The organism is Longimicrobium sp. (assembly GCA_036389795.1).
Lineage (GTDB): Bacteria > Gemmatimonadota > Gemmatimonadetes > Longimicrobiales > Longimicrobiaceae > Longimicrobium.
The window spans coordinates 1-106,478 of the sequence record DASVWD010000234.1; the positions used below are offsets into that span (position 1 = coordinate 1).

The 106,478-nt window shown below is 72.4% G+C and carries 100 protein-coding genes; 38 read left to right on the plus strand and 62 right to left on the minus strand.

Features of this window, described 5'->3' with window-relative positions:
* Positions 1 to 120: 120 nt before the first annotated feature.
* On the minus strand, positions 121 to 1,446 hold the full coding sequence (locus VF746_27320) for a pitrilysin family protein (protein HEX8696158.1): 1,326 nt from the start codon (positions 1,444 to 1,446) through the stop codon (positions 121 to 123).
* The gene (locus tag VF746_27325; protein HEX8696159.1) at positions 1,436 to 2,746 is read right to left on the minus strand and encodes a pitrilysin family protein; all 1,311 of its coding nucleotides are present in this window, start codon (positions 2,744 to 2,746) and stop codon (positions 1,436 to 1,438) included. The genes VF746_27320 and VF746_27325 overlap by 11 nt, the downstream gene beginning before the upstream one ends.
* A 396-nt stretch (positions 2,747 to 3,142) precedes the next feature.
* On the opposite strand from VF746_27325, the gene asd reads away from it, so the two are divergent.
* The 3 genes from asd to VF746_27340 all read left to right on the plus strand — a co-directional run bounded on the left by asd (position 3,143) and on the right by VF746_27340 (position 6,230).
* Complete coding sequence (gene asd / locus VF746_27330) at positions 3,143 to 4,084, plus strand: archaetidylserine decarboxylase (GenBank protein ID HEX8696160.1); 942 nt, start codon at positions 3,143 to 3,145, stop codon at positions 4,082 to 4,084.
* A 233-nt stretch (positions 4,085 to 4,317) separates the two neighbouring features.
* Entirely contained in the window at positions 4,318 to 5,469 is a 1,152-nt protein-coding gene (locus VF746_27335; protein ID HEX8696161.1) for a histidine kinase, read from the plus strand.
* Positions 5,466 to 6,230 carry a LytTR family DNA-binding domain-containing protein gene (locus tag VF746_27340; GenBank protein HEX8696162.1) on the plus strand — a complete coding sequence of 255 codons (765 nt, stop codon included), beginning with the start codon at positions 5,466 to 5,468 and terminating at the stop codon, positions 6,228 to 6,230. Before VF746_27335 ends, VF746_27340 begins: the two co-directional genes overlap by 4 nt.
* 160 nt (positions 6,231 to 6,390) lie before the next feature.
* Here the strand turns inward: VF746_27340 and VF746_27345 are convergent, their stop codons facing one another.
* The 5 genes from VF746_27345 to VF746_27365 all read right to left on the minus strand — a co-directional run bounded on the left by VF746_27345 (position 6,391) and on the right by VF746_27365 (position 12,473).
* Complete coding sequence (locus VF746_27345; GenBank protein HEX8696163.1) at positions 6,391 to 7,641, minus strand: hypothetical protein; 1,251 nt, start codon at positions 7,639 to 7,641, stop codon at positions 6,391 to 6,393.
* A gap of 490 nt (positions 7,642 to 8,131) precedes the next feature.
* Positions 8,132 to 8,668 (minus strand): hypothetical protein, encoded by a 537-nt coding sequence (locus VF746_27350; GenBank protein HEX8696164.1) that lies wholly within the window; start codon positions 8,666 to 8,668, stop codon positions 8,132 to 8,134.
* A 263-nt stretch (positions 8,669 to 8,931) separates the two neighbouring features.
* Positions 8,932 to 9,264, minus strand: a complete 333-nt coding sequence (locus VF746_27355) for a hypothetical protein (GenBank protein HEX8696165.1) — start codon at positions 9,262 to 9,264, stop codon at positions 8,932 to 8,934.
* Between the two features lie 216 nt (positions 9,265 to 9,480).
* Complete coding sequence (locus tag VF746_27360; GenBank protein HEX8696166.1) at positions 9,481 to 11,118, minus strand: M2 family metallopeptidase; 1,638 nt, start codon at positions 11,116 to 11,118, stop codon at positions 9,481 to 9,483.
* Entirely contained in the window at positions 11,115 to 12,473 is a 1,359-nt protein-coding gene (locus VF746_27365; protein HEX8696167.1) for a dipeptidase, read from the minus strand. Before VF746_27365 ends, VF746_27360 begins: the two co-directional genes overlap by 4 nt.
* Before the next feature lie 165 nt (positions 12,474 to 12,638).
* On the opposite strand from VF746_27365, the gene VF746_27370 reads away from it, so the two are divergent.
* From VF746_27370 to VF746_27385, 4 genes are all read left to right on the plus strand, one after another.
* Positions 12,639 to 12,761, plus strand: coding sequence for a 30S ribosomal protein THX (locus tag VF746_27370; protein ID HEX8696168.1), 123 nt, complete (start codon positions 12,639 to 12,641; stop codon positions 12,759 to 12,761).
* 82 nt (positions 12,762 to 12,843) lie between these two features.
* Positions 12,844 to 13,404, plus strand: coding sequence for a hypothetical protein (locus VF746_27375; GenBank protein ID HEX8696169.1), 561 nt, complete (start codon positions 12,844 to 12,846; stop codon positions 13,402 to 13,404).
* Positions 13,405 to 13,524: 120 nt separating this feature from the next.
* Entirely contained in the window at positions 13,525 to 14,079 is a 555-nt protein-coding gene (locus tag VF746_27380) for a DUF2721 domain-containing protein (GenBank protein ID HEX8696170.1), read from the plus strand.
* A gap of 196 nt (positions 14,080 to 14,275) precedes the next feature.
* Entirely contained in the window at positions 14,276 to 14,689 is a 414-nt protein-coding gene (locus VF746_27385) for a hypothetical protein (GenBank protein HEX8696171.1), read from the plus strand.
* 167 nt (positions 14,690 to 14,856) lie between these two features.
* Here the strand turns inward: VF746_27385 and VF746_27390 are convergent, their stop codons facing one another.
* The 5 genes from VF746_27390 to VF746_27410 all read right to left on the minus strand — a co-directional run bounded on the left by VF746_27390 (position 14,857) and on the right by VF746_27410 (position 19,132).
* A complete protein-coding gene (locus VF746_27390; GenBank protein HEX8696172.1) occupies positions 14,857 to 15,096 on the minus strand; it encodes a pinensin family lanthipeptide in 240 nt (79 codons plus the stop codon).
* Positions 15,097 to 15,403: 307 nt separating this feature from the next.
* Positions 15,404 to 15,820: a hypothetical protein gene (locus VF746_27395; protein HEX8696173.1), complete on the minus strand. Its 417-nt coding sequence runs from the start codon at positions 15,818 to 15,820 to the stop codon at positions 15,404 to 15,406.
* A 248-nt stretch (positions 15,821 to 16,068) separates the two neighbouring features.
* Positions 16,069 to 17,397: a hypothetical protein gene (locus VF746_27400; protein HEX8696174.1), complete on the minus strand. Its 1,329-nt coding sequence runs from the start codon at positions 17,395 to 17,397 to the stop codon at positions 16,069 to 16,071.
* A gap of 29 nt (positions 17,398 to 17,426) precedes the next feature.
* Positions 17,427 to 18,254 (minus strand): hypothetical protein, encoded by an 828-nt coding sequence (locus VF746_27405; protein ID HEX8696175.1) that lies wholly within the window; start codon positions 18,252 to 18,254, stop codon positions 17,427 to 17,429.
* A gap of 650 nt (positions 18,255 to 18,904) precedes the next feature.
* Positions 18,905 to 19,132 carry a DUF3072 domain-containing protein gene (locus tag VF746_27410; GenBank protein HEX8696176.1) on the minus strand — a complete coding sequence of 76 codons (228 nt, stop codon included), beginning with the start codon at positions 19,130 to 19,132 and terminating at the stop codon, positions 18,905 to 18,907.
* A gap of 253 nt (positions 19,133 to 19,385) precedes the next feature.
* On the opposite strand from VF746_27410, the gene VF746_27415 reads away from it, so the two are divergent.
* From VF746_27415 to VF746_27425, 3 genes are all read left to right on the plus strand, one after another.
* Positions 19,386 to 19,814, plus strand: a complete 429-nt coding sequence (locus VF746_27415; GenBank protein ID HEX8696177.1) for a hypothetical protein — start codon at positions 19,386 to 19,388, stop codon at positions 19,812 to 19,814.
* Between the two features lie 98 nt (positions 19,815 to 19,912).
* Positions 19,913 to 20,929: a DUF1028 domain-containing protein gene (locus VF746_27420; GenBank protein ID HEX8696178.1), complete on the plus strand. Its 1,017-nt coding sequence runs from the start codon at positions 19,913 to 19,915 to the stop codon at positions 20,927 to 20,929.
* A gap of 163 nt (positions 20,930 to 21,092) precedes the next feature.
* Complete coding sequence (locus tag VF746_27425; GenBank protein ID HEX8696179.1) at positions 21,093 to 21,503, plus strand: DUF4186 domain-containing protein; 411 nt, start codon at positions 21,093 to 21,095, stop codon at positions 21,501 to 21,503.
* Positions 21,504 to 22,509: 1,006 nt separating this feature from the next.
* On the opposite strand, the gene VF746_27430 is transcribed toward VF746_27425, so the two are convergent.
* Together VF746_27430 and VF746_27435 are read right to left on the minus strand one after the other, a co-directional pair.
* Positions 22,510 to 22,815: a hypothetical protein gene (locus VF746_27430; protein HEX8696180.1), complete on the minus strand. Its 306-nt coding sequence runs from the start codon at positions 22,813 to 22,815 to the stop codon at positions 22,510 to 22,512.
* A gap of 282 nt (positions 22,816 to 23,097) precedes the next feature.
* Positions 23,098 to 23,280 carry a hypothetical protein gene (locus tag VF746_27435; protein HEX8696181.1) on the minus strand — a complete coding sequence of 61 codons (183 nt, stop codon included), beginning with the start codon at positions 23,278 to 23,280 and terminating at the stop codon, positions 23,098 to 23,100.
* Positions 23,281 to 23,921: 641 nt separating this feature from the next.
* Here VF746_27435 and VF746_27440 point away from each other — a divergent pair.
* From VF746_27440 to VF746_27455, 4 genes are all read left to right on the plus strand, one after another.
* A complete protein-coding gene (locus VF746_27440) occupies positions 23,922 to 25,565 on the plus strand; it encodes a M28 family peptidase (GenBank protein HEX8696182.1) in 1,644 nt (547 codons plus the stop codon).
* A 377-nt stretch (positions 25,566 to 25,942) separates the two neighbouring features.
* On the plus strand, positions 25,943 to 26,512 hold the full coding sequence (locus VF746_27445) for a hypothetical protein (GenBank protein ID HEX8696183.1): 570 nt from the start codon (positions 25,943 to 25,945) through the stop codon (positions 26,510 to 26,512).
* Positions 26,509 to 26,787, plus strand: coding sequence for a hypothetical protein (locus tag VF746_27450; GenBank protein ID HEX8696184.1), 279 nt, complete (start codon positions 26,509 to 26,511; stop codon positions 26,785 to 26,787). The genes VF746_27445 and VF746_27450 overlap by 4 nt, the downstream gene beginning before the upstream one ends.
* An 86-nt stretch (positions 26,788 to 26,873) precedes the next feature.
* Entirely contained in the window at positions 26,874 to 27,992 is a 1,119-nt protein-coding gene (locus VF746_27455) for a hypothetical protein (GenBank protein ID HEX8696185.1), read from the plus strand.
* A gap of 485 nt (positions 27,993 to 28,477) precedes the next feature.
* Here VF746_27455 and VF746_27460 read toward each other — a convergent pair whose 3' ends face one another.
* From VF746_27460 to VF746_27470, 3 genes are all read right to left on the minus strand, one after another.
* Positions 28,478 to 28,882, minus strand: a complete 405-nt coding sequence (locus VF746_27460) for a hypothetical protein (protein HEX8696186.1) — start codon at positions 28,880 to 28,882, stop codon at positions 28,478 to 28,480.
* Positions 28,883 to 29,210: 328 nt separating this feature from the next.
* Positions 29,211 to 30,359, minus strand: a complete 1,149-nt coding sequence (locus VF746_27465) for a hypothetical protein (GenBank protein ID HEX8696187.1) — start codon at positions 30,357 to 30,359, stop codon at positions 29,211 to 29,213.
* A gap of 238 nt (positions 30,360 to 30,597) precedes the next feature.
* A complete protein-coding gene (locus tag VF746_27470; GenBank protein ID HEX8696188.1) occupies positions 30,598 to 31,422 on the minus strand; it encodes an acyltransferase in 825 nt (274 codons plus the stop codon).
* Between the two features lie 415 nt (positions 31,423 to 31,837).
* Between VF746_27470 and VF746_27475 the strand changes: the two genes are divergently transcribed.
* The 3 genes from VF746_27475 (at position 31,838) to guaB (ending at position 34,487) form a co-directional block, all read left to right on the plus strand.
* Positions 31,838 to 32,224, plus strand: a complete 387-nt coding sequence (locus tag VF746_27475; protein HEX8696189.1) for a DUF2281 domain-containing protein — start codon at positions 31,838 to 31,840, stop codon at positions 32,222 to 32,224.
* Between the two features lie 34 nt (positions 32,225 to 32,258).
* Positions 32,259 to 32,747: a YkvA family protein gene (locus tag VF746_27480; protein HEX8696190.1), complete on the plus strand. Its 489-nt coding sequence runs from the start codon at positions 32,259 to 32,261 to the stop codon at positions 32,745 to 32,747.
* A 255-nt stretch (positions 32,748 to 33,002) separates the two neighbouring features.
* On the plus strand, positions 33,003 to 34,487 hold the full coding sequence (gene guaB, locus VF746_27485; GenBank protein ID HEX8696191.1) for an IMP dehydrogenase: 1,485 nt from the start codon (positions 33,003 to 33,005) through the stop codon (positions 34,485 to 34,487).
* A 650-nt stretch (positions 34,488 to 35,137) separates the two neighbouring features.
* Here the strand turns inward: guaB and VF746_27490 are convergent.
* Both VF746_27490 and VF746_27495 read right to left on the minus strand, forming a co-directional pair.
* Complete coding sequence (locus VF746_27490) at positions 35,138 to 35,608, minus strand: peroxiredoxin (protein HEX8696192.1); 471 nt, start codon at positions 35,606 to 35,608, stop codon at positions 35,138 to 35,140.
* A 32-nt stretch (positions 35,609 to 35,640) separates the two neighbouring features.
* Positions 35,641 to 36,096, minus strand: a complete 456-nt coding sequence (locus tag VF746_27495) for a hypothetical protein (GenBank protein ID HEX8696193.1) — start codon at positions 36,094 to 36,096, stop codon at positions 35,641 to 35,643.
* Positions 36,097 to 37,349: 1,253 nt separating this feature from the next.
* On the opposite strand from VF746_27495, the gene VF746_27500 reads away from it, so the two are divergent.
* Positions 37,350 to 38,087 carry a lytic transglycosylase domain-containing protein gene (locus tag VF746_27500; protein ID HEX8696194.1) on the plus strand — a complete coding sequence of 246 codons (738 nt, stop codon included), beginning with the start codon at positions 37,350 to 37,352 and terminating at the stop codon, positions 38,085 to 38,087.
* A gap of 90 nt (positions 38,088 to 38,177) precedes the next feature.
* On the opposite strand, the gene VF746_27505 is transcribed toward VF746_27500, so the two are convergent.
* The 9 genes from VF746_27505 to VF746_27545 form a co-directional block, all read right to left on the minus strand.
* Positions 38,178 to 38,414: a ferredoxin gene (locus VF746_27505; GenBank protein HEX8696195.1), complete on the minus strand. Its 237-nt coding sequence runs from the start codon at positions 38,412 to 38,414 to the stop codon at positions 38,178 to 38,180.
* A gap of 127 nt (positions 38,415 to 38,541) precedes the next feature.
* Positions 38,542 to 39,414 (minus strand): prolyl oligopeptidase family serine peptidase, encoded by an 873-nt coding sequence (locus tag VF746_27510; GenBank protein ID HEX8696196.1) that lies wholly within the window; start codon positions 39,412 to 39,414, stop codon positions 38,542 to 38,544.
* 81 nt (positions 39,415 to 39,495) lie between these two features.
* Positions 39,496 to 40,383, minus strand: coding sequence for a DR2241 family protein (locus VF746_27515; GenBank protein ID HEX8696197.1), 888 nt, complete (start codon positions 40,381 to 40,383; stop codon positions 39,496 to 39,498).
* Entirely contained in the window at positions 40,376 to 41,182 is an 807-nt protein-coding gene (locus VF746_27520) for a CbiX/SirB N-terminal domain-containing protein (GenBank protein ID HEX8696198.1), read from the minus strand. The genes VF746_27515 and VF746_27520 overlap by 8 nt, the downstream gene beginning before the upstream one ends.
* A 166-nt stretch (positions 41,183 to 41,348) precedes the next feature.
* Positions 41,349 to 41,705 carry a hypothetical protein gene (locus VF746_27525; GenBank protein HEX8696199.1) on the minus strand — a complete coding sequence of 119 codons (357 nt, stop codon included), beginning with the start codon at positions 41,703 to 41,705 and terminating at the stop codon, positions 41,349 to 41,351.
* Between the two features lie 40 nt (positions 41,706 to 41,745).
* Complete coding sequence (locus VF746_27530; protein HEX8696200.1) at positions 41,746 to 42,234, minus strand: hypothetical protein; 489 nt, start codon at positions 42,232 to 42,234, stop codon at positions 41,746 to 41,748.
* A gap of 123 nt (positions 42,235 to 42,357) precedes the next feature.
* Positions 42,358 to 42,801 carry a hypothetical protein gene (locus tag VF746_27535; GenBank protein ID HEX8696201.1) on the minus strand — a complete coding sequence of 148 codons (444 nt, stop codon included), beginning with the start codon at positions 42,799 to 42,801 and terminating at the stop codon, positions 42,358 to 42,360.
* Between the two features lie 44 nt (positions 42,802 to 42,845).
* Entirely contained in the window at positions 42,846 to 43,685 is an 840-nt protein-coding gene (locus tag VF746_27540) for a hypothetical protein (protein HEX8696202.1), read from the minus strand.
* A gap of 8 nt (positions 43,686 to 43,693) precedes the next feature.
* Complete coding sequence (locus tag VF746_27545) at positions 43,694 to 44,134, minus strand: hypothetical protein (GenBank protein HEX8696203.1); 441 nt, start codon at positions 44,132 to 44,134, stop codon at positions 43,694 to 43,696.
* A 246-nt stretch (positions 44,135 to 44,380) separates the two neighbouring features.
* Between VF746_27545 and VF746_27550 the strand changes: the two genes are divergently transcribed.
* Complete coding sequence (locus VF746_27550; GenBank protein HEX8696204.1) at positions 44,381 to 44,920, plus strand: phosphoribosyltransferase family protein; 540 nt, start codon at positions 44,381 to 44,383, stop codon at positions 44,918 to 44,920.
* A gap of 176 nt (positions 44,921 to 45,096) precedes the next feature.
* Here VF746_27550 and rho read toward each other — a convergent pair whose 3' ends face one another.
* Positions 45,097 to 46,347 (minus strand): transcription termination factor Rho, encoded by a 1,251-nt coding sequence (gene rho / locus VF746_27555; protein HEX8696205.1) that lies wholly within the window; start codon positions 46,345 to 46,347, stop codon positions 45,097 to 45,099.
* A 1,158-nt stretch (positions 46,348 to 47,505) separates the two neighbouring features.
* Here rho and VF746_27560 point away from each other — a divergent pair.
* Positions 47,506 to 47,862, plus strand: a complete 357-nt coding sequence (locus VF746_27560) for a hypothetical protein (protein ID HEX8696206.1) — start codon at positions 47,506 to 47,508, stop codon at positions 47,860 to 47,862.
* Positions 47,863 to 47,919: 57 nt separating this feature from the next.
* Positions 47,920 to 48,771: a HAMP domain-containing sensor histidine kinase gene (locus tag VF746_27565; GenBank protein ID HEX8696207.1), complete on the plus strand. Its 852-nt coding sequence runs from the start codon at positions 47,920 to 47,922 to the stop codon at positions 48,769 to 48,771.
* Positions 48,772 to 48,885: 114 nt separating this feature from the next.
* Here VF746_27565 and VF746_27570 read toward each other — a convergent pair whose 3' ends face one another.
* Positions 48,886 to 49,476, minus strand: coding sequence for a choice-of-anchor V domain-containing protein (locus VF746_27570; GenBank protein ID HEX8696208.1), 591 nt, complete (start codon positions 49,474 to 49,476; stop codon positions 48,886 to 48,888).
* A gap of 55 nt (positions 49,477 to 49,531) precedes the next feature.
* A complete protein-coding gene (locus VF746_27575) occupies positions 49,532 to 50,509 on the minus strand; it encodes a hypothetical protein (protein HEX8696209.1) in 978 nt (325 codons plus the stop codon).
* Between the two features lie 841 nt (positions 50,510 to 51,350).
* Here VF746_27575 and VF746_27580 point away from each other — a divergent pair.
* Positions 51,351 to 52,547: a S8 family serine peptidase gene (locus tag VF746_27580; protein HEX8696210.1), complete on the plus strand. Its 1,197-nt coding sequence runs from the start codon at positions 51,351 to 51,353 to the stop codon at positions 52,545 to 52,547.
* A gap of 35 nt (positions 52,548 to 52,582) precedes the next feature.
* A complete protein-coding gene (locus VF746_27585; GenBank protein HEX8696211.1) occupies positions 52,583 to 53,356 on the plus strand; it encodes a hypothetical protein in 774 nt (257 codons plus the stop codon).
* Positions 53,357 to 53,485: 129 nt separating this feature from the next.
* Here the strand turns inward: VF746_27585 and VF746_27590 are convergent, their stop codons facing one another.
* Positions 53,486 to 55,117: a cation acetate symporter gene (locus VF746_27590; GenBank protein ID HEX8696212.1), complete on the minus strand. Its 1,632-nt coding sequence runs from the start codon at positions 55,115 to 55,117 to the stop codon at positions 53,486 to 53,488.
* Complete coding sequence (locus tag VF746_27595; GenBank protein ID HEX8696213.1) at positions 55,114 to 55,488, minus strand: DUF485 domain-containing protein; 375 nt, start codon at positions 55,486 to 55,488, stop codon at positions 55,114 to 55,116. Before VF746_27595 ends, VF746_27590 begins: the two co-directional genes overlap by 4 nt.
* Before the next feature lie 185 nt (positions 55,489 to 55,673).
* On the opposite strand from VF746_27595, the gene VF746_27600 reads away from it, so the two are divergent.
* The gene (locus VF746_27600; protein HEX8696214.1) at positions 55,674 to 56,309 is read left to right on the plus strand and encodes a cytidylate kinase-like family protein; all 636 of its coding nucleotides are present in this window, start codon (positions 55,674 to 55,676) and stop codon (positions 56,307 to 56,309) included.
* Between the two features lie 278 nt (positions 56,310 to 56,587).
* On the plus strand, positions 56,588 to 57,427 hold the full coding sequence (locus tag VF746_27605) for a menaquinone biosynthesis protein (protein ID HEX8696215.1): 840 nt from the start codon (positions 56,588 to 56,590) through the stop codon (positions 57,425 to 57,427).
* 267 nt (positions 57,428 to 57,694) lie between these two features.
* Here VF746_27605 and VF746_27610 read toward each other — a convergent pair whose 3' ends face one another.
* The 14 genes from VF746_27610 to VF746_27675 form a co-directional block, all read right to left on the minus strand.
* Complete coding sequence (locus VF746_27610; protein ID HEX8696216.1) at positions 57,695 to 59,077, minus strand: sigma-54 dependent transcriptional regulator; 1,383 nt, start codon at positions 59,075 to 59,077, stop codon at positions 57,695 to 57,697.
* Positions 59,074 to 59,547, minus strand: coding sequence for a hypothetical protein (locus VF746_27615; GenBank protein HEX8696217.1), 474 nt, complete (start codon positions 59,545 to 59,547; stop codon positions 59,074 to 59,076). The genes VF746_27610 and VF746_27615 overlap by 4 nt, the downstream gene beginning before the upstream one ends.
* Before the next feature lie 27 nt (positions 59,548 to 59,574).
* On the minus strand, positions 59,575 to 60,078 hold the full coding sequence (locus tag VF746_27620) for a VOC family protein (GenBank protein HEX8696218.1): 504 nt from the start codon (positions 60,076 to 60,078) through the stop codon (positions 59,575 to 59,577).
* A gap of 175 nt (positions 60,079 to 60,253) precedes the next feature.
* A complete protein-coding gene (locus tag VF746_27625) occupies positions 60,254 to 60,991 on the minus strand; it encodes a phosphodiester glycosidase family protein (GenBank protein ID HEX8696219.1) in 738 nt (245 codons plus the stop codon).
* Between the two features lie 113 nt (positions 60,992 to 61,104).
* Positions 61,105 to 61,806, minus strand: coding sequence for a class I SAM-dependent methyltransferase (locus VF746_27630; protein ID HEX8696220.1), 702 nt, complete (start codon positions 61,804 to 61,806; stop codon positions 61,105 to 61,107).
* A 408-nt stretch (positions 61,807 to 62,214) separates the two neighbouring features.
* Positions 62,215 to 63,609 carry a HAMP domain-containing sensor histidine kinase gene (locus VF746_27635; GenBank protein HEX8696221.1) on the minus strand — a complete coding sequence of 465 codons (1,395 nt, stop codon included), beginning with the start codon at positions 63,607 to 63,609 and terminating at the stop codon, positions 62,215 to 62,217.
* Positions 63,606 to 66,158, minus strand: coding sequence for a TonB-dependent receptor (locus VF746_27640; GenBank protein ID HEX8696222.1), 2,553 nt, complete (start codon positions 66,156 to 66,158; stop codon positions 63,606 to 63,608). Before VF746_27640 ends, VF746_27635 begins: the two co-directional genes overlap by 4 nt.
* 345 nt (positions 66,159 to 66,503) lie before the next feature.
* Positions 66,504 to 68,600: an SIR2 family protein gene (locus VF746_27645; GenBank protein HEX8696223.1), complete on the minus strand. Its 2,097-nt coding sequence runs from the start codon at positions 68,598 to 68,600 to the stop codon at positions 66,504 to 66,506.
* Between the two features lie 236 nt (positions 68,601 to 68,836).
* Positions 68,837 to 69,667, minus strand: coding sequence for an SDR family oxidoreductase (locus tag VF746_27650; protein HEX8696224.1), 831 nt, complete (start codon positions 69,665 to 69,667; stop codon positions 68,837 to 68,839).
* Entirely contained in the window at positions 69,667 to 70,965 is a 1,299-nt protein-coding gene (locus VF746_27655; GenBank protein ID HEX8696225.1) for a hypothetical protein, read from the minus strand. Before VF746_27655 ends, VF746_27650 begins: the two co-directional genes overlap by 1 nt.
* Positions 70,962 to 73,190, minus strand: a complete 2,229-nt coding sequence (locus VF746_27660; protein ID HEX8696226.1) for a hypothetical protein — start codon at positions 73,188 to 73,190, stop codon at positions 70,962 to 70,964. Before VF746_27660 ends, VF746_27655 begins: the two co-directional genes overlap by 4 nt.
* A 25-nt stretch (positions 73,191 to 73,215) precedes the next feature.
* The gene (locus tag VF746_27665; protein ID HEX8696227.1) at positions 73,216 to 74,028 is read right to left on the minus strand and encodes a hypothetical protein; all 813 of its coding nucleotides are present in this window, start codon (positions 74,026 to 74,028) and stop codon (positions 73,216 to 73,218) included.
* 123 nt (positions 74,029 to 74,151) lie between these two features.
* A complete protein-coding gene (locus VF746_27670) occupies positions 74,152 to 75,072 on the minus strand; it encodes an MBL fold metallo-hydrolase (protein HEX8696228.1) in 921 nt (306 codons plus the stop codon).
* Positions 75,069 to 75,848 (minus strand): HD domain-containing protein, encoded by a 780-nt coding sequence (locus tag VF746_27675; protein HEX8696229.1) that lies wholly within the window; start codon positions 75,846 to 75,848, stop codon positions 75,069 to 75,071. Before VF746_27675 ends, VF746_27670 begins: the two co-directional genes overlap by 4 nt.
* 173 nt (positions 75,849 to 76,021) lie before the next feature.
* Between VF746_27675 and VF746_27680 the strand changes: the two genes are divergently transcribed.
* Positions 76,022 to 77,509, plus strand: coding sequence for a hypothetical protein (locus VF746_27680; protein ID HEX8696230.1), 1,488 nt, complete (start codon positions 76,022 to 76,024; stop codon positions 77,507 to 77,509).
* Positions 77,510 to 77,580: 71 nt separating this feature from the next.
* Here the strand turns inward: VF746_27680 and VF746_27685 are convergent, their stop codons facing one another.
* On the minus strand, positions 77,581 to 78,258 hold the full coding sequence (locus tag VF746_27685; protein ID HEX8696231.1) for a TlpA disulfide reductase family protein: 678 nt from the start codon (positions 78,256 to 78,258) through the stop codon (positions 77,581 to 77,583).
* Positions 78,259 to 78,516: 258 nt separating this feature from the next.
* On the opposite strand from VF746_27685, the gene VF746_27690 reads away from it, so the two are divergent.
* The 4 genes from VF746_27690 to VF746_27705 all read left to right on the plus strand — a co-directional run bounded on the left by VF746_27690 (position 78,517) and on the right by VF746_27705 (position 82,180).
* Positions 78,517 to 79,617: a DUF3616 domain-containing protein gene (locus VF746_27690; GenBank protein HEX8696232.1), complete on the plus strand. Its 1,101-nt coding sequence runs from the start codon at positions 78,517 to 78,519 to the stop codon at positions 79,615 to 79,617.
* 463 nt (positions 79,618 to 80,080) lie between these two features.
* Positions 80,081 to 80,251: a hypothetical protein gene (locus VF746_27695; protein HEX8696233.1), complete on the plus strand. Its 171-nt coding sequence runs from the start codon at positions 80,081 to 80,083 to the stop codon at positions 80,249 to 80,251.
* Between the two features lie 44 nt (positions 80,252 to 80,295).
* Complete coding sequence (locus VF746_27700) at positions 80,296 to 81,018, plus strand: methyltransferase domain-containing protein (GenBank protein HEX8696234.1); 723 nt, start codon at positions 80,296 to 80,298, stop codon at positions 81,016 to 81,018.
* Between the two features lie 208 nt (positions 81,019 to 81,226).
* Positions 81,227 to 82,180, plus strand: coding sequence for a DUF1835 domain-containing protein (locus tag VF746_27705; GenBank protein ID HEX8696235.1), 954 nt, complete (start codon positions 81,227 to 81,229; stop codon positions 82,178 to 82,180).
* Between the two features lie 105 nt (positions 82,181 to 82,285).
* On the opposite strand, the gene VF746_27710 is transcribed toward VF746_27705, so the two are convergent.
* Both VF746_27710 and VF746_27715 read right to left on the minus strand, forming a co-directional pair.
* Positions 82,286 to 83,620, minus strand: a complete 1,335-nt coding sequence (locus VF746_27710; GenBank protein ID HEX8696236.1) for a hypothetical protein — start codon at positions 83,618 to 83,620, stop codon at positions 82,286 to 82,288.
* 584 nt (positions 83,621 to 84,204) lie between these two features.
* On the minus strand, positions 84,205 to 85,035 hold the full coding sequence (locus VF746_27715) for an alpha/beta hydrolase-fold protein (protein HEX8696237.1): 831 nt from the start codon (positions 85,033 to 85,035) through the stop codon (positions 84,205 to 84,207).
* Between the two features lie 265 nt (positions 85,036 to 85,300).
* On the opposite strand from VF746_27715, the gene VF746_27720 reads away from it, so the two are divergent.
* The 3 genes from VF746_27720 (at position 85,301) to VF746_27730 (ending at position 89,610) form a co-directional block, all read left to right on the plus strand.
* Positions 85,301 to 86,614 (plus strand): DUF445 domain-containing protein, encoded by a 1,314-nt coding sequence (locus tag VF746_27720; protein ID HEX8696238.1) that lies wholly within the window; start codon positions 85,301 to 85,303, stop codon positions 86,612 to 86,614.
* A gap of 454 nt (positions 86,615 to 87,068) precedes the next feature.
* Positions 87,069 to 88,898, plus strand: a complete 1,830-nt coding sequence (locus VF746_27725; GenBank protein HEX8696239.1) for an SWIM zinc finger family protein — start codon at positions 87,069 to 87,071, stop codon at positions 88,896 to 88,898.
* Positions 88,899 to 89,061: 163 nt separating this feature from the next.
* Positions 89,062 to 89,610 (plus strand): YIP1 family protein, encoded by a 549-nt coding sequence (locus VF746_27730; protein ID HEX8696240.1) that lies wholly within the window; start codon positions 89,062 to 89,064, stop codon positions 89,608 to 89,610.
* 101 nt (positions 89,611 to 89,711) lie between these two features.
* Here VF746_27730 and VF746_27735 read toward each other — a convergent pair whose 3' ends face one another.
* The 7 genes from VF746_27735 to VF746_27765 form a co-directional block, all read right to left on the minus strand.
* Positions 89,712 to 89,906 carry a hypothetical protein gene (locus tag VF746_27735; GenBank protein ID HEX8696241.1) on the minus strand — a complete coding sequence of 65 codons (195 nt, stop codon included), beginning with the start codon at positions 89,904 to 89,906 and terminating at the stop codon, positions 89,712 to 89,714.
* A gap of 265 nt (positions 89,907 to 90,171) precedes the next feature.
* Positions 90,172 to 90,615, minus strand: coding sequence for a hypothetical protein (locus tag VF746_27740; protein HEX8696242.1), 444 nt, complete (start codon positions 90,613 to 90,615; stop codon positions 90,172 to 90,174).
* The gene (locus VF746_27745) at positions 90,612 to 90,944 is read right to left on the minus strand and encodes a hypothetical protein (GenBank protein HEX8696243.1); all 333 of its coding nucleotides are present in this window, start codon (positions 90,942 to 90,944) and stop codon (positions 90,612 to 90,614) included. The genes VF746_27740 and VF746_27745 overlap by 4 nt, the downstream gene beginning before the upstream one ends.
* 129 nt (positions 90,945 to 91,073) lie before the next feature.
* Positions 91,074 to 92,492: a hypothetical protein gene (locus VF746_27750; GenBank protein HEX8696244.1), complete on the minus strand. Its 1,419-nt coding sequence runs from the start codon at positions 92,490 to 92,492 to the stop codon at positions 91,074 to 91,076.
* Complete coding sequence (locus VF746_27755) at positions 92,489 to 93,235, minus strand: ABC transporter ATP-binding protein (protein HEX8696245.1); 747 nt, start codon at positions 93,233 to 93,235, stop codon at positions 92,489 to 92,491. The genes VF746_27750 and VF746_27755 overlap by 4 nt, the downstream gene beginning before the upstream one ends.
* 136 nt (positions 93,236 to 93,371) lie before the next feature.
* Positions 93,372 to 94,550, minus strand: coding sequence for an FtsX-like permease family protein (locus VF746_27760; GenBank protein HEX8696246.1), 1,179 nt, complete (start codon positions 94,548 to 94,550; stop codon positions 93,372 to 93,374).
* Positions 94,547 to 95,359 (minus strand): FtsX-like permease family protein, encoded by an 813-nt coding sequence (locus VF746_27765; GenBank protein ID HEX8696247.1) that lies wholly within the window; start codon positions 95,357 to 95,359, stop codon positions 94,547 to 94,549. The genes VF746_27760 and VF746_27765 overlap by 4 nt, the downstream gene beginning before the upstream one ends.
* Positions 95,360 to 95,718: 359 nt before the next feature.
* Here VF746_27765 and VF746_27770 point away from each other — a divergent pair, with 359 nt between their 5' ends.
* A complete protein-coding gene (locus VF746_27770) occupies positions 95,719 to 97,380 on the plus strand; it encodes an O-antigen ligase family protein (GenBank protein HEX8696248.1) in 1,662 nt (553 codons plus the stop codon).
* Positions 97,381 to 97,498: 118 nt separating this feature from the next.
* Here the strand turns inward: VF746_27770 and VF746_27775 are convergent, their stop codons facing one another.
* From VF746_27775 to VF746_27785, 3 genes are all read right to left on the minus strand, one after another.
* On the minus strand, positions 97,499 to 98,029 hold the full coding sequence (locus VF746_27775; GenBank protein HEX8696249.1) for a VOC family protein: 531 nt from the start codon (positions 98,027 to 98,029) through the stop codon (positions 97,499 to 97,501).
* Between the two features lie 87 nt (positions 98,030 to 98,116).
* Positions 98,117 to 98,758 (minus strand): NAD(P)-dependent oxidoreductase, encoded by a 642-nt coding sequence (locus VF746_27780; GenBank protein HEX8696250.1) that lies wholly within the window; start codon positions 98,756 to 98,758, stop codon positions 98,117 to 98,119.
* A 118-nt stretch (positions 98,759 to 98,876) separates the two neighbouring features.
* Positions 98,877 to 99,329: an Rrf2 family transcriptional regulator gene (locus tag VF746_27785; GenBank protein HEX8696251.1), complete on the minus strand. Its 453-nt coding sequence runs from the start codon at positions 99,327 to 99,329 to the stop codon at positions 98,877 to 98,879.
* A 185-nt stretch (positions 99,330 to 99,514) separates the two neighbouring features.
* Here VF746_27785 and VF746_27790 point away from each other — a divergent pair, with 185 nt between their 5' ends.
* From VF746_27790 to VF746_27800, 3 genes are all read left to right on the plus strand, one after another.
* Positions 99,515 to 100,354: a DUF4344 domain-containing metallopeptidase gene (locus tag VF746_27790; protein ID HEX8696252.1), complete on the plus strand. Its 840-nt coding sequence runs from the start codon at positions 99,515 to 99,517 to the stop codon at positions 100,352 to 100,354.
* Between the two features lie 129 nt (positions 100,355 to 100,483).
* Positions 100,484 to 102,109, plus strand: coding sequence for a M14 family metallopeptidase (locus VF746_27795; protein ID HEX8696253.1), 1,626 nt, complete (start codon positions 100,484 to 100,486; stop codon positions 102,107 to 102,109).
* Between the two features lie 260 nt (positions 102,110 to 102,369).
* Positions 102,370 to 103,605 carry an MFS transporter gene (locus tag VF746_27800; protein ID HEX8696254.1) on the plus strand — a complete coding sequence of 412 codons (1,236 nt, stop codon included), beginning with the start codon at positions 102,370 to 102,372 and terminating at the stop codon, positions 103,603 to 103,605.
* Positions 103,606 to 103,678: 73 nt separating this feature from the next.
* Here the strand turns inward: VF746_27800 and VF746_27805 are convergent, their stop codons facing one another.
* Positions 103,679 to 104,155 (minus strand): type II toxin-antitoxin system VapC family toxin, encoded by a 477-nt coding sequence (locus VF746_27805; GenBank protein HEX8696255.1) that lies wholly within the window; start codon positions 104,153 to 104,155, stop codon positions 103,679 to 103,681.
* A gap of 373 nt (positions 104,156 to 104,528) precedes the next feature.
* Positions 104,529 to 105,719, minus strand: coding sequence for a DUF2911 domain-containing protein (locus tag VF746_27810; GenBank protein ID HEX8696256.1), 1,191 nt, complete (start codon positions 105,717 to 105,719; stop codon positions 104,529 to 104,531).
* Between the two features lie 145 nt (positions 105,720 to 105,864).
* Here VF746_27810 and VF746_27815 point away from each other — a divergent pair, with 145 nt between their 5' ends.
* Positions 105,865 to 106,236 carry a hypothetical protein gene (locus tag VF746_27815; GenBank protein HEX8696257.1) on the plus strand — a complete coding sequence of 124 codons (372 nt, stop codon included), beginning with the start codon at positions 105,865 to 105,867 and terminating at the stop codon, positions 106,234 to 106,236.
* Positions 106,237 to 106,478 lie beyond the last annotated feature (242 nt).

Consider the following 106,478-nt stretch of genomic DNA (forward strand, 5'->3'; position numbering starts at 1 on the left):
GGCCCTCACCCGGCGCCGCTACCGCGTCGCCACCCTCTCCCAACCTCGGGAGAGGGTGCTTCACGACTTCGGCGCGGAAGTCCGCCCCTGGCGCCGGGTCGGTCGACGAGCGATCCGCCCTCAGCCGTCCCCCTCCTCCATCCCGCCGCCCACCACCACCCGCACCAGGCGGCCGGGGTCGAAGTGCTCCCGCGCGATCCGCTGCACGTCCGCGGCGGTGACCGCCTCGACGGCGGCGGGGAAGCGCTCCCACCAGTCGCGCGGGAGGTCGTACGCCTCCAGCGTCGACAGGCGGCCGGCGATCCCGCTGGGGGTCTCGAAGCCGCGCGGGAGGGAGAGCACCAGCGCGTCCTTGGCCCGGCGCAGCTCCGCCTCGTCCACCGGCTCGTCCATCAGCCGGCGCATCTCCCTCAGCATCTCGGCCACCGCGTCGTCCGTCACCTCCACGCCCACCGCCGTCTCGGCCGACCATCCGCCGGGGTGCACGGCCGCCGTGAAGCCCGAGCGCACGCCGTACGTCCACCCCTTCTCCTCGCGCAGGTTGGCGCCCAGCCGGCCGGTGATGGTGCTGCCGCCCAGGATGAAGTTGGCCACCGCCCCCGCGATCCAGTCCGGCGAGCGGCGCGCCATCCCCCGGCCGACGATGCGGATCTCCGACTGCGAGGCCAGGTCCCAGTGCGCCAGCGCCGTCTTCCCCGCGTTCGCGGGGGCGGGAGGCACCGGGGGGCAGGCGACGGGCGGCGCCTCGCCGGTCCAACGCCCGAGCGCCTCCTCCAGCAGGGCGCCGAGCTCCGCCGGGTCGAACTCGCCGGCCGCCACCAGGAAGGCGCCGCGCGGCCGGTAGCGCTCGGCGTGGAAGGCGGCCAGCGCCTCGCGCGGGACGGCGCGGATCCCTTCCTCGGTCCCGAACTCCGGGCGCCCGTACGGGTGGTCGGCGCCGAAGACCTCCAGCGCGGCGCGGTCGTCGGCCACGTTGGCGGGCTCGTCCAGCCGCGCCACCAGCGCGTCGAGCGACTCGTGGCGCACGCGCTCCGTCTCGGCCGCGGGAAAGGCCGGGCGGGTGACGACCTCGGCCAGGAGCGCCAGCCCCTCGGCCAGGGCCTCGGAAAGGAGCACCGCCTCGACGTCGGCGAAGTCGTGGCCCACGTGCGGGTGCACCGCCGCGCCCAGCAGGTCCAGCCGCGCGTTCAGCTCCTCCTCGCTCATCCCGGCCGTCCCCTCCGTCAGCAGCTGGCCGACCAGGTGCGCGGCGCCGGGATATTCGGGCGGGTCGGCCGCGGCGCCGGCGGGGAGCACCAGCCGCAGCACCACCTGCGGCACCCCGTGCCGGGGCGCGGCCACCACGCGCAGGCCGTTGGAGAGCGTCCAGCGCTCGGGGCGGGGGATGCGCGGCGCGGGGGGCGCCCCGGTGGTGGGGCGGGGGAGGACGGCGGCCTCAGTCGTCATCCGGCGCCTCCGCTCCCGGGCGCGGGACCACCAGCAGGGAGGCCGCCCGCTCCCCGGCCAGCCACTCGCCCGCGGCGCGCGCCACGTCGTCCGCCGTCACCTCGGCGTAGGCGGCCAGCACGCGCTCGGCCTCGCCCGCGTCGCCCAGCACGGTGGCGGCGTACGCCAGCGCGTCGGCGCGGTTCTCCACCGTGGCCAGCTCGCTGGCGTGGTCGCGGCGCACGCGGCGCACCGCCCCCAGCACCTCGTCGTCGGAGACGCCGTTCTTCGCCACGTCCTCCAGCACCGCGCGGACGGCGTCCTCCAGCGCCTCGCCCGGCACGCCCGAGCGCGCGGTGGCCACGATGCCGAAGACGCCGCAGAGGGAGGTGGGGTAGAGGTAGGTGTCGACGTCCTGCGCCAGCTCGGCGCCCCGCACCAGCGCCCGCTGCAGCCGCGAGCTGTCGCCGTCGGCCAGCAGGTAGGCCAGCACGTCGAGCGCCACCCACTCCCTGGTCCCGAACCCCGGCGTGGCGTGCGCGCGGTAGAGGCGGGGGAAGGAGACGTCGTCCTCCATCACCTCGCGGGCGACGGCCGGCAGGGGCGGCGCGCCGTCGGCGGAGGGCGCCGGCGGGGCGCCCGGCCCGCCCGGCAGGTCGCCGAAGTACCGCTCGGCCAGCGCGAACGCCTCGCCCTCGCCCAGGTCGCCGGAGAGGACCAGCACCGCGTTGCCGGGCGCGTAGTACGTCTGGTAGAATGCGCGCGCGTCTTCCAGGGTGATGGCCTCCAGGTCGGGGAGGTAGCCGATGGTGGGCCAGCGGTACGGGTGCCCGGGGGGGAAGAGCATCTCGTGCAGCCGCTGGTCGGCCATCCCGTACGGGCGGTTCTCGTAGGCCTGGCGGCGCTCGTTGATCACCACCCCGCGCTGCACCTCGAGCATCTCGGCGGTGAGCACGGGGAGGAAGAAGGCCAGGCGGTCGCGCTCCAGCCAGAGCGGCAGCTCCACCGCGTGGGTGGGGACGGTCTCGTGGTACTCGGTGCGGTCCAGCCAGGTGGAGCCGTTGTTGGTGCCGCCCACGCGCTCCAGCAGGTCGTCGAACTGCCCCTTGGGCGCGTGCAGCGACCCCTCGAACATCAGGTGCTCCAGCAGGTGCGCCAGCCCCGTGCGCCCGGGCCGCTCGTCACGCGAGCCGGCGCGGTACATCAGGTGGACGGACACCAGCGCCGCGGCGCGGTCTTCGTGGTGGACCACGCGCATCCCGTTGCCCAGCACGCGCGTGCGGCTGGGGATGCGCAGGTCGGTGGTGATCGTGGCCGGCACGTCGTCTCGGTCGCTTCGTTCGGTGGATGATCCGTCCCCCTGCCCGGCGGACGGGGGGACGGGGCCTGCTGCATGGAAGGGGCCGAATCTAACCCCCGGCCCCGGGGTCGCGCGACGGGGGTGGGTCCGGCCGGATGCCGAGGTGAGGTGTCGGTGTCGAGGGTTGGCGTCGCGTCGGGGCGGGTGAACCCGCAGCAACAACAGCAGGAAGCCTCGCAAACCGCGCGAGGCTGTGGGGGCGAGTTGCCGTGCGCCCAACCGGCTTCAGTGGGGAAGCGGCTTCGACGGACGAGGCATGCCTCGCCACTACGCCGTAACGCACTCACGCACTTACGCACTCACGCACTTGAACTTCGCACTCGCCGTTCGCACGCTCCCTGCATGCCGCCCGACCGCATGACCCGGGCTGACGAGCGACCCGACACCCCCGACACCCCCGACACCCCCGGCGCCGGCGCGCGCGCGGTGCTCACCCTCCTCCGGCGCCTGCCGCAGGGGGCGCTCTCGCGCGCGTTCGGGCGCATGGCCGACGTGCGCGTGCCGAAGCCGCTCAGGAGGCCGGTGTTCGGCGGGTTCGCGCGCTTCGTGGGGGCGGACCTGGGCGAGGCGGCGGAGCCGCTAGAGAGCTTCCCCACCCTCAACCGCTTCTTCACGCGCGAGCTGAAGCCCGGTGCGCGGGCCTGGCCGGACGACCCGCGCGTGGCGGCGTGCCCCGTGGACGGGGCGGTGGGGCAGGCGGGGCGGGTGACGGGGGGAAAGCTGATCCAGGCGAAGGGGCGCGACTATCGGCTGCGCGACCTGCTGGACGAGGACGGCCAGTGGGAGCGCTTCGAGGGCGGTGCCTTCGTGACGCTGTACCTGAGCCCGAAGGACTACCACCGCATCCACTCGCCGTGCGCGGGGACGATCCCGCGGGCGCGGCACGTCCCCGGCGCGCTGATGCCGGTGAACCTCCCCTCGGTGCTGCACGTCGCCGACCTGTTCGCGCGCAACGAGCGGCTGCTGTGCTACGTCGACGGGCCGCTGGGGCGCGTGGCGGTGGTCGCGGTGGGCGCCTACAACGTGGGCCGCATCTCCGCCGCCTTCGACCGCGAGTGGAACGCGCCCCCCGGTACCGACGCCTGGGTGACCAACCGCAGGGGCGTCGACGCGCGGAGCAAGGTCTACGACCCGCCCGTCCCGGTCGAGCAGGGCGGCCACATCATGACCTTCCACCTGGGCTCGACGGTGGTCCTCGTCTTCGAGCCCGGCCGCGTGGAGCTGGCGCCGGAGCTCCAGCCCCACGCGCCGGTGCGGCTGGGGATGGCGGTCGGGCGGGCTCCGGGGCCCCGGCCCTGAGCGCGCGCGGACTCAGCCGGTGTATGGCAGTAATCCACCTGCAGGCCCGCCGCTGACGGACGAAATACTCCGTCGGGCCAGCGACGAGGGTCGTCCGTAATCGTCCGGATCGACCACCACATTGTCCCGTCCGAGCCGAGATCGACGAATTGTCGACAACCTTCCGGCGCCTCCCCGGCATCTCACACTTCGCACCGTTCCGGCCAGGTCCCTCACCATCGCGCCGAGATTCCGTGACCACCATTTCGATCGCCGCGCCCGCCGTCGCGGAGCCGGCCCTCGCGCAACGCCCGGAGGTCCGGGCGCCGCGCCCCGGGCGGCTGCCGCTCCTGCTGCTGGCCGCGTACACCCTCTTCGTCCCGCTCTTCGCGGCGCGGAACTACTACGTCAACGAGCAGCGGCTCGGCCGGCCGTCGTGGTGGCGCGCGCTGGGAGTGTCGGCGTTCGAGGTGTACGTGTGGGCCGTGCTGTGCCTGGGGGCGTGGTGGCTGGCGCGGCGCTACCCGCTGGACCGCGGCGGGTGGCGGCGCGGCGCCCTGGCGTTCGCGCTGGGCGGCCTGGTGCTCGCCAGTTTCCGCTCCCTCACCGAGTACTGGTTCACCGGCTGGCTGAACGCGGACTTCGGCGTGCCGCCGGACTTCGCGTTCTACGAGACCCTGTCCCGCTTCCCCAGCGGCCTCATGTTCAGCTACACGCTGGTGGGGATGATGCACGGCCTGGAGTACTTCCGGCGGCTGCGCGAGCGCGAGCTGGCCGCCGCGCGGCTGGAGGGCGAGCTCTCCCGCGCGCGGCTCAGGGCCCTCAAGGCGCACCTGCAGCCGCACTTCCTCTTCAACGCGCTGAACACCGTGGCCTCGCTGGTGCGCCGCGACCCCGAGGCCGCCGAGGAGATGATCGGCGACCTGAGCGACCTGCTGCGCGCCAGCCTGGCCCACGAGCACACCCAGGAGGTCACCCTGCGCGAGGAACTGGCCACGCTCGAGCCGTACCTGCGCATCCAGCAGGCGCGCTTCGGCGAGCGGCTGGAGGTGGTGCGGCGGGTGGAGGCGAGCGCGCTGGACGCGCGGGTCCCCCACCTGGTGCTGCAGCCGCTGGTGGAGAACGCCATGCGCCACGGCGTGGCGCGCCGCCCCGGGCGCGGGCGCGTGGAGGTGTGCGTCGGGCGCGAGGGCGGCGTCCTTCGCCTGCGCGTGGCCGACAACGGGCCGGGCTTCCCGCTCGCCTACCGCGAGGGCGTGGGGCTGGGGAGCACCCGCGCGCGGCTCCGCCACCTCTACGGCGGCGAGCGGCTCACCATCCGCCCGGCGCCGGGCGGCGGCGCGGTGGTCGAGCTGGAGCTGCCGTTCCGCCGCGGCGGCGGCGCCCCGGGCCGGGAGGCGGCGTGACGATCCGCGCCCTGATCGCCGACAACGAGCCGCCGGCGCGCGCCCGCGTGCGCGACCTGCTGGCGGCCGAGCCCGACGTGGAGGTGGTGGGCGAGGCCGCCGACGGGGGCGAGGCGCTGGAGCGCGTGCGCGCCGAGCGCCCCGACCTGCTCTTCCTGGACGTGCAGATGCCCGTGCGCGACGGCTTCGCGGTGCTGCGCGCGCTGGGGAGGCGCCCCCCGGTCACCATCTTCACCACCGCCCACGACGAGTTCGCCGTGCGCGCCTTCGACGTGAGCGCGGCCGACTACCTCCTCAAGCCGCTGCGCCGCTCGCGCTTCCGGGCGGCGCTGGCCAAGGCGCGCGCCGCGCTCGCGGCCGGCGGCCCCGCGCTCTCGGAGGCCGAGCTGCGGCGGGTGGTGGCCGAGGCGGTGCGCGCGCCCGCGTACCTGGAGCGGCTCGCGGTGCGCCTGGGGAAGCGGATCGTGGTGCTGCGCACGGCCGAGGTGGACTGGATCGAGGCCGAGGGGAACTACGCGCGCATCCACGCGGGCGGCCGCCGCTACCTCCTCCGCCAGACGCTGTCGGGGCTGGAGGCGTCGCTCGACCCCGCCCGCTTCGTGCGCGTGCACCGCTCGGCGATCGTGAGCGTCGACCGCATCCGCGAGGTGCACCCGCTGGCGAGGGGGAGCTACGACCTGGTGCTGGAGGGGGGCGCCGTGGTCACCACCGGCCATCGCTACCGCGAGCGGCTCCAGGGCGTGATCGGCGGCGTGCGCTGAGGCGTGCTCCGGGTCCTGGATCGAACACGGAAAACTCCAGGCCTCACGCGGAGTCGGCAGAGTCGACGGAGGGGTTTCCCTGCCGACTCCGCCGGCTCCGCGTGAGGCTGATCCTTGCCGGACTCCGATCAGCACCGGGACCGGGAACCGGCCGCGGCGCTCACTTCGTCACCTGGACGTACTGCTGGCCGCGGGCGTTGAGCGTCCCGTCGGGGTTGGTGAGCGCGTACGGCCAGGGCGAGCCGTCCCAGCGGTTCACCGCGTCGTAGCTCCACCACGAGGCGCCCACGATGCGGCTGTCGTTCTTCACGTGGTCGACCATCGCCGCCATGTCGGGCCCGTTGAACGAGCCGACGAAGATCTTCTGCCCGCGCGCCGCCGCCCACGACGCCGCCTGGTTCATCCACGCCGCGAACGTGGCCGCGTCCAGCGCCAGGCCGTGGAAGCGCCACTCGGCGACCGGCGGGTCCTGCCCCGTCAGGTTCCGGTACGCGGCGATGAAGCGGTCCGCGTAGTCGGTGAAGTGGGGGTAGCCCGCCGGCGTGGCGTTGGGCTGCGTGAAGCCGCCGTTCGAGAAGCGCGCGGTGGGGTCGATGGAGCGGATGTGCGCCACCGCGTCGCGGAAGACCCGGGCGTACTCCTCGGGAGTGTACAGGCAGGTGGAGCCGTCGTGGTCGGGCTCGTCGCCGATGATGTAGATCAGGTACCTGCCCCTGTTGCGGTCCACGAAGGCGTTGTCGACCTGGAAGTACTTCTCGCAGTTCCCCGCCCACACGAACTGGCGGGCGTAGCTCTCGTGCTGCCCCACGCCGGCCGTGCCCTGCAGGAGCACGCCGTTGGGGGTGCCGGTGCGGCTGTCGGTCCAGGCGTAGAACGGCTTGCGCAGCCGGATGGTGATGGCCTCCACGCGCAGCGCCTGGCCGGTGGTGCCCGCCACCTCGCCGTCGCAGACCTCGCTCTGCCAGCCCGTGCCCTGCACGTAGGCCCTGTAGCAGATGCTGAGGTCCGGCGCGTTCCTGAGCCGGATCCTGACCGCCTCCAGCCGCAGCGCCTGCCCCGTGGTGCCGATGGTCTGCCCGTTGCCGCAGACCTCGCCCATCCAGCCGTAGTTCTCCACGTGCCCCTGGTAGCACACCTCGGCCGCCGGGCTGGTGCTCCCCGACAGGCTGATCTGCAGCGCCTCCAGCCGGCGGTCCTGGCCGATCGTCCCGGCCACCTGGCCCTCGGACACCCAGCCCATCCAGCCCCAGTCCTGCGCGTGCGCCTGGTAGCCGACCGTGGCCGCGGGAGACGCGTTGGACCCGTGCCGCGGGCCCGGGGCCAGCTCCGGCCCGGGACGGGTCGGCTCGTCGGTGCAGGCGGCCAGCGCCAGCAGGCCGGCGAGCGCCAGGATGCGATTGCGATTGCCCATACGAAACCTCCGGTACCTCGTACCTCTGGATTGTGGACACCAACGATCTCTGCCGCCCTTTCGACCCGGGGGGGCGCGGCGCCTCCGGCCCTCCCGGTCGGCTGAAGCGGCGCGGGTGACGAGCCCCGGGTCGTCCCAACCTCCTGCAGTCGTGGCGCCGCAACGCTCGCAAATCACGTGTTTGCTGCCAACGAACCGGGGACGAACCGGGCGCTCGACGATGACAAATCCTCCTTTCGCCGTGACCAATCAGGACACGGGTAGAAGGCTGGTAAGATCGTGTTGGGCAACAGGTTGCTGGATGGTGCGCTGACTCTGGACAGATTGGGATCACGCAGGAAGGCAGAGGAACGGCGGACGTCGATTCTCTTTTCCGCGCGTGAGGATTTTCAATAACTCTCCCGGACGGTTCCTTGCGGAGTGACAGGAAAGCGAAGGAGGGCGCCGCTGGGGCGCCCTCCTTTCGATCGTGCGGCGGCGAGGTGGAGCTTCAGAACGCGTAGCCGAAGCTCAGCCCGAACCAGGGGGCGAAGTCGTTGGTGGTGAAGATCGGGGTCAGGCCCACGCGGAAGAGGAAGCCGCCGCCCGGGCGCTGGTAGCGGTAGCCCAGCACGCCCGTGCCGTACACGGTGGTCGAGCTCAGGTCGGCGTCCTCGTCGAAGTCGTCGAGCTCGCCGAAGTCGAAGTCGGCGGTGGCCACCGCCAGGCCGACCCCCGTCTCGAAGTGGCTGCTCCCGTTGCCCCACAGCTTGCTGGCCGTGATCGGCGCGATGGCGATGGTGCCGCTGTCGCCGCTGTCGTCCTCGGCCCGGACGAACATGAAGCCGACGCGGCCGGCGACGCTGGGGGTGATCAGGCGGTCGTAGTTGATGCTGTACAGCAGGCCGCTGCCGAGGAGCTCCACGTAGACGGCGTTGCGGGCCAGGGGCGGCTGGACCTCCTCCTGGGCGGCCGCCGGGCGCGCGGCGAGCGGGAGCGAGGCGGCGAGGGCGAGTGCGAGTGCGGCGGCGCGAGTGGCTCTGGACATGGGAGTACCTGTCGGGCGGGTGGATGGAAAGCGTGACCAGCGCCCGGCCGGCAGGGCAATCTCGCGGCCCAACATGCGTTTCCACGCCCAAGTCGTTGTCGTCGATCGTCCTGGTCTCGCTCCGGCTCCCGGGGGTGGTCGCCGCTTCGTCCCGCTCCGGACACAATTCCCTGTAGCCCCGAGCGGACAGCGAACGGAAGCGACCCCCTTCCGGCGCTCGGAAGGGGGTCGCGTCGTGCCCGGGTCCGGTGGGTCCGGCTCGCTCAGGCGGTGAGCGGGCAGGCGTCCAAATCCAGCGAGCAGAGGCCGTCGCAGCTCAGGTCGCAGGTGATGCCGCCCGTCTCTTCGCAAGCGAAGTCGCAGGTGAAGCGGCCCTCGCAGGTGTTCTCGCAGGTGCAGCTCACGCAGCTCCCCCCGCACGACACGTAGCACGTGTACTGGCGCCTGCAGGTGGGGTCGTAGCAGGTGTACGGCGCCTCCAGCGTGGCCGTGGCGGCCTCCTGGGCGGCGACGGTGCCGCGCTGCCCCGGCGCCTCGGGGAGCACGTGGAAGCTCTCGACCTGCAGGTCGTCCAGCCTGAGCTTGCGCGGTTGCATCGGGTCCCTCCGGAAAGCGAAGAAGAGGTGGGCTGGTCCGGGCCCGGCCTGCCATCGCCTGCCCGGGGCCGTCGACGGTAGACGGTACGCTGCGCGCAGCGCGCCGGATCTTTCGCGGGGGAGGGAAGGGCGCCGGGATTCGGGCCGTGACGCGGCGACCCCCTTCCGGACGGGCCGGAAGAGGGTCGCGTCCAGGGGATCGGCCCGGACGGGCGGCTACGACCCGACGAATTCGTCGATGAAGAAGCGCGAGGTGAGGCCCTCGCCGGTGGCGTGCACCAGCAGCTCGTTCCAGTCCAGCGTGGCGCCGGGGCCGAAGATCCGCTCGCGCAGGAAGCGGCCCACCGACGGCTGCCCCGCGATGCTCCTCCCCGCGGGGACGCCCCGGCGCGCGTGGGCCGAGATCTGCGACGCCATCAGCTCGCCCAGCAGGTAGTTGTGGTAGTAGACGGGCGAGAGCGAGAGGTGCACCTTGGCCGCCCAGTCCGGCTCGTCGCGGCCGTCGGGGCGGCGGATGTACTGCAGGCGCTCCACCAGGTCCCACCAGAGCGCGTTCAGGTCCGCCCGGTCGGGGTCGCGGTACAGCTCGCGCTCGAAGTACACCATCACCAGGATCCACCGCGCCGACACCAGCATGGCCGCGCGCTGCTGGCGGCGGATGTCGGCCGCCTCGCCCTCGTCCAGCCCGGCGCCCATCACGTCCTCGAGCCAGGCCGGGTCGCGCGTGAGGCGGCCGAAGTACATGGCGATGGCCTCGGTGGAGAGCGTGTGGGCGATGGTGCGCAGCAGGAAGGGGAGCTCGCCCGGGACGTAGCGGTCGTACACCGCGTGCCCCAGCTCGTGGAGGATGGTGCCCATCCACTTCTCGTTCGGCCGCATGTTGCACAGCACGCGCACGTCGCCCTCGCGGTCCACGTCCAGGCAGAAGGCGTGCTGGTCCTTCCCCTCGCGCTCGTACAGGTCGCTACGCTCCAGCACGTCGTCGGCGGGGAGCCCGATGCCGCGGAAGAACTCCGCCGCCACCTCCACCGGGTCGCAGTCCTCGAAGAAGGCGTCCAGGTCCACCCGCCCCCCCGCCGCCGGCGCCTCCTGTGCGAAGAAGTCGTCCCAGTGCCAGGGCCTGAGGCTCTCGGGCGGCACCCCGTAGCGGGCGGAGAGGTCGCGGTCCAGCTCGTCGCGGAAGCGGCGGAAGGGGAGGTCGGTGCGGTCGCGGAACTCGTCCAGGATGCCGAAGAGCCGCTCCTCGCCCAGCTCCTGGATGCGCAGCTCCATCGCGTAGTAGTTCTCGAACCCCAGCGAGCGCGCGGCCGCGTTCCTCCTGCGCACCAGCTCGCGCAGCGGTCCGGCGGCCTCGCGCCCGATCTGCTTGCTGGCCTCCCACGCCTCGCGCCGCACGCGGCCGTCGGTCTCCTCCTCCAGCACCTCCAGCAGCTCGTTGTTGGAGACGCGCCCGCCGCGGAAGGTGGAGCGGAAGGTGTGGAAGAGGTGCTCCAGCTCGCTCGCCCGCGCCACCAGGTCTTCGATCGTCTCGCGCGGGAGCTGGTTGGCGGTGAAGTCGTGGTCCAGCAGCACCAGCTGGCGCCGGAGCCGCGGGTCGCGCACCTCGCCCGACTCCAGCCAGGCGCGCACCCGGCGGGCGCTCCCGGCGTCGGCGTAGAGCGTCTTGACCGCCGCGCGGGCGCGGGCCGCGCGCTCGTACGCCTCGTCGCCCGCGCCGACCGCCGCGTCCCACCCGGCCAGGTGGGCCTCGCGCAGCAGCGGCGCCAGCCCGGCGGCGTGCTCCTCCACGAAGGCGGCGGCCTCGGCCTCCGCGGCCGCGGCCCCGGGCGCGGCGGCCGTCTCCACGGTGCTCATCGCAGCTCCTCGTACAGGAGCGCCACCGCCTCGGCGCCCTTGTGGAAGTTCTCCACCGACATCCACTCGTTGGGGGCGTGCGCGTTCTCGCCCGGGAGCCCGAAGCCGATCAGCACCACCGGCGCCCCCAGGATCTCCTGGAACTGCTGGACGATGGGGATGGAGCCGCCCTCGCGGATCGTCACCGGCTCGCGCCCGAACGCGCGCGCCAGCGCCCGCCGCGCCGCGTCGAACACGGGGCCCGAGGGCTCGGCGTACCAGGGCTGCCCGCCGTGCAGCGCCTCCACCTCCACCTTCACCCCCTCGGGGGCGAGCGAGAGGACGTGGTCGGTGAAGGCGCTCTCCACCTCCTTGTAGTCCTGGTCGGGGACCAGGCGCATCGACACCTTCGCCATGGCCCGCGCGGGGAGCACGGTCTTGGCGCCCTCGCCCGTGTAGCCGGAGAGGAGGCCGTTGACGTCGAGGGTGGGCCGCGCCCAGATGCGCTCCAGCGGCCCGTACCCCTGCTCGCCGCCCAGCTTCGGCGCGCCGACCTCCGCGCGCAGGGTCTCCTCCTCGAAGGGGAGGCCGGCGATGGCCTGGCGCTCGGGAGGCGTGAGCTCGCGCACTTTGTCGTAGAAGCCGGGGACGGTGACGCGGCCCCGCTCGTCGTGCAGGGCGGCGATGATCCTGGCCAGCGCGTTGGCGGGGTTCACCACCGCGCCGCCGTACGCGCCCGAGTGCAGGTCGGTGGCCGGGCCCTGCACGCGCACCTCCATGTACGCCAGCCCGCGCAGCCCGATGGTGATGGAGGGGAGCCCCGGCGCGAACATGGTGGTGTCGTGGATCAGCACGGCGTCGCAGCGCAGGCGACTGGCGTTGGCGCCCAGGAACTGCCCCAGGTTGGGCGAGCCGACCTCCTCCTCGCCCTCCACCAGGAACACGACGTTGACGGGGAGCGCTCCGCCGTCCGCCAGGAGCGACTCGACGGCCTTGAGGTGGAGGTAGACCTGCCCCTTGTCGTCGACGGAGCCGCGCGCGAAGAGCTTCCCGTCGCGCACGGTGGGCTCGAACGGGGGCGACTGCCACTCGTCGAGCGGCTCGGCCGGCTGCACGTCGTAGTGGCCGTAGACGAGCAGCGTGGGCGCGCCCTCGCCGGCGCCGCGCCACTCGCCCAGGACCACGGGGTGGCCGTCGGTGGGGATCACCTCGGCGGCGAGCCCGGCGGCCTTCATCCGCCCGGCCAGCCACTCGGCCGCCGCCGCGGTGTCGCCCCGGTGCTCGGATTTGGCGCTGACGCTGGGGATGCGCAGCCACTCGTTCAGCTCGGCGAGGCTCTGCTCGCGGCGGCTCTGGAGATGCTCGGTGACGGACATTCGCACGCTCGGGTTCATTCGTTGGATCGCCAGACCGGGCCAATATAGCCCGCGGCTCCGAATCGGCTACCCGGGCGGATTGCGTCGGAGCTTGCGCCGACGTCGATTCGTGCTGAAACTGCGTGGGGCCAGTGACCGAACCCGTTCACCCTCGGAGAACACGAGATGGGCAAAGGCGACCAGAAGACGCGCAAGGGCAAGATCCGCCGGGGCACCACGGGGAAGACCCGCCCCAAGCACGAAGGCAAGAAGAAGCCGCCGAAGACCGCCGCCGGCGCGAAGAGCTGAGCTCCTGTAGCGCCGCCGAGCCCACCCCGCGCGTGATCCGCGGGGTGGCGTTCGTGCTGCCGTCGTGCACCCAGGAGGGCCGATGAGAGCGCTCACCCTCGTGCTCACGATGCTCGCGCTGCAGGCGTGCGCGTCCGCCCGCGTCGACCCGGAGCGGGCGCGGCAGGCGGACGAGCGCGCCGTGTACCGCGTGGTCATCGACAGCCTGTTCGTTCACCCGGGCGTGTCCGTGCTCGTGCTCATGGACAGCACGCAGGTGCATGAGCCCGGGAACGTGGTGCCCGGCTTCGAAGCGGTGATCGCGGACATGCATGCGAAGAGCCGCACGCCAGTGCTGCTTCCCACGGACCTGCGCGCCTCCGTGCCGATCCTCTGGTTCACCGCGGCGCAACGGCAGGAGGACTACTCCACGATAGGTGACGTGTGGGAGCGCTTCTACGCACGCTACCCGGGAGCGAGAGGGGCCTCCGGAGGCTTCCACTACCTGTCGCGCGTCGGCTTCGACGCGGAGCGGCGGCGTGCGGCGGTCCAGACCGGAACGCAATGCCACTACCTCTGCGGGCACGGGAACGTGGTGGTCCTGAAGCGCTCTCCGGAGGGCAGGTGGCGGATCGTCGGCATGGCCCCCACTTGGGTGAGCTGAGGCGGCCAGTCGGGAGACGGTGTCCCGGAGCTTGGCGGGTTTGGCAGGGGATGGTGCGATGTGCCGTTCCCCGCGCATCTTCATGGCCGCTGATCCGGCATTCTCCCGGCCACCCGTGCGATGCAGCTCGACTTCCCCCAGCTTTCCGGCGCGCTCGCCATCCTGTCGGCGATGATCACGCCCGCGGTGCTCATCTCCGCGTGCGGATCGCTGATCATCGCCACGTCCACGCGGCTGGGGCGGGTGATCGACCGCACGCGCGACGTGTCGCAGCAGTTCGCGGAGCTGGCGCGCGCGGAAGAGCGCACCATGCTGGAGGAAGAGCGGAAGCTGATGTTCGACCAGCTCGCCGGCCTCACCCGGCGCGCGCGGCTGCTGCAGCACGCCATGAGCCGGCTGTACCTGGCGGTGAGCGTGTTCGTGGCCACCAGCGTGTCGATCGGCATCGTGGCCGCCACGGCCGAGCGCTGGGCCTGGGTGCCGATCGTGCTGGGGCTGGCGGGCGCGGGGCTGCTCTTCGCGGCCAGCCTCAACCTGATCCGCGAGTCGCGCATCGCCGTGGCGGCCATCGACGAGGAGATGGACTTCGTGTGGCGCCTGGGCCAGCACCACGCCCCGGAGAACCTGCTGGAGCGCGGCGGCCGCCGCGGCTGGTTCGGCCGCCGGGGAGCCTGAAGGCGCCGCCCGCCCGTCCCGGAAGCCGGCTCCGCGCACGAGACCGGCGGAATGCGCAGAAGCCGGTAGTCCGCGAAGGCGGACTTCGTGTGGTCGTTGCAGCGAATTCATTCGCCCGACCCAGCCCGATTCCCCTCCGGCCCGCCGCTTGCGGCGCCCACCCCTCCCACGTCGATCCGCAGACAGAGGAGGAACGATGAGCCGAATCGACCAGACGCGGCGCGCGCCGGACGAGCCCGGGAGCCGCTCGCCGGCCAGCCGGGAGGCGAAGGAGCAGGGGATGAGCGGGCACCAGGGCGGCCCCCGCTCGGAGCAGGCGGAAGGCAGCGGCGAGAGCCGTCAGGCGGCGCAGGGCACCCAGCGCGTGGAGAACCCGCACGAGCCGGAGGTGCGCAAGGGCTTCGCTGCGGGCCAGGCGCCGTCGGAGCAGGGAAGGGGATCGCCGAAGCCCGACACCATCGCCGAGCACCAGCAGGGGATCGGGGCGAAGAGCGGCAGCACGGGCGCGCACGACACCACCAGCGCCGAAGAGGCCGCGCGCGGCGAGCCCCACGACACCCACGTCCGCGACGGGCGCCAGCACACCCCCGGCGACCGGCAGCGCGACTGATCCCGGGCCGGCCCAAACGAAGACGGTGCCCGCGGCGCGATTTCGCCGCGGGCACCGTCTTTTTTGGATGCACGCAGAGCAGCAGAGTCAGCGGAGGAACACCGTCGTTGCGCACCGCGGAGCGGCGAAGGGGTCGGCCGCCGGCTGCGCGGGCTCGCGGAGGTCGGTCAGGGCTCGCAGAGGTCGGTCTCGGCGCACTGGTACTGCGTCTCGGGCGGCGAGGCGCACTCGGGGCAGGTGTAGACGGGCTCGCAGGTGGAGCCGTAGTCCGGCGCGGTCCAGCACCCCGGGAGCCAGTAGGTGGGAACGTCGTGCGCCTTGACGGTGCCCTTCCCCTTCGCGCCACCGTCGGCCGTGGGGAACGACTCGACCTGGAGGTCGTCGAGCTTGAGCTTCAGCTTCTGCATGGGTCTGTCTCCGGTGAGAGGCCGCGCGGCCGGTAGGCGCGGAGGGGAGATGGGTGAGGGCGCCACTCAATTCGCGGCGGAATCCGGCAAGTGGAAGGTGTACGCGATCCGCCGGGAGCGCAACGCCTTCATCCCGGTCCGAGGCGAACGAAGACGGTGCCCGCGGCGCGATTCGCCGCGGGCACCGTCGTTCGTTGTTGAGGATCACACGGAGTCGACGGAGTCAACAGAGAAAACCCTCCGTTGACTCCGTTTCCTCCGTGTGAGACTTTCGGTTCTGAATCCGAAGGAGCCTCGGCAGACCGGGTCAATCCCCTTCGTCGTCGTCCGGACGGCGGGAGGCGGCGTCGGGGCGCCGGCGCGGGGCGCGCCGGGGCCGGGCATCGTCGCCCGTGCCCTCCGCGCCGTTGCGCGAGGGGCCGCCCGCCTTCCGGCGCGGGGCGCGGCGCCGGGTGGGGGCGGGCCGCCGGTCCGCGGCCTGGAGCGGCTCCTCCCCGTCCTCGTCGAGCGGGTGGCGGGCCATGGCGTCGGTCCCGCGGTGCGCGCCTTCGGGCGGGAGCGACACCTCGCTTTCCTCGTCGAGGCGGTGCTTGCGCTTGAGGCCCACGATGAAGAGGAACAGCCCCGTGGCGCCGAGCACCAGGGCGGCGCCCCCCATCACCTTCTTGCGCAGGTCCCCGGGCCGTCCTTCCCCCTCCTCCGCTCTGTCGGGCTGCTCCGCCATCGGTCTGCTCCTGGTGTGCCGCGTGGTCGTCACCGGCAAGGATACCACCCCCCGCGCGCCCCACGCCAGTGGGCGCGCGAGAGCCGTAAACGTCCGTGGACGCTCGACTTCCGCGGGGAATGGGCCGGTCGGTCTGGGAGGGGAACGTTTGGAATATAACGCCGAAGTCCCGCGCGCGTCACATGCGGACGAAAAACGGGCCGGGGCGCGCCGCCCCGGCCCGTCCACCGTCCGTCACCGGCGGGTCGTCAGTCCCCCGCGGGTCCCACCGCCGGCACCGCCAGGCGCCGCCGCTCGTCCGCCTGGCCGTCGGCGGACGCCACGCCGTCCAGGATGCCGCCCCTGGACACCAGCTGCGCGGCCAGGACCGTCTGGATCACGCTGGTGATGGTGCTGGCCGTGGAGTCCGGCGCGCTCACGCCGCCGCCCGCGATCGTCACCAGCTTCGCCTTCGACAGCGCGTCGGCGATGAAGGGCGCGATCTCGGGGAGCATCTCGATCTGCTTGTAGCGGAAGTACGCCTCGCCGCCCATCTGGATCGCCTCGTTGACCTTGCGGATGCTCTCGGCGGTCGCCTCGGCCACGGTGCGGATGCGGATGGCCTCGGCCTGCGCCTGGGCCTGCGCGTCGATCGCCATCTTCTCGGCGTCGGCGCGCGCCTGGGCGATCTGCGTGGCCTCCAGCTCGGCCTGGCGCTGCAGGGCCAGCGCCTCCTGCTTCTTGGCCTCGGCCTGGGCGATCAGCGCCGCGTTGGCCGCGCGCGTCTGCTCCAGCTCGCGCTGCTTGTCGCTGATCACGCGCTCGGCCTCCAGCTCGGCCTCCTTGGCGCGGCGCGACTGCTGCGCGGCCACGATGTCGGCGTTGGCCTGCGCCTCGGCGGCCGACTGGCGGCGCCGCGCCTCGGCCACCTCGCTCTGCACCACCTTGATGTTCAGCGAGTTGAAGCTGAGCCCCAGGTCGGTGAGCTCGCGCGAGCACGCCTTGCGGATGATGATGGCCAGCGGGTCGTCGTCGTCCTCCACCGGCACGCCCATCCGGTCCAGCTCGCGGACCACGGCCACGGGCTGCTCCTCCGGCAGCGCCACGTCGGTGCCGCGCATGGCGGGGAGCCTGGGCGCCGTCTTGGCCGAGAAGAGCTGGTCGTGCGTGAGCAGGTTGATGGCGCGCCGCCCCGAGCTGCTCAGCAGGTCGATGAGGATGTTGAGCTGCTCCTCGTCGGGCTTCGAGAAGAAGCGGTTGGCCGCCGTCTTGATCATCGCGTCGCTGTCGCCCACCGAGACGATGGCCGAGGCCAGCACGCGCACCTTGATCGGCTGCGGCACGCCGTTCCGGTCCAGGTCGGCCGTCTGGTCGGTGATGTCGAGGTCGACGTTGATGGCCTTGCTGGAGAGGGTGGTCCCCGTGGTGAAGAGGGGGATCTCCTTCGACTTGCCGGGGCCGCGGTAGATGATGGTGTGCCCGGAGAGCCAGCTCACCATGCGGATCGTCCCCGCCTCGACGTTCTTGAGGATCGACGACACGATGAGCGGCATCATCACGAAGACGCCGAACAACACCAGCAGGATCAAGAGACCCATTCCCATGGTTCCTCCAGGGAGTTAGAGCGTTACCGGCCGGCGGGGATCGCCGTCGTCCCGGTCCACGACACCGTGCAGCGGTTGCGGGCGCCGTCCACCTCTTCGATCAGGAGCGCGTCTCCCGCGTGCACCCGCACCCCCTTCGCGCGGTCCTCGGGGCGCAGCGTGGCCAGGAGCTGCACCACCTGCCCGTCCAGCTCGATGGAGACCAGCCCCTGGCCGTTGCGGTCGAAGCCGGTGACGGCGGTGGCGGTGTCCATCAGCGCGCTCTCCAGGGTGAGCGCGGGCTGCGAGGCGAAGCGGAAGAGGAAGTTCCAGAACGGCCCCACCAGCAGCTTCTCGAAGGCGAGCCCGCCGGCCAGCGCCACGGCGAAGAGCAGGAGCCCGCCCAGCCACTCGCGGGCGAAGAGCCCCGTGGCCCCCAGCCCCACCAGCACGCTGAAGATCACCCGCGGCGACAAGAGCGACAGCAGGAAGTCGCCCGCCGTCTTCCCGGCGCCGTGCTGCAGCTGGTGGTGGTGGTCGAAGCCGTCGTGGTGGTGCCCGTGCCCCACGCCGTGCCCGTGGCCGACGTCGTGCCCATGCCCGCCGACGTGGTGTCCGTGCCCGACGTCGTGCCCGTGTAGCCCGGCGTGGTGGCCGACGTCTCCCACGTGGTGGCCCACGGAGACGTCGTGCGCGCCCGCGTGCAGGTGCCCGGCGTGCGCGCCGTGCCCGTGCAGCGACACGTCGCCGACGTCGTGGCCGTGGCCGTGGTGGCCGCCGGAGTGCTGCCCGCCGTGGCTCAGCGCGCCGCCGATCGCCATCACGGCGAGGCCGCAGAAGCCCAGGAGAAGCGCGAAGAGGTAGAGGTCCATCGGGGTTCGGTCCCGGAGCGGGGCTCGCGGGCGGCGTGCACTACGGGGGCCGGCGCGCGGAGTTTCCGCCGGTTCCGCGCATGCGAGGGGCTGTGCCGCGAGCGGGGCTCTGGAATGGGGTGGACGGGAGGCGGTTCGGTCGGCCGGCCCTAAATATATGCGAGATCGTCGCCTGCGCCACTGTGAGGGCGTCGGCTGCCGCATCGCCCGCGGGCGGGGTCGCAGGGGCGAGCCCGCGAGTCCGTGCGAAGGCGGCCCTCGCTCGTGAGCCCCGGCCGCCCGCGCGCACGCGCCGGCATCCGCCAGTCGAGGCAGGCCTCGCCCCTACGAGACGCGCGGCTCCCGCCATCGCAGTCGAAGCCCCGCCCGCGCCGATCCCGCGTACGCACGAATCGTCGGGCGGGGCTTTCCGGGGTTCCAGCGGGCGGCTTATGCCGATTGAGAATCTGATCCGGTAATCGGGCTCGTAGGGGCGAGGCATGCCTCGCCCGCTGCTTGTCGCAACACCAAAGTTCGTCGAAGTGGGCCGGGCATGTCGCCGTGTGATGGCCTTCGGCCATCCGGGCGAGGCATGCCTCGCCCCTACGGGAACTTCGATCGCGAATACCGAAGCAGATCGTCAATCAGCATCAGCCGCCCGCTCGCGCCGATCAGCCCTGGTCCACCCCGCGGCCGGTCTTCTCCTGCAGCTCGTCGATCTTCTTCGACGCCTCGGCCTTGGTGAGGCCGTCGTCCACCTCCTCGCCGGCCTCCTCGGCCAGGGTGTGCAGGTACGAGCGCTGGGCGCCGGTCATCGGCTCGTCGCCGGTCACCCAGTTGTCCGGGTCCTTGATCATGTTGCCCTGGTCGGCCGTCTCCGCCGTGCGCCTGTCCGTCATCGATCGTGCTCCCGATCAAAGGTGACTCACTCCTAACCGTCTCTCGCGCAAACGTTTACGCACGATCCATACCAAACAAAATCCGAAAGTAGGGGCGAGTCGTCTCCGTCATCTTCAAACCCGGCCCTCCATTCGCCATATTCCACCCGCCTCGCCTGCCGCCCCGCCCGGCCGCGAGTGTCATAATCGGCCGGGGCCGGGCGTTGGGAAGGCGACGGATGGAAAACGAACCGACGACCCCACGGGAAACGAGATGAAGAAGACCCTGTTGGCGGCGGCGCTGCTGCTGCTCTCCGCCTGCTCCGACACCACCCAGCCGCCGCTGGCCGGCGTGCTGGTGACCATGACCGGCAACAGCTTCGGCCGCAACTCCACCACCGGCATCGCCACCGTGCCGTACGTGGTGTTCAACTCCACCGGCGCCATCATCGCGGTCCCCATCTGCAGCCAGCGCGTGGCGGCCGTGGTCGAGAGGCGCAACGGCGCCACCTGGGAGGTGGTCGACTCGCCCACCTGCGAGGAGGCGCCGGGGAGCGTGCCGGCCCAGCTCCAGCCCGGGAGCCGGCTGAGCAGCGAGGCGCTGCTCGACGTGCCCGGGCACTACCGGCTGCGCATCCCCTTCACGGCGAGCGGGCAGACGGTGCAGCTCGAGTCCGTCTCCCCCGAGTTCGACGTCGGCTGACGCACCCTGGCCCGGGGCGGGCGCGCGGCGTAGCTTCCGCGCGCTGGCACAACGCACGTTCCCGCGCACCGCGCGCGCCCGACCCCGGAGCCGTCCGCATGAGACCCGCCCGTCCCCTCCCGGCAGCCGCCGTCCTCGCCCTCGCGCTCCCCGCGGCGCTCTGTGCCCAGCGGGTCCCGCTCCGCCCCGTCGCCACCTACTCCATCGTCGCGCGCGACTCGGCCACCGGCCAGCTGGGCGTGGCCGTGCAGTCGCACTGGTTCAGCGTGGGCACCGCCGTCACCTGGGCCGAGGCGGGGGTGGGCGCCGTGGCCACGCAGTCGTTCGCCGAGCCGGCGTACGGGCCGCTGGGGCTGGAGCTGATGCGCCTGGGGCGGCCCGCCCCCGAGGCGCTCCGGGCGCTGGTCTCCACCGACCCCGACAGCGCGGTGCGGCAGGTGGCGATGATCGACGCCGCGGGGCGGGTGGCCGCCTACACCGGCGGGCGCGACATCGCCGCCGCCGGCCACCACGTGGGGCGCGGCTACTCGGTGCAGGCCAACCTGATGGAGAAGCCCACCGTGTGGCCGGCCATGGCGCGCGCCTTCGAGAGCGCCCAGGGCGACCTGGCCGAGCGGCTCCTGCAGGCGCTGGAGGCGGCCCAGCGCGAGGGCGGCGACATCCGCGGGCGCCAGTCGGCCGCCATCCTGGTGGTCGGGCCCGAGAACACGGGCCGGCCGTGGGCGGACCGCCTCTTCGACCTGCGGGTGGAAGACCACCCCGAGCCGCTGAGGGAGCTGCGCCGCCTGGTGACGCTCGCGCGCGTGTACCAGAACCTGAACGCGGGCGACGCCGCCGTCACCCGGGGCGACATGGCGGCCGCGGCCGCCGCGTACGGGCGCGCCACCAGCATCGCCCCCGACTCGGCGACGAACGGCGAGGCGGTGTTCTGGACGGGGATCAGCTTCGCCGCGGCCGGGCGGGTGGACGAGGCGCTGCCGTGGCTGCGCCGCGCCTACGCCGTGCACCCGAAGTGGGCCGAGCTGGTGCCGCGGCTCCCCGCCTCGGGCCTGCTGCCGAACGACCCCGCCCTCATCCGCCGCCTGGTGCAGGGGATGTCGGGCGGCCGCGACTGAGCGCGCATGCGGCGGGACCGGCCGGGAATCGAGGACGTCATCCCGAGGGGCGCGGTAGCGACCCGAGGGATCCACTCGCCCTGCCAGGCGGGTCGCGCCGCGCGGAGATGTCGGCTGGCCTTCCCGGCCCGCCCGCCGTCCGCCACGGAGCCGGGAGCGGGCGATGCGTGACCCGGACGAGCTGTTCGCCGCGCTGGCGGGGTCGCGCTTCCGGGCGCACTTCCGCCTGCGCGGGCCCGAGCTGGCGTACCTGCGCCGGCGCGGGATGGACGCCGTGCTGCGCCACGCCGACGAGATGATCGGCGCGCGCCTGGCCCCCGCGCACCCGCCCAACGACGGGAGGCAGACGCCGATGCGCGGCCACCCCGTCTTCCTGGCGCAGCACGCCACCGCCACCTGCTGCCGCGGCTGCCTGGAGAAGTGGCACCGCATCCCCAGGGGCCGCGAGCTCACCCCCGGGGAGCGGCGCCACGTCGTTTCCGTCCTCGCCCGCTGGATCGCCGAGCAGGAGCGCGCCGCCCCCGAGCCGCCCGAGGAAGGTCCGGACGAGCAGCTGGGGCTCGGGGTGGAGTAGGGAAGGGGGCCACAGGCGGCTGAAGCCGCGGCAACAACGGCAGAAAGCCTCGCAGACCCCGCGAGGCTTCCACCGCGAACCCCACTCGCTCCGGCGCTCGGTTCGCCGCGCGACGCGCCCGTGCGGGAGCGGGCGGGGCCGGCCCGGCACCGCTCATTCATCCGTCCCCCGGAGGGGAGGACCCGTGGCGATCTCCCACGAAGACCTCTACAAGGAGCTTCGCCGCGCCGTGCTTGCCAGGCACTTCGCCCTCGGCCGGCACTGGCGCGCGAACCACTTCACCAACCTGAACCACCTCGGCGAGTCGGTCCGCCCGGGGGGACCTGCCGGAGCCGGGCGCGGTGGCGAAGGCGGCGTGCTGGACGGGATGGTCCGTCCCCGAGCGCGGCGGCGCCCGGCGCTACGGACACGAAGACGAGCTCCGCGACACGCCCGAGCTGGCGGTGGAGCGCTGGCGCGTCATGCGCCACGACCGCACCAACGCGCTGATGATGACGGGGCTGCGCCTGGTGGGCCTCTGCGTGGAGCACCGGCTGGGGCATCCCGACGCGCGCAGGCTGGTGCGCATCGTCCTCGACACGCTCGAGTCGCTGTACAAGTTCAGGGAGCCGGACGGCCCCTTCGCCGGCTACGTCCTGCGCTGGGACCCGGCGACGACCGACGAGTGGGAGACGGAGATCGATTCCAAGGGGAGGGAGAGGCCGCGGGTCTGCTGCCAGTTCCTCGTCAACCAGGACGCGAAGTCGTTCGCGCGGAGCCGCTACCTCTACTGCACGCCGCTGAACGACCCGCGCTACGTGGACGCATGCCGGGTGCGGCACGGCCAGGACCGCTTCCGGCGCTGGGAGCCCTCCATGGACGAGTACGTCGGCCTGGTGGCGGGCTACTTCATGATCTTCCACACCTTCCGGGACGAGGCGGACGCGGGGGACGCGGAAGCGCGGCACCTGGTCGACCGGGTCCGCGAGCAGACGCGGCTCGTCGGGCGCTACCTGCAGCACGTGGGCTACCTGCTGGTGAGGCCCTGCGGGGGCTTCGCCAACCGCGGCGCCGCCGGTCCGAACCCGGCGTACGAGTACCCGTTCTCCCGCGTCTTCGAGCGGATCACCGGCGACCGCTTCGCGGTGCCCGGCACCGCCACCTTCGCCAGGGCGGTCGACATGGCCGGCCTCCGGGCGGGGTGGGAGCGGAGCCCGCTGCTCTCGGGCGTGGCCGCGCTCCGGCGCCTCAGGTCGTCGCCGGCCTGGCCCTCGCTCCAGGCCGCCTTCGGCCCCGAGCCGCAGGAGACGTGGGGCGAGTTCGGCGGCGCCACGCGCGACACGCTGAGGGAGGCCGCCGAGATCCTGCTGAACCTGGACGCCTTCGACGTGTCGGGCGACGGCCGCTTCGACTTCGTCGCGGCCCGGTTCTACAAGACGGTGTGCCTGGATTCGCCCCAGCGGGGGTTCGAGCTGTTCATGAGAGCGGCGCCGCACCGGGGCAACTGGTCGGACGTCCACAAGCCGCTGATCGCCCTCACCGCGCTCGACGACGACGATCCGGTGGTGCGCGACGAGTACCTGCGCTGGTACGACGCGTTCGTCCACCCCTGGGTCTACGGGCCGGGGGACGACGAGGTGCTCGGGACGGGTGCCACGCTGTCCGGGTCGACGAAGCCCGGGCCCGAGCCGTGGTCGATCTCGGCGCTGACCGCCGCGGTGGCGATGCTGCTGAGGGCGGACGACCCGGTCCGGCGCCCCCCGACCGAGCGGAAGCTCGTCGGCCACCTGCAGTGCATGCGCGAGACCCTCGACGGGACGTGCGGGCGCGACCTCGTCCTCTCGCACGGCGAGCCGCCCGGGCGCGAGTTCGAGTCGGTGGGCGAGTCCCACGACAAGAACGGGAACTGGTTCGGATACATGGCTCCGCTGGCCCTGGCCTGGCTGCACCAGACCGGGGAGGACGTGGACGCGATCCCGGAGATCCCCGTCCCGGGCGCCGACAGCGTGCGGGGCTGGCCGAAGCCGGTGGTCCCCGCGGACGTCCTCCGGGCCGCCCACACCGACCGCCTCCCCGTCCCGCTCGGCGCGTTGCGGCGCGGCTTCTTCCCGCCCCCGGACCCGGGCGACGTCGACCTGTTCGAGGACCCGCCGCCCAAGCCGTCGGACGACGAGATCGGCGACGTTCCCGCGCCGGTCCCGGGGCCCACGCACAGGCTGGAGCACGTCGCCGTCCCGCCGGCCACGCCCGCCACGCGGACCTTCCGGCTCCCGCTCCCCCCGCCGCTCCCGAACGGTGCGGATGGCGGGACCGGGACGGGCCGCCTTCGCCGCCGCCGATCACCCACGCCGATCCCTTCCCCCGGGCGCCCGCCCCTCGTACGTTTCCTCGTCTCCCGCGATCGTCACGCGAAGTCCAATCCCGCGCTCCGGCCGAACCATGCGATCCATCCGCACCATCCTGCTCGCGCTCGCCTCCGCGGCGGTGCTCGCCGCGTCCGCGGCGGCCGCCCAGCAGCCGGCGCAGATCACCCCGAACGAGATCGACGCCCACGTCCGCTTCCTCGCCTCGGACCTGCTGGAGGGGCGCGCCCCCGCCACGCGCGGCGGCCGGCTCACGGCGGAGTACATCGCCGCGCAGCTGCGCGCCTTCGGGGTGGAGCCCGGGGCGGGCGGGAGCTGGTTCCAGCGCGTGCCGATCGACGTGGTGGGCGCCGACGCGGCCACCATCCGCGTGGCGGCCTCCGGGCGGGCGACGGCGAATCTCCGCTACCCCGAGGAGGTGGTGGTCTGGCCCGGCTCGGCCGCGGAGCAGTCGAGCGCGCGCGCCGAGATCGTCTTCGCCGGGTACGGCGCCGCCGCGCCCGAGTACCGCTGGGACGACTTCAAGGGGATGGACCTGAAGGGGAAGGTGCTGCTGGTGCTGGTGAACGACCCGCCCGCTCCCGCGAACGAGCCGAACCACTTCGGCGGGCGGGCGATGACCTATTACGGGCGCTGGACCTACAAGTTCGAGGAGGCCGAGCGCCGCGGCGCCGCCGGGGCGCTCATCGTCCACACCACCGAGCAGGCCGGCTACCCCTGGCACACCGTGGTGGGCTCGTGGGCCAAGGAGCAGCGCATGCTCCCGCGCGACCCCAAGCTCCCGGCGCCGCTCGCCTTCCGCGGCTGGATCACCGACAGCGCCGCCACCGCGCTGCTGCGCCAGGCGGGGCTGGACCTGGCCGAGCTGCGCCGCCGGGCCGGGTCGCGCGACTTCCGCCCCGTGGCCACCGGGATCACGCTGGACGTCGGCTTCCGCAACTCGGTGCAGCACCTGGAGAGCGAGAACGTGGTGGGCGTGGTGCGCGGGAGCGACGCGCGGCTGCGCGACGAGTACGTGGCGTTCAGCGCGCACTGGGACCACCTGGGGATCGGACCGAAGGTGAACGGCGACTCCATCTACAACGGCGCGCTCGACAACGCCTCGGGCGTGGCCGACCTGCTGGCGGTGGCCCGCGCGGCGGCCGCGCGGCCCGCGCCGAAGCGCTCGCTCCTCTTCGTCTTCGTGACCGCCGAGGAGAGCGGGCTGCTGGGCTCGGAGTACTTCGCGCTGAACCCGGTGGTCCCCATCGGGCGCATCGTGGCCAACCTGAACGTGGACGGCGGCAACCTGCTGGGCCGCTCGCGCGACTTCCGCGTCCTGGGCGACACCAAGAGCTCGCTGGGGCCGTCGTTCGCCGGGCTGGTCGGCCCGCGCGGCTGGCGCGTCTCGCCCGACGAGCACCCCGAGCGCGGCTACTTCTACCGCTCCGACCACTTCTCCTTCGCCAAGGCGGGCGTCCCCTCGGTCTCCATCGCGGCGGGGACCGACTACGAGGGGCGGCCCGAGGGGTGGGGGACGGCGCAGCAGGAGGACTACACCGCGCACCGCTACCACCAGCCGAGCGACGAGTACCGGCCCGACTTCGACCTCACCGGCGCCGTGCAGCTGTCGAACCTGCTGCTGGACTTCGGCACCGCGCTGGCGAACGCGCCGGACGTCCCCCAGTGGAACCGCGACGCCGAGTTCGCCTCCGTGCGCCCCCCGCGCTCGACGCGCTGAGCGGTCCCGGATCGGAGATGCTCTTCGCGATTCCGATCGGGTAAACCCGTAGGGTCGAGGCATGCCTCGACCGGCGGATGCCGGCTCCTATGCGGCAGGCGGGCTCTTGCGCCGATGCCCCTGTGCTCGGACTCGCATGCTCGCCCCTACGAACTACATCGGGTTGGCAAGGCGGGAGCGCGATCACCGGCCTGCATTCGCGCGGAGTGCCCGCGGAGCCCGCCTCACCGCGCCGCATCTGGCCCCCGCGCCGAACCAGCCTGCGAAGGCAGGCTTCTCGCCGGTGTTGCCGCGGGTTCACCCGCCCCGGCGCGAATGGTGGCCGAAGCGAGAATTCTCGATCCGAAGCGACGATCACTCTCCCCTGGAGGAACCCCATGAGCCGGATGAAGCTCGCGCTCGCGCTGGTGGCGCCCGCGCTGCTCCTGGCGCCGCTCCCGGCGCTCGCGCAGGAGAGGCCCGAGCAGGCCGCCGAGCGCTACTTCGAGGCGATGAAGGGCGGCGACTGGACCGGGGCCGCCGCCATGATGCACCCGAGCGCGCTGCAGGCGTTCAAGCAGCTCCTGCACGGCGTGGGCGCCATGCAGCGCGGCGACGTGATGCTCGACTCGCTCTTCGGCCTCAGGTCCGCCGACCTGCCGGCGCTGTCGGACGCGCAGGTCTACGCCCGCGTCATCGAGCGCCTGATGTCGAGGGACCCCGAGACGCGGCAGATCATGAGCAAGGCGCGCTACCACGGCCTGCGCCACGCCATGGTGGGCGACACCGCGCACGTGGACTACGAGATGGGCCTCACCGTGCAGGGCACCCCCATCACCGTCCCCGCCCGCATCAGCCTGATGCGCGACGGCGGGCAGTGGAAGGCGCTCCTCTCGCGCGACACGGAGCAGATGCTGAGGGACCTGGAGCGCGCGCTGGGGACGCCCGCCGCTCCGGCCCGGCCGTGAGCGGCGCCGCGTCGTCCGGCGTTCCGTCCGACGCGCTCGACCCCGGCTTCGCGCAGGGCGGCGAGCTGGCCGAGCTGTGCGTGCGCGCCGTCACCGTCGCCGCGCACGACCTGGGGCTCGACCCGCGCCTCTTCGTCGAGGAGCTGGCGCAGGGCGAGATCGGCCTGCTGGTCCACTACCTGGACCAGGCGGCCGGGCACGTGGACGACGTGGACCTGCGGCTCCGCATCGAGGGTCTCCTGCACCGCCTGACCGCGTGGACGGAGGGCGCGTGAGCTGAAACCCGCCTCCGGGGGAGTGCGTACGGCGCGGCGAAACTCGCCGCGCCGTTCTTTTCTTTCACGATTCCGGAGGACCCCCCATGCACCCGCGGACCCCCGTCCGTCTCGCCGCGCTCGCCTGCGCCGTGCTCGTCTCCGCCGCACCCCTGGCCGCGCAGGACGCGGGAGACGAGGACAACGTCCCCGCGTGCCCCGTCGACCACCACAGCCTCGAAATCCCCGCCCCCGGCCACGGGCTCAGCCTGGGCAACTCCGCGCGCCACACCGGAATCCGCGTCAACCTGGTCGACCGGTGCGTGGAGCGCGTGAGCGGGGTGAACCTCACGCTCTGGAAGCCGAAGGACAACCCGGACCTGGTGGTCAACGGAGTGGCGGTGGGCCTGCTGGCCCCGGTGGCGCGCGACATCAACGGCGTGGGCGTGGGCGGGCTGGCGGTAATCGCCGAGGAAGACCTGCACGGGATCGGCGCCGGGGGGCTGGCGGTGATCGTGGAGGAGCGGATCGTGGGCATCGCCGCGGGCGGCCTGGCGGTGATCGGCGACCGGGGGATCGACGGGATCGCGGCCGGCGGGCTGGCGACCATCGCGGAGGGCGACGTCAACGGCGTCGCCGCGGGCGGGCTGGCGGCCATCACCGAGGGGCGGCTGACGGGGATCGCCGCGGGCGGCCTCGCCAGCATCGTGGACGGGTCGGTGCGGGGGATCGGCATCGGCGGGCTCGCCAGCATCGTGGACGGGCCGGTGACCGGCCTGAGCGTCGGGGGGCTGGGGGTGGTGGTGGACGGGGAGGTGACGGGCGTGAGCGTCGCGGGGCTGGGGGTGGTGGTGGACGGCCCGGTGCGCGGCGTCACCATCGGCGGGCTGGGGGCGGTCGCCGACGGCCCGATGGACGGGATCAACGTCGGCGGGCTGGGCGTGGTGGCCGACGGGCGGGTGCGCTGGCTGACGGTGGGCGGGCTGGGCGTGGTGGCGGAGGAGATCGCGGGCCTCGGCGTGGCCGGCGCCTACACGCGCACCGAGCGGCTGAGCGGCGTGGCCGTGGCCCCGTACAACGACGTGCGCGGCACGCAGCGGGGGCTCACGATCGGCATCTACAACTACACGCGCGACCTGCGGGGCGTGCAGCTCGGCCTGCTCAACTACGTGCGCCACAACCCCCCCGGCCGCCGCCTGCTGCCGATCGTCAACTGGGGCGGCTGAGCGGTAAAACGAGAACATTTCCCACGAACGCCGTCATTCTGAGGGAGCGTCCGCGCGATATTCCCCCTCCACTCGAGAGGTGGGACGCGACCGAAGAATCTACTTCGCCTTCCTGGTGGCCAGATCATCGTGCACAAAAGCCGGCCACGCTCGGGGATGATACCACGTTCCGGAGCATCGTTCTGGTTCCAAACAGACAGCAACAGATTGGAATCACACAGAGAACACAGAGAAACAGAGGAACAGAGAAAACCGAAGTCCTCTGTTTCTCTGTGTGAGGCCTTTCAGGACCTATTCCCGAACGATGCTCTGCAAGGTGGTATGAGTAGATTCCTCAGGCGCCGCCGGGCTTCGGTGCGGGAGGGATTTCGGTGCGGCGGCGCCTTCGGAATGACATTCGTTCGAATGTCGCAACGGGAGGGGGAACGCAAAGATGCGGACGAGGCGTTTGTCTCGTCCGCATCGGTGTTCTCGCGGCGGGTCGGTCAGTCGACGCGGGCGAGCTGTCGGGCGTAGCCGCGCAGGCCCTGGACCACGTCGTCGGCGTAAGCCAGCATGTCGCCGACCTTCACCTCGGCGTCGCGCGGCAGGGCCAGCTCCAGCGCCTCGACGGCGCGGATGATGGCCTCGGCGCGGGCGTGGCGCGGCGAGCCGCTCTCGGCCACGTGCGGGCTGGAGACGCGGCGGCGGCGCAGCTTCTCGAACTCGGTGCGCCCGGCGTCGCTCACCGACACCCACTCGCCCTTCTCCTCCACCAGCCCGCGCGACCGGAGCGCACGCACCACGCGCCCGTCCAGGTGTGCGGACGGCACGGGGCCGGTCTGGCGGTAAAGATACCGCAGCAGGTCGACCTGCTTGTCGTTGAGCTTTTCGGTGAGATTTGGTTGCATGGGCGAAATACTATGCACGATAGTCAAAAACGCAAGCTTTCTCTGCGTGCCGCGGTCCGTTCGCGCTGAAGGGACATTCTAAAGGCAACCGGCGTTGTCACAAACAGATGGACGGGAGTAGACGGCGGACGGCGAAATTCCGTTCTGCTTCTCCCCGAGCCGGCCGCGCGAATACACGTCGCTACAGCATCCGTTCCACGAAAAAGTCTGCCGAACATGGAAAGATTCGTTTGCGCCCTTTTGCCAGCGGACTGCAATACACTGGCGATCGCTTCGTCGCTTCGATATGACCCCGCACCTCGTACTCCGTACCTCGTACTCCCGTACTTCACCCCCGCATCGCCTCGGGATCGAGCCCCACCGTCCGGCACCACTCCGCGTACGCGAAGGGGGAGATCTCGGACGGCTTGATCTCGCTGCGGCCGCCCCAGAAGACGTTGGTGTAGGAGACGGGGATGCCGGCCTCCTCCAGGTGCCGGTCGATGGCGGCCTTGTGCGCCAGGACCACGTCCTTGTCGGTGCCGTGCGCCACGCCCATGACGTTGACGCCGCCGAACTCGGGCCCGCCCTCGCGCCAGTAGGCGTGCGTCATGATGTAGTGGCGGCCCACCTCGCGCCCGGCGTCGATCTCGCGCCCCGGCGGCACGCGCCAGTGGAAGAGCGCGTTGTAGCGCGTCACCCGCTCGCCGGCGGCGTTGGGCTTGTAGTGCTCCAGGAAGGTGGAGAAGCGCCCGATCACCCCGCGGCGGTTCAGGTCGCGCGCCACCTCGTAGAACGTCTCCAGCGGCACCCCGGCCTCCGCGGCGCGCGCCGCCCAGGGGTGGTCGCGCACCTCGTCGACGGCGAGCTCGCGCTTGAGCGCCTCCAGGACGCGCCACTGCAGGGTGCTGAGCTCCACCACGTTGACGTCCAGCACCTTGCCGGGCTCGTCGGAGCGCTCTCCCGGCTCCAGCCCGCGCCGGCGCACGTGGCCCACGCCGAGCGTGAACAGCGCCCTGGCCGGGAGGAGCTTGTACGCGAGCGCGCCCGTCTGGCGCACCAGGAACTCGCAGTGCTTCTCCATCGAGTAGCCCTGCGGCACCTTGAGCGTGGTCCACAGCCGGTACTTCGACCCCGTGGTCTCGCGGTCGGTGGAGCGGATGACGACGTGGCCGGAGAAGGGGTCCTGGCGGAACATGTACTCGAAGGCCGCGTCCAGCCGCTCGGGGGGCACCTGCCAGGCCACCAGGGCGCCGGGGGCCAGGTTGGTGGCCATCAGCGTCTGGCGCACGCGGCGGATGGTGCCGGCGGCCAGCAGCGCGCGGATGCGCTCCAGCACGGTGTCGAGCTCCACGCCGGAGAGCCGCGCGATCTCCTGGAACGGCTCCTCCTGGAACCCCTGGAGCCGGTCTTCCGAGACGGCCAGGATCGCCGCGTTGACGGGGTCCGTGGTCTCGACGGGCACCGCCGCGAGGGCGCCCGCTGTGCTATCGTCCATCATCCTGCTCGCCTTTCGATTGGATCACACCGGGGCTTTCGCGCCAGGGGCGGCGAAAGCCGCGGCTACAACTGCAGGAAGCCTCCTGCGGAGGCTGCGGGGCGGCCATCCTCCCGTCGATCAGACATTTGCGCGGGGGCGGCCGCGGTCGAGGCCCGCCTCGCCCCTACGGTACGCCGCTCTTCACTTTCGCACTTTCGCACTTTCGCACTCACGCACTCACGCACTCACGCACTCCTCAGTCGTCCCCCTCGCCGTCCTTGCGGAGCGTGAGCTTGTAGACCTCCGGCGGGGCGTTGGGCTTCACGCGCACCGACTTGGCGGGGATGCCGACGTTGACGTGGTAGGGGCGCACGTCCTTGGTGGCGAGCGCCATGGCGCCCACCATGGCGTTCTCGCCCACCCTGGTGCCCGCCAGCACGGTGGCGTGGTAGGTGATGCGCACGCCGTCGCCGATGATGGTGGGCAGGTCCGAGACGTCCTGCTGGTCGACGATGGAGTGCGTGTGCGAGTAGATGTTGGCGTAGTCGGAGATCGACACCTTGTTGCCCAGCACGATGCCGCCGCGGTCGTCCAGCAGCACGTTGCGGTGCACCACCACGTCGTCGCCCGCCTCCAGGTTGTAGCCGAAGGAGAACTCCACGAAGTGGAAGCACTTGAAGTTCTTCCCCACGCGCTTGAGGATGAACGGCGCCAGCACGCGCCGGAAGCGCACGCCCAGGTGCACGTTGCCGCCCAGCGGGCTCTTGTCGAACATCTGCCACATCCACAGCAGCGGCTTGCGCTCCGTGAACTTCTCTACGTCGACCTCGGCGTAGTATTCGGGCTCGAGCGTGATGTTGCGCGCGTCCATCTGCGCCAGCGCGGCCTGCGCGGCGAGCGGCAGGTGGCGTGGGTCGGCGTCGGCGAGCTGCGGGTAGTAGATGCCGGTGAGCGTGCGGCGGCACAGCTCCCAGCGGTCGTCGCCGCGCTCGAGCGCCTCGCGCAGCTCGCCCAGCCAGCGGTCGTAGACGTCGGTGGCCGCGGCCGCGGGCTCGACCTGGCGGAGCGGATAGATCGGCATGGGTGGGGGCTTTCCGGGGTCCTCTGGCCTGTACCTTCCCTTCCGGCCGAAAGGTAGAGCGCTGGCGCGGGCGAGGCAAATGAACGTGTGGCGCCGCGTCGGCCGGCAGCCCCCGCCTTGGCGCCTGGCGCGCCTGTCCCTCCCCGAACTTCAGGGGAGGGACTTCGGCGCTTCGCGCGACTGGCCGGCACCGGCTCCGTTCCAACACACCAGGGACCAGGCACTCGGGACTTCGCACCTCGCACTTCGCACCTCGCACTCGGCGATTGCCTTGCGCGCCGGCCTGGAGCAGATTGGAGGGACGAAACCCCGCGGCGGGGAAGGGCGTACACAGACGGGTTACCCGGATCCGAACGTGCGGCGGGCACGAAAATCGCGCCGCGCCGGCCCCTCACGAGCAGCGAAGGCCCACACGATGCACGACGTGCTCCGCGCCCGGCTGATGCGCCACATCGAGGCGCTCCCCGAAGCACAGGTCTACCAGGTGCTCGACTACATCGAGTTCCTGACTTCCAAGTACGCCCGCGAGAACCTGCGGCAGCCCGGCGCGTTCCAGCGCTTCACCGAGGTGCTGGAGGACAAGATGCGCGGCCAGGGGCTGGCGTTCGGCACCATCAAGGGCGCGCTGGGCGTGATGGGCACGGCGGGGCGCGTGGTCTCGGGGATCACCGAGGCGGGGCGCTCGGTGATCCGCGAGGTGGAGAGCGTCATCGCGCCGGCCGACGACCCGCGGCCCGCGCAGCTCCCCCCGCCCACGCGCCAGCCCGACGGCGACCCGCAGGCCGGGCCCGCGCCGAACTGACGCGGCGGAACTCACCAGCGAACGGACGGGAGGCATGGCTGAGCGGAGGCGGAGGTCCATCCCCGTGCGGGGACCGGGGTACGACGACGACGAGGGCGACGACGACCTGGTGGGCCCGCGCATGCAGGCGCCCCGGCTGCGCCGCCGGCGGGGTCCCGCCGGCGAGCGCGAGAGCCTGCGCACGCTGGTGCGCGACATCCCCAACTTCGTGAAGCTGCTTGGGCGGCTGGCGAAGGACCCGCGCGTCTCCGCCGCCGACAAGGCGATCGTGCTGGCGGCCATCGCCTACCTGTTCATCCCGGCCGACGTGATCCCCGACTGGATCCCCGCCCTGGGCGAGGTCGAGGACGTGTTCCTGCTGGCGCTGGCGCTCAGCCGCCTGCTGAACAACGCCGGGATCGACGTGCTGATGGACCACTGGGACGGCGACGTGGCCAGCCTGGAGACCGCCCTGGCGGCGCTCGACCGGGCCAGCTCCTTCCTCCCCGAGCCCGTGCGCGGCCTGCTGGGACGGCGGCGCTAGTCACGGCCTCGCCCGGCCGGGACGAACGAAAGCCGGCTCCCTCGCAGGGGAGCCGGCTCTTCTTCGGGGCGGACCAGGCGCGATTCCAGGAGTGGTACCAGACCGTACCTCGCACTTCGCTCTCGCAGTTGACATTTCCCGCGGGGGCGGGATAAATTCCCCCATGGAACCACAGAACCGGACCAACCACACGCCCGCCGTCTCCTCCCGCGAGGGAAGCGCAGACAGGCGGGCTCTGCGTATTCAGGAGGCGCGATGACCCTGCGCGACGCGCTCCCGCCCCGCTTCGCGGGCGAGGGGCTCACCTTCGACGACGTGCTGCTGGTGCCGCGCCGCTCGCTGGTGCACCCGGCCGAGACCAGCGTCAGGAGCCGGCTCACCCGGAAGATCGACCTGGCCGTCCCCCTGGTCTCGGCGGCGATGGACACCGTCACCGAGAGCCGCATGGCCATAACCATGGCCCGCGAGGGGGGGATCGGCATCATCCACAAGAACATGCCCGTCGACCGCCAGGCCGGCGAGGTGGACCGGGTGAAGCGCTCCGAGAGCGGGATGATCGAGGACCCGATCACCACCACCCCGCACGCCACCCTGCGCGAGGTGCTGCGGCAGATGGAGCGCTACTCGGTGAGCGGCGCGCCGGTGGTGGACGAGGAAGGGCGGCTGATCGGGATCATCACCAACCGCGACCTGCAGTTCGAGACCGACCTGGACCGGCCGGTGTTCGAGCTGATGACGGGCTCCGACCGGCTGATCACCGCGCCGGTGGGCACCTCGCTCGACGACGCGGTGAAGGTGCTGCACCAGCACCGCATCGAGAAGCTCCCGGTGGTGGACCAGGGCGGGCGGCTGCGCGGGCTCATCACCGTGAAGGACGTGCGCAAGCGGGCGCAGTTCCCCAACGCCTGCAAGGACGAGCGCGGGCGGCTGCGCGTGGGCGCGGCGGTCGGCGCGCACCCCACGCGCGACCTGGAGCGGGCGCGCGCGCTGGTGGAGGCCGACGTGGACGTGCTGGTGATCGACACCGCGCACGGGCACTCGGTGGGCGTGCTGGACGCCGTCTCGCGCATCCGCGAGGCGCTCCCCGACGTGCAGCTCGTCGCCGGGAACGTGGCCACGCGCGAGGGGGCCGAGGCGCTGGTGGAGCGCGGGGTCGACGCGGTGAAGGTGGGGGTGGGGCCGGGCTCCATCTGCACCACGCGGGTGGTCACCGGGGTGGGCGTGCCGCAGCTCACCGCGGTGATCGACGCGGTGGAGGGCGCGGCCGGCCGGGTGCCGGTGATCGCCGACGGGGGGATCAAGTACTCGGGCGACATCGTAAAGGCGCTGGCCGCGGGGGCGCACGCGGTGATGATGGGCTCCATGCTGGCAGGGACCGAGGAGAGCCCGGGCGAGAGCTTCCTGCTGGAGGGGCGCCGCTTCAAGATCGTGCGCGGGATGGGGAGCCTGGGCGCCATGCAGGAGGGCTCGGCCGACCGCTACTTCCAGGACCAGTCCGCCGGCGCCGCCAAGTTCGTCCCCGAGGGGATCGAGGGGCGCGTCCCCTACAAGGGCGCCGCCTCGGACACCCTGTACCAGCTGGTCGGCGGCCTGCGCGCGGGGATGGGGTACCTGGGGTGCGCCGACATCGAGGCGCTGCGCACCGAGCCGCAGTTCATGCGCATCACCGGCGGGGGACTGCGCGAGAGCCACCCGCACGACGTGACCATCACGCGCGAGGCGCCGAACTACCACGCGTGAGACACGCCCGCGCGGGCAGCCTGTGACGGAGGAGGCCGGACCTCGGGAGCATGCGAGGTCCGGCCTTCGCTCGTGGGGTAGTCGCCGTTCGATCTCACGCGGAACAGCAGAGTCAGCAGAGAACGGCGAGGCGCTCTGCCGACTCTGCTGGCTCTGCGCGCGAGGCATGCAGCTCATACCACTTTGCAGAGCATCGTTCGGGTACAGCTTTCTGATAGAGCATCACACAGAGGACACAGAGGACACAGAGGACACAGAGAAACTTCAATCGCGTCTTCAGTTCCTCCGTGTTCTCTGTGTCCTCTGTGTGATTCCAATCTGTTCGGAACCAGAACAATGCTCGGCAATCTGGTATAACCCCGAAGTGCGAAGTGCTGAGTGCGAAGTGCTCAGGTGTTCGACGCTCCCGCCGATGCGCAAAGGCCGGCGCTCACATTGAGCGCCGGCCTTTTCGCGATCTTTGACTTTCTATCGCCGTACCTCACCTTGCCGCCGCCCCGGTCTCTCCCGCGGGGCGCGAAGCGCGCGGGCGCAGCCCGTTAGTCCGCGCAGGCGGACTTCGTGTAGTTGTTGCAGCGAATTTATTCGCCCGACCATCCGCGCAGGCGGACATCGTGTGGTCGTTGCAGCGAATTCATCCCCCGACGAAGCTATGCCGCCAGCGCCTGCTTGATCTCCTCGAACGGCGGCAGCAGGCTGGGGTTCGTCTCGTGCCAGGCGTAGCGCACCACCCCGTCGGTGCCGATCACGAACGCCGCGCGGTCCGACGCCTGCCGGAGCCCCGGCCCCACCGGCGCCTCGCGCAGCACCCCGAACGCCCGGCTCGCCTCGCGGTTGAAGTCCGAGAGGAACAGGTAGTCCGCCCCGAGTTCCTCGCGGAAGCGGCGCAGCACGTACGGCGAGTCCACGCTGACGGCCGCCACGCGCCCGTTCAGGCCGTTGTAAGATGCAAGGTCGTCGCGCACCGTGCACAGCTCCTCCGTGCAGGTGCTGGAGAACGCCAGCGGAAAGAAGAGCACCACCAGCGGCCGCTCGCTCCACAGCTCCGCCAGCGACACGTGCTTGTGCTCGTGCGAAGGCAGCGCCACGTCGGGCGCCTGCTCGCCCACCTTCAGTCCCATCGCCCGCCCCTCCTCGCGTCTGGAAAGTCGTCTCACCCGCCCGCGCCGAGCCGCAGCGAGCCCAGCGCGGCGCGCACCGCCCCGCGCTCCGCCTCCTCGCGCCCCGCGGGGCAGAAGTACGTGGCGAACGCCACCGCGCCCGGCGCCGTCGCCACCGCCACCATCCAGTACAGCGCCTCCCCTTCGTCCTCGTCCTCGCTCACGAACTCGCAGAGCGCCATCTCCGCCCCGCCCGCGAGCGGCACGTCCTCCACCTCGTCCTCCTCCAGCTCCACGCCGCGGTCTTCCAGGAACGCGTAGAGCTCCTCGGCCGGGTCGGGGAAGTCGTCCTCGTCCGCCGCGAACCCCACCAGGTGCAGCGTCCCCTCGCCGTCCTCGCTCCACACCTCCACCCCGTCGCCGTCCTCGTCGGGCGCGGCCGACCACCCGGGCGGCACCGCCAGGTCGAAGCGTCCCTCGGGGTCGCGGAAGCGTCCAGCGTCGCTCATCGGGCCCGGATCGCGTGGCAGGGGGATGACGAGGCTGCGGAAGATGCGGCGCGGCGCGTCCGGAAGCAAGCGCCCGGAGCGCCGCCGCCACGCGCGCGGAGGTTGGCGGAGTGGACGGGGAGATGTCAGGAAACCGCGTGCAAAAACGTTGTTTCTCTTGACAAAGGACCCGGCACGGAAACTGCCGATTCCGCCCCGCGGCGCACGGCTCGATGCGCTGCTTCCCACCCCCACGAGGAGGCGCCTATCCGCACCTTGGGTGTCAGTCTCATCGCCATCGCAGCCATCGTGGCCAGCCTCACCATCGTCCGCCAGCGTCAGGAAGAGCCGGGCCGGGACAAGGAAAAGAGGCCCGAGCACTCTCCGGCTGCCGTCGACCTGGAGCAGCTTCGCGCCGCCGGCCTCTGAGCCGGCACTCCAGGCCGCACCGGGAGGGTGATCCTCCGGGGCGCGGGTGTCCCAACTGGGACGTCCGCGCCCTGTGTCGTTTCGTCGCGTGTCTCCGTCTCCATCGTGTGACGCCCCGCCGTAACGCAACGATGCAGTAACCGCCCCCCGCCGCCCCATTCACCCTCTCCGCACTTCGCACCTCGCACTTCGCACTGCGGTTTTGGGCGTGTCCCTCCGCTGCGCTCCGGGCCGGGCTGCGCGCGCGGTAGGGCACGATACGACTGTGCCCAACCGCGCCGGGCCGCCGCCGCCACGATACCCCTGTGGCGGCGGCGTCCCGGCCCTGTCGGGCGCGCATCCCTCACGCGGGGGTCTCGTCGCGGAGATGAGTTCCGTAGGGGCGAGCCTGCGAGTCCGAGCACCGGTGGCATCGGCGCAAGAAGCCGCCTGCCGCGCATGTAATGGCATCCGCCCGGTCGAGGCATGCCTCGCCCCTACGAGAACCCCGCTCCCCGCACCGACCCCGTAAAGTCCACCCTCCCGAAGTTGCGAGAGGGTTGCCGCTCTAAGGCGGCGGGTGAGGGCTTGCCTGCAATGTAGATGAACGTCATTCCGGCCATGAAATTCGTTTATTCGGCTCCTCTTCGGGCGCGATTTCCCTGCAAACATCTGTGTGAATGTCAGCAGAATCCAGTGCTGGCGCTGGATTTCTCCCCACACTGGCGTAGGAATTCGCCAAGTGAGGTTGACACAATGGGTTAAGTGTTTTATAATTGTCGTCCATGTTGAATGCCGACTATGGCGAGTGCGGCGGCTATCTCGATGCTGCCGCATTTTCCGTGGCCCAGACAGGAGACATGCCGGTGAATAAGCATGGGATCTCTACCGCGGCGGACAGGTCGCGGCTCAGCAACGATACTCGCTCGCTCCTGCGCTCGCGGTGGGTGCGGGGGATGCTGGTGGGCGTGGCGGCGCTGCAGGGCGTGGCCGTGGCCGTGGGCAAGGCGGGCTACCAGGAGCGCCCGAACCCGCTGGAGGGCGGCGCCACGCTCGGGTCGGTGGCCATGAACCTGGCGCCCGTGGTGGTCGCCAAGCCGATCCGCGTGGCCGTCCAGGTCAGGAAGCCCGCCGCGAAGCCGAAGGCCGAGCCCCGGCTGGCCTCGGCCGAGAAGCTGGCCGAGAAGTACCGCCGCAAGGGCTTCGAGGTGTCGCCGCGCCTGGCGCGGCTGATCGTCGAGGCGGCCGTCGACAACCGCATCGACCCCGAGATCGCCTTCGGCCTGGTGAAGACCGAGAGCGGCTTCAAGGACCGCGCGACCAGCCACGTGGGCGCCATCGGCCTCACGCAGCTCATGCCGGCCACCGCGCGCTGGCTGAAGCCCGGCGTCACCGCGGGCCAGCTGCGCGACTCGGAGACGAACCTGCGCATCGGCTTCCGCTACCTGCGGGACCTGCTGGACAAGTACGACGGCAACGCCGAGCTGGCGCTCACGGCCTACAACCGCGGCCCCGGCACCGTCGACCGCGTGCTGAGGCGCGGCGGCGACCCCGACAACGGGTACTACGGCATGGTCATGGGGTGGCGCAACAGCCACCGCTGACGCGGCCACGCGCACCGGCGTGCTCCTGTACGAGAAGGGGCGCATCCCTCGGGATGCGCCCCTTCTCGCCGTCCGGTGCGGACGGAACGGCTACTTGTCGGAGAGGACCCGGTTCTTCTCGATGTAGCTGGTCCACTCCGGCGGCACGTCGGTGTCGGGGAAGATGGCCTGCACGGGGCACTCCGGCTCGCAGGCGCCGCAGTCGATGCACTCGTCGGGGTTGATGTAGTACTGGTCCTCCGCCTCGTAGATGCAGTCGACCGGGCAGACCTCGACGCAGCTGGCGTCCTTGGTGCCGATGCAGGGCTCGGTGATCACGTACGGCATATCTGCGCTCCGGAGGTTCGTTCGGTTCGGTTCGAGGCTGCGTCAGGGCGCCGCGGAGGCCGCCGGGCGGAAGAATAGCGACCCCGCCCCGGCTTGTCCACCCGGAATTCGGACGGACGTTCGAACGCTACGCAAGATGCGTGTCGAACCACGCCAGCGTGGCCTCGGCGGCCGTGCGCAGCGCGTCGCTGGCGCCCGCGTACGGGTGCTTCGCCCCGAGGGTGTGGTCGGCGCCCTCGATCACCAGCAGCTCGGCGTTCTCGCCCGCCGCGGCGAACAGGGCGTGCCCCTCGTCCACCGGCACCGTCTCGTCGGCGTCGCCGTGCACGATCAGCCAGGGGACGGCCACCTCCGCCGCGGCCGCGCCGATGTCCAGCCGGTCGCGGTGCTCCACGAAGTCCACCCAGTAGTCCGGCGCGATCGGCATCTGCTGCCTGGTCCGGGCGTTCTCGATCAGCACGTCCTCGCCCCGGCGCCAGCGCGCCACCTGCTCCTCGGTCCAGCGCCCCGGGACGCTGGCGATCGCCGCCCAGGTGACCAGCGTGTCGAGGCGCGGGTCCACGGCGGCCGTGAGCACCGCCTCGCCGCCCCCGCGCGAGTGGCCGAAGAGCCCCACGCGCTTCGGGCGGCGCTCCGTCAGGCGCCCGGCCTCGAGCGCGTCCAGCACCATGCGGATCTCGTCCAGGTTGCGCGAGTGCGTGTTCTCGCGGAACAGCTCCAGCGCCGAGAAGTCCACCCCGTCGGCCCCCACCCCGTTGCGCGAGAAGTCGAAGGTGACCGCCGCGTGCCCGTGCGCGGCCAGCGCCTTCGCCAGCGCGGGCCACGGGCCCCAGGTGCGGAACCCCTTGAACCCATGGCAGACCACCACCGCGCTCTTCGGCCTGGTCCCCGCCTTCACCCGCACGTCCCCGCGCACCGGCGGCCCGCCGTCCCCCGGCCGCAGCTCGAAGCGGGTGCAGGCGATGGTGGTGCCGGTGGCGGCGGCGGTCGTTTCGGTCATCGTCTCACCTCGGGAAAAGAAGGGGACAGGGGACAGGTTACAGGGGACAGCCGGCAACACCGATCGCCGCCTCCCCGGCTCCTATTCTCCATCCTCCGCAGTCGAAGCAGGCTGTCCCCTGTTCCCTGTCCCCTGCAGCCTGCAGTCGAGGTAGCGGATGCGGCGCAGGTTGGTGGGGTCTTCGAAGTCGCCCTCGCGCGCGCGGCCGAGCGTCCCGTCCGCCGCCGCGGCGACGACCGCGCGCACCTGGGCCAGCTCCTCGGGCGCCATCGGCCCCAGCCCGGGAACGTCGGTGCGCGGCGAGCGCTCGATCGTGAGCACCTGGCGCGCCAGGGAGACGAACATCGAACACGCCTCGGGGCACGGCACCCGCGCGTCGCCGTCGACCGGCCCCTCTTCACCCAGGCCCAGCGGCGTGCCGGCGTCGATCTCCCACGCCACGCGGCGCAGGCAGACGGCGTCGGCGCAGCAGGCGCGCGCCGCGAGGCGCACCGCGTCATCCGCCAAGAGCTTCACGGGCGCGTAGATGCCGCTCTGCCGGCCCGCCGTCTCGCGCCAGTGGGTAACGCGCAGGGCGCCCGTGCGCCCCGCGTGCCAGTGCGCCGCGCACGCCGGGTACAGGTAGTCGAGCGCCGTCCACAGCCCGCGCTCGTCCAGGTCCACCAGCGCCCACCCCTGCCGCAGGTTGGGCGAGGTCTTGAGCGGCCGGTGCTCGCCCGCGCTGGTGGTCTGCGCGATCCGCCGCGCGAAGAAGGGGTCCGGGGTCACCCACTCCAGCGACTGCGGGGAGCGGTGCACGTCGCGGCGGTGGCGCACCTCGTAGCGGCCGGGCGCCGTCGCCAGGAGCCGCGCCTGGAGGAAGACGCGCCCCGCCGGGCCCGCCTCGTCCACCCAGGCGGCCAGCGCCCGGCGCGCCTGGGCCACCCCGCCGGGGGCGTGCGCGCCGCGTGCCTCCGGCGTGTCAGACACCGGCCGCCTCGCGCAGGCCCAGGCGCTCGGAGAGCCGCGCCCCGGCCTCGCGCGCGCGCTGGACGACGATCTCGGCCACCTCGGGGAAGGTGCCCACGGGGTCGGCGTAGTAGATGGTGCGCCCGTCCTGCTCGGTCACGTGGCTCACGGCCGGGCGGTTGAGCCCCAGGTCGTCGGGAATGGTCTCCTGCGTGTGCCACCCCTCGGCCACGAAGAAGGGGACCAGCACCACCCGCCGCTCCTCCATCGCCTCCAGCACCTCGCCCACCTCCGGCGCCTGGTCCAGGAAGCCGGTCCGCACGTGGCCGAAGACCCCGGCCGCCGCCGCCTCGCGGGTGACGCGGTAGATCACCTCGGCCGAGTTGCTGTTGCGCTCCGTCCCGTGGCCGATGATGACGAGTCCGGCCCGCTTCGCCTCCTCGCCAGAGAGCCCCGCCGACTCCTCGGCGCGGCGCAGGATCATCCCCGCCATCGACGGGTGCGTGCCGACGGGGAGGGTGTAGCGGACGGTCTTGCCCAGCTTGTGGGTGACGGAGGGCGCCGGGCCCGAGAGCCCCAGCTCGCGGGGGATCACCTCCTCGGTGAAGTAGCCCTCGGAGATGAAGAGGGGGACCACGTAGACGTCCCCCGACTCGACGAGGTCGAACACCTCGCGCATGGAGGGCTCTTCCTTCCAGAAGCACTCGCGCACCTCGTCGAAGGCGCCCGTCCGCCGGATCGCCTCCGCGTGCCGGTAGACGGGCGCGCTCGAGTCCGCGTTCAGGTGCGACCCGTGCCCGATGATGACTAGCGCCTGCACGTCCAGCTACTCCTTCGCGTGGGTGTCGGAGAGCGGAAGTTGGGGCGGGTGGTGGGCCGCGGCAAGAGAGGAGCGGGCGCATAGGGACGGACGCCGGACCCGGATGCAGCAACGGCCGCGGTTCATCCGCGGCCGTTGCATAAGACGAGCGAGGGTGAGGCTGGCGTCAGGCGGCGACGCGTCCGTAATCCCTGCGGAGTTCCTCCAGCAGCTCGCGTCCCCGGCGCGGGTCGCGGTGCGGCCGCGCCGCTCTCAGCCGTTCGTCGAGGATACTGCTGAGCTCCTGGGTGTAATACGAGGCCCGCTCCTGCGACAACTCCGGCACCGGCGTCCCCTCGCGCTCCTCGATCTCGGCGAGGACGTCGGCGAAGGCCTCGGCCACCTGGGCCGCGCGCTCCGCGTTCCCGATCGCCGACGCGGACATCTGCGCGCGGTCACGCAGCAGGATCTCCCGCAGCCCGGGGCTCCGGAAGCGCTCGCGCTCGTAGAGCCGGAGCATCGCATCGTAGATCACGTAGATCACGATGTCTTCCGAAGCGTTTCGCAGTTTCTCGAACATCGTCTCAACTCCTGAATTCGATGATGTCGAAACAGCCCCTGGGCAGAACCTCCACCCGGTACTCCACGGAGAGCGGATGCGCCCGCTCGGAAACGGGAACCTCGAATGCGATGCCGCTCACCCGGTCGAACGGGATGACGTAGAGCACGGGCCGGAACTCCCATGTGACTGCCGATTCCACGATCTGATCGATCTCCGCGAATCGCGCCGGGGTGATGAACCCCTTCTCGCGCTTCATCCTCGCTCCACGCATGATGCCGCCGCGGTTGCGCTTGATCGCGTCGCTGTGGCGCTCGCCCCTGCGGCATTCGTCCGCCAGGTTCCGGTAGATCTCGGCCGGGCTGGCGGTCGGCGGCACGTTCACATGTCGCGCCGCAGTGGTCCCGTCGAAGTGCGGGCTGCACCACGCGTAGTGGATCCCACCGTAGAACCGCTCCGCGATCGCGTGCGCCAGCCACGTGCTGGCGGAGTACAGCAGAAGAGGCCGGTCCATTCAAACGAAGGAGCGTGGATCACGCAAAGTGGACGTGCAGTACTTAAATTGACGAAAGCGAACGACTCGCGCAAGCCCTCGCTCCACAGCCGCCAGGGCTTGCCGGATTTTCCTGAAGGTGAGCTAAAGCGCCTGCGCCTGCCGCACCAGCAGGTCGTAGTTGGCGCGCTGGGCGGGGGTCATCTTCGCGGGGAGGGCGACAATCACGGCCGGGCGCGACGTGCTCTCGGGGAGGTGCAGCACCAGGGCGTCGCGGGGGGCGGGGCGGGCGTAGTCGGTGGAGCGGCCGCTCGCGTCGATCTGCACCGTGCGGCCGGGGGCCGCCAGCGTGGCCAGCACGCGGCCGTACTCCGTCCACTCCTCCAGCGGGTCCGACGACTCGTCGGCCACGGCGGGGATCAGGCGATCCTCGTAGTAGGCCAGCGCCCGGCGGTACGCGTCGGGGCTGGCCGCCTTCAGGTCGCGCAGCTGCGTGCGGTAGAAGTCGCGCGGGTCGCGCGCACCGGATTCCTGGAGGGCGCGCTCGAAGCGCTCGTCGGCGCGGGCGCGGAGGTCTGCGTCTGCCATCGTTCCCGGTGGGCTGAATCGACCGCGCGGATTGTACGCGCCCCCTACCGTCCGCGCCAGCCGCAGCCGGCCTCCGACAGCGTGGCCCAGTCCACCTCGCGCGGCGGGGCGGCCGCCATCTCCCGCCGCCAGTCGCGCTCGACGTCGGCGAGCGGGCGCCCGGCCGCCCGCTCCAGCGCCGCGGGGCCGCCCGTCCACAGCGCGCGCACGGCGCGGGTCCCGTGCCGCGCGCGGAGGTGGCCGAGCAGGCCGCCGGCCTGGAGGTACGCCGTCAGGTCGTCCTGCGCGCGGAAGGCGCCGGTGAGGCGGTCCAGCGGCAGCGCGCGACCGCTCTGCACCAGGAAGGCGGCCACGGTCTCCAGGTCGTACGGCCCGCACGTCCCCTCGGCGAGCACCGCCACGCCCTCCTGCACCCAGTCCCCCGCCGGCGAGCGGCCCCAGGCGCCGATCGAGACGGCGTGCATCGCCTCGTGGCGCGCGGACGGCCTCCGCCTGGCGCTCGCGGCGACGACGGCGACGCGCTCCTCCGGGTACGCGGTGCCGCCGCGCACGGCCTGGCCCGTCAGCCGGCCCATCTGCGCGCGGTCTTCGACGTAGAAAACGTGGAGCGTGCGCCCGTCTTCCCCCAGCTCCAGCAGCCGGTAGGCGTCCGCGCGCGCCCGGGCCGCCAGCGCCGCCAGCTCGGCCGCGTGCCGCGCCGCGTACGAGCCCGGCTGCACGTAGACGCGCAGCTTCGGCGCGTCGACGCGCCTCCAGCGGAAGCCCGGGGTGGTGCGGAACGTGGAGACGAGCGGCGTCTCGTACGCGTCGGCGGCGGGCGCCTCGCCCGAGCAGGCGGGAGACGCGAGGAGCGGGAGGAGCAGGACGCAGGCGGGGATTCGCATCGGGAGGTCTACCGCGGCGGGCGGTCCTCGAGGCGGTAGACCAGGCGCAGCCCCGACCAGGTGGCGTCGATGGCGCAGACCTTGGTGTCGACCATCCCGTTCTCCAGCGCGACGGCGCGCACCACGTCCTCGGTGAGGTCGGTGGGAACCCGCGACGCCTTCTTCGGCCAGGCGACCCACAGCATCCCCGCGGGCGAGAGCGAGCGCGCCAGGCGGGCGTACTCCGCGCGCAGCTGGTCCGCGGCGGTGGTGAAGAAGACGACCAGGTCCAGCCCCGCCGACTCCTCGCCGTCCGCGAGCACCGCGACGTCCGGCGGCAGCTCGCCCAGCGCGGCCGCGAAGCCCGGCGGCGCGTGGTCGAAGCGCACGCGGTGGCCGGGCTTGATCCCGAGCTTCTTCGGCAGCGGCGTCCCGCTGTAGCCGGCGGACGTGGAGGAGGTGGAATCCATCGCAGGCGCGAAGTCAGCGGGTCAGGTGGACCGTCGGGACGGCCGAAGCGTAGAACTCCCTGCGGCGCGCGGACCGGGGAGCGTATCCTGCGCGTCCGCTGGCCGACGGGACGGCGACGAGCATGCAGGCTGTCCCCTGTAACCTGTCCACTGTCCCCTGTCCGTTACAAGAGTTTCCTTCCCTGAACGGAACGGAACTTGTAACATGCAGGCCCCCTCGTCTCGAACCCGGCCCAGGGAGGTCCCATGCCGAACAACGCATTCAGCGCCCGCCCGCCCGCCTTCGCCGGCACCCAGGGGACGATGGAGCTCTCGTGGGAGCTGTTCGGCGAGCTGAGCCGGGTGCTGGCGCTGCGCGTGGCGCGCGACTACCGGCCGGACCTGGTGATCGGCATCGCCACGGCGGGCGTGATCCCCGCGGCCACCGTGGCGGCCATGCTGCACGCTGACTTCGAGTCGATGAAGATCTCGCGCCGCGACGGCGCCCGGCTGCAGGCGTCCCCGCGGGTGCTCTCGCCCACGCCCGTGGAGGCGAAAGCGCGCCGCGTGCTGATCGTGGACGAGATCACCACCAGCGGCGACACGCTACGCCTGGCGCTGGCCGCCGTGCGCGAGGTGGGCCCGGCCGACGTGCGCACCGCCACCAGCTTCGTGCGCCCGGGCGGCTACCGCCCCAACTACTTCGCGCTGGAGACCGACCAGCTCGTGGTCTACCCCTGGGACCGCCAGGTGGTCACCGACGGCGAGCTGGTGACGCATCCCACGTACGCGGGGCTGACGGCTTGAACTGCAAGTGTGTTAGTCCTTAGTGCTTAGTCTTTTAGTGGGATCGTGCGCGAGGGACGGCCCCGCACGATCCCACTAAGGACTAAGCACTAAGGACTAAAGCACTAAACAACGAAGGCCGGCCCCGTGGCACGGGGCCGGCCTTCGCACGTTCGACGGCGGCGGGCGAGAGCGGATCAGCCCTTCGCCATCGAGTCGAGGAACTCCTTGTTGTTCTTCGTCTTCCGCATGCGGTTGAGCAGGAAGTCGATGGCCTCGGCCGGAGGCATGTCGGAGAGGAAGTTGCGCAGCAGGTACACCCGCGTCAGCTCCAGCTCGTTCAGCAGCAGGTCCTCGCGCCGCGTCCCCGAGCGGTTCAGGTCGATCGCCGGGAAGATGCGCTTGTCGGCGATGTGCCGGTCGAGCGCGAGCTCCATGTTGCCGGTGCCCTTGAACTCCTCGAAGATCACCTCGTCCATGCGGCTGCCGGTCTCGATGAGCGCGGTGGCCACGATGGTGAGAGAGCCGCCCTCCTCGATGTTGCGCGCGGCGCCGAAGAAGCGCTTGGGCTTGTGCAGCGCGTTGGCGTCCACGCCGCCGGAGAGGATCTTCCCGGAGTGCGGCACCACCACGTTGTAGGCGCGCGCCAGGCGGGTGATGGAGTCCAGCAGGATCACCACGTCGCGGCCGTGCTCCACCAGGCGCTTGGCCTTCTCCAGCACCATCTCGGCCACCTGCGTGTGCCGGTCGGCCGGCTCGTCGAAGGTGGACGAGATCACCTCGGCCTTCACGTTCTCCTGCATGTCGGTGACCTCCTCGGGGCGCTCGTCGATGAGCAGCACGATGAGGTGCACCTCCGGGTGGTTCTCGGTGATGGCGTTGGCGATCTTCTGCATCAGGATCGTCTTGCCCGCCTTCGGGGGCGCCACGATCAGGCCGCGCTGCCCCTTGCCGAGCGGCGCGATCAGGTCCATCACCCGCATCGACAGGTCGCCCGAGGCGGCCTCCAGGTGCACCCGCTCGTCGGGGTAGCGCGGGCGCAGGTTGTCGAAGGCGATGCGGTGCTTGGCCTTCTCAGGCTCGTCGCCGTTGACCCGCTCCACCTTGAGCAGCGCCAGGTAGCGCTCGCCCTCCTTGGGCGGGCGCACCTGCCCCAGCACGGTGTCGCCGGTGCGCAGGTCGAAGCGCTTGATCTGGCTGGGCGAGACGTAGATGTCGTCGGGCCCGTACAGGTAGTTCCAGTCCTGCGAGCGGAGGAAGCCGTACCCCTCGGGCAGGACCTCGAGCACGCCCTCGCCGCGCAGCACCACCTCGCTGTCGAGCAGGTTCTGCTCGATGCGGTAGATGAGGTCCTGCTTACGGAGCCCCGAGTAGTTCGAGATGTTGAGCCCTTCCGCCATCTCGTGCAGCTCGGCGATGCTCTTGGATTTGATGGCTGTGATGTCCACGACTGGCTCCGAATGTGTCTATGCGATACCGCGGCCCACGGGGCCCGCTGCCGCCGCGTCCGCTGGAATTGTTCCGATGAAGCTGGGAAAAGAGACCAGGGAGGAGGCGCACCCGCGCCCTGAGCCGGATAGGCGGTCTTGGCTGTGAGACGGTACGCGCAACCTAACGACCGCTTTTTTCCCGCGCAAGACCAAACGTTTGGCGGGTTTCCGGCCTGGCGCCGCGGAATGTTGCCGCTGTCCCTGGTGTCGGTTCGACCGGCCCGCGCGCACGAACCGGGCCACGCTCCCGCCACACGCGCGCGCAACGTCTTGCCCTGTATCGCTTTTCAAGGCGCGGCGCCCAACCTTTCGCGGCGGTCTGATGCGGGGGAGATACCCGCCGGAGCGCGCCAGGTGCCATGAGCCCGGCTCACTAACACAACTCTTACGATTCCTTAATCTTAGACCCGGTCCAGACGGCCCCCGCGACCGCATACCCCGGCGCCGCGCCGGTCTCCGGACGTTGCCGCGCGCCTGGGCCGGCCGCGGAGGCGCCGCGCATCCCGTGTCGGAAAACGTCGGCTGCGGTACGGATCCCAGGACGGCTCGCGTCGGGTACCCATCGCGGGAACCCACGCGGGATGCGGCGGCCGCGTGAGGGATGCGCGCCCGGAGGGCCAGACCGGGGCGGCCGGGCAGTTTCGGCCGACGCGGGCCCGGCGCGGTTGGGCAGCGTTGTTTGCTGCCCTACCGCGCGCGCAGCCCGGCCCAGAGCGCAGCGGAGGGACACGCCCAAACCGAAGTGCGAAAGTGCTGAGTGCGAAAGTGGTGGATGCAGGCTGACTCTCGCACTCTCGCACTCTCGCACTCTCGCACTTCAACTACCCCGAGAGAGCCTTCCGAACCATTCGGCGCGAAGCAGGCCGGCCGGTGCCGCACCGGTGTCCCACGCTGGGGCGCGGGTGGGACTGCGGGCGGGGAATGCGCGCCCCGGCCCGGACGACGCCGTACCACCGCCGCCCACGCGGAAATCCCTGAAAACAAAGGGGTGTACGCATCGTCCGCTTCGTGCGCTCCAGCCCGCGCCGCGGCGCGGTACGCTCCTTGACAAACGGCCGCGGCACGAGGGAGATTCCGGACGGATCGTCGCAACGCGCGACTGACGGAGCTGAGGCGATGGCACGGCACAACCGAGAGGGCCGGGGCGAGGACCAGCGCGGCCGCACCTACATGGTGGGGTACCAGCCCGACTGGTTCCGACACGTGAAGGTGACGCGCGGGCTGGACAGCGGGCGCCAGTCCACCAAGACCCTGCTGCGCAACCCCGACCCGCCGGCCGCCGAGCCGGGGCGCCGGGTGCGCACGCACATCAACGCCCCGGAGCTGGGCCTCGACTTCGAGGTGATCATCGACGACGTGCGGCACGTGGTGCGCCGCATCATCGTGGAGACGGTGGTCCCCGAGGGCGACGACGCCGGCGAGGTGATCGCCTTCTCGCTCTCGCGCAACCCCGACGAGTCGCCCGACGACTGAGCGCCCGGCCGGCTCCACCCGCCGGCCGCGGCGGCCCCCGCCCTTTTCTTCCCAGGCATGATCCTTCAGGCGGACCCCGCCGCGGGCGAGAACTCGCAGGTGCTCTTCGCCGTCGCCGTCATCGTGGTGGTGAGCGTGATCGTGTTCACCACCGGGGTGATCTTCGCGCTCCTGCGCAGGAGCGACCGGCGCCGCGCGGAGGAGGAGAAGCTGGCGGCCATCGGCACGGCCACCGCGCGCATCCTGCACCAGATCAAGAACCCGCTGCAGACCATCGTGCTGCACGCCGACATCCTCCAGGACGAGCGCATCGTCTCGGAGCAGTCGCAGCGCCGCGAGGTGTGCGAGGCCATCGTGGGCGAGAGCCAGCGCCTGGTGGCGATGCTCGACGAGCTCTCGGTGTATGCCAGCGGCGCCAGGCGCGCGCTCAACCGGCGCCCCGTGCGCCTGGACGACGTGGTGCGCCAGGTGGCCGGCCACGAGGCGCGCGAGTCGGCGGAGACGGGCCTCAGGGTGGACGCCAGCGGGATCGGCGAGGCCACGGTCTACGCCGACGTCTACTACCTGCGGCAGGTGTTCGACAACCTGGTGCGCAACGCCCGCGAGGCGATGGACGGCCAGCCCGACCCGCGGCTCTGGCTCACGGTGGCGCGCGCGGGCGGCAACGCCGAGGCGCGCGTGATCGACAACGGCCCCGGGATCGAGCCCGAGAACCTGCACCGCGTCTTCCAGCCGTTCGTCTCCACCAAGGGGAAGGGGATGGGGCTGGGGCTCGCCATCTGCCGCGACATCGTGGAGGGGCACGGCGGCAAGCTGGACGTGGAGTCGACGCCCGGAAAGGGCACCACCTTCACCGTCTCGCTCCCGCTCTACACCGACGTCCCCGCGCTCGCCGGCGCGGGCGCCTGAGGCCGCGCGTCCCGCCGATCCCACCCGGCACTGCCGTTCCACAAAATCGCCGAGGGGCGCCTGAAATTCAGGCGCCCCTCGCGCTTTCCGGGCGGAGACGGCGAACCGCGTCGGCTATGGTCCTGCCTTCACGACCTTCTCGAGGGTGTAGACCAGGTCGCCGAACTGCGATTCGTCGCCGTTGGCGGAGTTGGCGGCGGCGTGGAAGACGACGGACCCCGCCGCGGAGGCGGGCGCCGTCCACTCGACGGTCCACTCGATCCGCCCCGGCGCGGCGGGCTGGACGCCCGGGCGCGCGTGGCCGGCATACTGCACGCCGCTGGGCGTGCCCTCCACCACCTTCACCCGCTCGTCCGGCGCGCGGAAGCTTCCCGCCTGGCGCCCCGCCGCCGCTCCGTCCGCGAAGCGCGCCGAGAGTTCGAAGCCGCCCCGCTGCAGGTCGCCGCGCGCGAGGGAGACGGTGATCCGGTAGGGCTCGCCGGGGCGGTAGGCGTCGGGGATGCCTGCGAGCGACAGCGTCCCGCCCGCCTCGTTGAGCGCCTCGCCCATGTGGCACTGGGCGCAGGTCGGCTCGCCGAAGCCGCCGGTGAACCCCGGGGGCGGCCCGTCCGGGAACGCCCCCCGCGCGCCCCGCACCGGGATGGCGATCCCCGCGAAACCGATCGCCGCAACGGCGAGCGCGGCCGAGACTCTCCAGAGCTTCATCCCTTCACCCGCGTACTTTCGCACTTTCGCACTCACGCACTCACGCACTCGCCGTTCAAGGCAGCTTCGCCCGGCCAATGGTGTTGACGTCGGTGCCGAACCAGATCTCGCGCGCGGGGCGGTGGAAGTACATGTGCCGCACCGTGCCGCCGCCGCTGGGGATCGGCGCGGGGCTGGTGAACTGCTCCGTCCTGGGATCGAAGCCGACGAAGCGGTTCGGCTGCGAGCCCGTCTCCACCGCCCAGAGCATGTCCTGGTCGTCCACCGCCATCGCGTAGGGGCGTGACCCGGCGCCGCCGGGCATCTGCCACTCCTTGAACTGGCGCGTGGCCGGGTCGTAGCGCCCCAGGTATCCGCCCGCGTGGTCCACGTACCACACCTTCCCGTCCGAGGTCATCCCGATGCGGCGGCTGCGGGCCGCCTCGCGCGGGAGGGCGATCTCGGTGAGCTGCATGGTGGCCGGATCGATGGTGGCCAGCTTGTTGGTGCCGAAGAGGTTCAGCCACGGCCGCCCTCGCGCGTCCAGCACGATCCCGTACGGCCGCGCCCGCGGCGTGGGCACCGCGATCAAGCGCACCTGCCCGCTCGCCGGCTCCAGCTTCCCGACCATGTTGGCGCCCTGCAGCGTGAACCAGAGGTCGCCGCGCTGGTCGAAGACGAGCGTGTGCGGGTCGCGCGCGGCCGGGTCGGGCATCGGGTAGCGGCGCACCTGCCCGGTGCGCGGGTCCAGGCGGCCGATGTGCCCGTTCCCGTTCCCCGCGTACCACACCGCGCCGTCGCGCGCGACGATCAGGTTGTGCGGCAGCGCCCGCTCCTCCAGCTCGAAGCGGCGGAACTGCCCGGTGCGCGGGTCCAGGTACGCCACGTAGTTCCCCACCTGCCCCACGAACCAGACGCGCCCGTCGGGGCCCACGTACGGGTCGCGCGGCCGGCTCTCCGCCCACGGCACCGGCCACTCGCGGATCTCGACGTCGTTGTAGGCGGCCGCGGCCCCGAGCAGGGGAACGGCCATCAGCGCGATCGCTCGTCTCATTCGTACCTCCGCGCGGTGTAAAAGAGGGCCGGTTCGGGTGAAGAAGACCCCATGCCGAAGAAAAACGTTGATCGCGTCACTGGAGGCAAGAGGCAGAGCGTGTCACGGCGGTCGCGCGCGGTCACCCCGGCGGGCAGAGGTGGAAGTGGCGTTCGGGTTCCGGTAGGGTCCGCATCGAACCGAACGACCGGTGGAGAAATCGGATGACCACGTCCATCTACTGAGTTTACCCGGAGGCGGCGTAGTGGAGGATCACTTCGAGAGACTTCGAGAGAAGAGCAGTGGCGAGCGTGATGATCGGCGCGAGCGGAACCAAAGGGCCAGTCCCAGGGCAGCCGCACGTGGCACGCGACACGATTCCCTGCCGCGGTGATCGGCCTGCTGCCGGTCGGCGGCGCGTTCATGGTTTCACCCGATCATTCTGCGCATGCGCTTCCCCTGCGCACGCGCCATGGACGACCGCTACTGCCACACTCACCGACGTGCCGCCATGTACGTGAGGTTCCACTGTGGCGGAGCGATGGCCGAACTGGAACGGATCGACGACCTGCAGGCGATCGTGCTCCGGGGTGACGAGGCATCCAGGCCCTTCTGGACTCGCCTGAAGACTTCAGCTGCAGCAGGGTTGCTCCGCGCCCTGCCTCCCTCAAGGTGGCGATCCGATCTGAGTTCCACGCACGTGGCCCCATTCCATCGGGGAGGCTTTCGATTTCTGCAATATGGGAGAGGAGGACTGCGCGATTGGTCAACCAACCAGCTGCTGGGGACCCCACCAGGGCCCGTGCGTCCGGTATACAGGGATGCTGAAGACCACCTTCTGATCGGGACGAATCGGCTGTGCGTGAAGTTCAGCCGCCGCCTCGCACCCGCGGAGATGCAGGCCTTCGTCGCCAGGACCGGTCTTGCACCGCTGACGGGCCTCGCCTTCGGCGAAAACCTCCATGTCTTCACCCTCCCGCCTGCCTCCGATCCCCTGGAGGTTGTGGAGAAGCTCGGCGGCGACAGCACCGTTTCGTTCGCAGAACCGGTGTTCGTCGAGCACCTGCCGGGCAGGGCGACGGCTTCCGATCCCGATCTTGGTAAACAGTGGCAATGGAAGAACACCGGCTCCGGAGGCGGCAAGGCCGGTGCGGACGTCCGTGCCGAGGAAGCCTGGAAAGTGACCCGGGGTGCGGGTGTGACCGTCGCGGTCGTCGACAACGGGTTCGACGTGGCTCACCAGGATTATCGGGCGGGGATCTCGCCATTCTCCGGCTACTTCGAAAAAGGCGGTCAGTTCACACGCAACCTGGAGAAGTTCCCGCGCAGCAAGCACGGAACGTTCTGCGCGGGCATGGTCGGGGCCCGTCAGAACAACGCTTTGGGAGGATCCGGCGCCGCACCCGAATGCAGCCTCATGCTGGTTGCCTGCCTCGAAGACGCACTGGGAACCCAGCTCACGCTCGCCCGTGCCATCGGCTATGCGACCAAGCCCACGACGGAGGTCAAGGAATCCTCTGGAGCGGGGGCCGATATCATCTCCTGCAGCGTTGGACCGAAGAGCGGCGGCTGGAAAAGCACTCTCGTTCTACGCGAGGCGCTGAACAACGTGAGTCACGGCCGCAATGGTCTGGGAACACTGGTTTTCTGGGCAACATCGAATGAGAACATCGACATCAGCCGCGACGATGTCTGTTCACATCCCAACGTGGTCGCGGTCGGGCGCTCCACGAACCGGGACACCGACGATGGGTCGGCTCACGGAGAGAAGCTGGAACTCCTTGCCCCGGGCAAGCGCGTCTTCAGCACGATTCCAGGAGACCGATACGGCACCCTGACCGGGACCAGCTTTGCGGCACCATGCGCGGCGGGCGTTGCGGCTCTCGCCCTGAGTGTGAACCCCAAGCTCTCGGCACGCGATCTTCGCCAGATTTTGAAGCTGTCCTGTGACAAGATCGGCGGACCCTACGACGCCAGCGGTCACTCGCGGACTCATGGGTTCGGCCGTGTGAATGCTGTGCGCGCGGTTCGCATGGCACAGGAAGCGGACGTCCCCTGAGCGTCCGCCTCGCAACCTCATCCAAGGAGCCAGCAATGGTAAAGGCGCTATGTCGTCTCTGGGTCGTGAGTCTCACCCTCGCCTGGGGCGTGGTGGAAGCGGCCGCCCAGTCTCCCAACGCGCTCATGAGCGTCTCCGAGTCCGGCAGGGCGCAGCGAGCCGTTTCGTCGCAGAACTTCTGGATCGGCTCGCAACTCGGGTACAAGTTCGGGGATTCCGGCGAGTTCGCGGACAATCTCCTTTTCAGCGGCCAGATGGTCCTGCAGAACTTCGCGTGGGGAAAGATGCCTGCGGGCCTCGCGATTCCGCTGATGGGGAACGTCTCGCGCATCGTCACCGACGTGGACTCCCTCGAATCGGCAACGGAAGCCCTTCTCCTTTCCTCCGAGGGGCTGGCGCTCGGACTTCACCCCACCTACACGCGGGGTGGTGACCAGGACCAGCTCAGGACGCGGCTGTACGGCCAGTTCGGGTGGAAGCTGAATGCGCTGCGTGACTCGACGGAGACCGTTTACCTTCACCAGGGCCGCCTGGGGGCGGGCTTCGAGCTCGAGCTGCGTCCGAACCCCGACGCCAGGACGCCGCTCACGATCAGCCTCAACCCGGCACTCACCTTCTTCGACCGCGACCGCTTCAAACGGGTCACCAACGAGGACCGCTCCTCGTTCCTCAGCCTGACTTCGACCGGAATCATCCCCATCAGCGACGGCTTCGGACTGCTGGCGGAGGGGATTGCCGCAGAAGGGAGCAAGCCCGTCTGGCGCTTCGGGATCATTCTCGCTCCGACCGGCGACGACGACGACAGCTGAACCGGCCGGAGCGGCACGCGAGTCCTGGCCCGCGTTGCGCCCGCGAGCCGCGGTTCGGGCCACGATCCCGCCGGCTGCTCTCGCGGGCACTGTCTTACCGTTCATGAAGATACAGCTGTAGCGCTCCGCTCACACCGCCCCCAGCCCCGTGTTCGCCCGGACGTTGAGCTCGCTGTAGAGCTCGGCGTCCGGGCGGGCGCGCGTCAGGAGCGAGCCCAGCACCGCCGCCAGGAAGCCCAGCGGCACCGATACGATCGCCGGGTTGTCGAGCGGGAAGACGGGGGCCGCCTGGATCAGGTGGCGGGTGGCGGCGCCGGGGGCGTCGACGCCCATCACCGCCGGGGAGAGGACGATCAGCACCACCGACGAGACGAGCCCCACCACCATCCCCGCCACCATCCCGTTGGTGTTGAAGCGCCGCCAGTAGAGCGTGAGCAGGATCGCCGGCACGTTGGCGGACGCCGCCACCGCGAAGGCGAGCCCCACCAGGAACGCCACGTTGAGCGACCTGAGCGAGATCGCAAGCACGATCGACAGCGCGCCGATCACCGCGGCGGCGATGCGGGCCACCAGCACCTGCTCGCGCTCGTCGTGGCGCTCGCCGCGCTTGACCACGCTGAACCAGATGTCGTGCGCGAACGCCGAGCTGCTGGCGATGGTGAGCCCCGCCACCACGGCCAGGATCGTGGCGAAGGCGATGGCCGCCACGAACGACAGGAACACCTCGCCCCCCAGCTTCTCGGCCAGGAGCGGCGCGGCCAGGTTCTGGTTGGGGACCAGCGCGCCCTCCTTCATCACCCCGATGTTCTGCTTCCCCACCAGGGTGGCCGCGCCGAAGCCCAGGAAGGTGGTCATGATGTAGAACGAGCCGATCAGGATCATCGCCCAGACCACCGAGGTGCGCGCGGCCTTGGAGTCCTTCACCGTGTAGAAGCGTACCAGGATGTGCGGCAGCCCCGCCGTGCCGAAGATGAGCGCGATCCCCAGCGAGATCAGCGAGAGCGCCCCCCACGGCCCGTGGTAGTAGAGCCCCGGCCGGGTGAAGTCGCGCACCACGGGCGCCGAGCCGTCGGGGCAGACGCCGGCCTTGGGCGCGCCCGTCTCGCAGAAGCTCCCCGTCACCTTCGCCACCGCCGCGAAGAACTCGGTGAGCGAGAAGCCGAAGCGCGACAGCACCAGGATGGAGAGCAGGATGGTGCCGCTCATCAGCAGCACTGCCTTGACGATCTGCACCCAGGTGGTGGCCAGCATCCCCCCGAAGATCACGTAGACCAGCATCAGCACGCCCACGATCACGATGGCCGTGCGGAAGCCGATCTGCGGGATCAAGAGGCTCACGATGGAGCCGGCGCCCACCATCTGCGCGATCATGTAGAACAGGCTCACCGTGAGCGTGCTGATGGCGGCCACGGTGCGCACCGAGGGCTGGCGGAAGCGGAACGCCAGCACGTCGGCCATGGTGAACTTCCCCGTGTTGCGCAGCGGCTCGGCCACCAGCAGCAGCACGGTGAGGTACGCCACCAGCCAGCCGACGGAGTACATGAACCCGTCGTAGCCGTAGAAGGCGATGAGCCCGGCGATCCCCAGGAAGCTGGCCGCCGACATGTAGTCGCCCGCCACGGCCCAGCCGTTCTGGAAGCCGGTGATGCGCCGCCCGGCGCTGTAGAACTCGGCGGTGGTATGGGTGCGCCGCGACGCCCAGAAGGTGATGCCGAGCGTGACGGCGATGAAGAGCACGAACATCACGAGCGCGGTGTTCACGGCACCCTCCGCGCGTGGCGCCGCACCACCTCGTGCTCCATCGCGTCGAAGGTCCTGGCCCGCCGCACGTACAGCCACATCAGCACCCACGCCATCACGAACTGCGAGAGCGCGAACAGGTACGCCAGGTTGATCTCGCCCACCACGTCGCGCTCCATCACGCCGGGGAAGTAGCCCACCAGCACCGGGAGCGCGAAGTAGTAGACGATGAAGAACACCGTGGCCGGGACCATGAAGCGCCGCTTGGCCCCGACCAGCTCGCGGAACTCGGGCGCGGCCTCGATCGCCTCCCAGTCGGCGTCGGGGCCCGCGTGGACCAGGGTGTCGTCGTCGGCGCCGGGGGGCGGAGGCGGCGGGGTGCGCTCGGGCATCGGGCGGTGTCCTCCGGGTCGGGACGAGGCCTAAGGGACGTGGCGACGGGAGCGGACGAGAAGCGCCCGCGCATGCTACGGGCCAGCCGCGGCGTTGACAAGTGCGCGGGCGGCGCGCCATTCTGCGTAAGACTCGCAGGGAGCGCCGCATCGGCCGCCAGCTCACCAGCCGACGGGAGAGCCGCATGAGCGTGATCACGATCGCGCGCCAGCTCGGGGCGAGCGGCGAGGCGGTGGCCAACCGCCTGGCCGCCTCACTGGGGTGGCGGCTGCTCGACCGCGCGCTGGTCGAGCGCATCGCCGAGGAGCTGGAGGTGGCGCCGGAGCAGGTGGAGGCGTGCAACGAGCGGGTGGAGGGGTTCGTGGAGCGGCTGGGCTCGTACCTCTCCGAGGGCTTCCCCGAGATGATGCCGATGGCGATGGTGCCGCCCCTGTCGCCCGAGTCGACGGCGCGGGCGGCGCGGCGCATCGTGGCGGCGGTGGCGGACGAGGGCCCGGCGGTGATCGTGGGCCACGGCGCCATGTGCATCCTCCAGCGGCACCCCGCGGTGATGCACGTGCTGCTGCACGCGCCCTTCGCCACGCGGGTGGCGCGGGCGGGCGACCACTTCCACCTGGACGAGAAGGCGGCCGCGGAGCGCGTGCGCCGCTCCGACGCCGACCGCAGGCGCTACATCCGCGAGCACTTCGACCGCGACTGGCTGGACCCCACGCTCTACCACCTGTCGGTCGACACCGGCACCTTCGGCGTGGAGGGCGCGGCGGAGCTGATCCAGGAGGCGGCGGGGCGGATGCTGGGAGTGCTGCCGCAGGTGCGGTGAACGGAACCGCGGGGAACAGGGGACGGGGGACAGCCAGCGCGACGCAGGTCCGGCGCGTGGATCTGGTCGGGCGACAGCGTAGGGGCGAGGCCTGCCTCCCCCGGCGGACGCCAGCCCGTGCGCGGAGGCGGCCACTTGCGCCGCGCCGCCGGTCTTCGGACTCGCAGGCTCGCCCCTGCGGGCCCGCTGCGAGTCGAGCAGGAGCAAGAATGGATGCCCGCCGGGGCGTTTCCACAACCAGACGCGGGAGGGCGGGCGGTGCGGAAGGGGGAAGGCCGGTGACGGGGGATCGGGAGAGGCCGCTCCGCCTGGGGCACATCACGTACAGCAACTGCTTCCCCGTCCACGCGCGGGTGATCGACCGCGGCGCGCCGGACGGCATCGAGGTCGTCGAAGGCGTGCCGTCGTTCCTCAACCGCCTGCTGGAGCGCGGGGAGATCGACGTGGCTCCGTCCTCCAGCATCGAGTACGCGCGCCACCCGGACCGCTACCGCATCCTCCCGGACCTGGTGATCGGCTCGCGCGGCGCGGTGCGCAGCATCCTCTTCCTCTCCCAGCGCCACCCGTCGGAGCTGGACGGCGCCACGGTGGCGATGCCGACCGCCTCGGCCACCTCGGTGGTGCTGCTCAAGATCCTGCTCGAGAAGCGGTGGAAGGCCCGGCCGCGCCCGGTGTGGTTCGACCAGGCGCGCGACGACCCGTTCGCCGCCGGGGCCGACGCGGCGCTCTTCATCGGCGACGTGGCGCTGCGCGCGGAGCTCCACCCCGAGACGCACTTCCGCTACGACCTGGGCCAGGAGTGGTACGAGCAGACCGGGCTCCCCTTCGCCTTCGCGGTGTGGCAGGCGGGCGGCGGCACCGACGAGCAGCTCCGCTGCCTGCACCGCACGCTGCTGGAGTCGCGCGCCTACGGGCTGGAGCACCGGGCGGAGCTGGCCGCGCGCTACGCCGGCCGCTTCGGCTTCCCGCCCGAGTTCCTGGACGCGTACTGGGCCGGCCTCTCGTTCGAGCTGGACGCGGCGATGGTCGGCGGCCTGCGCGAGTTCTACCGGCTGGCGGCGGAGATCGGCGAGATCGGCGAGGCGCCGGAGCTCAGGTGGGTAGCCGGAGGCGGCTGAAGCCGCGGCGACAACGGCAGAAAGCCTCGCAAACTGCGCGAGGCTTCAACCGCAACGGCACGTTCGCGTGAGGGATGCGCGCCCGGAGGGCCGGGACGCCGCCGCGACACGGGGTATCGTCGCGGCGGTGGCCCGGCGCCCGTTGGGCACGGTCGTATCGTGCCCTACGGCGTGCGCAGCCCGGCCCGGAGCGCAGCGGAGGGACACGCCCAAACCGCAGTGCGAAGTGCGAAGTGCGAGGTGCGAAGTGCGGTCGGCGGTTCGTCGTCACTCCCCGCCCGGGTCGCGGGCGAGGCCGAGCTGGCGCAGCTTCTTCTGCAGGCTCTGGCGGTGCAGGCCCAGCGCGCGGGCGGTGGCGGACACGTTGCCGCCGTGCCGCTCCAGCGCCGCCTCCAGGAAGGTGCGCTCGAACGCCTCCACCGCCCGCTCGCGCGCCTCGGCGAAGGGGAGGTCCGCGAGCGCGGCGTCCACCGGGCGGAGCGGAGCGGCGCTCTTCCCCACCTGCGGCGGCAGGTCGGCGGCCTCGATCACCTCGCCCTCGGCCAGCACCACGGCGCGCTCGACGGCGTTGCGCAGCTCGCGCACGTTCCCCGGCCACTCGTGCGCCAGCAGCGCGCGGCGGGCGCCCTCGCCGAAGCCCGCGAGCGTCCGCCCGTGCCGCTCCCCCATCTCGGCCAGGAAGTGCAGGGCCAGCGGCAGCACGTCCCCCCTCCGCTCGCGCAGCGGGGGCAGGTGCAGGGTGACCACGTTCAGGCGGTAGAGCAGGTCCTCGCGGAACGTGCCCTCGGCGGCCATGCGCTCCAGCGGGCGGTTGGTGGCGGCCACCACGCGCACGTCGACGGGGACCGGCTTCGTGGAGCCGACGCGGGTGACCTGCCGCTCCTCCAGCGCGCGCAGGAGCTTGGCCTGGGCGGGGAGCGCCAGGTCGCCGATCTCGTCCAGGAACAGGGTGCCGCCATCGGCGGCCTCGAAGAGCCCCTCGCGGTCGCGGTCGGCGCCGGTGAAGGCGCCGCGCGCGTGGCCGAACAGCTCGCTCTCCACCAGTTCCCCCGGGAGCGCCGAGCAGTTGAGCGCCACGAACGGCCCCGCGCGGCGGCGGCTCTCGGCGTGCAGCGCGCGGGCGACCACCTCCTTTCCCGTGCCGCTCTCGCCGGTGACCAGCACGGTGGCGTCGGTGGGCCCGGCGCGGCGGATCACCCGCGTCACCTCGCGCAGCTCCGGCGAGTCGCCGATCAGGCCGCGGTACTCGCCCGCCAGCTCCTCGCGCAGCCGCGCGTTCTCGGCGCGCAGCGCCAGCACCTCGCGCGCGCGGCGGACGGCGGCGCGGATCTCCTCGTTGTCGAACGGCTTGGGGACGTAGTCGTACGCGCCCTCCTTGAGCGCGCGCACGGCGGTGCGCTCGTCGCCGTGCGCGGTCATCAGCACGAAGAGCGCGGCCGGGTGGCGCGCGCGGACCTCCTCCAGCAGCTGCAGGCCGTCCATCGCGGGCATGGTGAGGTCCGAGACCACCAGGTCGGCGGGGGCGGCCTCCAGCGCGGCGAGCGCGGCCGGGGCGTGCTCGGCCTCGCGCACCTCGTGGCCGTCGGCCTCCAGCAGCTCGGCCAGCGAGAAGCGGATCGCCGGCTCGTCGTCGACGACGAGGATCTTCACGGCTCCAGGCGCCGGGTGTCGGGATCGTCGAATCCACGCACGAGATGCCGCGTCAGCGTCCAGCGTCCAGCCCGGCACCGACCCTCCACATCCCTGACGATCTCCGCGAGCGCGATGTACATGGGCTTGTCGCTCTCCCCCTTTTCGTAGCTCCCGAAGCCTCCCTCCGTGCCGAGCTTCCACTCGCTGACCTTGACGTAGACGCGCTCACCCTCCCGAGCGACCTGCCACTGGCCATACTCGATGTAGCCGGCGTTCACCGTATACGCGAATCGGAAGTAGCACCCGATCCCCGCGAAGGTGAGAAGTAGCTCGTCGGGGTAGCGAGCGATGATCTTGAGGCCCTGAACCTCATCCTTCTCGGCCGCAGCGTGGAGGCGTTCGAGGATCGCACGCGCAGCATGCTCTGAAGCAGCGAAGGCCCTCCTTACGTTGCGAAGGTACGGAAAGGCCTCGCCGTAGTCGTCCATCAGCTTCTCCTGGTGAAGTAGGTGGAGCTATGGGCGCGCGTCGCCCTGCGTGGGATCGGGCGCCGGGTCCCGCTGCTCCGCCTGGAAGCGGCGCTGGATCTCCTCGGGGGGGACGCTCTCGATCTGGTGGCCGAGCAGCCACTCGTGCCCGAACGGGTCGCGCAGGCGGGCCTGGCGCTCGCCGTGGTCGTAGTCGGTGGGCGGGCGCAGCACCGTGGCGCCGGCCGCGGCGGCCCGCTCGACCAGCTCGTCCACGTTCTGCACGTGCAGGTGGATGGTGAGCCCGGTGCCTCCGAACGCCTGCGGGCTGTGGATGCCGTGCTCGGGGTGCTCGTCCGCGATCATGAGCGTCGCCGGGCCGAGCTGCAGCTCCGCGTGCGCCACGCGGCCGCCGGCCTCCTGCATCCGGAACGTCTCCCGCGCGCCGAAGACCTGCGTGTACCAGTCGATCGCCCGGGCCGCCCCGCGCACGCACAGGTAGGGGAAGACCTCGCGGACCGGGGGCGCGGGACCGGTGCTCTCGGCGCTCATGGGTCTCTTTCGTCGAACGGTGGCGGGGATCGGATGGCTTGCTCGGTCCGAAGGTGCCTCGGGCGAATGAATTCGCTGCAACAACCACACGAAGTCCGCCTGCGCGGACTACCGGCTTCGGCGTGGGGCCGGGCTCGGTGCGCGGAGGCGGGCCACGCACAGGCGACCCGAACCTCTATCTCCGGCGCGGGGTGACGCCGAGGATGCCGACATAGGAGCCGTCCGCATCGACATCCGCGGAGGGGACCCGGAGGCCGGAGATGGTGCCGTCCAGGTACAGGGCGTCGCGGCACCCCAGCACGTCGCGGACGAAGAGGGCCAGCTGGCGCACGGTGACGCCGTCGGGCGCGTAGACCAGCGCCACCTCCCGCGGACTGCACACGGCGACGGCGTTGCGCGACACCTTCTGCCCCACCAGCCAGTGCGGACTGCCGGCGCGCAGCAGGAGCGGGCCGGACTGCGTGGCCTCGCGCATCCGCGGCAGCAGGGCGCCGGCGCGGCCCGTCTCCACGATCCGCGCCGTCCCGTCGGCGGCGATGGAGAAGACGCCGTTCGGCTGGTAGAAGAAGTTCCCCCGCAGTTCGCCCGCCGGCGGCTCGGCGCTGCGGTTGAGGGGACGCAGCGTGCGGCCCCGCTCCACGTGCAGCCCGGCGGGGAGGCGCGAGCGGTAGAAGATCCCCGCGTTGGTGGCCGCGAGCAGCGTGTCGCCCCGCGCCGCGAGCCAGCGGTCCAGCGCGGCCAGGCTCCCGAACGGCCGCCCCGCCTCGTCGCGCCAGTACAGGCGCAGGTCGGCGCGCGCGAGGTCCACCCGCACCACCTGGTAGCGCCCCCCGCCCGAGCGCATCTCCCGGTACTCGACCGCCCGCCGCCCCTGCTCCTGCGCCGCGCACGCCGTGGCCACGACGGACAGCATCGCCGCGAGCCGGAAACCCCACGCGGTCCTCCCTCCCACCGCGCGGCGGGGGGAGGGCCGGGGAGGGGGGCTGCCCGCCGCCGCGCCGAAGCCCGGCCAGCACAGAGAGGGCCTCACTCGCCGCGCTCCGCCTGGCCGTAGAGGAAGAACGTCTCCGTCGCCGCCACCTCGGGGCGCCAGCCGAGCGCGGCGAGCCGGGGGGCCAGCTCCTCGGGGCGGTGGAACACCTTCACGATGCGGAACTCGCGCCCGTCGTTCAGCTTGCGCACGCTCACCACGTCGTCCTGCGCGGGGAGCACGTGGTCGCGCGCGGTCGAGAGCTCCGTGCGCAGCGAGTCCACGAAGATCGCCCGCCCGCCGGGCTTCAGCGCCGAGCGCACCAGCGCCCAGAACTCCTCGAAGCGCTCCGGCGGCACGTGCGACAGCCAGAAGCTGAAGAACGCCACGTCGTACGCCGCGTCGGGCCTCCACCCGAAGATGTCCGCCTGGACGTAGCGCACCCGCCCGTCGCCGACGCGCCGCCGGTTCAGCTCCAGCACCTCGGGCGAGGCGTCCACCGCCGTCACGCGGTCGGCGTAGCGGACGAGCTGCTCCGTCCACCAGCCGGTGCCGCACGCCAGCTCCAGCACGCACCCCGCCGGGCTCCACGCCGCCAGCGCGCGCCGCACCGCCTCCACCTCGGCGTTCCAGCGCGCGCGGTGCTCGGGGCCCAGGTCGTAGCGCCCCTGCCGCAGGAACCACTCGTCGTACTCCCCCGCGCGGACGCGGTAGTACTCCTTCTGCTGCTCGATCAGGTCGGCGGGCTCGATGCTCAAAGGAATCGGCTTCGATGAAGGTGACTGGGAAGCGGGGCCGACGAATGATAACCGCTGAACGGCGGTTGCGGGCGTGTCCCCCTGAAGGGGGCCGGGCTGCGCGCGCGGTAAGGCAGCAAACCACGCTGCCTAACCGCGCCGGGCCCCGGTCGCGCCAAACCCCACGGCGCGCCCGCGTCCCGGCCCTCCGGGCGCGCATCCCTCACGCGGGTCTCGTCCGGATGGGGCCGTAGGGACGCGCCTGCGAGTCCGTGCGGAATCTGCATCGGCTCGTGAATCCACCCATCGCGCACGAGCCACCATCCACCGGTCGAGGCATGCCTCGCCCCTACGCGCCGATCCCCGCCCCCGCCCGTCGCGCGAAGCGCCGAAGTCCCTCTCCCGCGCAGCGGGGGAGGGACAGGCGCCTCAGGCGCCAGGGAGGGGGCCCCCCGCGGCAGCGCCGATGCCTGGTTTCGCCGATGTCTCTCCCCCGCCCCGCCGCGGCACCCGCAGCCGGAACTCCGCCCCACCGCCGGCCGCGTCCGCCACCTCCGCCGCCCACCCCTCCTCGCGCGCCAGGCGCCGCACCACCGCCAGCCCCAGCCCGGTGCCGCCGCCGCCCGAGTGGAACGGCTCCCAGATGCGCTCGCGCTCAGCGGACGGCACGCCGGGGCCGTGGTCGCGGACCGAGACCTCCACCGCCTCCGGCAGCTCGCGGGCGCGCAGCTCCACCGCCGTCCCCTCCGGCGCGTGCGCCAGCGCGTTCAGCAGCAGGTTGAGCAGCGCCTGCGCCAGCGGCTCGCGCGCGGCGGGCGCCGCCACCGCGGCTCCGTCCAGCACCAGGCGCACGCGCGAGCGCTCCGCCCGGGCCCCCACCAGCAGCGCCAGGTCTTCGAAGAGCGGCGAGAGCGGCGTCTCCCCCCCGGCCGACGGACCGCGCGGCGCCCGCCGCGCGATCCCCAGCAGGTTCGCCACCAGCCGCTCCACCCGCCCCACCTCCTCCAGGATCACCGACGCGTAGCGCCGCCGCTTCGGCTCCTCCACCTCCTCCTCGGCCAGCCGCTGCGCCAGCGAGCGCACCCCGGTGAGCGGGTTGCGGATCTCGTGCGCCAGCGACGCCGCCAGCTCGCCCACCACCGCGAGCCGCTCCTGCTCCGCCGCCGCCGCCGCGATCTCGCCGCTGCGCGCCGCCCGCACCTCGATGTCGTAGAAGCGCAGCCGCGCCACGCCGATGAAGATGAGCGCCTGCAGCCACACCATCAGCAGCGGCATCACGTACACCGCGATCCGCCCGTCCGTCAGCCACCCGCCCACGATCCCCACGGGGAACACCACCGCCATCAGCCCCACCACCAGCAGCGTCGCCCGCCGCTCGCGCAGGCTGCGCCCCACGTGGGCGCCCAGCGAGCGCACCAGGATCCACGTCGCCACGCCCCACGCGCCCAGGTTCCACGCCTGCAGCGGCAGCTCCGCGTGGCGCCGCCCCACCGAGCGCAGGTCCACCGGCAGGAGCGCCAGCGCCAGGAGGAGCGCGCCCGCCGCCAGCCAGCGCGGGCGCCCCGACTCCCACAGCGCGAAGGCCAGGAAGAGCCCCGGCGCCAGGTGGATGGCCCCGCTCATCACGGGGTCCATCCGCTCCCACGCGCCCGTCGCGAAGGCCCACCCCTGCGCCGCCAGCCACACCGCGATCGAGCACCAGAAGAGCACGAACCACCGCACGGCGCTGCTCTTCGGGTTGAAGAGCAGCAGCAGGGCCGAGCCGAACACCGTCACGCCCAGCGCGAAGAAGGCGACGGCGGCCGCCAGGGGAGCGTTCGTCACAGGGTCAGCCCCAGGCCCAGCACCAGGGTGCGGTCGGCGAAGAAGGCGGGGACCGGGCGGCGCTCGGCGTACCCGGCGCCGTAGGTATAGCCCTGCACGTTCCCCCTGTCCAGCAGGTTCAGCATCTCCAGGTACACCACCCCCACCCCGGCGCGCATGGGGATGTAGCGCGTCACCCGCCCGTCCAGCCGCGCGTACGACGGCAGCCGCGCCCCGTTCGGCGCCCCGTAGACGGGGCCTCCGTCCGCCGCCGGCCCGACGACTTCCGTGAACGGCCGCCCGCTCGAGAGCCTGAGCGTGCTCCCCACCTCCCAGTTGTCGACGACGGAGAGCCGCGCGACGCCGGTGAGCGTGTGCCGCACGTCCACCGCCGAAGGCGCCTCGCGCCCGTCCTCCAGTTCCACGCGCCCGTCCAGGAACGAGTAGGTGATCCACCCGTTCAGCCGCCGCTGCCGCGACCAGCGCACCATGGCGTCCACGCCCGCCGCGCGCCCGCCCACCACCCGCGGCCCGGCGCCGGACTCCTGGTAGGCGCCGTACTCCTTCCAGAACGCCTCCACCTTGAGCGACGGCTCGCCGCCGCGCTCGGCGCCCACCACCAGGTGCGCGGCCTCCGTCGGCGTCCCCGAGGGCGAGCCCGCGTCGGGTACGGCGTAGCGCGTGCGCCAGCGCCCCTGGTGGAAGAGGCCGCCCGCCAGCCGCAGCGTCCACTCGTCGGCGCGCACCGCCAGCCCCAGCCGCGGGTCCATCGTCCACGCCCCCTCGCCCGGCAGGTGGTCGGCGCGCACGCCGGCCACCAGCGCGACGGACGAGCCCAGCGGCCGCTCCGCCTCCACGAAGGCGCCCGCGTGCCAGGCGTCGGCCGTCTCCAGCGTCTCGCGCGCGGGCGAGCCCGGCGCCAGGCGGTCCGTCGTGGGCACGGCGCCCTCCTGGCGCGCGTCCATCCAGGCGGCCTCGGCGCCCGCGCGGAGCCGCCCGCCGCCCCAGGCCAGGTCGCCCTCCACCCGCCCGCGGAGCCCACGGTCGGTCCGCTCGCGGTCCAGCACGCCGTAGCGGTAGCCGTTCTCGCGCACCGCCGCCGAGAGCGAGCCGCGCAGCCCCCACGCGCCGTCCGCGGAGACGGTGCGCCCGGAGAGCGCCACCAGGCGGTTCATCCCCTCGCTGCGGAAGGGGCCCCGCCAGCCGTACGCGTCCACCTCGCGCGCCGCGTGGTCGCCGTCGGCCATCGCCGTGAGGCGCAGCTCCGTCCCCGCGCGCGGCGTCCACACCGCGCCCAGCATCCCCTCCAGCGACCCCGGCGCCTCGGCGAACTCCTTCTCGCGGCCGTGCAGCGCCAGGAGCAGCGAGGCGTCGGTCATCCGCAGGCTCCCCCACGCGCCCGCCCGGCGGCCGAGCGGGAGGTCCACCGCCGTGCCCAGCTGAACCGTGTTGCCGTTCAGGCGCACCACGCGCGCCTCGGGGCGGCCGTTGGTCTCCAGGTCCAGCACGCCCGAGAGCGCGTCGCCGTAGCGCACCGAGAAGCCGCCGCTGGCGAAGTAGGCGCTGCGGAGCACCTGCGAGTCCAGGATGCCGAAGGCGGCCCCGTTCAGCGACTCGTAGCGCCCCGGGTACACCAGCCGCGCGCCGTCCACGAACACGGGAGATTCGGCCGGGTCGCCGCCGCGCACGTACAGGTCGCTCCCCTCGGCGGCGCGGGTGGCGCCGGGCATGGTCTGGAAGGCGTGCATCACGTCCGCCGTGCCGCCGGGCGTGGTGAGCACGTCCAGCCGGCGCAGCGAGGTGCCGCTGCGGGTGTCGTCCAGCCGGTTGCCGCCGTCGGCCACCACCGGCGCCAGCGTCAGCGCTCCCTCGCGCCGCCCCGCCGCGCTCACCTGTCCGTCGCCGGTCGGCTGCGTGGACGCAGCGCCGGACGCGGGCGCCGCCGCCGACCCCTCGCCGCGCCCGGCCAGCCGCTCGCGGAAGCGCGCGTCGGCGGGGAAGAGGCGGGCGCCGCGCTCCCAGATCGCCCGCGCGTCGGCTTCCCTGTTCTGCCGCCTGTAGAGGTCGCCCAGGAAGAGGTAGGGGAGCGCGAAGTGCGGCTCGGCGCGCTCGCCCTGCTGCGCCACCAGCGTCTCCAGGTGGCGGACGGCGTCGCCGGTGCGGCCCAGGAAGGCGGGCGTGTGGTAGTGGTTCATCGCCAGGGCGAAGCGCGCGCCCCAGTGCAGCGAGTCGAGCCGGAGCGCGTCCTCCAGCAGGGAGTTCGACTGCCCGATCAGCACGCCCTTCTGCATCATCTCCACGAACGGGATGCGGCAGCGCGACTTCACGCTCGCCATCCCCACCCGCGGCTCGGGGTCGCGCGGGGCGGCCTTCGACCACCGCTCGAACAGCTCCTCCGCGCGGTCGGCCGCCGTGCGCGCCTCCTGCTCGCGCCCGCCCTCGGCCGCCGCGATGCACGCCTGCAGCGCCGCCTGGGCCGCCGCGTGCTCGTCCTGCTGCGCGGCCGCCCGGCCGCCCGTCACCAGCAGCGCCCCCGCGAGCAGCGCCGCCATCGTATCGCGCATCGTCATCGTCGTCTCCGTCGGTCCTTCGTTCCCGTCGCCGTCGTGTCGACCGGGACGAAAGCAACCCGGGGGCCGGAGATGCCGGGCGCGCAAGTTGTTGATTCGAGGCTATTTACGGATTTCGACCGCGGCTCGGGGGTGCAGCCGGACGGCTCCGGTGCAGCCGCGCGGCTGCACCGGAACGAGGTCTTCCGGATCTGGGATTACAGGCGAAAGGAGGCTCTCTCGATGCATGGAGCGCCCTGGCGGCCGCCGGGGAGGCGTCGGCCGAGGCTGCCGAAAGAGAGCACGCGCGGAGCTTCAGCGTCGTGGAGAGAGAACCCTGCGTCGTCGGGCGACGGATGGCCGGGTCTACTCCGCGTGCAGGAAGGGTCCCGCGATGAGCTCTTGCAGCTCCGCGAGAGAGTCCCTGACCAGGTTCGAGTGGGGCGAGTTCGGGAACAGGCCCCCGACGCGGACCTTGCGCATCGTGGTCTCCCGTTCGATCAGCGCGTGGTAGCGGTCGAAGAGACGGGCCTCCTCCTCGCCCGCGTCGGGGCAGAGAGACATGGAGTCCAGCAGGTCCCAGGCGTACGCGACCCAGGGGAACACGTGTGAGTTCTCGGAGGTCCCGAAGCGCCGCATCAGGTGGTACAGCGCCTCGCAGGCGCTTCCACACCGCCCCTCGGCGCGCAGGCACGCCGCCCGTCCGAAGAGCGCGGCCGCCAGGTACGGCATCGTCTCGACGTCTTCCTGGCCCGCGCCGCCCGCCCATTCCGAAGACCGGTCCGTTCTCTCGCAGTGCTCGATCACGCGGGCGAAGCACGCCTCCGCCCGGGCGGCGTGGCCCTGCCGGAGAAGGGCCCCGGCCGTCGAGAGCAGCACCTCGCGCTCGATGAGCTCCCCGCGCTGGGGCGCGGCCCTGGCGGTGCGCGCGAGCAGCTCGTCGGCGGCGGCTCGCTCGGCCGCGTCCGCCCCGAACCCGGTCTCGGCGAGAACCGCGAGCGCAACGGCCTGCGCGGCCTCGCCGCGCACGGCGTCGGCCCGCTGCGCCGCGCCGTGGAGGTCGTGCGCCCGCAGCAGGTGGAGGGCTTCGCCCGCCCTGCCCCGGGCGAGCAGCAGCCTCGCCTTCCCGACGATCGCGCGCACGGCGGGCATGGCGTCGCGGTCGACGCGCGGGTCGGCCAGCAGGTCCATCACGAGACCGAACCCCCTCTCCTTCTCGGCGGATGCGTCGGGTGCGTTCTGGGCCGCGAAGCTGACCAGCCACGCGAGCTCGGTGAGCCCGCCGCCATCCAGCCCGGACGAGTCCGGGGAGTCGAGCAGCTCGGCGGCCCGCGCGATCACCTCGGCGTAGCGGGACTGCCGGAGCGAGCGCCTGATCTCGCGCAGCTTCTGCTCCCTGCCCGCCCCGCCCGCGTGCATGCTCCGCAGCTGGCTGACCGCCACCGAGAACTGGTCGTCGCCCTGCACGGCTTCTTCCAGCAGGTCGGTGAAGTAGCCCAGGGGATCCCGCGTCAGCTTCGGCTCGCCCAGCCCCAGGCAGCGGATGAACTCGTCGAACACCTCGGTCGCGGGCAGCTGCACGTTGGGATGCAGGTCCGTCTCGCGCCGCACGGGGGTCGCGGGGGAGCTCTGCAGCGCCTTCGAATCGCGGTGAACGACGAAGACCACGTTCGGATTCTCCCGCAGCCAGCCGGGGAGGGCGTAGATCTCGCTGGCCCGGTAGCAGAACCAGTAGAGCTTCCGCGGAAGGGGCCGCCGGGGCTGCAGGCGCCTCTTCAGCGCCGACATGAAGACGTCGCCCTCCCAGCCGCTGTAGCCCACCACCAGGGGAGACTGGTTGGTGAGGATGCGGTCGAGCATGGCGGCCATCGACAGCGAGCTCTCGGACGAGAGCTGCGCCCGCCCGTCGACCTCGCCGGCCAGGTTGCACAGGTCGTAGAACCAGTACGTGCCGTGCACGTGCACGATCTGGAGGTCCGAGATCTCGCTCTCGATGCGGTCGACCGTCGCCGGGTGGTCGCAGACGCGCACCGTGGTCTCCCCGAGCAGGCACAGGGCCCTGAACAGGAGGTCGTCGAAGTTCGTGGTCACGGTGAGCGTCGCGAGCTTCCTGCTGGCCAGGATGCGCGCCAGGCGGAAGTTGGCCGGCGAGATCGGCCGGTCGCGCATCAGCTCCCGCAGGAAGCGCTGCCGGTCGATCGGCTGCGGGTGCGCGGCGGCGAGCGCATCGGAGTACGTGCGGAGGCGATCGTCGACGCCCCCGCCGGACGGGTGGGCGGCATGCCTCCTCTCCCTCCTGGCCCCTCCGCACTGGCCGGTGATCTCGTCGGCCAGCGGAATCGACGGATGGGAGACGCCCGCCCCGACCAGGAAGAAGAACGGCAGCGAGTGGTGCGGGTGGTAGGGGCGCCTCGACGAGCTGCAGATTTCCTTCACCGCGAGTTGCAGTTCCTTGATCTCCACGATTTCCTCCACTGGCACGCGGCGGTGAGCGCTCCGGACGCAGGACGCGGAAGAGGCGATGCGCGCGCATCGGCTCTTCTCTGAAGACGAAAGAGAAGCGCGGGGAGAGACCTGTACGGGACGGGACGACCATTCTATCCGAAGCCGCGGATCGATGCAACGGCATCTGTTTCCGGCGGAGCGCGGACGTCCCCGGGAGCGGGGCGTTCGCGTGGCGGAGGCCTGGGTCAGGCCCCCTACGCCAGCCCCGTCGTCTCCGCGCTGACGTCCCACAGGCGGCGCGCGGCCTCGTCGTCGAGCGCGGCGGCCGAGGGGCGCACCGGGCGCTCGTCGATGCAGTACTCGCCCGAGAGCGCTTCGGCCTCCGGCGAGGCGGCGAGCCACACCGCCGTGCGCGCCCCCTCCTCGGGCGTGCGCATGCGGCGGCGCAGCAGCTTGAGCGGCGGGAAGCCGTCCAGCAGCAGGCTGGTGGCCACCACGCCGGGGTGCATGGCGTTCGCCGTCACCCCGGTCCCGCGCGCGCGCCGCGCCAGCTCGCGGGTGAAGAGCACGTTGGCCAGCTTGCTCCGCGCGTACATCGCCAGCCCGCGGTAGAAGCCGCGCTCCATCTGCAGGTCGTCCCAGCGCAGCCGCCCGTCGAAGTGCGAGTTGGAGCTGACGGCCACCACCCGCGCCGGCGCGCTCTCGGCCAGCCGCGCGAGCAGGAGGTGGGTGAGGAGGAAGGGCGCCAGGTGGTTCACCGCCCACTGGCGCTCGATCCCGTCCACGGTCTTCTTCCGCCGCCAGGAGAAGGTTGCCGCGTTGTTCACCAGCACGTGCACGCGCGGAAAGCGGCCCAGGATCTCCTCCGCCGCGCGCCGCACCTCCGCCTGCGCCGAGAGGTCCGCGAGCACGAGGTGGACGTCCGCGCCCGGCGCCTCGCGCGCGATCTCCGCGCGGGCCGCCTCCCCGCGCTCGCGGCTGCGCACCAGCAGGACGACCGTGGCGCCCAGCCGCGCGAGCCCCGCCGCCGTAGCCTTGCCGATCCCCGCGCTGGCGCCCGTCACCACGCACACGCGCCCGCGCATCAGGCGGGCGCCTGCGACTGCACGTTCGCCTGCGCCTGCGCCCGCGCCTGGGTGCGCAGGCCGTTGAGGAGCTCCCCGGGGCTCGCCGGCGCGACCACGAAGTGGCGCCGCGGCGTGGTGCGGGGAGGCGCGGGGTACAGGTCCACCCGCGGCAGGCTCGCCAGGGGTCCGCGCAGCGCGCGGCTGAGCGCGGGAGACTCCGCCCCGTCCGCGCCGACCTCGACGACCAGGTACGTCGTCCCGGCGGCGGCCGCCAGCGTGGGGAAGAAGTCGGGCGCCAGGCTCGTGAGCGCCGGCAGGTCGTCCGGTGCGACCATGACGGCGGCGAGCTCCCGGGGCGCTGGAAGCCACACGTCGTGGGACTGCGGGCCGGGGTCCGCGACGATCACCGCCGCCACCTCCGGCGTACGGGGAGGGAGCCCGCTCACGAACCGGGCGACGGCGTCCGTGGACCCCTCCGCCGGGTCCGGCGCAGCCTTCTTCACCTTCCTGGTGGGGCCGCGAAACCCCATGGGATCGAGGGCGGGCAAGCCGAGCGCCCACAGCGCGGCGGCCCCCGCCCAGGCGGGCGGCGGGGGATCGGTGGACGGGAGATTCACTCCCATCCCACCCTGCACCAGCCTGCTCCACTCCCGGATCGTCATCTCCTCGGGGTTGATCCGCAGCCACGCTCCGGGCCCGGCTCTGGCCGCCTCGCAGGCGAGCTGCCTCAGGCCCGGGGGCAGGACGACCCGCTCGTGGAACAGGGCCAGCAGGCGCGGACTCCAGTCGGCCCAGGCTCCCGCCGTGTCGAGCGTTTTCGGCACGGCCTCCACGGCCTCGATGTCCTTCCGCACCAGCCGGAGCCAGTCCGCGGGGGTGCGAGGCTTCCGGAGCGAATAGCCCCTGGAGAGCTTCAGGTCCGGGTACGCTGCCGTGACGTCCTGCATCAGCCCTTTCAACCCTGCCGCCACGTCTGCCGACGACCGGAGCCTGAGCTCGAACCCTGCCGAAACGGCCTCCAGCCCGCGGTGGATGCGGACGCGCCGCTCTCCCTTCACCGCGAAGCCGACCGCCGCCCCCGCCACCAGCGCGCGGCCGATGGTGTCCGCCTCGCGCTCCAGCTTGCGGGCGTATTCCTGCACCAGGGCGATGTCGGTCTTCCGGCCGGTGGCGTCCGGGGCCGCGGAGTCCGCCTCCAGCCGCTTGAGCGCCGCCTCGACGGCCGGCCACGCCGGAGACGTGCTCAGGATGCCGAGCCCGGTGGAGAGGAGCGAGAAGTCCAGCTCGGGGACCGGGGGGGAGGCTTCCGCCTTCATGCGGCCACCTCCCGCAGCGCCTGCTGGAACTGGCGGATGAAGCTCACCGCCGCATCCCACCCCGGCTCCACCTCGACCACGATCTGGTCCTCGCGAGCGGCGACCGGAAGCCCGGCGGTGGTGTAGCGCCACCGGAACCGTCCCTCGCCCTCGCCGGGCTCGAGCAGCGCGAGCATCTCCGTGGGCGCCTCCACCCGCAGCGCCTCGCGCACGGCGGCGCTCACCCGCGCCCGGCCGGTCCGCTCGCGGTGGTCGTCCCAGCGAGAGAATTCCGCCAGGAAGTGCTGGTCGTCGGCGAGCAGCCTGGCCACGGCGCGGACGTACGCCAGCAGGCGCCCGGCCTGCTCCACGGAGACGTGGTCCACCACCTCGTCGGGGCGGACCTCGTCGCGCCCGATGCGGGTCTCCAGGTACGCCCGGAACTCGCCCGCCGCGGCGGCCTCGCCCAGGTCCAGGTCCCTCCCCGCCTTCCACATCCGCGCGGGGTAGTAGAGCGCGTCGTACACGAGCTGGCGCTGCAGCGGCTCGCGCTCCAGCAGCGCGGTGAGCTCCGGCCCGTCGAGGACGATCTCCACCGCGATCTGCGCCCGCAGGTCGAGCCGGTACGCCGGCGCGGTGCGCACCGCCCCCGGCGGCAGCGCCAGCGCGCCCCCGGGGCCGCGCCAGCGGGCGAGCACGCGCAGCACGTCGACGGTATGCATCTCGGCGCGGTGCAGCGCGATGTACTCCAGGATCTCCGCGTCGGCCCGGGCCTCGTCGCCCTCCCTCTGCAGCACCTGGCCCAGGTAGGCGTGCAGGTCGTCGGGGCGGTGGGCCACGAAGAGCTGGTGGCTGAAGTAGGTGTACTCCTTCGAGTACGGGTCCCTGCGGCTGCGCGCCTGCATCCCCTCGAAGTAGCTGCGGTCGGTGAGGAAGCAGAAGAACGCGCTCTCCGACACGAACTTCTTCAGGTGGGTGACCAGGTTCTCGATGTGCCGCGAGAGGTTGTCGACCTTGTCCAGCTCGTCGACCACGAAGATCGGCGGGAGCCCGGCCGCGCGCAGCCGCTCCACGATGATCGGCAGCACGCGGTCCAGCGTCTGCACCGACAGGTCCATCACGAACTCGACCTCGCGGTCCATGCCGCGGCTGCGCGAGCGGGCGACGGAGTAGCGCAGCACCGCCGCCGCGCCCAGGGCGGTGGCCAGCCCGGCCGCCAGCGCGGCGACCGGCCCCCCCTTCGGGAGCACCCCTCCGCCCACGATCCCGCCGGTGAGCAGCGCCGCCAGCCCCTTCATCAGCTCCGTCCCCTTCTCGGCGCTGGCGACGCTCGCGCTCGTCTCGCTCCTGGCCGCGTCGGTCTCCTTCTCCTTCGCGGTCAGCGCGCCCGAGATGCGCCGGTACGCCTCGCAGACGCCGGCCAGCGCCAGCAGCTCGCGCGCGCCGCGGGAGTCGGGCTGCGCCGTCTTCGGCTGCGGGAACAGCACGCCGGAGGAGACGAAGTCGCCGCGCGCCCAGAACTCGCGCAGCCTCGCCGGGCGGATCCCCTCGAACAGCTCCACCTCGAGCTGCGCGGCCATCTCGGGGAGGTCGGCGTAGAGGCGGGGGCTGGAGCCGATCCGCTCCAGCGCGCGCTGCCGGTACGCCTCGGCGAAGGCCTGCGACGCCGCCCGGTGCAGCCCCAGCGTCACCTGGATCAGCGCGTTGGCGACGACCTCGCGCGCCCGGCCGGCCCCGGCGGCGGCGCCCTCGCCGTCCTTCCCGCCCGCCGCGCCGTCCTTCCCGGAGGCCGCCGCGCCGGGCTTCGGCTCCCCGCCGTCGGGCGACGCGTCGTCCTGCCGCGCTTCGGCTCCGGCGGGCCTGGCCCCGGCCTTCCCGCCGTCGGCGCCGGCGGGGGCGGGCTTCGCCGCGCCCGCGGCCCGGCCGTCCGCCGGGCGCGGGGCGGCGGCCGCCTCTCCCAGCAGGCTGGGGCCGGGGAGGAGCACGCGCAGGGGGCGGATGGTGGCGTTGGCCTTCGCGTACTCCTTCCAGAGGTCCAGGAAGGCGTGCTCCACCATGGTGGTCTTCCCCGAGCCGCGGTGGCCGGCGACCAGGAACGAGCGCCCGCGCGTCTGCCCCTCGCAGTAGCGGCGCATCTCGTCCTGCAGCACGCGCGCGGCGTCGGAGCCCACCACCAGCACGCTGGTGTTGAGCGCGAACGACTCGGGGCTCAGCGGCTCGAGCGGGACGGCGACCCTGATCGACACGGGAGAATCGGCTCGGACTGGGAATTCAGGGCTGCGAGGTGTCGGCCGCGGCGGCCGCGCTGTCGGGCGCCGCCGCGGCGGGCCGGGCGGCCGGCGGCCGGGACGGTGTGTCGGCCTGCGCGGCGCGCTGCTTCCCGGCGTCCGCGTCTTTCGCTTCGGCCGTCGCGAGCGCCTCCAGGTGCTGCACCGAGAGGACGGTGAGCATGGTGCCGAAGCCCAGCGCGGCCAGCAGGTACAGCCCCGCCGCGGGGACGCGCAGCCCCCCCAGGCCGCCCCCGAACCCGCCCCAGTGGCTTTCCAGCGCCACCGCGTGGCGCCGGGTCTCCATCACGAACATGGCCAGGAACACCAGGCTCACCGCCGCGAGTCCCAGCAGGAGGAGCTGCAGCAGCCCCCAGCCCGCGCCGGGGCCGGCCCGGGCGGCGGGCGCGCCGCCCGCCCACCAGAGGCCCCCGGCCAGCCCCGCCGCGAGGAGGGACACGGCGGCCACGGCGTACACCAGCGCCCGCGCCGTCGCCTGCAGGGTGGTCCGGCCCAGCCACAGGGCGGCCGCCGTGGCGCCCGCGATCCCGAGAAACACGATCGAGACCCACAGCGGCATCCCCGCCCGCCCGCCCGGGGACGCCGTGGCGGCGGTATCCCCGGCGGCGGTGTCCGCGGCGGACCGGAGCGCGGGCGCGGCCGCCCCGGCGCCGGCGGAGGTGTCGGGCGCGGCGGCGGTGTCCTGCGCGCCCTGCGCGTGCAGCGGCGGGACGAGCGCGCGCCCCGCCCCGTGCAGGGACGCGGCGGCGGCCAGGAGCGCGAGGAAGCGGCGGAACGGGGCTCGGCGGGGGAGCATCGGAAGACGCGCGTCGGCGAAGGAAGACGGCGGGAGACGTCCGCTCTCGGAAAACGTCGGGGTACATGATGCGCCCGCACCGGCTCCGCCACAAGCGTTTCTTGCGGCGCCCGGGCCGGCCGCTCAGGCGCCGCCGCCTGCCCCGCTCTCCGCCCACAGCCAGCGCCCGCCCTCCAGCACCACCCGCACCTCTCCCGCGCGCTCCATCGCGGAGAGGAAGCCCAGGAGCGTGGCGCGGTTGAGCACGTACGCGGCCGGCGCGTCCATCCGCATCCCGATCTCCGCGGCGAACTCGGCCAGCAGGTCCTCCGTCGCCGCCGGGCCGCGCCGCAGCCGCTCGCCCACCCAGGTGAAGCCGCGGTCCAGCGCCGCCAGGTTCGCCGCGATCGTCCCGCGCGGGTCGGCGAGCGCCTCGCCGTGGCCGGGGACGAACCACTCGGCGGAGAGGCCGCCCAGGAAGCCCAGCCGCTCCCGCCAGCGCGCGGCGTCCACCAGGTAGGGAATGCCGTGCTTCTCCAGCGCCTCGCGGCCGAAGAAGCCGTCCGCCGCGAAGAGGACGGGCCCGGCAGCGACGCCCACCTGCGCCAGGCTGTGCCCCGCCAGGTCCACCAGCTCCAGCGCGCGCCCGTCGATCGTCACCGTCTCGCCCGGGCGCACCACGTGGTCCACGGGCGAGGGCTCGGCCTGGAGGAACCTGTTGACCAGCCCGGAGACCGGCTCCGCGCCGCCGAAGAGGTAGACCGGCTCGTAGCGCGGCTCGCGGATCACCGCCTCCTCCACGGCGGGCGCGTAGACGGGGATTCCCAGCCGGCGGACGAGCTGGGCGTTGCCGCCGTGGTGGTCGGCGTGCGCGTGGGTGTTGAGGATGGCCACCAGCGGCCGCCCCAGCTCCTCCGCCGCGCGGACGATCCGGTTCGCCGCCCCTTTGTCCAGCCCGGTGTCGACCGCCACGAGCCCGGTCTCCGTCTCCACCAGGCCGCTGTTGACGGCGCCCGGCAGGTAGTGGACGCCGGGGGCGAGGGTGACCCGGTCCACGCCCGTCATCCCCCGTCCGCCGGCTCGTCGCGGCCCTCCCACTCGGCCAGGAAGCGCGCCACGAACTCCTCCAGGTAGCGGTGCCGCCCCTCGGCGATGCGGCGCGCGGCCGCGGTGTTCATCCGGTCGCGCAGCAGGAAGAGCTTCTCGTGGAAGTGGTTGAGCGTGGGGCTGGCGGTGGACTGGTACGCCGCGAAGCTGTCGTGCCGCTCGGGCGGGACGCCGGGGTCGTACAGCGGCCGCCCGCGGCTCCCCCCGTACGCGAACGCGCGCGCCACGCCGACGGCGCCCAGCGCGTCCAGCCGGTCGGCGTCCTGCACCACGCGGCCCTCCGGCGTCTCCATCGGCGTGGGCACCCCGGCGCCCTTGAACGACATCCCGGCGATGATGGACGAGACGTGCTCGACCACCGCGGGCTCGGCGCCCAGCCCCTCGAGCCACTCGCGCGCGGCGCGCGGCCCGGCCGCCAGGTCGCCGCCGTGGAACTTGTGGTCGGCCACGTCGTGCAGCAGCGCGGCCAGCTCGGTCACGTACGGGTCGGCGCCCTCCTCGCGCGCCAGCCGGAGCGCCGTCCGCCGCACCCGGTGCACGTGCCACCAGTCGTGCCCCGAGCCCTCCCCCTCCATCCGCCCGCGCACGAACGCCTCGGTGCGGGCGACCACCCCGGCGCGGTCCGTCGGGTCCGCGGGCGCGGAGGCTGGGGCGTCCGCGCCCCGCACCTGTGGCGCAGGCGCATCTCCCGTGGACGGAGTGCGCGCCGCGGCGGCGCCGTCGTCTGGTCCCAAGTCGTTTCTCCGCAAAACATTTGCACCCGCCCGGCGGCCCGGGCGCGGACCCGGCGCCGAAGTTGCTGCCGGCACGGGGATCTTCGTCGTCGCCGGTCCCAAGATCCGTCTCCACCCGTCCCGCCGCAACGGCCCTTCCGGCCGCCGGCCGTCCGCCCGAGCCCACTGCTCCCATGTTCGGCCTCGAGATCCTCGACGTCATCCTCGGCCTGGTCTTCATCTACCTGCTGCTCAGCCTGATCGTCAGCGCCATCAACGAGTACCTGGCCTCCATGCTGAACAAGCGCGGCAAGGTGCTGATGGACGGGCTGCACCGGCTGCTGGTCGACACCGGCCTGAAGGACGACTTCTTCCGGCACCCCCTGGTCCGCACCTACTTCCGCGACCGGGAGAGGCTGCTGGAGCACGAGGCGCGCATCGGCCGCAAGTGGCCCTTCGCCAAGACGCTGTACCGGTTCTTCACCTGGGCCTTCCGGCCGTCGGTCCGCGAGGCCCGCTACCCCTCGTACCTCCCCGCCCGCACCTTCGCCATGGCGATGCTGGAGGTGGCGCAGCAGGCCGCGGCGAAGGCCGCCTCCGGTGCGGCGGGTGGCGGCGCGGCGGCGGGCGCGGTCTCCGGGGCGAACCCCGGCGGGGCGGGCGTGGCCGGCGGCGCCGGGACCCCGGCGCCCGCGCCCGCCGCCCCGACGATCGACTTCCACAAGATCCTGGAGGCGCTGCGGCGCGACGCGGGCGCGGACGTGACGGAGTTCGCCAAGCTGGAGCTGGCGACGGCGCTGGCGGGGAGCACGCTGGCGGCGGACGTGAGGGAGCGGCTGATCGACTGGACGCTGGGCGCCAGCAACGAGGCCCAGAAGCTCCACGACAGCCTGGAGGTGTGGTTCAACAACGCCATGGACCGCGTGTCGGGGGCGTACAAGCGCCACACGCAGTACGTACTGTTCTGGATCGGCGCGCTCCTGGCCGTGGCGCTGAACGCCGACACCATCGACCTGTGGCGGCGGCTCTCGACCGACGACGCGCTCCGCGAAGGGATCGCCACGCAGGCGGTGGCCACCTGGAAGAGCCTGGCCGCCGCCAACGCCGCCGCGCTCACCCGGGACTCCGCGGCCGCCGACACTGCTGTGTCCGACACCGCGGCGTCCGACACCGCGGGATCGGACACCGCCGCGGCCGACACGACGAACGCGAGCCCGGACACCGCGGCGGGGGGCGGCGCGGCGCCGGCAAACCCGCTCGCCCGCGGGCTCGCGCCCCGCCGCACGCCGAACCAGGACTCGGCGAAGATCCTGCTCGACTCCGCCCTGGCGCAGCTCGACCGCACGCAGCTCGACCTGGGGTGGCGCGCGGAAGAGGTGACGGCGCTGGGACTGGTGCGGATCGACACGCTGAAGGCGGACGGCGGCGCCGCCGCGGCGGCGCCGGCGCGCACGGCGTGGCGGCTGCAGTGGCCGTGGCGCTGGCACTGGAACACCTGGGCGTTCTGGAGCAAGCTGCTGGGGCTGACGCTCACCGCGCTGGCCCTGTCGATGGGCGCGCCGTTCTGGTTCGACCTGCTGAAGAAGATCATCAACGTCCGCGCGGCCGGCCGGGCGCCGCACGAGCGGGCGGTCAGCCCCGAGGCCGGCGGCAAGCGCCCCGCCGACGTCGCCCCGAAGTGAGCCTTTCCATCCGGCCGAGCACGAAGGCCCGGGCGCGGAGCCCGGGCCTTCGTCTTTGCGGATCGATTCGCTCAGCGCGACGCCGGCGCCGGAGCGGGCGCCGGCTGCGGGCGCGGCGGGGGCCGCCAGTAGACCGCCGAGATCACCGAGTCGATGGCCGCCTCGCCCTTGAGCTCTCCCAGGCGCGAGTAGATGGTGCGCCCGTGCTCGTCGAGCACCAGGGTGAGCGGCACCGAGCCGGCGCGGTAGATCGCCACCAGCTTGTCCTCGGGGAAGCGGATGGTGGGGTACGGGAGCGCGTGCCTCTCGGCGTACTGCCGCGTCACGTCCACCGAGTCCAGCGACACGCCGAAGACCTGCGCGCGCGGCCGCTGGATGGTGTCGGCGATGGAGGCGATCCGCTTCCAGGCGGGGATGGTCGAGAGGCAGTACGGGCAGGTGGTGGTGTAGACGAAGAGCACCTGCCGCCCCTCCGCGGGGAGCGAGCCGACGGTGACCGGCCGCCCGTCGAGGGTGGAGGTGTTGAAGGTGGGCATGAACATCCCGGGCCGCGGCTCGCGGATCGCCTGCCGGAGGGTCTCGACCTGCGAGACCAGGTCCCGCTTCTGCTTCCCGAGCACCACCACCAGCGCGGCCGCGGCCACCAGCGCCGCGTACGCCACCCACGCGTACCGGTTCGGCCGGGCCGGCGGCTGCGCCTCGGAGCGAGGCCGCTCCGGGGCCGGGGGGGAGACGCTGTCGTCGCTCATGGCGCTGCCTTTCGTCGGCCGGGTGGGGATGAACGGGCCCGCTCTCGGAATTTACGTCTCCAACTGCGCCGATCAACCCCGCCCCGCCAGACGTTTGTCCACGGCGTGCTCCTCATCCCCCTCGCACTCTCGCACTCTCGCACTCTCGCACTCTCGCACTCTCGCACTCTCGCACTTTCGCACTTCCGCACTCCACGGCACCCGCCCTGCATCCCTCGCCCCGCGCAGTCCGGCCTCTCCTCGATCCCCCGTCCTTCCATGAGCCGACTGATCGGAACCGTCCACCTGAAGCTGGAGGCGTCCGCCGACGGCAAGGCCGACCTGCGCCAGGGCTTCTCGGCCGTGGCGCTGGTTGGGCGCTACCTGTGGGCGGCGTGCGACGAGACCGCCACGCTCGAGCGGCTGACCTGGCTGGGCGAGGGCCGCTTCGGCGAGCACCGGAGCTTCGCGCTGGAGGAGCTGCTCGACCTCCCCAACCCGGGCGAGGAGGTGGACCTGGAGGGGCTGGCCTGGGCGCCGCCGTACCTGTGGCTGGTGGGCTCGCACAGCCGCCGCCGCGGGCACGCCGAAGAGGGCGGCGCCGAGGAGCGGATCGCCGCGCTGGCGGAGGTCGACACGCAGGACAACCGCTACCTGCTGGCCCGCCTGCCGCTGCACGAGGAAGAGGGCGGCGAGGTGGTGCCGTGCCGCGAGTGCCCCGACCCGAACGACCCCGACCTCCCCCTCACCGCCGCGCGCCTGCGCGGCGACGGGCGCGACAGCCAACTGGTGGAGGAGCTGCGCGGCGACCCGCACCTGCGGCGCTCCTTCCGGGCGCCGTCGAAGGAGAACGGCTTCGACGTCGAGGGGCTGGCGGCCGCGAACGGGCGGCTCTTCCTGGGGCTGCGCGGCCCGGTGCTGCGCGGCTGGGCCGTGGTGCTGGAGGTGGAGCCGCGCCAGGGGAAGAACGGGATGCTGCGGCTGCGCCGGATCGGCCCCGGCAAGCGGCGCTACCGCAAGCACTTCCTGGACCTGGACGGCCTGGGCGTGCGCGAGCTGGTGGCCAGCGGCGACGACCTGCTGGTGCTGGCCGGGCCCACCATGGACCTTCCCGCGCCGGCCGCCCTCTACCGCTGGCCGGGCGCCCTGCACGCCGACGGCGACACCATCGTGGGGCGCGACGACCTGGAGCGGCTGATGGACCTGCCGCACGACGTGCAGGGCGGGAAGGACCACCCCGAGGGCCTCTGCTTCCTCCCGCTGGAGGGGATCCCGCCCTCGGTGCTGGTGGTCTACGACTCCGCCGCGCGCCACCGCGTGACGCGCAGCGGCATCCGCGCCGACGTCTTCGCCCTGCCCAAGCAGGGGGAGGAGGGGTAGGCGGATGCCGCGTGAGTGCGTGAGTGCGTGATTGGGCGAGTGCGTAAGTACGAAAGTACGAAAGTACGTAAACGCGCTGTCATTCTGAGGCCCGGCCACACGGGCCCGGCACTGCACGAACGACGGCAGGGCCGAAGAATCTTCTCACCTCGCCACGTGGGCCGGGCGCGGTAGCGGCGCGGATGCCGGACCAGGTACGATCCCTCGATCCCCCGCCGTCCGAATCCGACCTGAGGAAGCTCCCCCGCGACCGTTTCCACGCCGCCGCTCCTCCCGTATCCGCCACGGTTCGTCCCGGGCACCGATTCCTCATCCCACCGCCCTCCTGTTCCTCCTGTCCCCAGCGCTGATTAGGGGAGGACAGGGACCGGATCACCCCGTTTCCATGACCGGGCTTCCTGGCTCGTCCGGCTCGCCCACCCCGGCGAGTTCGGCACCCACCCTCCACGCAGGGGCAAGAGCGATGTCGAGAATCTCGATCGACGAATTCCGGGCCCGCCTCGCCGGCCCGGAGCCGGGCGCGCTCCTCCAGGCGTACCGCGAGCTGGCCCGCCGTCCGGACCTCCGCCACCGCGCCGCGCAGCTCGGCGAGTGGATCCCCTGGGGTGACGCCCAGACGCCCCGACAGGCCTGAACCTGGCGGAGTGACCGCGACCAGCCACCCCGAAGGAGCCCGCGATGGACCCCGTCCCGCTCAACCAGGACCCCGAGGCGGTCTACGCGCTCTCGGAGCAGCTGCTGGGGGCGAGCCAGCAGGAGAGCTTTCCGTACGAGTACGACATCAACGGGAGGCCCTTTCTGGTGTTCGCCAACGTCTTCTCGCCCAAGCACCTCCCGGGCGCGGAGACCTTCTCCCGCATGCTGCCGTTCGTGCCGGGGATCGACTTCCTGGAGATCGGGCCGGGGACCGGGGCGGTATCGGTGTTCGCGGCGCTGGCGGGGGCGCGGCGCGTGGTGGCGGTCGACATCAACCCCGACGCGGTCGCCAACACCCGCGCCAACGCCGAGAAGCACGGCGTCGCCGACCGGGTGGACGTGCGCGAGGGCGACGTGTTCGGCCCGCTGGAGCCGGGCGAGCGCTTCGACCTGATCTTCTGGAACTTCCCCTTCGGCTACGTGGAGCCGGGGATGGAGCTCACCCCGCTGCAGCGCTCCACGCTCGACCCCGGCTACGAGGCCACCCGCCGCTACGTGGCCGAGGGCCCGGGCCGGCTCGAGCCGGGCGGCCTGCTCACCCTGGGCTTCAGCGAGACCATCGGCCGGCTGGATCTGGTGGAGCGGATCGCCGCCGAGGCGGGCCTCGTGGCGCGCGTCATCCGCCGCGCCCCGCCCCAGCCGCAGCTCCCCATGACCTTCGAGCTGATCGAGCTGGCGCCGCGCACCAAGGGCATCGCCGGATGATTTTTCACGCAGAGCAGCAGAGTCAGCAGAGGACGACGAAAACCTCTGCTGCTCTGCGTGAGACTTCCAGGCCGGACCTTACTGTCGAGCCGATCCGAGCAGACCGCGGGACGATGCCGATCGCGGGAGAGGCGCGGGCGCCGGGGCGGATGTAGATTGCGGCGGAACGGAAGACGAGAACCCGCGAACCCTCCACCCCCATCCGCCGATGCTCCACGTGACCAACGGCGACTGCGCCGCCGACGTGATCCGCGAGGCCGGGCTCCCCGGCGAGGTGCTCCCCTGGCGCGACGTGCTGCACGAGGGCCCCGTCCCCGCGCGGCTGCCGCTGGAGGAGCTCTCGGCCGTGCGCGCGCGCTGGATGGACGGGCACGGCTGGGTCGCGCCGGAGGTGTCGGTGGCCGGCGAGTTCGCCGCGCGCGACCGCACCCTGGCGGGCTTCCGCGACCACGACGAGGTGGTGCTCTGGTTCGAGCACGACCTGTACGACCAGCTCCAGCTCGTGCAGCTCCTGGACTGGTTCGCCACGCAGGACCTGGGCACCACCCGCCTCACCCTGGTCTGCGGCGACGAGTACCTGGGCCTGTCCACCCCCGCGCGCCTGGCCGAGCGCTTCGCCGGGCGCCGGCCGGTGACGGACGCGCAGCTCGCGCTCGGCGAGGCCGCCTGGAACGCATTCCGCTCCCCGGACCCCACCGCGGTCTCGTCGCTCCTGGCGGAAGACACCTCCGCGCTGCCGTGGCTGGACGGGGCGCTGCGGCGGCACCTGGAGCAGTTCCCCTCCACCCGCAACGGCCTCTCGCGCAGCGAGCAGCAGGCGCTGGAGGCGCTCGCCGACGGCGCGCGGACGCTGCGCGACGTCTTCCTGGCGCACAACCACCGCGAAGATCCCGTGTGGCTGGGCGACGCCCCGCTGGTCGACTACGTGGAGGACCTGGCGCGCGGCGACGCCCCGCTGGTGCGCATCGGCCGCAACGGCGACGGGCTGCTGGACCGCGGCGTGGAGCTCACCGACGCCGGCTGGGCGGTGCTCGACGAGCGCGAGGACCGCGTGCGGCTGAACGGCATCGACCGCTGGCTGGGCGGCGTGCACCTGCGCGGCCACGAATCCCCCTGGCGCTGGGACCCCGGAGAGCGCCGGCTGGTCTCCACTTCCGCCTGACCGCCGGGCCGGACTCCCCGAAAATCAACTCCCGACGCACGCCGCCGCGGGACCGGTCCGGTCCCGCGGCGGCTTTTCGCGGCGGCAGAACCGCCTCTCACCGAATCAGCAGTAGCAGTAGTAGAAGCGGCCGAGCTCCGCCTCGACGCTGGGGAGCGGGCTGAACACGAAGCTGGTGCCGCCGGCGCTCCCCCAGAGGATCCCGTACAGGTACGGGTTCAGCGTCCCGAAGCTCGCGAACACGGGCGAGCCGCTGTCGCCCCCGCCCACACCGGCGTTCACGAACATCTGGCAGAACAGGTGGATGTTCGTGCCGCCCACGTTCGTGTTGACGCAGGTGTTCGTGACCGGGCCGGCCGTCCAGCCCGTGGTCCGCCCCACCTTCTCCAGCGTCTGGCCCACGTACGGCGCGCTGATGTACGGCTGCGTGGGGCTCCAGAACCCCCAGATGGTGAACGTGGGGGGCGAGCCGAAGGTCAGCGAGCCGGAGAACTGGCCCGAGAACTGGGTGTGGGCGATGGCCCCGAACGCGTCGACGCCGGGCCACGCCTGGTCGTACTGGACCAGCGCGGCGTCGCTGTGCCGGCAGCGCAGGCCCGCCGGGCAGCTGCCGCCCGTGAAGTACAGCGGGTCGCGCACCTCGAAGCCGATGTGGTTGCCGGCGGCCACCGACGGCTGGTAGTACTGCGTGTTCTCCACCCCGCCCTGCACGTCGGTGCAGTGCGAGTTGGTCATGAAGTACGAGATCCCGTCCCACCCCTGGCCCGGCACGTACGTCTCCGCCGCCGGCCCGTGCGTGCAGAGGTTGAAGCTCCACGCGATCTGCAGGCCGGCCACCGGCGGCCGGTAGAAGTCCTGCAGCGTCTGCACCTGCACCACGGGCGCGCGCTCCTCGATGAGCACCGCGTCGCGCGGCAGCCCCAGCCGGGCGAGCGCCGCGGCCACGCGAGTCCGCACCGGCGCGTTCTCCACGGCCACCACCACCCGGTTGCGGGCCTCGTCGATGTCGGTGAAGACGACGCCCTGCATCCCCAGCACCTCCGGGTCCAGGCGCGAGCGCCACTGCTTCAGCTCCGCGAAGCCGAAGCGCCCCCGCAGGACGCGGAAGTCGCGGGCCGCCCCGCGCTGGCGGGGGCCCAGGACGGGCTCGATGGCCGCCGCGGCCGCCCCGCGCTGCGTGGTGTCGGTGAGGAAGACGTTGAGGCGCCCCGCCCGGTCGTAGTACATCCCGCCGAACCCCGGCACCGAGCCGGCCACCCGCAGCAGCTCGTCGTCAATCGGGGCGACCTTCACGTCCCGCGGGGGCGTCCCCTCGGACAGGCGGACCTGCTGGGGCCGCGGTCCGTCGGGCGGCGGCGCGGCGGGCTGGTCGGTGCAGGCGGCGGCGAACACGATGGACGCGGCGAAGAGCCGCACGGGAGAGAGGAACGCTCTGGACATGGCTACATCCCTCTTGGTGATCTGGGACCCACCCCGCGGATCGGCCGCGGGGCCTCGCATCGGCCGTTGATGGGAAAGCATGGCGCCCGCTCACGCCGGTAGCGGCGTCGCACGGCTGCCGATGGCGAGCGGGAGGCGGGGCCCGGGCCAGGGCGCAACGAACCGCCGGGCGTGTCTGGAGCGGCAGACGGCGGCGGACGCACCGCGCCGGGATGGTGCGGCGGGTTCTCTGGAGCGTGGCAGACAGCGATGCAGCACCCATGGTGCCCCACCACGACGATTCTACGATCTGAAGTCCTGTTAGGAACTACACACTCGCGCATCGAACCCAGGGCGTTCGGCGCGTGCTCGCTCCGACGCCGCAGGGAGTGTGCCTGTGCGACTGATGTTCCGAGGGTACTCCCGTCCGCTACCGGAGCGTCAATCGACCTTGGCCGCGACGCGGTTCTCAGTGAATACTGGCTGGATAGGAACTTGGCTTCCGTCTGACGGGCCGGCAGCCGAGGTCGGCCGAGGAGAGCCGAGGTGGCGCCTGCGGGCCCACGACTACCAGAAGCACCCTCGGGCTGGTGGACCGTCTGCTGCTACGGCTGCGCCGGCGGCTTGAAGAGCTGTCGGAAGGCCTGGAGCGCGGCGGGGTGGTAGATGGTGGCGTGGGTTTCGTTCGGCAGGCTCTGGTAGAACAGGTGGTCCCCGGGAAATCCGCTCTCCTCCAGCACCCTCGCCAGGCGCTGGGTGAGCGCCGCAATCTCGTTCTTGCTGCTGGCCAGGTACAGCCTTTCGCCGTGCCGGGGGCGGGCCCGGAGGGACGGGGCCGCGCTGCCGAGCAGCCGCTGGTCGTTCCACCACAGGCTGGGATCGAACGCGATGTAGGTGTCGAAGAGGTCGGGCTCGAGGAAGAACGTCTCCACGACGAACAGGCCCGCCAGCGACTCTCCCACGATCGCCGTCTCGTCCGTGGTGCGGTAGCGGGCCCTCACCTCCGGCATCAGCTCGGTGCGGATGAAGCGCCGGAAGGCCTCCGACCCGCCGACGACCGGGGCAATCTTGCGGTCTTCCTCGTTCTCGGTGGGCCCCGTCAGGTCGCGGCGGCGCTGGGTGTTCTCGATGCCGACCAGCAGGAACGGCCGCATGGTTCCGTTGGCCACCGAGATCTGCACCAGGCCGGCGATGTGGAGGAAGTCCTCCGCCATGCCGCCGTCCGGCATGTAGAGGACGGGCAGGCGGACGGAATCGGCCGAAACCGCGGGCGCATAGACGTTGATGCGCCGCGTCTCGCCCAGGACCCTGGAATCGATGGTGAACGTCTCGCCGATGACCAGCGGCGACGGGCCCGAAGCCGCCGCGCGGGTCTGCGCGAGGAGCGCCGCGCCCGAGAAGACGGAGAGTACAGAAGCGAAAAGGAGCGACCTCATAGGCGATCCATCTCCCGCGGAAGCGTGACCGTGACTCACCCGGTGCATCAATCTGCGCCGCGTCTCTGGTCGCCGGCAACCCGTAGTGCGCAGGTGCACCCCAGACGAGCGACTCAAGTACTGACGCACTCACGCACTTTCCCCATCTCCTCCTCCCCCGCGCCGAATCTTTCCCCCGGCCCTCGCGGTATTGTCCCGCGCCGCCGTGGCACGCATCCTCCACGGCGGATGCGGGGTTCGCCACGCTCACCAGCCTGGACGGGGAATGTCGAAGGTCCTGACCGAGACCACGCACGCGCCGGTGCCGCAGGCGGGCACCCTCAAGCTCCAGCCGATCAAGGACGAGGAGCTGAAGCGCGAGGCGCTGGAGAAGATGAAGTTCCGCGCCACGGGGCTGCTGGTGGCGGCCGCCGTGGTCAACGTGATCGCCCGCATCCTGGAGGTGCGCTGGCCGGGGTTCGGCTACCTGCGCGCCACCGCCGAGGCCGCCATGGTGGGCGGGCTGGCCGACTGGTTCGCCGTCACCGCCCTCTTCCGCTACCCGATGGGGATCAAGATCCCCCACACGGCCATCGTCCCCAACCGCAAGGACCGCATCGGCAGGAGCCTGGGCAGCTTCGTGCAGAACAACTTCCTGTCGCCGCCGGTGATCAGCATGCGGCTGAAGCACGCGCAGATCGCCCGCAAGCTGGCCGACTGGCTGAGCGACCCCGCGCACGCCGAGGTGGTGGGCAGGCACGCCGCCGCCGCCGTGAGCGGCGTGATGCAGGTGCTGCGCGACGAGGAGGTGCAGGAGGTGATCGAGGACACGGTGGTCCGCCGCGTCCGCGAGACCCAGGTGGCCCCGCTGATGGGGAACGTGCTGTCGCTGGTGACCGCCGAGAACCGGCACCAGGAGCTCTTGAACGCCGCGCTGCGCCTGATCGACCGGCTGGTGGACGAGAACCGCGACGCCCTGCGCCAGCGCATCCGCGCCGAGCTGCCCTGGTGGGTCCCCTCGCCGATCGACGAGAAGATCTACCAGAAGATCATCAACGGCGTGGACCACACGCTCGACGAGGTGGCGAGCGACCCCAACCACCCGCTGCGGGCGCGCTTCAACGAGGCGGTGGCCGAGTTCATCGAGCGGCTGAAGAGCTCGCCCGAGCTGATCGAGCGCGGCGAGCACATCAAGGAGGAGGTGCTGGAGCACCCGGCGGTGCGCGGCTACTCGGCCTCGCTGTGGACGGACCTCAAGGCCTCGGTGCTGCGCCACGCCGCCGACCCCGGCTCGGAGTTCCGCGGTCGCATCGCCCACACCGTCAACCGCTTCGCCGAGTCGCTGCGCGAGGACGAGGAGCTGCTGGCCAAGATCGACGGGTGGATCGAGGGCGCGGTGCTCTACTTCGTGGAGCAGTACCGCGGCGAGGTGGCCGAGCTGATCTCCAGCACCGTCCAGGCGTGGGACCCCGAGGACACCACCCGCAAGATCGAGCTGCAGATCGGCAAGGACCTGCAGTTCATCCGCATCAACGGCACGCTGGTGGGCGGCCTGGCGGGGCTCTTGATCTACGCGATCTCGCAGTTCTTCGCGGGATGAAAAGAAGTGCGTGAGTGCGTGAGTGCGTTGGGTATCCGAGCTGTTACGCACTTCCGCACTCACGCACTAACGCACTTGGGTTTTGGGCGTGTCCCTCCGCTGCGCTCCGGGCCGGGCTGCGCGCACGGTAGGGCACGATACGACCGTGCCCAACCGCGCCGGGCCACCGCCGCCACGATACCCCTGTGGCGGCGGCGTCCAGGCCCTCCGGGCGCGCATCCCTCACGCAACGGCATCCCCCTGCAGGCGTAAAGTCCACCCTCTCCCGAAGTTGGGAGAGGGTTGCCGCTCTAAGGCGGCGGGTGAGGGCCCCGCGCGGGCGCCAGTCGAAGCGGCCCGCACTCACGCACTCACGCACTCACGCACTCACGCACTCACGCACTTCCCCACCCCTCCCCAAACCCGCCTCCATGTGTTAAGATGTACGCTCCGTGCACTTTCGGAGCGAATGTCGTTGCAAACACAGGAAATCCAGCTACCCACCGAGAGCGAGGTCCGCCGGCGCGTCGGCGACGGCGTCTTCCGGCGCGGCGACGAGTACTGCCGGCGCGGGGCGGTGCTGTCGCTCAGCCGCCGCGGCGGGGCGCTCCTGGCCGAGGTCGCCGGGAGCGAGGCGGCGCCGTACCGCGTCACCGTCACCGTCGGCCGCCGCGGCGAGGTGCGGGCCGCCTGCACCTGCCCGTTCATGGAGGAGGGCGACGGCTGGTGCAAGCACGTGGTCGCCGCCCTGCTGCGCGCCGAGCGGGAGCCCGAGGCGGTGAGCGAGGAGCCCGCGCTGGAGACCCTGCTGGCGCCGCTCACCGCGGAGCAGCTCCGCGCGTTCGTGGCCCAGTGGGCCGGCGAGGACCCCGACGGCTACGACCGCGTGCGCGCCTACGCCGCACGCTGCCGCGAGCCCGGGGGAGGGCGCGAGTCGGTGGACGCCGTGCGCCGGGCCACCCGCCGCCGCGTGCGCCGCATCCTGCACTCGCTCGACCACCTGGACCCGCCCGAGACGCGCCGGCACGCGGGCGAGCTCGCCAGCGCGGTGGAGGAGGTGGTCGGCGAAGCGCTCGACTGCGCGCGCGGCGGGGAGTGCGCCGCCTCCCTGGCCATGCTGGAGGCGCTCACCGCCGAGTACGTCGCCGGCTGGACCCGGCTGGACGACTCCGACGGCGAGCTGGGGGCGGTGTTCTGGACCCTGGCCTCCGCCTGGGCCGAGTCCGTGCTCACCGCCCCCCTCACCCCCGAGGGGCGCCGCGTCCTGGCCGACCGGCTGCAGGAGTGGAGCGCCGAGGCGCGCAGGCACGGCGTCGACTCGTTCGACCTGGCCGTCGCCGCCGCCGAGGAAGGATGGGAGGCGCCGCGCGTGGCCCGCGCCCTCGCCGGCGAGCCCGTCGCCCCGCGCGAGGCGGCGGACGGTGGCGAGGACCCACGGGCGGACGAGGACGCCGGCGACGACGAGCACGGCTGGTCGTGGCGCGACCTGGCGGAGATCCGCCTGGAGGTGCTGGAGCGCTCCGGGCGCCGCGAAGACGCGCTCCGCCTGGCGCTGGCCGAGGGGCTGCACGGGCGCGCCGCCGACCTGCTGCTCGCCGGGGGCCGCGTGGACGAGGCGCTGGCCCTCGCCCTGGAGCACCCCGCCTCGCACGCCGAGACGCTGGCCCTGGCGCGCCGCCTGTGGGCCGAGGGCGAGGCGGAGCGCGCGCTGCAGCTGGGCGAGCGGGCGCTCGCGGACCCGGGCGCGAAAGACGCCGCGCCGCTGGCCGCCTGGGTGCGCGACCGCGCCCGCGAGGCCGGCCGCCCCGCGCTGGAGCTCAGGGCCGCGGAGCACGCCTTCGCCGCCGCGCCCGACCTCGCCGCCTGGCAGGCGCTGCGGCGCGCGGCGGGGCGCGAATGGCCGGCGCTGCGCGAGCGGATGCTGGAGCAGCTCCGTGCGGGGCCGCGCCGCCCCTGGCCGGGCGTGGTGGACGTCCTGCTGCACGAGGAGCGCTTCGCCGACGCGCTCGACGCGGTGGAGGAGAGCCGCGACTACGAGCTGGTGGGCCGCGTGGCGGACGCCTGCGCCGAGCGCCTCCCCGCGCGCGTGATCCCCCTCTGCCGCGGGCACGCGGAGGCGATCATGGACGCGGGGCAGTCCGGCGCCTACGGCGCCGCGGCCCGCTGGCTGCGCCGCGCCAGGCGGGCGTACGCCGCCGCCGGCCGCGAGCGCGAGTGGAGCGAGTACCTGGCGCGGCTCCTCGCCCGCCACCAGAAGAAGCACCGGCTCCGGCCGATCCTCGAGTCGCTGGCCCGGCCCACCTAGACTGCCATCTCCCTCCCCGCGCGAAAATCCTCGCTCCCATGTGGGCCCGCCGTTAGCTTGGGACCGCGAAACCTGGTCCCCGTCCACCCGTAGTACCCACGCCCGGGCACCGCCCGGCTCCGAGTCCCGATTCGCCTCCCCCCACATCCACAAGGAGTATCGAATGGCTCGCTCGCTGACCGAACGGATGATCGGCGCCGCCATGCTGGACGTGTCGGTTTACGAGGAGGTGGAAGCGGACACCACCGCGACCGGCCAGGCCGCCCTGGTCGTCGCCATCGTCGCCATCTGCTCCGCCATCGGCGCGGCGGGCAATGGGGGCAAGGGAATCATCGGCGCGGTGATCAGCGCCTTCATCGGGTGGGTGATCTGGGCGGCGCTCACCTATGCGATCGGCACCGGGCTCTTCAGGGGAACGGCCACCATCGGCGAGCTGCTGCGCACGCTGGGCTTCGCCATGAGCCCCGGGGTGCTCTACATCCTCGGCTTCATCCCGATCCTGGGGCCGCTGGTGGCGATCGTGGTGAAGATCTGGATGCTGGTTACCGGCGTGGTCGCCATCCGCCAGGCGCTCGACATCGACACGGGGAAGGCGGTGCTCACCGCGCTGATCAGCTGGCTCGTCATGATCGTCGTCGGCATCATCATCGCCATGATCGTCGCCGGCGTGGCCCTCACGGGTGCGGCCATCGGCGCGGCCTTCGGCCTCTGACCGGTGACGGAGGCGGGAACGGTGCCGAGCGTGAGGTGATGCCGAAGATGGGCAAGCGAAGCCGCCCGGCGGGAAGTCCCGCCGGGCGGCTTCGTGTTGGCTCAGAGGCCGTTCGGGCGCGGCCTCTCCAGCAGCAGGGGAGCGTACTTCCGGTGGAACGCGGGCGCCAGGCGGAGGCAGAAGTCCTCCGTGGTGCCGCCGCGCGCCAGGTAGCGCCGCATGAGCGCGCACTGCAGCGCGACGTAGGCCGCGAACCCGGTCGGGCACTCCTCGACGAACCGACGTGCAAGCTCCATAGGGTCCTTCCTTTCCGGCACCGTACCCCGGTGCCGGGCCGGTCAAAGGCATTGGCCGTGCCGCTTGGCTCATCGCCGCTGAATCCGCGCAAATGCTTTGCGTTTCAACGGGTTTTCCCGGCACGGCCCGAGCCCGCGTGTTCCAGCGATGGGACAGTTGCCCCCGCGAGGGGACAGCGTTCCGTTACAACCTCTCCTGGAAATAACGTCCCGGAGGGTGATACGTCTGACGGCGGGGGCGAGGTTTCAGGGACCGGCGGGAAGATCAGGGCCCGAAGTACTCGGCGGGCGTGGAGACGCTCACGTCGCAGAAGCGACGGATCTTCTCGAAGTCGCGGAGGTTCTCGGTCACGACGGTGGCGTTGGCACGCTTCGCGGTCCGCGCGATCAGCACGTCACGCAGGAGCCGCTGCTGCTCTTCTTTCGGGATGGCGCTCGTATGGCCGACGCGGCGCGACCTGAGGCCGCGGTAGAGGGAGTTGAGGATCTTCCCGGCCATCCACCAGTCTTCGCCGTTGGGGACGAGGAGCTTGCCTTCAGCCTCGTACTGCTTGCGGAAGGCGTCCCAGGCACGAATCTCCGCCGCGTCGGATGCACCCGCGGTGAGCTCCTGGAGCACCACCGCGGACAGGAGAGAGCTGCGAGGATAGTTCTTGCCTGAAAGCTTGGCCAGGACGTTCGTGTCGAACGTGACAGGAGTCGATGTCAATCCAGGCGCCCCTCGGCCTCCCGACGTGCACGCACCTTCTTCAAGAACTTGAAGAACAACTCGTCCGTTTCGGACGTGGACAATTCACGGCGCGGCCGGCCGTCGGCATCGGCCCGGAACAGCCTCGCCGAGAGCTTCCGCGCCAGGGGGTTGGCCGCCTCGTAGGCCTCACCCTCCGTGTCGAAAACCGCCTCGGTGCGGCGGCCCACGCGCACGGCGAAACGGCCGTCGACGGGGACGATGCGCACGTGGGTGCTGCGACGCCTGGGAGCGCTGCCGTTGGTGGGCTCGGGGCCGTTCGCGGGCACCTTGGGCTGCTTCGTGGCCATCGATCCAGAAGGCGGAGGTTCCTGCCGTACGAAGTGAATCTGGCCGCAAACCGTACGGACCTTACAAGCTAATCACGGCCCGAAGATCCCGCAAGCGACTCCCGGCAGGATCTTCTCCTCTGCGCGCCCTCACCGGTCCACGTAGGTCTCGAAGAAGCCGGGGGCGCGGCCGATCACCCGGCCGCCTTCCTCGATGGTGGCCACGCCGCGCATCTGCACGAACCAGCGGCGGCGGGGGCGGCGCATGTCCGTCACGTGCGCGGCGGCGACGTCCACCGTCACCTCGAGCCCCCTGCGGCGGTCCGCGAAGGTGAAGCGGCGGGGGACGGAGACCGTCGCGGCGCCGGCGCGCTGCGGGCGCATCTCGGCGAACTCGATCGGGCCGGGGCGGTAGACGCCGCGCACGCCGCGCCCGTCCACCAGGTACGCGAAGAGCCCCTCCGCGGCCGTGGAGTCGCCGCGGACGACGCCGTAGAGGAGCGAGAGGCCGGCGTCCGAGGCGGAGCCCCACTCCCACGAGACGTCGCGCCAGACGCCCCAGTTGTGGTCGTGGTACGCCTGCGCGCCGCGCACCGCCTCGCAGCGGGGGAGGCAGACGGTGCCCTCGGCGGTGGCGTACAGCGCGGGGGCCACGTAGCCGGAGACCAGCGCGGACCCGCCGATGTCGGTGGGGGGGAAGTAGCGGCGCGGTGACGGCCGCACGCGGAGGTCCACCCGCACCCCGCCCGCGTCGCCGCGCACGCGGTACGCATCTCCCTCGAAGCGCACGAACGCGCCGCCGCCGAAGCTCAGGTCCGGCGAGGCGGTGTCGAAGCGGACCTGGTCGCCCGTGACGTCGCGCTCCAGCGAGCGGTGCGTGCCGCCGGGCTCGCGCACGGTGATCAGCACGCGCCCGCCCCAGCGGCCGGGGACGCCCACCAGGCCGCCCACCATCAGCGTCACGTAGAGCCAGCGGCGCTCGTCGAGCACCACGTTGAAGTAGTGCCACTCGGCCCAGGTGGAGTCGAGCGCCGCGCCGGCCGGACGGTGGAAGTGGTCGATCTCGCGGAAGAGCTCGTCCGGCGTGGGCGAGGTCCAGCGGCGGTCGGCCTCGGAGTCGGCCCAGCGGCCGGAGAGGAGGGCGGCCGCGGCGCCGGCCGCGCGGGCGCGCGAGGGGATCTCGCCCGTGGCGACGCTCGGCCAGCGGCGGCCGCCGGCGAACAGCTCCACGCTCGCGCCGTCGATCAGCGGGCTGGCGGCGGCGATGCCCAGCTCGTCGCGGGCGCGGGGCGACTCCAGCACGTTGCGGTGGACGAAGCGCGCGTGGTCGATCCCGATGAACAGCGAGGCGACGCCGCCGGCCTTGAGCATCTCGGCGCTCACGCCGGAGGGGACCACCACCACGTCACCGCCGCCCACAAGCTCCTTGTCGCGCGCCTGCAGGAGCATCGCCTCGCCCACGGCGAGCAGCACCACCATCGTGGCCACACCCAGGGCGTAGCCGGCCAGGAGGAAGGCGGCGCGCCCGGGGCGGTTGCGCAGCTCGGCCCAGACCAGGCGCGCGATCATCGGCCGGCGCTCACCACCAGCCCGTCGGCCATCTCCACCACGCGGCCGGCGTGGCGGGCGACGTCGGGGTCGTGGGTGACGATCACCATGGTGGTGCCGTCGGCGTTCAGGCGGGCGAAGAGGGAGATCACCTCCTCGCCGGTGCGGCGGTCCAGCTCGCCGGTGGGCTCGTCGGCGAAGAGCACCTCGGGGCGGTTGGCCAGCGCGCGGGCGATGGCGACCCGCTGCTGCTCGCCGCCGGAGAGGTGCGGCGGGCGGTGCTCCAGCCGGTGCCCCAGCCCCACGTACTCCAGCAGCTCGCGCGCGCGCCGCCGCCGCTCCGGCCTGGGCACGCCCGCTTCGGCCATCGGCAGCTCCACGTTCTCGGCGGCGCTGAGCACGGCCAGCAGGTGGAAGCGCTGGAAGATGAAGCCCAGCCGCCGGAGCCGGAGCGCCGAGCGCGCCCGCTCGCCGAGCGCGTAGAGCGGCTCGCCGAGGAGCCTCACCTCGCCCGCGGTGGGCGGGTCGATCCCCGCCAGCACGTTCAGCAGCGAGCTCTTCCCGCAGCCGGACGGGCCCACCACGGCCACCATCTCCCCCGCGTCCACGTCCAGGTCCACGCCGCGCAGCGCGCGCACGGCGTCGCCCCCGTACGGGTACTCCTTCACGATCCCGCGGGCCTCGATCACGCGGCGCATACCGGCGGATGCGTCGTCCGGCACCGTCATCTGCTCTTCTGTTATTCCCGAACGTGTCTCAGTCATTCCATCTCTCATCTCGTGCTCACAGGCGATTGCGCCGGGAGCGGCCCACCAGCGGGGGCGAGTAGATCCCTCGGGTCGCTACCGCGCCCCTCGGGATGACATCGTATCGGGGCCGAGGTTTTCTCTACCGATCGAATCACTCCGCCTCCTCGCGCAGGGCCTGGGCGAGGGAGGCGCGGACGGCGCCCAGGCCGGGGACGCAGCCGGCGAGGGCGCCGATGGCGATCACCAGGCCCACGGCCAGGCCCACGCGCCCGGCCTCCCAGGCGAAGAAGGTCATCCGCGCGGGGATGCCGGGGAAGGAGAGGAGGATCCGGTCCAGCCGCCCCGCCATCCACAGCCCCAGCGGCAGCCCCGCCAGGCACCCCAGCGCCGCCAGCGCCAGCCCCTCGGCCACCACGGCCAGCAGGATGCGCCGCCCCGCCACGCCGATGGCCCGGAGCGTGGCGATCTCGCCGAAGCGCTCGCGCACGCCGATGGTCACGATGGTGGCCACCAGGAGCGCGGTGACCACCATCGACACGCTCCCCAGGATCGCCGCGAGCTGCCTGAAGTAGCTGAGCCGGCGGTCCATCTCCACCATCAGCTCGCGGGTGGAGTAGGTGGAGACCTCGGGGACGGCGGCGGTGATGCGGCGCGCGAGCGAATCCTCGTCCACCCCCTCGGCCGCGGCCACGCCGAAGAGCGAGACCTCGCCCGCGCGCCCCGTGGCCGCCCGCACGTCGTCGATGTGCAGCGCCAGCGAGTGCTGGCCCTCGTAGTCGAAGACGAAGTCACCGAAGCCGGCCACGCGGTACATCCGCGTCTCGCGCGCCCGGCCGAGCGAGACGTCCAGGTCGCCCGCCAGCGTGATCGAGTCTCCCACCGACAGCCCCTCGTCGCGCGCCAGCGGTTCGCTCACGACCACCTCGCCGCGCCCGGGCTCGCGCCCCTCCACCACGCGGTAGAGGAACTGCGCGCGCGGGTCGATGCCGACGGTGAAGAGCGGCGGGCCGGCGCTGTCGCCCTCCGCCACGCGGAGCTGGGCGCCGAGCACCGCCGCCACCGAGCGCACCCCCGGGACGGCGGCGATGCGGCGGCCCACCTCCTCGCCGTCGGGGATCCCGGCCTCGCTGTCGAAGGGGAGCGTGCCCTTCGGGGTGACGCGCATGCTGTAGCCCGTCATCCCCAGCACCTCGCCGAAGGAGACGGTGAGCCCCGAGGCGAGCATGGTCATGTCGATCAGCAGCGCGGCCGAGACGGCGATCCCCGCCAGCGCCAGCAGCGTGCGGCCGCGGCGGCGGAAGAGGGCGCGGAGCGAGGCGGCGACGATCACCGCTCCCCCAGCTTCTGCGGCGGCACGGTGACCACGCGCCAGGCGGCCAGCGCGCCGGCGGCCACTCCCAGCGCCAGCCCCAGCAGCGCCGCCAGGAGCACGATGCGCGGCGTGACCAGCGCGAAGCGGAGCGTGGTGTCGTAGACGCGGGCGTAGTGCGCGTTGACCAGGCGCGCCGACACGAGCCCCAGCCCCGCGCCGGCCGCGCTGCCCGCGATCGCGATGAGCACCGCCTCGATCACGATGGCGCGGAAGACGGTGCGGCGGCTGATGCCGATCAGCCGCAGCATCGACACGTCGCGGCGGCGCTCGTCCACGCGGATCACCATCACGCAGAGGAGGAAGATGGCGCTCGCCAGGATGGTGACCACGCCGATGGCGTCGTGGAAGCGCGAGACCACGGCGAAGGTGGCGCTGGTCTCGCGGGCCAGCGCGGCGCTCCCGTAGGCGCGCGTGCCGAAGGCGATCCCCTCGATCCAGCGCGCGGCCGAGTCGGCGCGGGCGCCGGGGGCCAGCGCCACGGCGAAGCGGTCCACGCGGTCGGCCTTGCCGGTGAGCGCCTGCAGGTCGGGGAGGTGGAAGCGCACCTCGTACTCGTTGCGTGCGATGCGGTTGGGGTCCGCCTCGCGCTCGAAGACGCCGGCCACCACGAACGGCCGCGGCGCGTCCCGCGCGGCCAGCGAGCGCACGCGCACGGTGTCGCCCACGGCGAGCGGCACGGACTCGGCCAAGCGCCGCTCGACCAGCACCTGAGGGAGCGGGCCGGGCGCCTGCGCGAGCGCGGCGGCGACGGCGAGGGCGGCGATCATGACCACACGGTGCGAAGTGCGAGAGTGCGAAAGTGCGAGAGTGATCCAGGGCAGCCTCCAGCCTTCGGACCAGCCTCACGAACGTCGTGAATCTATCTTGGACAAACCCTATACGTCCAGGGCCGGACATCCAGCGTTGCCGAGGAGGGCCCGGCGAGATCCGGACCGAAGTTCTCGACACCCGCCCTCTGGGCTGGGGCTGGCGGGTCGGTACTGTGCGCGACGCGGGGAGGCCCCCTCCCCCGCTGCGCGGTGGAGGGGGGTTGGATCGGGTTCTTCCCATGGTGACCGATCCTCTGGACAGACCCCGCCTCTCGCGCTACCTCTTCTCCCGACGCCCACCCGTCTCCCCGACCTCGATGCAAGCTTCCGCCACACGCACCGCCCGCTCGGGCCGCCTCGCGCGCGCCGACGCACGCGGACGCCCGGACGCCGGGAGCCCCGCGCAGCGCCTGGCCCTGCGCGCGCTCCAGGCGGGCGCGGTGCTCGTGGTGCTCGCGGCGGCGACGTACAAGGTGTTCGAGCTGGACCGCTTCTTCGTGCCGAAGGAGCTGGCGCTGCACCTGACGGCGCTCGTGGCGGGCGTGCTGTGCCTGGGGGCGGCGCGGCGGGCGTCGGTGTCGATGATCGACCTGCTGCTGGCGGGGTTCCTGGCGCTCGGGGCCGTCTCGGCCGCGCTGGCGCAGAACCCGTGGGCGGGGGTGCGCGCGCTGGCCATCAGCTTCTCGGGCGTGACGGTGTTCTGGGTGGCGCGCTCGCTGGGGCGCGCGGGGCTGGCGCGTCCGCTCCTGGTCGCCCTCGCCGCCGCGGTGGTGCTCGGGGCGGCGATGTCGCTCGCGCAGGCGTACGGGGTGCGGACCGACTTCTTCAGCCTGAACCGCTCGCCGGGGGGGACGCTGGGGAACCGCAACTTCGTGGCGCACCTCTGCGCGTTCGGCCTCCCCGTAGTCCTGGTCTGCGCGCTCCGGGCGTGGCGCCTGGCGGGGGTGCTGCTGGGCGGCCTCGGGATGGCGGCGCTCAGCGCCACGCTGGTGCTCACGCGCTCGCGGGCGGCCTGGCTGGCGGTGATCGCGGTGATGGGGGTGCTGCTGGTCGGCTGGCTGCTGGTGCCCCCGGTGCGCCGCCACCTGCGGAGCTGGCTGCGGCTGCTGGTGCTGCTGGTGTTCGCGGGCGGCGGGGTGGCGGCGGCGCTCCTGCTGCCGAACACGCTGCGCTGGAAGAGCGACAACCCGTACGCCGAGACGGCGCGCGGGGTGGTCAACTACCGCGAGGGGAGCGGCCGCGGCCGGCTGATCCAGTACCGGAACACGCTGGGGATGGCGGTGCGGCACCCGCTGCTGGGCGTCGGCCCGGGCAACTGGTCCGTCGCCTACCCGCGCCACGCGAAGGCGAACGACCCGTCGCTCGACCAGCGGCAGGGGGGGATGACGTCCAACCCCTGGCCCAGCAGCGACTGGGTGGCGTTCCTGGGCGAGCGCGGGCTGCCGGCGTTCGTGCTGCTGGCGCTGGCGTTCGCGGGGATGGTGGGGACGGCGTGGCGGCGGATGCGCGCCGCGCGCGACCCCGACGAGGGGCTCTTCGCGCTGGGGCTGCTGGCGATGCTGACGGGGACGGCCGTGGTGGGCGCGTTCGACGCCGTGCTGATGCTGGCGCTGCCGTCGCTGCTGATGTGGGCGGCGATCGGCGTGCTCTCCTCGGGCGAGCAGGGGCGGTGGGACGTGCCGATGGGGGCGGCGAAGCGCGGGCTGGGGATGCTGGCGCTGCTGGCCGTCGCCGGCGCCTTCGCGGCGAAGAGCGCCGGCCAGCTCGCGGCGATGGCGGTCTTCGCGAGCTCGGGGTCGACGGAAGCGCTGGAGCGGGCATCTCGACTGGACCCCGGCAGCTACCGCATCCACCTGCGCCTGGCGCGCGCCTACCGCTCGCGCGACCGGCGCTGCCCGCACGCGAACGCCGCGCACGAGCTGTACCCGGAAGCCGCGGCGGCGAAGGCGCTGGCGCGGCGCTGTCCGCGCGCAGAGTAAGACCCCTCACCTCGGCGCCTCGCGCGACGGAACCGCGTGTGGGATGCGGTTGAAGCCTCGCGCAGTTTGCGAGGCTTTCTGCCGTTGTTGCCGCGGCTTCAGCCGCCCACTACCCGACTCACTCCTCCGGCAGCTCCTTCAGCAGGCCGCGCAGGTCGAGGTGGCGCGTGACCATGGCCAGCTCGCCGCTGGGGGTGCGCGGCCACTGCTCGCGCGGGCGGTCCCAGTACAGCTCGATCCCGTTGTCGTCGGGGTCGCGCAGGTAGAGCGCCTCGCTCACGCCGTGGTCGCTGGCGCCGTCCAGGCGGATGCCGGCGCGGGCCAGGCGCCGCAGCGCGTCGGCCAGCGCGGCGCGCGTGGGGTAGCGGATGGCCACGTGGTACAGCCCCGTGCTCCCCCGCGGCGGGGGCGAGCCGCCCTCGCTCTCCCAGGTGTTCAGCCCGATGTGGTGGTGGTAGCCGCCCGCGGACACGAAGGCGGCCTGCTCGCCGTAGCGCTGCGTCAGCTCGAAGCCCAGCACGTCGCGGTAGAAGCCGAGCGCGCGCTCCAGGTCCGACACCTTCAGGTGCACGTGCCCGATGCCGACGCCGGGGTCGATCGGCTGGAAGCCGGTGGCGCCGGCCGTGGTGCCGGTGGTGGTCTCGGTCATCGTTCGATCCTCCATTCCGGGGGCCGGGCTCCGGGCGGCCGCCGGCCGCCGATGCGGCCGGGGCGCCCGCGCCGTTTTCTCCCGCGATCAGTAGGCCACCGTCATGCGGCGGCGCGGGTTCTTCGGGTTCTCCAGCTCGTCCAGCAGCGCCACGGCGTAGTCCTCGGCCGAGATGTAGCTGTTGCCCACCTCGTCGACGAGGAGCTGGTCGCCGCCGGCGCGGTAGCGGCCGGTGCGCTCGCCGGGCTCGATGAGCGCGGCGGGGCTCACGTACGTCCAGTCCAGCCCATCCGCCTCCTTGCGGTAGACCTCCAGCGCGTCGCGGGTCCCGAGCGCGATCCCGCGCCACGCCGCCGGGAACTCGGGGGTGTCCACCAGCTGCACGCCGGGGGCCACCTCCAGGCTCCCCGCGCCGCCCACGATCACCAGCCGCTTCACGCCCGCCTGCTTCAGCCCCTCGATCAGGCCGCGGGCCACGGCCGGGTACGTGGCGGGGTCCGGCGCGTCGTGGGCCGGGCCGGTGGAGTTGACCACCGCGTCGTGCCCGCGCGCGGCGGCGGCGACGCTCGCCGCGTCCTGCGCGTCGCCCTGCACCACGTCGACCCCGTCCAGGTCCGTGACGCGCGACGGGTCGCGCGCTACGGCGGTGACCTGGTGCCCGCGGGAAAGCGCCTCGCGCGTGATGCGCCGGCCGATGGTGCCGTGGGCGCCGAAGATGGTGATCTTCATGTTGTTGCTTCCTCTCGTCTGGGTTTGAGTGCCAGGTGCCGGCCCGGTCAGCCGATCCCCGTCCAGCGTAAGTCTGTTACCGTGTAACCAACTCTGATACATATATAGATACGGAAAATCAGCATCGTCCGGCGGCGGCTTCCTCCTGCTGCACGTGCTCGGCTACCCGACCCCGCACGTCGGCGACCGTGCGCCGGGCCAGCTCGGCCTCGAGCGCCGCCTGCGCCGCGTCGACGGTCTCCTCGAGCGCCGCCTGGATGTTGCGCCCCACGGGGCAGTTGGGGTTCGGGCGCTCGTGGTGCATGGCGAACAGCTCGCCCTCTTCCACGGCGCGGTACACCTCCAGCAGCGTGATCTCCGCCGCGTGCCGCGCCAGGAGCGCCCCGCCGCCCGTCCCCAGCTGCGAGCGCGTCAGCCCCGCCCGGGCCAGCATCGACAGGATCCGCCGCACCACCGCGGGGTTGGTGTTCACGCTCCCCGCGATCCGCTCCGACGTGACCGGCTCCCCCCGGCTCTCTTCGAGCAGGGTGAGGATGTGCACGGCGACGGCGAAGCGGCTGCTGATGGTCATCGTTCGATGCTCCCGAGTGTGTAACCAATATAGTAACATATCGTAGCTCATGCAACCCCTCATCGCCGCTTCGGCCCGACTCCGGTGCCGACGCTTCCGCCGGGACCGTGGGTGCGTGTAGATTTCGCTGCGTGCGATCCATCTCGTTGTCTCACAGATGTTTCCAGGGGCCGCGGTTCTTGTCGATGCGATTCGGTTTCGTGAAGGTGCTCGCGTGCGCGCTGCCGCTCCTGGCGGCGGGGCTGCTCGCCTCGTGCGGGGAGCACGCGGAAGGAGCGGACGCGCGGCCGCCCGCCCGCCGCGTGGCGCCCCCCGCCGCGCCCCCGGCCCCCGCGCCCGCGGGGCTCACCGGCCGGTTCGTGGTGGCGTACGACCGGGTGCGGGAGCCCGTCTACGCGAAATGGGAGGAGGAATTCCGCAGGGCGCGTTTCCTGGAGGGGATCGCGAGCTGGCTCAACGACTGGATCGCGCTGCCGCGGAACGTGACGCTGCGCTTCTCCGAGTGCCAGGAGCCGAACGCCTTCTACGACGAGGAGACCGACTCGGTGGTCCTCTGCTACGAGCTGGTCGAGGACCTGGACCGCGTGTTCGCCGACGAGGAGGACATCGACCAGGCGGTGGACGACGCGCTGGTGTTCACCACGCTGCACGAGGTGGGGCACGCGCTGGTGCACGTGCTGGAGCTGCCGGTCACCGGGCGCGAAGAGGACGCGGTGGACCAGCTCGCGGCGCTGGTCCTGATCGACGGCACCGAGGAGGGCGAGGCGGCGGCCGTCAACGGCGTGCGCGGCCTCCCCGACGACGGCGAGGAGGTGGACGAGCTGGTCTTCGCCGACGAGCACGCGCTCAGCCTGCAGCGCTTCTACAACGTCGTCTGCCTGATCTACGGCCAGAATCCCCAGTTCTACGCCGGCTGGGTGGGCGACGGCACCCTCCCCCAGGAGCGCGCCGAGCGCTGCCCCGCCGAGTACGACCGGGCCGTCCGCGCCTGGGACGCGCTCCTGGGCCCCTACCTGCGGGGGTAGACGGGCGGCCCCACGGGCCACCCGTCCGCATTCGCATCCCGCCGTTCGCCCCTCCCGCCGTTGCCCCGCCCGCCGATTCGGCTACGTTGTCGCGACATCGATCCTCGCCCGATTCCGCCGCACCCGACGATGAGCCGACGACCGCGCCCGACCTTCCTCCCGCTCCTCGGCGCCGCCGCGCTCGCGCTGGCGCCGCGCGCCGCCGCACAGGGCGACGCCGCCGCGCTGCGCACGCGCGCCGAGCGGACGGACTTCCGCGAGACGAGCCGCTACGACGACGTGGTCGCGTTCCTGGAAGCCGCCGACCGCGCATCGCCGCTCATCCACCTGACCACCTTCGGCTACAGCTTCCAGGGGCGGCCGCTCCCGCTGGCGGTGGTGGGCCGCGTGCGCGACGCCTCGCCCGCGGCCGTGCGGGCGAGCGGGAAGACGGTGGTCTACCTCCAGGGCGACATCCACGCCGGCGAGGTGGAGGGGAAGGAGGCGCTGCAGAACCTGCTGCGCGAGGTGGCGGCCGGGCGGCACGCGGCCTGGCTCGACTCGCTGGTGCTGCTGGTGGCGCCGATCTTCAACCCTGACGGCAACGAGCGCGTGGCGCTCACCAACCGGCCGCACCAGCACGGCCCCGTGGCCGGGATGGGGACGCGCAACAACGCGCAGGACCTGAACATCAACCGCGACTTCACCAAGCTCGACACCCCCGAGGCCCGCTCGCACGCGCTGCTCCTGCAGGCGTACGACCCGCACGTGCTGCTGGACCTGCACACCACCAACGGCACCTACCACGCGTACCAGCTGACGTACGCGCCGCCCCTGCACCCCAACACCGACCCGTCACTCGCCGCGATGGTGCGCGGGCGCTGGCTGCCGTGGGTCACCGAGCAGGCGAAGCGGGCGCACGGGTGGGACTTCTACCACTACGGCAACGTCCCCACCGCCGAGAGCCCGTGGGCGGCGCCGCGCGGGTCGGAGCGCGGCTGGTACACCTACGACCACCGCCCGCGCTTCAGCAACCACTACTGGGGCCTGCGCAACCGCTTCGGCATCCTGAGCGAGACGTACGCCTACCTCACCTTCCGCGCGCGGATCGAGGTGCAGCAGGGCTTCGTGGAAGAGGTGCTGGACTACGCCGCCGCGCACGCCGGCGCCATCCGCCGCGCCGCCGCCGCCGCCGACGGGCAGGACCTGCGCGGGCGCGAGCTGGCCGTGCGCGCGCGGCTCGTGCGCACCGGCCCGGCGACGATCCTGATGGGCGAGGTGGACGAGGAGCGCAACCCCTACACCGGCGAGCCGATGCTGCGCCGGAAGGACGTGCGCCGCCCCGAGCGGATGCCCGAGTTCACCGCGTACGAGCCGTCCGAGACCGAGCGCGTGCCCGACGCGTGGCTCGTCCCGCCGTCGCTCGGCACCGTGATCGACCGCCTGCGGGCGCACGGCGTCCGCATGGAGCCCCTCGCGCGCGAGGCGGTGATGGCGGTGGAGGAGTTCCGGATCGACTCGGCGTCCACGGCCGCGCAGGCGTCGGAGGGGCACCGCGAGCGCACGCTACACGGCCGCTGGCAGCGGGTGGAGCGCACGGTCCCCGCGGGGACGCTGCGGGTGCCGGCGAACCAGCCGCTCGGCCGCCTGGCGTTCACGCTGCTGGAGCCGCGCTCCGACGACGGCTTCGCCGCCTGGGGGCTGCTGGACCGCGCGCTGGAGGGCGCCAACGCCTACCCGGTCCTGCGTGTCCCCGCCACTGCGCCACGCGACTGACCTCGACCAAACCGTTGTCATCCCGAGGGGAGCGGGAGCAACCCCAGGGATCTACTCGACCACGCTGGTGGACGGCCTGTCGAGCAGATGCCTGACGGCCTCCATCACCGGGGGTAGAGTCCGCGCCGGGTGACGCATTCCGGCCGGCCCGCGCGCGAAGCCTCGACGCAGCGTAGATTCGTCGACCCCGGCGCGCCTCCACCGCGCCCCGTCCACCCTTCAACCCGACGGAGCGGTCCCTGGGCAAGCTCGCGGTCCTGATGGTCACGGCGTTCGTGGACATGGTGGGCCTCCTGATGGTGGTCCCCCTGCTCCCGTTCGTCGCCACCCGGCTGGGCGGGGGCGGCCTGGTGGTCGGCCTCCTGGTGTCGTCGTTCTCGCTGGCGCAGCTCCTGTCGGCGCCGCTCTGGGGGCGCTTCTCCGACCGCTACGGCCGCCGCCCCGCCCTGCTCGTGGGGCTGTCGGCGGCGGCCATGGCGTACGTGGTGTTCGCCTACGCCGACTCGCTCTGGCTGCTGCTCCTCTCCCGGCTGGTGCAGGGCGCGGGCGGGGGGACGGTGGGCGTGATCCAGGCGTACGTGGTGGACTCGGTGGAGGGGAAGGACCGGGCGAAGGCGCTCGGCTGGCTGTCGGCGGCCACCAACCTGGGCGTGATGATCGGGCCCGTGCTCGGCTCGTCGAGCCTGGCGCTGGGCCCCAGGGCTCCGGGGCTGCTCGCCGCCGTGCTCTGCCTGGGGAACATCGCCTTCGCCTTCCTCTACCTGCGCGAGTCGCGTCAGCCCGCGCCGCACGACGACGGCCCGGCCCGGCCCACGGTCCGCCCCCGCGAAGCGGTGATGCACGTGCTCACGCACCCGGGCGAGGCCGCCCCCCGGCTCATCTGGATCTACGCCATCGGCATGGGGGCCCTGTTCGGCTTCACGGCCGTCCTGGCGCTCTTCCTCAAGGCCCACTTCGGGGTCACCGAGCACACCGTGGGCTGGGTGTTCACCTGGAACGGCGCCGTCTCGGTGCTGGCGCGGGCCGTGGTGCTGGGGAAGATGCTGGACCGCTTCGGCGAGGCGCGGCTGGCGCGCTTCGGGCAGGCGCTGCTGCTGGCGGGCCTGGCCCTGGTGCCGTTCACCTGGCGCTTCCACCCCGGCTGGACGCTCCCGCTCTTCGGGTGGGAGGTGGAGCCGCGCATCGTGCTGCTGGGGCTGGTGATCGCGCTGATCCCGCTCGGCACCGCCTTCACCTTCCCGTGCGTCACCGGGCTCCTGTCGCAGGTGATCGACCCGCGCGAGCGGGGGGTGATGATGGGGGTGCAGCAGAGCTTCGGCGGGGCGGCGCGGGTGTTCTTCCCCGTGCTGGCGGGCTTCCTCTTCGAGCGCGCCGGGACGGGCTTCCCCTTCTGGGTGAGCGCGCTACTGGTGGCGGGCACCCTCTTCCTCACCTTCGGCATCGAGCCCGGCGAGGCCCGCAAGGAGCCCAAGGTCGCCGTCGCCGCGGGCGACTGACCGTCGCCACAGGCACGCACGAGGGCGCCGGCCGCGGGAATGCGGCCGGCGCCCTCGTTTACCCTGGCTTCTGTCAGGGCGGTCGCTTCGGCAGCGCAGCCAACGGCTCGATACGCGGATCGAAGGTTCCGAGCCCAACCGAACGAGCCAGATCCAAGAGGTCACGATCTGAACTGGCCACAGTGACTTCTTGTGCCGGGAACGCCTTCTGAAGCTTGAGAGCGCTCGCGACGTGGAGCACATCCATGGCCCGCGCCTTCGACTCGATCTTTTCAAGGGTGAGGGACTTGGCCCTCCGGCGAGTTGTCTCGTCTACGTCTACGAGATTGAAAAGACCCGGATAGTCACTGGCGAATTCCGAAAGAGCTTTCTGATACCGCGACTTGGGACCATGCCTCAGTTGATTGCGCAGAACAACCAGGACTTCCAGCGCAACGAAGTCGGATACGAACAGATAATCGGACATGCGCGTAAGCACGCCGTGAACGGTATCCGTCCCTTCCTCTTCCACGTACGCCTTCGCCAGGGCGCTCGAATCGAGAAAGATCACCGAATCCGCAGGATCGCGCGTAGATAGCCGAGGAGCCGGGATGGCTTACGCACCGCCACCCTGCCCAGCCGAGGCCCCCGCTCCGTCGCCGGCGTGATCCCGGCCGCGCGCAATTCATCGTGAAAGCGCTTTCTCGCCTCCTCGTCCGAGAGGTCGGGCAGATCCGTTTGTGGGTGAGCCGACACAGGGATCCTCCTGGCGTCCGAAATTCATTCCTCACACTCTGGACGATAATTCACCCTTCCGGAGCAGTCAACCTGGCTGCGAAAACTGGTCCGACTGATGGCCGAATCGGCGCTCAGATATCAAGAAGAAGGCGCCGGCCGCACTCGTTGCGCGACCGGCGTCCTCTGGAGATCGGCAGGCGAACGGCTTACTTCACCCGGATCGGGACGAAGGCTTCCGTGTCGTCCCAGGCCAGGCGCAGGACGGCGGCGCTGGCGCCCGTGGGCTCGAGGCGGATGGTGAACTGCTCCACGGGCGTGGCCAGGCGGCGCGTCTGCATGTCGATGCGGGCCAGGTCCTGCTCCTGGCTGTACTCCGTCCCCCACTGCCCCGTCTGCCTGTTGACGATCAGCTTCCACCCCTCCTGCGAGGGGAGCGTCCACAGCGTGTACGAGCCGGCGGGCACCGTCACACCGCCGATCTCCAGGTCGCGCGTGGTGGTGAAGCCGGTGGCCGCGTTGGCGCCCGTGCGCCACACCTGGCCCCACGGCACCACCTCGCCCATGATGGTGCGGCCGCGCTTGAAGGGGCGCCCGTAGTCCACCGCCAGGTGCGCGCCGCCCAGGTCGGCCACCGCCGAGTCGCGCGGCGAGAGCGGCCCCACCCCCTGCCCCGCGGCGTCGCGGCGGGCGAACTCGGCGGTCATCCGCTCCACGTCCACGCTGGGCACGCGGGTGACGATGAACTTCTGCGTGCTCTCCATCCCGTTGAGCCCCAGCAGCCGCCCGCGCGCGTCCACCGCCACCCGCTGCAGGCCGGCGAGGTTGGAGATCTGCCCCGAGTCGGCGCCGAGCCGCAGCGTGACGGGGTAGGTGGTCGTGTTCCCCGGGGGCACCAGCGTGCCCACCACGCTGTCCGCCCCGGCGGCGCGGGCGCGCATCAGCGCCTGCTCGTAGATGGCGTGCGAGAAGCTCACCAGCGGCACCACGAAGCCGGTGGCCGCCAGGGGCACCCGGCGCGTGCTGTCGCCGCGCTGCACCGTGGTGATGGCGCTGTCGGCGGTGAACTCGGTGGTGATCACGGTGGGCGGCTGGCCGCCGCCGGGCGCGGTGGTGGTGACCTCCAGGCGCGAGATCGACCCGTCGGGCCGGAGCGCGGCCACGTACGTGCGCACGGCCGTGCGCGGCGAGCGCGACACCACGGTGCCGCTCAGCCGGTCGGCGGTGCGGGTGTAGCGCTCGACGGCCAGCGTGTCGCGGCCGAGCACGACCACGAACGCGCCGGCCTCTTCCTGCGGTGGCAGATCGCCCGGCCCGCCATCGACCCCGGCCGGGAGCCAGGCGCCGGCGACCGTCGCCAGCGCCAGCGCGGCGGCGATCCTGACGTTGCGAATGCTCATGGGCAGCAATCCCGTCCGAATGGGTGGTCCTTTTTCGCCGATCGGGAGACGTAAAGTCGCGCTGAGTGCGTCCGTGCACAAGATTCGCATCGGGCGGCGAGGCGCGGGAGGTACGCGAGCTCGGAACTTCGGGGGATGACGGCGGATGGCGTACGCGCTGATCGAGTTCACGGAAGCCGGACAGACGAAGGCGACGCTGTGCCGGACGGAGAACGGGCAGCCCACGGGCCCCGACGGGGTGATGGACCCGCTGAGCGCGTTCATCGAGGAGACGTCGCACCGGCTGCTGGGGCAGGGCTCGCCGGGGGCGCTCTACATGGCGCAGCTCTTCACCGCGCGCGAGCAGGAGGCCGGCCGCCCGATCCGCGTGGTGGGGGGCAGCGGCCCGCTCGGCATCACCGCCGCCGAGGTCCAGGCGCTCGACGGCGCCGGCTACCATTACCTGGTCACCTTCGGCCCCGAGGGCGACCGCACCACCCCGCCGTCCGTGCACGTCACGCCGCTGGGGAGGGACTGAAGTACGAGAGTACGGAAGTACGAACGACATCGGGAGCGAAGGTGCATGGCCGCACCCTCGCCCCCGATGTTCTTCCGTACTCTCGTACTTTCGTACTTCTTATACCACTTTGCAGAGCATCGTTCGGGTACAGCTTTCTGATAAAGCCTCACACAGAGGACACAGAGAACACAGAGAAACTTCAATCGCGTCTTCAGTTCCTCCGTGTTCTCTGTGTCCTCTGTGTGATTCCCAATCTGTTC

Bases quoted from the DNA above. Each gene is read 5' to 3' on its own strand.
- VF746_27320 (HEX8696158.1), bottom strand. From the start codon at position 1,446: ATGACGACTGAGGCCGCCGTCCTCCCCCGCCCCACCACCGGGGCGCCC.
- asd (HEX8696160.1), top strand. From the start codon at position 3,143: ATGACCCGGGCTGACGAGCGACCCGACACCCCCGACACCCCCGACACC.
- VF746_27345 (HEX8696163.1), bottom strand. From the start codon at position 7,641: ATGGGCAATCGCAATCGCATCCTGGCGCTCGCCGGCCTGCTGGCGCTG.
- VF746_27350 (HEX8696164.1), bottom strand. From the start codon at position 8,668: ATGTCCAGAGCCACTCGCGCCGCCGCACTCGCACTCGCCCTCGCCGCC.
- VF746_27355 (HEX8696165.1), bottom strand. From the start codon at position 9,264: ATGCAACCGCGCAAGCTCAGGCTGGACGACCTGCAGGTCGAGAGCTTC.
- VF746_27360 (HEX8696166.1), bottom strand. From the start codon at position 11,118: ATGAGCACCGTGGAGACGGCCGCCGCGCCCGGGGCCGCGGCCGCGGAG.
- VF746_27365 (HEX8696167.1), bottom strand. From the start codon at position 12,473: ATGTCCGTCACCGAGCATCTCCAGAGCCGCCGCGAGCAGAGCCTCGCC.
- VF746_27370 (HEX8696168.1), top strand. From the start codon at position 12,639: ATGGGCAAAGGCGACCAGAAGACGCGCAAGGGCAAGATCCGCCGGGGC.
- VF746_27375 (HEX8696169.1), top strand. From the start codon at position 12,844: ATGAGAGCGCTCACCCTCGTGCTCACGATGCTCGCGCTGCAGGCGTGC.
- VF746_27380 (HEX8696170.1), top strand. From the start codon at position 13,525: ATGCAGCTCGACTTCCCCCAGCTTTCCGGCGCGCTCGCCATCCTGTCG.
- VF746_27385 (HEX8696171.1), top strand. From the start codon at position 14,276: ATGAGCCGAATCGACCAGACGCGGCGCGCGCCGGACGAGCCCGGGAGC.
- VF746_27390 (HEX8696172.1), bottom strand. From the start codon at position 15,096: ATGCAGAAGCTGAAGCTCAAGCTCGACGACCTCCAGGTCGAGTCGTTC.
- VF746_27395 (HEX8696173.1), bottom strand. From the start codon at position 15,820: ATGGCGGAGCAGCCCGACAGAGCGGAGGAGGGGGAAGGACGGCCCGGG.
- VF746_27400 (HEX8696174.1), bottom strand. From the start codon at position 17,397: ATGGGTCTCTTGATCCTGCTGGTGTTGTTCGGCGTCTTCGTGATGATG.
- VF746_27405 (HEX8696175.1), bottom strand. From the start codon at position 18,254: ATGGACCTCTACCTCTTCGCGCTTCTCCTGGGCTTCTGCGGCCTCGCC.
- VF746_27410 (HEX8696176.1), bottom strand. From the start codon at position 19,132: ATGACGGACAGGCGCACGGCGGAGACGGCCGACCAGGGCAACATGATC.
- VF746_27415 (HEX8696177.1), top strand. From the start codon at position 19,386: ATGAAGAAGACCCTGTTGGCGGCGGCGCTGCTGCTGCTCTCCGCCTGC.
- VF746_27420 (HEX8696178.1), top strand. From the start codon at position 19,913: ATGAGACCCGCCCGTCCCCTCCCGGCAGCCGCCGTCCTCGCCCTCGCG.
- VF746_27425 (HEX8696179.1), top strand. From the start codon at position 21,093: ATGCGTGACCCGGACGAGCTGTTCGCCGCGCTGGCGGGGTCGCGCTTC.
- VF746_27435 (HEX8696181.1), bottom strand. From the start codon at position 23,280: ATGCACTGCAGGTGGCCGACGAGCTTCCGCTCGGTCGGGGGGCGCCGG.
- VF746_27440 (HEX8696182.1), top strand. From the start codon at position 23,922: ATGCGATCCATCCGCACCATCCTGCTCGCGCTCGCCTCCGCGGCGGTG.
- VF746_27445 (HEX8696183.1), top strand. From the start codon at position 25,943: ATGAGCCGGATGAAGCTCGCGCTCGCGCTGGTGGCGCCCGCGCTGCTC.
- VF746_27455 (HEX8696185.1), top strand. From the start codon at position 26,874: ATGCACCCGCGGACCCCCGTCCGTCTCGCCGCGCTCGCCTGCGCCGTG.
- VF746_27460 (HEX8696186.1), bottom strand. From the start codon at position 28,882: ATGCAACCAAATCTCACCGAAAAGCTCAACGACAAGCAGGTCGACCTG.
- VF746_27465 (HEX8696187.1), bottom strand. From the start codon at position 30,359: ATGGACGATAGCACAGCGGGCGCCCTCGCGGCGGTGCCCGTCGAGACC.
- VF746_27470 (HEX8696188.1), bottom strand. From the start codon at position 31,422: ATGCCGATCTATCCGCTCCGCCAGGTCGAGCCCGCGGCCGCGGCCACC.
- VF746_27475 (HEX8696189.1), top strand. From the start codon at position 31,838: ATGCACGACGTGCTCCGCGCCCGGCTGATGCGCCACATCGAGGCGCTC.
- VF746_27480 (HEX8696190.1), top strand. From the start codon at position 32,259: ATGGCTGAGCGGAGGCGGAGGTCCATCCCCGTGCGGGGACCGGGGTAC.
- guaB (HEX8696191.1), top strand. From the start codon at position 33,003: ATGACCCTGCGCGACGCGCTCCCGCCCCGCTTCGCGGGCGAGGGGCTC.
- VF746_27490 (HEX8696192.1), bottom strand. From the start codon at position 35,608: ATGGGACTGAAGGTGGGCGAGCAGGCGCCCGACGTGGCGCTGCCTTCG.
- VF746_27495 (HEX8696193.1), bottom strand. From the start codon at position 36,096: ATGAGCGACGCTGGACGCTTCCGCGACCCCGAGGGACGCTTCGACCTG.
- VF746_27505 (HEX8696195.1), bottom strand. From the start codon at position 38,414: ATGCCGTACGTGATCACCGAGCCCTGCATCGGCACCAAGGACGCCAGC.
- VF746_27510 (HEX8696196.1), bottom strand. From the start codon at position 39,414: ATGACCGAAACGACCGCCGCCGCCACCGGCACCACCATCGCCTGCACC.
- VF746_27530 (HEX8696200.1), bottom strand. From the start codon at position 42,234: ATGGACCGGCCTCTTCTGCTGTACTCCGCCAGCACGTGGCTGGCGCAC.
- VF746_27535 (HEX8696201.1), bottom strand. From the start codon at position 42,801: ATGGCAGACGCAGACCTCCGCGCCCGCGCCGACGAGCGCTTCGAGCGC.
- VF746_27540 (HEX8696202.1), bottom strand. From the start codon at position 43,685: ATGCGAATCCCCGCCTGCGTCCTGCTCCTCCCGCTCCTCGCGTCTCCC.
- VF746_27545 (HEX8696203.1), bottom strand. From the start codon at position 44,134: ATGGATTCCACCTCCTCCACGTCCGCCGGCTACAGCGGGACGCCGCTG.
- VF746_27550 (HEX8696204.1), top strand. From the start codon at position 44,381: ATGCCGAACAACGCATTCAGCGCCCGCCCGCCCGCCTTCGCCGGCACC.
- VF746_27560 (HEX8696206.1), top strand. From the start codon at position 47,506: ATGGCACGGCACAACCGAGAGGGCCGGGGCGAGGACCAGCGCGGCCGC.
- VF746_27565 (HEX8696207.1), top strand. From the start codon at position 47,920: ATGATCCTTCAGGCGGACCCCGCCGCGGGCGAGAACTCGCAGGTGCTC.
- VF746_27570 (HEX8696208.1), bottom strand. From the start codon at position 49,476: ATGAAGCTCTGGAGAGTCTCGGCCGCGCTCGCCGTTGCGGCGATCGGT.
- VF746_27575 (HEX8696209.1), bottom strand. From the start codon at position 50,509: ATGAGACGAGCGATCGCGCTGATGGCCGTTCCCCTGCTCGGGGCCGCG.
- VF746_27585 (HEX8696211.1), top strand. From the start codon at position 52,583: ATGGTAAAGGCGCTATGTCGTCTCTGGGTCGTGAGTCTCACCCTCGCC.
- VF746_27595 (HEX8696213.1), bottom strand. From the start codon at position 55,488: ATGCCCGAGCGCACCCCGCCGCCTCCGCCCCCCGGCGCCGACGACGAC.
- VF746_27600 (HEX8696214.1), top strand. From the start codon at position 55,674: ATGAGCGTGATCACGATCGCGCGCCAGCTCGGGGCGAGCGGCGAGGCG.
- VF746_27615 (HEX8696217.1), bottom strand. From the start codon at position 59,547: ATGGACGACTACGGCGAGGCCTTTCCGTACCTTCGCAACGTAAGGAGG.
- VF746_27620 (HEX8696218.1), bottom strand. From the start codon at position 60,078: ATGAGCGCCGAGAGCACCGGTCCCGCGCCCCCGGTCCGCGAGGTCTTC.
- VF746_27625 (HEX8696219.1), bottom strand. From the start codon at position 60,991: ATGCTGTCCGTCGTGGCCACGGCGTGCGCGGCGCAGGAGCAGGGGCGG.
- VF746_27640 (HEX8696222.1), bottom strand. From the start codon at position 66,158: ATGACGATGCGCGATACGATGGCGGCGCTGCTCGCGGGGGCGCTGCTG.
- VF746_27650 (HEX8696224.1), bottom strand. From the start codon at position 69,667: ATGCGCGGGCGCGTGTGCGTGGTGACGGGCGCCAGCGCGGGGATCGGC.
- VF746_27655 (HEX8696225.1), bottom strand. From the start codon at position 70,965: ATGAAGGCGGAAGCCTCCCCCCCGGTCCCCGAGCTGGACTTCTCGCTC.
- VF746_27665 (HEX8696227.1), bottom strand. From the start codon at position 74,028: ATGCTCCCCCGCCGAGCCCCGTTCCGCCGCTTCCTCGCGCTCCTGGCC.
- VF746_27670 (HEX8696228.1), bottom strand. From the start codon at position 75,072: ATGACGGGCGTGGACCGGGTCACCCTCGCCCCCGGCGTCCACTACCTG.
- VF746_27680 (HEX8696230.1), top strand. From the start codon at position 76,022: ATGTTCGGCCTCGAGATCCTCGACGTCATCCTCGGCCTGGTCTTCATC.
- VF746_27685 (HEX8696231.1), bottom strand. From the start codon at position 78,258: ATGAGCGACGACAGCGTCTCCCCCCCGGCCCCGGAGCGGCCTCGCTCC.
- VF746_27690 (HEX8696232.1), top strand. From the start codon at position 78,517: ATGAGCCGACTGATCGGAACCGTCCACCTGAAGCTGGAGGCGTCCGCC.
- VF746_27695 (HEX8696233.1), top strand. From the start codon at position 80,081: ATGTCGAGAATCTCGATCGACGAATTCCGGGCCCGCCTCGCCGGCCCG.
- VF746_27700 (HEX8696234.1), top strand. From the start codon at position 80,296: ATGGACCCCGTCCCGCTCAACCAGGACCCCGAGGCGGTCTACGCGCTC.
- VF746_27705 (HEX8696235.1), top strand. From the start codon at position 81,227: ATGCTCCACGTGACCAACGGCGACTGCGCCGCCGACGTGATCCGCGAG.
- VF746_27710 (HEX8696236.1), bottom strand. From the start codon at position 83,620: ATGTCCAGAGCGTTCCTCTCTCCCGTGCGGCTCTTCGCCGCGTCCATC.
- VF746_27715 (HEX8696237.1), bottom strand. From the start codon at position 85,035: ATGAGGTCGCTCCTTTTCGCTTCTGTACTCTCCGTCTTCTCGGGCGCG.
- VF746_27720 (HEX8696238.1), top strand. From the start codon at position 85,301: ATGTCGAAGGTCCTGACCGAGACCACGCACGCGCCGGTGCCGCAGGCG.
- VF746_27730 (HEX8696240.1), top strand. From the start codon at position 89,062: ATGGCTCGCTCGCTGACCGAACGGATGATCGGCGCCGCCATGCTGGAC.
- VF746_27735 (HEX8696241.1), bottom strand. From the start codon at position 89,906: ATGGAGCTTGCACGTCGGTTCGTCGAGGAGTGCCCGACCGGGTTCGCG.
- VF746_27745 (HEX8696243.1), bottom strand. From the start codon at position 90,944: ATGGCCACGAAGCAGCCCAAGGTGCCCGCGAACGGCCCCGAGCCCACC.
- VF746_27750 (HEX8696244.1), bottom strand. From the start codon at position 92,492: ATGATCGCGCGCCTGGTCTGGGCCGAGCTGCGCAACCGCCCCGGGCGC.
- VF746_27755 (HEX8696245.1), bottom strand. From the start codon at position 93,235: ATGACTGAGACACGTTCGGGAATAACAGAAGAGCAGATGACGGTGCCG.
- VF746_27765 (HEX8696247.1), bottom strand. From the start codon at position 95,359: ATGATCGCCGCCCTCGCCGTCGCCGCCGCGCTCGCGCAGGCGCCCGGC.
- VF746_27770 (HEX8696248.1), top strand. From the start codon at position 95,719: ATGCAAGCTTCCGCCACACGCACCGCCCGCTCGGGCCGCCTCGCGCGC.
- VF746_27775 (HEX8696249.1), bottom strand. From the start codon at position 98,029: ATGACCGAGACCACCACCGGCACCACGGCCGGCGCCACCGGCTTCCAG.
- VF746_27780 (HEX8696250.1), bottom strand. From the start codon at position 98,758: ATGAAGATCACCATCTTCGGCGCCCACGGCACCATCGGCCGGCGCATC.
- VF746_27785 (HEX8696251.1), bottom strand. From the start codon at position 99,329: ATGACCATCAGCAGCCGCTTCGCCGTCGCCGTGCACATCCTCACCCTG.
- VF746_27790 (HEX8696252.1), top strand. From the start codon at position 99,515: ATGCGATTCGGTTTCGTGAAGGTGCTCGCGTGCGCGCTGCCGCTCCTG.
- VF746_27795 (HEX8696253.1), top strand. From the start codon at position 100,484: ATGAGCCGACGACCGCGCCCGACCTTCCTCCCGCTCCTCGGCGCCGCC.
- VF746_27800 (HEX8696254.1), top strand. From the start codon at position 102,370: ATGGTCACGGCGTTCGTGGACATGGTGGGCCTCCTGATGGTGGTCCCC.
- VF746_27810 (HEX8696256.1), bottom strand. From the start codon at position 105,719: ATGAGCATTCGCAACGTCAGGATCGCCGCCGCGCTGGCGCTGGCGACG.
- VF746_27815 (HEX8696257.1), top strand. From the start codon at position 105,865: ATGGCGTACGCGCTGATCGAGTTCACGGAAGCCGGACAGACGAAGGCG.